A 95,050-nucleotide genomic window follows, 5' to 3' on the forward strand; every position below is an offset into this window, starting at 1 on the left:
CTAGGGAATTCGGTATGAATCACATAGATTGCATTTGGGAATTCGGTGTTATCACCTAATATAAATTTTGGAAGACTCATTTTTTTTTATAGTTTAAAGTGTCTAAAGTTATAAATACTTAAAATTTTTCTTACTCGAATGAAATAATACTCAAATTTAATAAACTAAAGCTTGTTAGCAATGGATGTAAAAATAGCTAAAAGTTCTTTGGCTTCAATTCTCAATTTAGAAATATTTACCGTTTTCAACATTTGCATTTCCTCAATAATCTCAAGCCAGTAATCTGTTTCACTTGCTTCAGCTAAACTGATTTTTATTTTATTTTTAAAATCTTTTGGACTTCTAGATCTATTCGCTTCTCTATAGTTAGCGCCTATGCTTGTCCCGGATTTTGATATTTGATTTCGTAATACTAATGATTCTGGTGTATTGGGAAGACTCCCTGAAAGTTTAAGAATTTCAATGGCAAATACAATTGTTCTTTTCTCTAAAACTTGAGCAAACTCTTTATTAGTCATAATTGTTTTTTAACTTTAAATACTCTAGACACTTTAGCTCACTTAAGACTTTTTCCAATTAACTTTTTTGTCAAATAGTTAAACCTTATATACAATAAAATTGAAGCCGTAGTTAAACCAGCCAGCAACCCTAACCAAATACCAAAACTTCCGTAAGCATCTTTATCACCTAAAAACCAACTTATAGGAAACCCAACTAACCAATACGATATAAATGTTATTACGGTTGGTATTTTTACGTCCTGCAATCCGCGTAAAGCGCCTAAAACAACTACCTGAATACTATCGCTAATTTGAAAAATAGCAGCAGCTATTAATAGGTTTGATGCAATACTTACTACCTCCATATTATCTGCATAATTTTCTACATCATTAAAATCGACATATATTCTTGGAAGGTAATCATGAAAAGCAAAGAAAAGCAAGGCAAAACAAAAGGCCAGTAAGGTGCCCATTAAAAATAAAGAAAATGCAATACGCCGTAATTCTAAATACGCTTTTAGTCCTTTTTGATTACCCACACGAATCATGGAGGCTACACTTAATCCCATGGCAACCATAAAGGTCATAGAACTTAGGTTTAAAGCGATTTGATTAGCCGCTTGCGGATTTTTACCTAGTAATCCGCTTAGCCAAATAGCTGCGGTAAAAATAGCTACTTCAAAAAACATTTGCATAGCACTAGGTGCGCCTAAATTTAAAATCTTTTTAAGCATTAACTTATCGAGCACAAAAAACTTAATATTGGTAACAAATGCTTTCGATTTTTCTTTACCTTTTAATAAATACCACAGGTACCAAACCATAACTAACCTAGACACTAAGGTTCCGTAAGCCGCTCCTACAATGCCTAATTCTGGGAAACCAAACTTTCCAAATATTAACACATAGTTTAAAACTATATTTATAATATTCCCGATTAATGTGGCATACATTGGGTATTTAGTCATGGATAAACCATCACTAAACTGTTTAAAGCCCTGAAACACAATTAAGGGTATTAATGATACAGCTACATAATTAAGATAAGGAATAGCTAATTGGACTACCTCAACAGGTTGTTTCATTAAATACATCAGCGGTTTTGAAAAATAAACCAGTAAAAAAAGTAATATCCCTAAAACGGTACATAAAAACAAACCGTGTTTAAATGCCGATTTTCCTTTTATAAAATCTTTAGAAGAATCTGCTTCGGCAATTAAAGGGGTTATGGCTGTTGAAAACCCAATACCTAAGGACATGGCAATAAACATAAAGCTATTTCCTAAAGATACCGCAGCAAGTTCTGCCGTACCTAATTGCCCTACCATGATATTATCTACAAAACTAACAAAGGTATGACCTAACATGCCCAACATTACAGGAGCAGCTAGTTGCCAATTGTATTTAAATTCTTTTGTGTAGTTACTAATTTGCATGTTGCAAAAGTAAACTTTACTTGATACTTAAAGTAAATTTCTTTTAAAGATTTGAGACGTTTTTTTTAGCCATTTCAAACTCCATTATAATATCTTGAACAATAGTAGCCACCGGTTTTATATCATGTATTAACCCTGCAATTTGACCAATTTCTAACTCACCTTCCTCTAGGTCGCCTTCAAACATTCCACGTTTTGCTCTTGCTCTACCTAACAATGCTTTAAGTTGCTCTACCGTAGGCGCTGTTTTATATAAGTCTTGTACTTGATTGTAAAACTTGTTTTTAATTAAGCGCACCGGAGCTAACTCTTTTAAAGTTAATTGTGTATCACCCTCTTTAGCATCTACAACAACCTTTTTAAAATCTTGATGTGCCGAACTTTCATTACTAGCAACAAATCGGCTCCCAATTTGAACACCATCGGCACCCAAAATCATGGTTGCTAACATGGCACTACCTGTGGCAATTCCGCCAGCGGCTATTATAGGAATTTGTATCTGTTCCTTTACCATAGGAATTAAGGCTAAGGTCGTAGTTTCGTCTCTACCATTATGTCCACCAGCTTCAAAACCTTCGGCCACAATAGCATCAACACCTGCTTCTTGCGCTTTTAAAGCAAATTTGACACTGCTTACAACATGCACAACAGTTATACCGCGTTCTTTTAACCAAGCTGTCCACGTTTTTGGATTTCCTGCCGAAGTAAAAACAATTTTAACACCTTCTTCAACTATAATATCCATTATTTCTTGAATGTTAGGATACAACATTGGTACATTAACACCAAAAGGTTTATGGGTTGCTTTTTTGCATTTTTTTATGTGCTCTCTCAAAACGTCTGGATACATAGATCCTGCTCCAATAAGTCCTAAAATACCCGAATTACTTGAAGCCGATGCTAATCGCCAACCACTATTCCAAACCATTCCTGCCTGTATAATGGGGTGTTTAATTCCGAATAAAGTTGTAATTCTGTTTGCCATTATTGCTTTATAATTTTGAAGGTTTTTGAAACAACACTGCTTTCAACTCGAATAAAATATATACCATTAGCTAATGCTGTTGTATTTATTTCATTTTGATAAGACGTTATTTGAAAGCTATTCACTTCTTTTCCTAAAACATCATATAACTTAACTGAAACTGTAGTATCTTCTGATGGTAGTTCAATAAACAACTTATTATAAACGGGATTCGGATAAATTTTAAAAGCATTATTAACTCCATATTCTTTAACCGTTAATGCACTATTTAAAGCCAATTCAAGATTAGGAATTCCATAGCCTAAAAAATAATCTGGTGTATTATATTGTGATGCCGACTCCCTAACTAATTGCATGATTTCGCCATTGGTTTTATCGGGTAAAGCTTGCCACAAACATGTTATTCCGCCTGCAAGAATGGGTGAACTAAAAGAAGTGCCATTAGCATTACTTATTATATCATTTTCTGTAATAACAACACTTGGATATCCTTGAGCTACCACATCTGGCTTTTGAGTAGGCTGAAAGGCGCTACCAACAGAACTAAAATAAGCGTATTCCCCAGTAGGATTAACGGCGCCTATAGAAAATACATTTGGAGAATCCGCAGGCGCTCCTACTCCATCATTTCCCGAGTTTCCTGCCGAAGTTACCATAAGCAAACCTTTTTCAAAAGCTATATTTGCACCTCGTGTTATGTAGGTGGTGTAGCCATCCAAATCGGCATCAGAATGACTATATCTTGTATAATTTGGCGAATAATCTTTATAACCTAAAGAGGTGTTAATAACATCGACGCCTAAGCTATCCGCACGTTCGGCAGCTTCAACCCAATAACTTTCTTCAACAGGGTTTTCATTTGAATTATCTTCTGTAATAAATAAATAATACGATGCATCTGGAGCTGTACCTACAAAATCATTTTCAACATAACCAGCCAAATCACTCAATACCAAAGTACCATGATTACTGGATGTACCTGTAAATACATTAACATCTCTATTTACAAAATCGTAACTTCCTAAAAGATTACCCGCATCTCGTAATCTTTGAAACGCCATCATTGTATTTACATTAGGGAAACCAGCATCTAAAATAGCAACCGTCATTCCATTTCCGGTGTAATCTGCAAGGTGTAAAACATCACCATTAAACATCTCGATTTGATTGGCAGAATTGCCGTAATCAAAAGTAGTTATTGCACTTTCAAGCTTAAATTGCTTATTCTGTTTTTTGGTAACTACAGCATTTTTTGCGTTTAAATTTTTATCTGCGAAATCAATACTACTTACAAAACTTAAACCAGTTAAAGCCTCAATATTGGTTTGAATGCCTCGAACATGTACAGCATTAAACCATTTAGATTTAGCCAATACCGCTATACCCGCCGTATTTTTTATTTGTGTAATATAAGCCTCGTTAACGGGTACATCTCTTTCGTCGATGGTTACGTTATGCGCATTTTTTCTATCAATAGCCTTTTGGGTAAGTACAGAAATTGGATTAGCCAATGAAGCAGATACATTCTCTTTATCGGTAAAGTACACCCAAGCATCTTCTATTTGGGCAGATACATTATTAATAAATAGAACAAATACGATAAATAGAATAGGTACTTTTTTCATAACTCGAAGGCATTAGCTTTGCTAAGTTATGAAATTACTCCCGAACCTATTAATTCATCTTCAATATACCAAGCTACAAATTGTCCTTCGGTTATTGCAGACTGAAATTCTTTAAACTCTACATACAAGCCGCCATCTACTTTATGAAGCGTTGCATCCTCTAAAGCTTGTCGGTATCTAATTCTTGCCTTTACTTGCATGGTTTCGTCTAACTTTAAAGCTAAGTCTTCACGAATCCAATGCAATTCTTCATTACTAACAAATAATGCTTTTTTGTACAAACCAGGATGGGCTTTACCTTGCCCGGTGTATATAATATTCTCTTCAACATCGGTATCAATAACAAATAACGGTTCTACTGTGCCACCTACACCTAATCCTTTACGCTGTCCTTTTGTAAAATAATGCGCACCTTGATGTTTACCAACCACTTTACCTTGATTAATATTATAATCAATTTTACGTGATAGGTATTCTAGTTTTTCAATTTCGGAATCGAATTGCGTTTTTACCACACTATAAACGGCTTGTTCTTTAGGTACTTCTACAATAACACCTTCTTTAGGTTTAAGTTGTTGTTGCAAAAAATCTGGCAACTTTACTTTACCTATAAAACAAAGCCCTTGAGAATCTTTCTTTTCAGCTGTAACTAAATCTAATTCGGTTGCTATTTTTCTAACCTCAGGTTTTGTTAACTCGCCAATTGGAAATAATGCTTTAGATAATTGTTCTTGCGATAATTGACATAAAAAGTACGATTGATCTTTGTTTCCATCAACACCCGCTAAAAGTTGATATACTTCTTTTCCGTCCTTCTGAATGGTTCCTTTTCTGCAATAATGACCTGTAGCCACGTAATCTGCTCCCAGATCTAAGGCTATTTTCATAAAAACATCAAACTTTATCTCTCTATTACATAGTACATCTGGGTTTGGTGTTCTACCTTTTTCGTATTCATGAAACATATAATCTACAATACGCTCCTTATATTGTTCACTTAAATCGACCGTTTGAAATGGTATACCTAATTTTTCGGCAACCAACATAGCATCATTACTATCATCTAACCACGGACACTCATTAGAAATGGTAACCGAATCATCATGCCAGTTTTTCATAAACAAACCAATAACCTCATAGCCTTGTTGTTGCAGCAAGTATGCCGCAACACTAGAATCTACACCTCCAGAAAGTCCTATTATAACCCGTTTCATTCTTAAAAAATTAGTTTACAAAGATACGTATTATTGCAAGATTGCAATGCTTTTAGCATAAATGATAACCATCTTTAAAAAACCACTTTGTCTATGTTTTAATAAAAAATATTAAACAAAAATGTATTTGTGTTTAATATTTTTATATATTTGTTAAACAAAACTTAAACACAAACGTTATGAAAATCTTAAATTCTTTAAAAAAAATAACTTTAGCCACAGTGCTTTTAGTAGCATTTAGCTCTTGTAACAATGATGATGACAATACAACAGAACCACCAATGCAACTTAATATAGTTGAAACGGCACAAACTGTAGACGATTTAAGTATTCTAGTTGATGCTGTTGTGCAAGCCGGTTTAGTAGATGCATTAACAGCCGCAGGAGACAAAACAGTTTTAGCACCAACAAATGCAGCTTTTACAGCGTTTTTAGCAGATAATGGTTTTAGCTCACTATCTGAAGTTCCAAACAATGTATTAACCCAAGTGTTATTAAACCACGTAATTGCAGGTACCAACATTGCTTCTGCAGACCTTTCTGGAAATACAGGATATACCAACACTTTAGCGGATGGACCAAGCGGAACAAAATTAAGTTTATACTATGATGGAACAGCAGGTGTCATGTTTAATGGTGGTGCCGAGGTAACGTTACCAGATGTAATGACTACTAATGGTATTGTACATGTTATTGACCAAGTTATAGCGTTACCTACCATAGCTACATTTGCAACTACAAATCCTGCATTATCTACTTTAGTAGATGCATTAGTATACGCTGATTCAGGGGATCCAACCGTCCCTTACATTGAAACAGTATCTAATGCAGATGCAGGACCTTTTACTGTTTTTGCTCCTACTAATGATGCTTTTGGAGATTTATTAGTAGAATTAGAAGTAGATGCACTTACAGATATTGCAACCTCTACTGTTGATGCTGTATTGTTACACCATATAGTAAATGCTAATGTACAATCTAGTGGCTTAGCAACTGGAGATGTAAGTACACTTGGTGGCCCAATTATGGCAGATACATCTACCTTTACACTTACAGATGGTAATGGAAGAATGAGTAACATTATTACAACCTTAGTAGATATTCAAGGTATAAATGGTGTGGTACACGTCATTGACAAAGTATTACTTCCTGCCACGGAATAAAACAGTTTGGTTTGTTGATTGTAGATTACAATTAGTTTTTATAATTAAAAGTTGTCTATGAAAAAGAGGCGCCTTAAGAAATTAGGGCGTTTTTTTTATGTATTTAGGTTTATATGTAAAGTCCTTTTCATTGGTAAGTTTACCATTTTCGTAGTACTTCCAAACCCCATCTTTTTTATCGCGTTTATAACGCCCTTCCGAAAGTAATTCGCCTTTTGGGTTATAAAACTTAGCATCGCCATGTAGTTCTCCGTTTTCATAAACATAGCTTTTAAGCACTACATTTTTTTCGGATAACCACAAAGATTCACCATCTAATTTACCGTTAACATAATTTTGCTTTTCGGCTATTTGCCCGTTAGGATAATACACCAAACGTTCGTCAATTAAAGCGCCATTGTCATTATAGTTCTCAATTATAAGTAGTTGATCTGAGTTTTTTTGGTAATACTTCCAAGTGCCAATATAGGTTTTACCATCCATTTCACCCTTACTAATTACCCTTCCGTTAGACGCCAAAAAGGTAACCTCTGCCTTCTGGTTAGTGTCATTAAACAACTTAGTAGCAGACAAAATGCCTTTCTTTTTATAATACTTATAAAACTTAAACAAGCCTATTTCCTTGCCATGAGCAAATTGCCCTTCGTACCTTAAAACATCTGTACCTTCAAATTTCTTTTGCCAAACACCATGACGTTTTCCGTTTTCGTCAAACTGATTTATAGTTTGACCAAACATAACCCCACTTAACATTAAGAAGAAAAATAAATTATAACCGATTTTCATTTTTAAAATTTTGATTTTATCGCTTTCGCGGAAATTATACTCAACTAACGCATATATTCTAACTTTCTTATAACAAAAAAGCTGCCAAAATGATTTCTGACAGCTTTTTTAATTTAATAGTATCCACAAGGGCTTAAAAACCTTGCAGTAAAGATTATTTACGCTTTTGTTGCGCTTGTTTTTGTTTTTCGGCTTGTTCCATCATTTCAGCCATTTTTTTCTGAAAACGATTTTCCTTTTTAGGCTGCTTTTTCTTTTCTTGAATTTGAGCATGAATCTTATCCTCATCAAGAATAAAGTTTTTAATCACTAAAATAATTCCAATACTAATAACATTAGAAATAAAGTAGTATAAACTTAAACCAGACGCATAGTTATTAAAGAAAAACAACATCATTATTGGAGAGAAGTACATCATATACTTCATCATTTTTGCCATATCTGGCATGCCTTCTTGTTGTGGTTGCGCTTGCATATTTTGTCCTGTAGTTAATCGCATATAGAAGAAAATAGCAATAGACGCTAATATTGGAAATAAACTTACGTGGTTTCCATAAAACGGAATAGTAAATGGCAAGTTTGCAATAACATCGTAAGACGATAAATCGTTAACCCAAAGGAAAGATTTCTGTCTTAAATCGAAAGCCGATGGGAAAAACTGGAATAAGGCATAAAACACAGGAAGTTGTATTAAAGCTGGTAAACACCCTGCCATAGGACTTGCTCCCGCCTTAGTTTGCAACGCCATAGTTTCTTGTTGCGCTTTCATTTTGTTATCCTTATGCTTTTCGCGAATAGCATCTAATTCCGGCTTTAAAATTTTCATTTTTGCCTGAGATAAAAACTGCTTGTATTGCACGAATGATAATAAGAATTTTACCAACACCGTCATAACAACAATAGCAATTCCGTAAGACATATACCCACCTAAGAACCCAAATAACGGCATAAAGATGTAACGGTTAATCCAACCAAAAAGTCCCCATCCAAATGGCACTAATTCGTCTAGATTTCTATCGTATGCATTCAATACTTTAAAATCACTTGGTCCGTAATACCAATCCATAGTTTGGTTAAACTCACCACCTTGTAATTCTAAAGGAATAGAAGTTGCAAAACTTTTAGTAAAAACGGTATCTATTTCTTCGTCTTGTACTAAATTTTCAGTTTTAACTTTTACATTCTTAAATTTATTATCGGTTAGTAATACCGAAGAAAAGAAATGCTGTTTGTAACCAATCCAAGATACATCTTCAACATCATCCTCACCATCTCTGGTATAATCTGCTTTACCATCTTCATAATCATAGTGCACATCGGTATATCTATTTTCATAAGAAATACTTTTTGCATGTCTGAAACCTTTTAATTTCCAGTCTAAATTAATGGCTTGCGAACTATTAATAACAGAACTTAAGCCTTGAGAACGGATAGCAAAATCTATCATATAATCGCCCTCTTTAATCTCGTAACGGTATTCTAAAAACTGACTTTCGGAAACTTTAAGTTTCATAGAAACCACAGTTACATCGCCATTTTTAGTAACTTTTGGTACAAATGGTAAATCTTGAGTATTTAAAATTCGGCTATCTGTTGTTCCAAAGTTTATATTAAAGGATGCATTGTTATCCTTAATCATATAAATTGGAATAGAATCGTAATCTACAAATTGCTTTAAACGTACTTCTGAAAGAAAACCACCTTTGTTGCTAAATTTAAGTGCAAATAAATCACTTTCAACAACAGTTTCTTTATCATTAGATTGTGCTGCAGAATACGCAAATGCACCTAACTTGTTTTTTAACTGAATCATTTGAAGCGAATCTACACCAGAACCAACGGCATAATCTGCTGCAGTAGTCACTAAAGTATCATCTTGAGCTTTTGCTTTTTGCTCTGCCTCAACCTGCTCTTGTTTTGCTTTTTCTTGAGCTTCTAGTTCTTCTGGCGTTGGTTTATTTTGCCAAAGCATGTAGGCCAATATTCCGAAAATAAGCACAAAGCCAATAATCGAATTAATATCTAATTTCTTTTCTTCCATGTGTTAGTTATAGTGATTTTAGTCTATTGATTGCTTAACCATCCTTCAAAAAAGATTCACATCTTCAAGAATTCAAAATAAGATATCAAATAGCTATCCAATCTTACAATTGTGCCATAGTGGCATTATTTACTCTTTTTTTTATGATTTAGTGCTGCTTTAACGAAAGCCACAAATAAAGGATGCGGATTAGCAACGGTACTCTTATATTCTGGGTGATATTGTACCCCAATAAACCAAGGATGTTCAGGAACTTCAACAATTTCTACTAAACCTGTATCAGGATTTAATCCTGTTGCCAACATACCTGCAGCTTCAATTTTTTCTTTGTAGGCGCCGTTAAATTCATAACGATGTCTATGACGTTCTGTAATGTTTTCGGCTTTATAAATATCGCGTACTTTACTACCCATTTTTAAATCGCAGGCCCAAGCACCTAAACGCATGGTACCACCTTTATCGGTAATATTTTTTTGATCTTCCATTAATCCTATTACTGGATTAGCAGTAGTAGTATCCATTTCGGTTGATGCTGCATCTTTAATACCCAATACATTTCTTGAAAATTCTATAACAGCCATTTGCATACCTAAGCAAATTCCTAAAAACGGGATATTATTTTCTCTAACAAACTGTACTGCATCAATTTTACCATCAATACCACGTTCGCCAAAACCTGGCGCAACCAAAACACCGTCAAGATGTCCTAATTTTAATTTTGCGTTATCTTTATTTATGTATTCTGAATGTACCGACTCTACATTCACTTTAACCTCATTAACAGCTCCAGCATGAATAAAGGCTTCTAAAATAGATTTATAGGAGTCTTGCAACTCTACATATTTACCAATTAAACCAATAGTAACTTCAGTTTTAGGATTTTTATGACGATGTACAAATTCATTCCATTGGTCGATATCTGGTTTAGAACTTTTAAGCTTTAATTTTTTAAGCACCACTTTATCTAACCCTTCTTCAAGCATTAAATTAGGTACATCGTAAATAGTTGATGCATCTATAGATTGAATTACAGCCTCTTCTTTAACATTACAAAATAATGCTAATTTGCGACGTAAATCTCTAGGTAAATCGTGTTCTGTTCTACACACCAAAATATCGGCTTGCACACCGCTTTCCATTAAAGTTTTTACACTATGTTGTGTAGGTTTTGTTTTTAACTCACCTGCAGCAGATAAATATGGAACCAATGTTAAATGAATAACAATACCATTGTTTTCTCCTAAATCCCAACGTAATTGACGAACAGCCTCTATGTAAGGTAATGATTCAATATCACCAACAGTACCTCCTATTTCGGTAATAACGATATCGTAATCTCCAGATTTACCAAGTTTTTGAATACGCTCTTTAATCTCATTTGTAATATGAGGAACGACTTGGACTGTTTTACCTAAAAACTCACCACGACGTTCTTTTTCAATAACGCTTTGGTAAATTCTACCTGTAGTTACGTTATTAGCCTGACTTGTTGGTCTGTTTAAAAAACGTTCGTAATGTCCTAAATCTAAATCGGTCTCTGCCCCATCTTCAGTAACATAACATTCGCCATGTTCGTATGGGTTTAAAGTTCCTGGATCGACATTGATATATGGATCTAATTTTTGGATGGTAACCCTATAGCCTTGAGCTTGAAGTAATTTAGCAAGAGATGCTGCTATGATACCTTTTCCTAGTGATGATGTAACCCCACCGGTTACAAATATGTATTTTGCTGTAGTTGTCATGTTGCGCTTATAAACGCAGGCAAATTTACAAAATTAAAATAGTTATTTAAGTGGTACTTGTTAACAATTTTTGAAAGATTGAATATTCGAATTATTGTGGGTATACTTTATATTATAATTAATTTCAACTAACATCATAAATAGCTGTTACATCCCTTTAATACAGCGCATTACATTGAGTTTTAATTTTAGCCGAAAAACAATTATTTATTTAACCATTAAAAATAAGTTCAATACTACTATTTTTATAAAAATTCTTTAAAATGATATACAATATGAGAATCTTATTTTTCTGCATGCTGACATTGATTTTAAATTCTTGCCAGAACCAAAATCCAAATCTTAATAAATCGGGAGAAGACGAATTAAAGTCTCTTGAAGTTGAACAAACTTTAGATAAAGATCTTGTAAATTTTAAGGATCTTATTTATATCCCTATATATTCAGACATATATATTGATAACAATAACCCAGAACATTTACTTACAGCAACTCTAAGCGTAAGAAACACAAGCATCAATGACACCTTATATATATCTAAAATAGATTATTATAATACCGGAGGAACCTTGGTTAAAAATTATATAAACAACACCATTATATTAAACCCAATGGCAACCGTTAACTATGTTATTGAAAAAGAAGATACTAGTGGTGGTTCTGGTGCTAATTTTATAGTAGAAGTAAGTGCTAAAAACCGAAACACAAGACCATTAATTCAGGCTATTATGATTGGCCAATTTAACAATAAGAGCTTCTCGTTTTCAACCGATGGCTATTCTATAAGTGATAAAAACTTAACGCTAAAAACAGAAAAAAAATAATTAGTATTTTTAATTACAACAGCTTAAATCTAGTATTTTTAAACCTCAAGAATGGTTTCTTCTTCCTTTTGAAATACATAGGTTAAACACCACATAATGGTAAAGGTTGGAATAACATCAAACCCTGGAATAATTTCTTCTATAAATGAAATTACACCAGCTACTTTACCTTTAGTGCCTTTATACATTTTACTCATTAAATACCCCGATGCTGGTGCCCAAATAATATCGAAAATGGTTAACATACCAATGGCATCAAACACAAGACTAAGCCCGAGCTTTTTATATTTACTTAAATTTTCTAAATTCATAATTGTTTCTTTATAAAGAATATAGCAAGAAACATACCAAATTTAAAAAACGAATTACTTTCCAATAAGCTTTAAAAATTCATTTCTAGTTTCAATTTTTTCAAACTGACCTCTAAAACCAGAAGTCGTTGTGGTAGAATTTTGCTTTTGTACACCGCGCATCATCATACACATATGAGAAGCCTCAATAACAACAGCGACACCTTGTGGATTTAGCGTATCATTTATACAATCTAAAATTTGTTGAGTTAAGCGCTCTTGCACTTGTAAACGTCTTGCAAACACATCAACAATTCTAGGTAATTTACTTAAACCAACAATTTGCCCATTAGGAATATAAGCGATATGCACCTTACCAAAAAATGGTAAAATATGATGTTCGCAAAGCGAATACAATTCAATATCTTTTACAATTACCATTTCGTTATAAGACTCCTTAAACATAGCGCCTTTAAGAATCTCAACCGGATCTTGATCGTAACCTTGGGTTAAAAACTGCATTGCTTTTGCAGCACGCTCTGGTGTTTTTAACAAGCCATCGCGACTAGTATCTTCACCTAGATCTGTAATAATTTCTTGGTATTTATTTTTAACATTATCAGTAACATCATCACTGTATTCCTCAAAACTCTTATATGGCATAATTAATTCTATATAGTCAACTTGTCTGTGCAAGTTTATTGTAAAACAAAATAATATTTAAATATAAGCATAAAATAGAATTCACAATTAAATCTTCTATTAATAAAACATATTCGTCAATAAACATTTGCTATAACGTTATTAAATAGTAATTTCACATCTGTTATTTTTTTTAGATGATACAAGCAAAAAACATTCATAAATACTACGGCGATTTACAAGTTTTAAACGGCGTTAACCTGCAAATTAAAAAAGGTGAAATAGTTTCTATAGTTGGAGCTTCGGGTGCCGGAAAAACAACACTATTACATATTTTAGGTACTTTGGATAAAGCTTCGGTTAAAGCAGACTCCGAGTTACTTATAAACAACACCAATATAACAACGCTTAAGGACAAAGCTTTAGCTAAGTTTAGAAATGAGCATATTGGGTTTATATTTCAATTTCATCAATTACTTCCTGAATTTACAGCCATTGAAAATGTGTGTTTACCTGCGTTTATAAAAGGTACAAAAAAGGCTGATGCCGAAAAACGCGCTAAAGAACTCCTAGATTTTTTAGGATTATCACATAGATACAACCATAAACCTAACGAACTTTCGGGCGGCGAGCAACAACGAGTAGCAGTAGCACGCGCGTTAATAAATAATCCTGAACTCATTTTTGCCGATGAACCTTCGGGAAATTTAGATAGCGAATCGGCCGAAAATTTACACAACCTCTTTTTTAAACTACGTGATGAGTTTGGTCAAACCTTTGTAATTGTTACACACAATGAAGATTTGGCAAATATGGCCGATAGAAAATTGGTAATGGTTGATGGTAATATAATAGACTAACTTTTATTGTAAAGCGCATACAATCCTAAAACGGGACCAATAGCCAATACTAAAAACAGATACTTTGCCTCTACCTCGGTTTGTAAATAATTTAAAAGCTGAATACTAATAATGGTAATAGCAAAACCAATAGAATTAACAATGGTTAATGCTGTACCTTTAGATGCCGCATCTACATTTTGAGCCACTAAAGTTGAAAACAATGGCGAATCTGCAATAACAACCATACCCCAAAACATTAAAAAAAGCAGAAAAGTAATTTCTGAATTTATCATAAAAAAAAGCGGCGAAACCAAACAGCATAAGCCAGACAAAGCAAGTGCCGTGGCGGCAACTTTTTTACTAGAAAAACGCTGAGACAAATAACCAGAAATTACACAACCTAAACTTCCAATGGCAATGCTATAAAAACTGTACAACGGAATATTAAAATCTACTAAACTATGATAACTAGAATACGCCTTTAAAAACACAGGTACAAAAGCCCAAAAAGCATATAACTCCCACATATGCCCAAAATAACCAAAGGCTGCACTTCTAAATGTTTTAAGTTTAAAAACCTTGTAACATATGGATACATCAAATTTCGGCAAGGTCTTTTTATAAGGACCATCGGGAACTAATAAAACCACTAAAACACCACCTAAAACGGCTAAACCAGATGTAACATAAAGCATATGTTCCCAGAAAAACAAACCTGTAAACCCTTTTAATACATGCGGAAAAGCTGTTCCTAACACTAAAGCACCAACTAAAAAACCTAGCGATTTACCTAAACCTTTCTCGAAATAATCGGATGCTATTTTCATGCCCACCGGATAAATGCCTGCCAGAAAAAAGCCGGTTAAAAAACGAAGTACTATTAAACTTAAAAGCGTGTGCGAACCAAAGGCTATTAAAACATTAAAAAATGCAGCCACTACGGCACTAACAAAAAACACTTTAGATGCCGAATAACGATCGGCAATAGTTAAAATAGCAAATATAAAAGTACCTATAATAAAACCAAATTGTAGTGCCGAAGTTAAATAACCTAAGGCTAACGGATTTAAATTAAAGCTAATTACCAAATCGCTAATAATAGCATTACCTACAAACCACAAGGAAGTACAAAAAAATTGGGATAACACAATTATGGGTAAAACTGCCTTTTTACTAGTCATTTAGCGCGAATTCTTTTTAATAAGCTGTTAAGTCTCTTATTTATTCAACTAATTACATTTATTTTTGCTGAATTATGAAGGAAAAACAAATAAAACTTACCAAAGCAGAACTTAAAGAGTTTTTAAACGCTAAAGTCTTAGAGTATAATAATCCTAAATTTATTGAAAGCGACCCGATACAAATACCGCATAAATTCAGTAAAAAAGAAGATATTGAAATTTCAGGATTTTTAACCTCTACCATTGCCTGGGGAAACCGGAAAAGCATAATTAAAAACGCAGATAGGTTAATGGATTTGCTGGATCACTCGCCTTACGATTTTGTTATAAACCACGAAGAAACCGATTTAGACAGACTTGCTCCTTTTGTACACCGCACGTTTAACGGACAAGACTGCATACAGTTTATAAAATCGTTACAACATATATATTTAAACCATGGTGGATTAGAATCTGTTTTTGCTAAACATGCCGAAAAAGACTCCGTACAGCTTGCTATATCGAAGTTTAAATCTGTGTTTTTTGAGATTGAACATTTACAACGTACAGAAAAACACGTTAGCGATCCGTTAAAAAAATCGGCAGCAAAACGCATTAACATGTTTTTACGTTGGATGGTGCGAAACGATAAAACAGGCGTTGATTTTGGAATTTGGGATAGCCTGTCGCCCAACCAACTATCTTGCCCATTGGATGTACACTCGGGCAATGTAGCTAGAAAATTAGGTTTACTAAAACGCAAACAAAACGATGGTGTTGCTTTAACTGAGCTTGATACGGCATTAAGAAAATTAGATGCAAACGACCCTGTTAAATACGATTTTGCTTTATTTGGTTTAGGAGTTTTTGAAGGATTTTAGGTTTTATAGTTGGCTTTTACCTATTTTTACAATCCCTTTAACCCTCGCAACCGATTTTATAGCAAAATGATAAAGCCCGAACTACCGGCAAACGAAGTTAAGCGTTTAAATGCCGTTAAGCAATACAACCTTCTGGACACTTTACCAGAAGAAGACTACGATAATATTACCACTTTGGTAGCTACACTTTGTAAAGTTCCTATTTCTTTAATTACACTATTAGACGAGGATAGAAATTTTTTAAAATCGCATTATGGTTTAGATTTTAACGAATCGCCCAGAGATATTTCGTTTTGCGGACATGCTATTTTAAGCGACGATCCTATATTAATTGTTGAGGACGCTTCAAAAGATGTTCGTTTTCATGACAACCCTATTATTACCGAAAATAACGTATCCTTTTACGCTGGTGTTCCCTTGCTTAATCCAGATGGTTACGCCCTAGGAACCTTATGTGTTTACGATAATACACCAAGAACTTTTACAGAAGAGCAAAAGACCTCCTTAATTATTTTAGCAAAACAAGTCGTTAAGCTTTTTGAATTACGCTTAAAAAATAAAACGCTTAATGATACGCTACACACCCTAGAAGAGCGTCATGATATGCTAAACACCTTTGCTAACAAAGTATCGCACGATTTAAAATCGCCATTAGCAAATATAACCTCGCTTACCAGTTTATTTAAGGATGAATTAAAGGCATCGCACCCAGAAATTGATTTAGAATATTTAAATTACATTGAAGAGTCTGCCGATACCTTAAGAGCTTATATTGATGGTATTTTAAAACATTATAAAAGTGAAAAATTACTTGATAAGGATAAAATAGAAACTAAATTAGAAGATGTATTTAATTCGATTAAAACGGTTTTAAACTTAAACGATTCTAATTTTAAACTTCTTAAAAAAGCGTCCTTAAACAATGTAAACACCTATGTTTTAAATCAGATTTTACTAAACTTAGTAGATAATGCTTATAAATATAATTTTAAAACATTACCTGAAGTTAGTATTGATTTTGATGAAAATAAAACGCATTACATCTTTTATGTAAAAGACAATGGTAATGGTATAAAACCAGAAAAATTACCTCTTTTGTTTGAGTTATTCCATACCGCCCACCACGAAGATAGTAAAGGCAATAAAGGTACAGGCATTGGCTTATTTACAGTAAAATCGTTAATAAACAAATTGGGAGGTACTATTACCGTAGAATCGACAGAAGGTATTGGAACAACCTTTAGGTTTACTGTTGCTAAATAGCATTTGGGCGTTACCCCACCCTTCGACTCCGCTCAGCGCATGCGGTCGGGCTTTTCGCTATACCTGCCCGCCGTAGGCAGGTCTTTTTTTGCCGTTTATGGCTGCAAAAAAAGGATGCCGCTATAATCCCTAACGCAGAGAAACGCATAAAATACAGTTTTTTTTTAAGCTCGCTTGCTTCTAACAGTATTGAAAAAACATGGCATTCTGGATACACAAAATACCTGTGGGTTTATAACCTACACCGGCAAATAAACCCGCGCTAGGGATTGAAAAGGAAAGCCCACAGCGACCTTTTTGGGGAGCGAGGACTTGTATTGGAAAGCCCGACCGCCTGCCCTGAGCGGAGTCGAAGGGTGTGGTAGCGCCATAAAAAAACGGCTGATAAACATCACGTTCATCAGCCGTTTAAACTCTACTTTACTCTTTTTTTTAACCCTTTAACCAAGCGTTACGTAAAGCTATTTGTGCTTTGGTAGCATTTGGCTTTTCTATTAATGCTTGTCCTGTGGTATACCCTTGCGTTGTTGTTGTTTTAATTACAACCTCTTTACCACCTCTTTCTAGAACAACCTCGACATCTAGTCCTGGGGTCCAAGCAAAAACCTGACCTAAAACTTGGTTTGCATTTTGTAAGGTAACAGCGGTACCATCTATAGATTTAATGATATCGTTTGGTTGCGCACCTTGCGCTTTCCAAAAACTGTTTTCTAAAACGCTATCTACAAAAAAGATACCTTTTGTTGGATCGCCGCTTACTATTGGCGCGCCATTTATTAAAATGTAATTGGCTTTTATTTGCGATTCACCAACTTCTAAACCTGCCTTTTCGAAAAACGTGTTGTAGTTAATAGGAATATCTCCTACCACATGTGTGTTTAAAAATTCTCCCACGGCTGGGTAAGTCATAGCAGTGATTTCGCTAATTAGTTTATCGTCCTCAAAAGGTTTGTTTTTACCGTATTTATTGGATAATTCTTTCATTAGTGACAAAATACCACGGTTTCCGTTGCTTTCTTCGCGCATTATAATATCGATACACATGCCTATTAACGCCCCTTTTTGGTACACGTTTAAATACTCGTCTTTATACGGTGCCTTTAAAATATTTTCGCTCATTATAGTAAAGCTCATAGCATCGTTTAAACGCTTAGAGGCCTCTATTTTTTCCATAATGGTATTATAAAACTCAGACTCGTCTACTAACCCCTGGTTAACTTGAAATAAGGTTGCAAAATACTCTGTAACCCCTTCGTACATCCATAAATGCTTAGAGAAGGTTGGATTGTTGTAATCGAAATAATGCACATCTTCTGAGTGTACACTTAACGGTGTTACAATATGAAAAAACTCATGCGACACAACATCTGTCATGCTTGATGCAATGGCAGACTCGTTCATAGATTCTGGTAACACAACAACTGTTGATGTGTGGTGCTCTAAAGCGCCGAAACCTTTAGGAGAATCGTCTTCTCCTTCCGATAAATACAAGTAAATATCGTAGCGTGGTGTAGCATTAATATCGCCTAAGTAGGCTTTTTGGGCCTGCATCATTTTATAAACTACATCTTTAAGCGATTTTGCCGAATGTACTTTATTAGGCGAATATACACTTAATACAATTTTAATATCGCCAACTTGAAACTCTTCAACATCTAAGTTTCCATACATCATTGGGTTATCGGTAATATCAAAATATCTAGGTGCATAATAACTAGTTGTCATGGTTTTACCATCTTCACTAGTTTGAGAATCTACATTTTGTAAAGCCGAAGTACGCTTTAAATCTGCAGCAGCAATAACATCTAACTTATATTGGTTGTTTTTTAAAGAATCAAAATACCCAATAAATCCGTGTAGGTTTAAAACATAGTTGTTTGGCTCTATATTGGTTCCTGCAGGCGAAAACGGTGTTTCTTTTCCTATACCGCCATCAATTTCAATATCGAAAGTATCGTTTACTAAATAGGTAATTTTATCTAGTTGCTTAGCATTTTCAATGGTCCAAGTATTGGTATCCACTTTCTTTACCGGCATTTCGTTTCCGTTATAATCGATGGCCTTAAAATTGTCTACATACTTCCCAAAATCACTTACCGAATAGGTACCTTGAATAACCCTTGGCAGTCTATACGTTACCGTTTGGGTAGTAAAACGCCCAGGATTAATGGTTACAGGTGCTTTATCATCTGTAATGTTAGATAAATTTATTGAAGTCTCAATAGGTAAACTTGTTGCTAAATCGTTACTTACATTTTTAGTTGAACCACAGCCAACTAATACAGCACCAGCAAATAAAGCGAATAGTGTTTTTGTATACATTAAATTAATTTTAAAAGTTTTTTAATTGACGCGCAAATTACCATAATGTTACCGTCTCCTTTCTTAAGGTTTTGTTAAATTCGCAACATGCAAAATTTACTAGTAAGTATATTAATTCCGTTTAAAAACACGCAAGAATTTATAGGCGACTGTATCCAATCTATTATAAACCAAACCTATACCAATTGGGAACTTATTATTATTGACGATAACTCGACCGATTCGAGCTTTACTATTGTTAAAGAATTTGCTAAAAAAGATAGCAGAATTAAACTTTTTAAAAATTCTGGTAGTGGGATTATTGAAGCTTTGCAATTGGCTTTCTCACAAAGTGAAGGCGATTTAATCACTAGAATGGATAGCGACGATATTATGCGATCTAACAAATTAGAAGTTATGGCCGCTAGTTTAATGCACCACGGAAAAGGTAATTTGGCTGTTGGTTTAGTTCATTATTTTGCTGAAGAAGGCATAAAAGCAGGATACAAAAGTTATGAAGTTTGGCTGAATGCTTTAACCGCAAAAGGCACAAATTACTCTGAAATTTACAAGGAATGTGTAATACCTTCGCCTTGTTGGATGCTGCATAGAGACGATTTTATAGCTTGCAACGCTTTTAACCCTAACAGGTATCCTGAGGACTACGATTTAGCATTTAGGTTTTACAAACATGGGCTTACCTGCATACCGTGCAACACCGTTTTACATGATTGGAGAGATTATAGCCATAGAACATCTAGAACAGATGAGCATTATGCCGAAAACCATTTTATACCACTAAAGTTAGATTACTTTTTAGAGCTGGATTACAAACCTGAAAAAACACTATTTGTTTGGGGCGCCGGAAACAAAGGGAAATTTATAGCCAAAACACTTATTGAAAAACAAATAGATTTTGAGTGGATTTGCGATAACCCCAAAAAAATTGGTAAGGATATTTATGGCAAAATTTTAAGGCCTTTTAAGGACTTGGAATCTGTAATAAACCCGCAAAGCATCATCACTGTTGCTAATAAGGAAGCGCAACAGGACATAAGAAACTATCTTAATACCTTAAAATTAAAGTCCGTAGAGGATTATGTTTTCTTTTGTTAAAAAACTCTCAAGATTAAAAGTACTAAATTCCTTAAAGCACGTTTATAAATTCAAATGCATTTTCTATATTTGGGCAATCTAAAACAATATGCAGTTTAAACACCCCGAACTTCTTTACGCTTTATTTTTACTGCTCATCCCTATTATTGTTCATTTATTTCAGTTACGAAAGTTCCAGAAAGTCGAATTTACTAATGTGGAATTTTTAAAGGAAGCCACTTTGCAAACCCGTAAAAGTTCGCAAATAAAAAAGTGGTTAACCCTGTTAACACGGTTATTACTTTTAGCGGCTTTAGTGTTTGCATTTGCACAACCTTTTACATCAAAATCTGATGCCTTTAAAAAAGACAAAGCAACCGTTATTTACTTAGACAATTCATTTAGCATGCAAGCCAAAGGCACGCATGGCGAATTACTAAAACGTGCGGTGCAAGATATACTAACTCAGGTACCAGAAAACGAAACCATATCGCTTTTTACCAACGATGCTGTTTTTAAAAACACGACTATAAAAGCTATAAAAAACGACTTACTACGACTCAATTATTCTACAAATCAACTCACTACACAGGCGGCTTTATTAAAAAGTAAAACGTTTTTAAGTAAAAAAACAAAAACTTTAAATAATATTGTTTTAATATCTGATTTTCAAAACAGTAACATACCTATAATAACAGAAAAAGATTCATTAACCAAGTTGAATTTTGTAAAACTCAGTCCGGTGAACACCAATAATATTTCGGTTGATAGTCTTTACATTTCCGAAACCACACCAACTGCTATTGCCTTAAAAGTTATTCTTAAAAACAGCGGTACCGAAATTGAAAATTTACCAGTTTCATTGTATAACAACAACAAGCTAATTGCTAAAACTTCGGTAGCCATCCAGCAAGAATCTGAAGCTTTATTTTCACTTCCGGTTAATCAAATCATCAATGGAAAAATAAGCATCAACGATGCCAATTTACAATTTGATAATAGTCTTTATTTCAACATTAATAAACCATCAAAAATTAATGTTTTAAGTATAAACGGCACAACCGATTCGTTTTTAAAACGCATTTACACACCCACAGAATTCAACTATTTAGCTACTCCAGAAAACCAATTAAACTATAATTTAATTGACAACCAACACCTCATTATTTTAAACGAGTTAAAAACAATTCCTGTAGCCTTAAATGCTGCTTTAAAACAATTTTCGGTACAAGGCGGATCGGTTATAATAATTCCGGCCCTAGATATTAACCTAGCGTCTTACAATCAATTATTAGCCAATTATAGCAGTGGCTTTAATGCCATTACCAATACCGAAATGCGCATAACAACCATAAACTACGCGCACCCATTGTACAGTAATGGTGTTTTTGAAAAGCAAGTTAAAAACTTTCAATACCCGAAAGTTAATAGCTTCCACCCTATTACAACCAAACAATTGGCATCAGTTTTAAATTTTGAAGACGGCAAACTCTTTATGGGACAGTTTAAAAACGCTTTTATTTTTACTGCAGGATTAAATAAAGACAATTCTAGCTTTAAAAACTCGCCTTTAATTGTGCCAACCTTGTATAACGTAGCAAAGCAGAGTTTTAAAATTCCTGAATTATATTACAGCATTGGGCAAGAAAACACCTTTGATGTGGATACTAAAATGCAGCAGGACGAGGTGCTTTCATTACAAAAAAACGGTATTAGCATGATACCTAAACAACACTATTTTAATAATAAAGTGGCAATAAATACTTTCGATGAACCATCGGAAGCCGGTATTTACGCATTAACCACTAAAAACGACACCATAAAAAAACTGAGTTACAATTTTAACCGAAGCGAAAGCAAATTAAACTACAACGATCTTTCGGCTTTACATGAAGTAACCGTTAGCGATTCAATTACCGAAATTTTCGATACTATAAAAAGTGACACAAAAGTTAACGCGCTATGGAAATGGTTTGTTATTTTTGCACTAGCGTTATTGATTATTGAAATGCTCATCTTAAAATTCTTTAAATGAACATACTTATAAAATCTGCCACAATCATAGATTCTAAAAGCGAGTTTCACAACACAACTCAGGATGTATTAATTGAAAACGGTAAGATTACTAAGATTTCCAACAGCATAGAAAACCCTAAAAATTACAAAGAAATTAATTTCGAGAATTTACATATTTCTCAAGGTTGGTTTGATAGTAGTGTAAGTTTTGGCGAACCTGGTTACGAGGAACGCGAAACCATACAAAACGGTTTAAAAACTGCAGGACTTTCTGGTTTTACAAGTGTGGCTGTAAATGCCAACTCTAACCCAGTAATAGATTCTAATGCTAATATTACATTTTTAAACTCTAAAGCCAACAACCACGCGGTTAGTTTATTGCCTATTGGCGCACTAACAGTAGGAAGTTTAGGCACAGATATCGCAGAACTTTACGATATGCGTAGCGCAGGAGCTGTCGCCTTTTACGATTATAAAAAATCGATTTCTAACCCTAACCTCATGAAAATTGCACTGCAATACGCTAGTAACTTTGATGGTTTGGTATGCTCATTTCCGCAGGAAAATAAAATTTCCGGACATGGTGTTATGAACGAAAACATAACAAGTACACGCTTAGGCTTAAAAGGAATTCCAGCATTAGCCGAAGAGCTGCAAGTGGCTAGAGATTTATTTTTACTAGAATATACAGGCGGAAAATTACACATTCCAACTATTTCTACTGCAAAATCTGTAGAATTAATTAAAGAAGCAAAAAATAAAAAATTAGACGTTACCTGTAGCGTAGCCATACATAACCTGTATTTTTCGGATGTGGTTTTAACCGATTTCGATACCAATTATAAAGTATTACCACCACTTAGAACACAACCCGATATCGATGCTTTAATAGCTGGGGTAAAAGATGGCACCATTGATATGGTTACTACCGACCATACACCTATTGACATTGAGGAAAAAAAGATAGAATTCGATCATGCCAACTACGGCACCATTGGTTTAGAAAGTGCTTTTGGAGCCTTACAAAGTCTATTTACAACCAAAAAGACCATCGAGGTACTAACCAAAGGTAAAGCTAGATTTGGGGCCGAAATACAACCTATAGCGGTTGGTAATATGGCTAACATCACACTTTTTAACCCAGATACTAAATATACCTTCTCGAAACAAAATATTACATCAAAATCTAAAAATGCTATTTTTGAAAACGAAACACTAAAAGGTCACGTTTTTGGTATTATTTCAAACAATCAAAAGGTTTTAAAATCATAACATGACAGAACAAGATATAGATAAAGGGCGCCAAAACGCCATAATAAGTTACATAACCATTTTTGGTGTTATAATAGCCTATTACTTAAATAATGAAGATAATAAAAAAAGCAGTTTTGCCAGTTTTCATATTAGACAATCCTTAGGACTTTGGCTTACTTTTTTTGCCTTAGGGTACATTATTGGCAATTTTGATAGTTGGCTAGTAACGTCTTCGTTTTACTTGTTTTTTGCTGTCCTTTTTATTTATGGGTTTTCTAACGCTATAGCACGAAAAGCACAGGCTGTTCCACTTGTAGGTAACTTATACCAACGTATATTTTCAAACTTAGGGTCTTAATACATCTTTTAAAGGTGTAAAGCTCAAATATGAAATACCGAGTCCTAAGAAAATCAGACTTCACTAAAAGTAATACATAAAAGCATGCCAAATCCATCACTTTCTTTACAACACATCGTTCGCGAATCTAGTTTAACCGAAAACGCACCATTATTAATCATGATGCATGGTTACGGAAGCGACGAGAACGATTTGTTTTCATTTGCTGCCGAATTACCAGAGGAGCTATTTATTATATCTGTTAAGGCGCCTTACCCCATGCAACCTTACGGAAATGCTTGGTACGCCATTAATTTTGATGAAGACAAAGGAAAATGGAGTGATAACGACGAAGCTAAAGCTTCAAGAGATTTAATTGCTAAATTTATAGACGAAGCCATTGCCACCTACCCTGTTAACCAAAATAATGTATCGCTTTTAGGCTTTAGCCAAGGGGCTATTTTAAGTTACGCCGTAGCGTTAACTTACCCTGAGAAAATTAAAAATGTAGTGGCACTTAGCGGCTATATTAATAAAGATATTTTCCCTACTGATATCGACACAAAAAACTACGCAAATTTAGATTTTTACTGTTCTCACGGTAGTGTAGACCAAGTAATACCTGTGGATTGGGCAAGACTTACAGCGCCATTTTTAGACGCCTTAAACATAAAACACAGCTATTCTGAATTTCCTGTTGGCCATGGCGTAGCACCTCAGAACTTTTACGAATTAAAGGTGTGGCTAGAAGCACGCATTTAAAGCACATTTTAGGCTAAATATAAACAAACGAATTTAGTTGTTATTTTATAATGATTCCACTTGGGCTGACTTTTATTCTGTAAGAAAAATTGGTTATATTTACGGAATAACAATTAAAAAAACTTGTTATATTCTGATGTGTTTTCGGGATATGAATAGTGAACGTTATTTTATAAAGGGTTGGCAAACATTAAATAAAAATTAAAAACATGAACAAAAACAAACTTACATTAATAATTGGGTTATTCTTAAACAGTTTCATCTACTCTCAAACTTGTACTAATAGTGTAGCTACCTATACACCAATAGCTACTGAATACATGAATAGTGATTATAATTCTGAAAACGTAGCACAAGTATTTACAGCTTCTTCTTCTGCATCTAATTTTGATGTTACATTAGAATTAGCAACTTGTAAAAGTAATGGTTTGTGCGACGCTCAATTAGATTTAGTAACAGTTAATGGGGGTGAACCTGAATGGACAAATGTCATTGGTTCAGCAGTTGTTCCTGAAAACCAAATATATGATTGGCCTAGTTGTCAAGCTGGCACTTTTGGCTCTTCTACTTTTTCGTTTAATGAAGTAACACTTAATACAGGTGTACAATATGCCTTGGTGCTTAAACCTGCTCCAGGAGGTGACCCAGGATCTCGTTTAGCATGGAGAAGAAGTTCGACTCCTACAGATCCTTCTAATCCATATAGTGGTGGAGATTTATGGACATATAATCTCAATAATAATTCTTCAATGCAAAATACAAATCTAGATTTACAATTTAATATTTGCAATACTTCAACTTGTACTAATAATGTAGCTACCTATACACCAATAGCTACTGAATACATGAATAGTGATTATAATTCTGAAAACGTAGCACAAGTATTTACAGCTTCTTCTTCTGCATCTAATTTTGATGTTACATTAGAATTAGCAACTTGTAAAAGTAATGGTTTGTGCGACGCTCAATTAGATTTAGTAACAGTTAATGGGGGTGAACCTGAATGGACAAATGTCATTGGTTCAGCAGTTGTTCCTAAAAACCAAATATATGATTGGCCTAGTTGTCAAGCTGGCACTTTTGGCTCTTCTACTTTTTCGTTTAATGAAGCGACACTTAATACAGGTGTACAATATGCCTTGGTGCTTAAACCTGCTCCAGGAGGTGACCCAGGATCTCGTTTAGCATGGAGAAGAAGTTCGACTCCTACAGATCCTTCTAATCCATATAGTGGTGGAGATTTATGGACATATAATCTAAATAATAATTCTTCAATGCAAAATACAAATCTAGATTTACAATTTAATATTTGCAATACTTCAACATTAGGTGTATTTGATCATAACATAAATAATAATTTGTTTATTTATCCTAATCCTTCAAATGATTTTATTATAATTTCAGGTTTAAAAAAGTCAAATCAATATATAATTTATAATACGTTAGGGGTAAAAACAGATAGTGGAAATATATCTGATAATGAAAAAATAAATATTCAAAATTTTAGCAATGGTATGTATTTTATAATTTTAGAAAATGGAAATATTCAGAAATTTGTAAAAAAATAAAAAAATAAAAAACGATTTGCCAACACCGTATAAAAATAATTGCGGTTTAGTGCTTAATCAAAGGGCGTTGCGTGTCTGTAACGTCTGATTTTCCTTCGGAAAATCCTCGCATACAAACCCGCAACTATTCTTATACATAAACGTTGGCAGAAAGATAAGAAACCTAATAATGTTTAAACAAGATAATAAAATGATGTTCGATTTCTCTTATCAACAAATTATTGAAGATGATTTAACTTGTGCTGCAAATCAAAATCTAAATTTATTTGAATACTCTATAAAAGAGGCAATCGATAAATTTCAAAAGGAGTATAATAAATATTGTGAAAAAGAAAGTGACATTTCTGATAAAATTTCAGAAATTGAAATTAAACAATCTAATCTTGATGAAAGTAAAGATTTAAAATATAAAGAGTTACAAAATCATAAAATAGAGCTATACAATAAGCAGCATTATTACTTCACAGAAACTTATTTGATTAATGAACAATTAAAATCTTTAAGTGAAATGCAAATTATCAACACTTTTAAAAACATTGAAATAAATATGAAAACATTGATACATATAGCTTATCCAAAAATTAAGACCAAAGAATTTTATAAATGGGATTCTTTAATTCAATTTTTTAATAGTAAGAATATTCCAATTTCAAAAATACAAGGTTATCAAGAAATAACAGAATTGAAAAATTTAAATAATTCAATAAAACATAACGGAATATTAAATGATAATTTAAAAAAAATTGAGGAATTTAAAACTGATGATGAATTCAACTTTGTTAATTTAATTAACTTTTATGAAAGAATAAAAGATACAATTAAAACTTTTTTAAATTTATTAGCTGAGGAAATAAAAAAAGACTTATTTCATTTCAATGAAGATAGACTTAACAAGATTTCCCAAGATTTAAAACAAAGAATGGAAGCATCTACGATTGAAACATTAATTCTAAAATTGAAAGAATAATAAATCCTTCTGCCAACACCCTATACAAACAATTGCGGTTTAGTACTAAAACAAAGGGCGATACGTGTTTGTAACCTCTGATTTCCCTTCGAAAGTCCTCTCGCATACAAACACTAATCATTCAAAACACGTTAAAAGGTACTATGAATACTAATTTTAATTTTGAAGTTTTAAAAAGCAAAATTGAATTTGCTGTTAAAACATGTTTTAAAGAAAACATTCAGAAATATGGTTCTGATATTTGTTCTTTTGCATTAATAAGTGATGATGGAGCAATGACTGTGGTTCCGTTTACAAATATTAAAACTCATTTAAAAAAAATGCAAGCTGAAAACCCAGAACAAAGGGATTACTATGAATTTGAACCAGCCGAATGGTTTACTTCTAATGGGGCTAATGAAGCATTCAATGCCATTTGTAAAATGGTGTCTTTGGAAATTGACAATGAAGAATTAGACTTCGAATATTTTAGAAATACCTTATTCGCATCATGCGTTGAAGTATTGGAGAAACTTCGAACCGAAGGTTTTTTTCAAAAAGAATTAGGAGAAAATTTGTTGGTACAGTTTAATATTTCGGATACAGATGAATCGAAAGACAATTTAATACATTGGACCAAACGACTTAATGATAGTACATATGCAAAACGTTATCAAGACTATATAGCACAGCAATAAACTTATAATATTTAACTATACTAGTACCTTACCTAGAGCAAACTAATTCCTTTTTAGGCATGAACTATAAAATACTAGCCGATTCTAAATCGTTATACGAATTTGCAAACCAAAAAACATCTCAGGCTGTAATGGATGCTTTGATTTTTAATGGTAAAGAAACAACGTATAACTTTAATGAAATTCTTTATATTCAAAATCAGAAAAACATTGAAGGCAACATAATAAGCACTATAGAAACGCCTGTATTAACTGTTGGTGGAAAGCTATTTATTTCTCAAAGTTTAAAAAACATTTTTGAAAAATACGATGTAATTGGCGAGTACTTTGAAGCACAAGTAAAAGCGAATGGTACCGCTTTTAATGAAGATTATTTTTTATTTAACCCACTAATTGGTGCTAATTGTTTAGACTATAAAAATTCCACATATGATAAAATATATGATGACTGGAGTAAGATATTCAACATTTCTAAAATATCGCACTTAAAAATTGAAGAGAATAAAATACTTAACAATGCACCCTTATTTTTTTTAGGACAATTTCCTTATAAAGAAAATGACAATCGCATTTTAGATAAAATTATTTTTATCCGAGAAGATTTGGCAAAAGAAATTAAAGATGCTAAAATATTAGGTATTAATATTTTTGAAATTGAAAACTATAGCTACAATTGGAAATGGATATAATTAAAATACAAACCCCAAACATTATTTTTATATAATACACCCGCGTTAGGGATTGCAAAGGAAAGCCCACAGCCTGACGCAGGAAGTGCGAGAACTTGTAACGTAAAGCCCGACCCTTTTGGGGTAACCTGCGTGCCGGCAGGCAAGCGCCCAACTTATTATTTATATGTTTTTAGTTTGCTACTTCGCTAATAAATTTAATACGGTATAAACGTAGTTCTTCGTCGTCGTAATCGCCATCAAATTCCTCGATTGCTAAACCAATGCTATCGGTTTCTGATTCCATGAAATACTCGTGGATTTCTTCTTGCTGGTCCTCGTCTAGAATATCGTTTAACCAATAGTCTATATTTAGTTTTGTACCCGAAAACACAATGGCTTCCATTTCTTTTATAAACTCGGACATAGACATACCTTTAGATGACGAAATATCGTCTAGCGGCAATTTCCTGTCTATATTTTGAATGATGTATAGCTTATTTGCAGAGTTGGTTCCTGTAGATTTTACAACTAAATCGTCTGGTCGTGTAATATCGTTTTCCTCGACATATTTTTCAATAAAGGCCACAAAATCTTTTCCGTATTTTTTAGCTTTACCCTCGCCAACTCCATGTACATTGGCCAACTCGGTTAAGTTTATTGGATATTTTAATGCCATATCCTCCAATGATGGATCTTGAAATATAACAAACGGCGGAACGCCTAACTTTTTTGCACTCTTTTTACGTAAATCTTTTAACATGCCCATTAAAACAGGGTCTGCAATGGCACCGCCTCCTTTTTGTGCTGTAATAATGGTTCCGTCTTCTTGCTCGCCTTCGAAAATATGGTCTTCGGTCATCATGAAAGACTCCGGTTTTTTAGGGAATTCCCTACCCGATTCTGATAATTTAATGACTCCGTAAGTTTCAATATCTTTTTTAAGATATCCTGCCACTAATACTTGCCTTAATAAGGCCATCCAGTATTTATTATCTTTATGTTTTCCGGCACCAAAAAACGGTTGTTCGTTTGTTTTATGAGAATTAATTAAGGCGTTTTCTTTACCTATTATAACGTTTACTAAATCTTTTGATTTATATTTTTCGTTGGTATTAGCAATGGTTTCTAGCAGTAACTTAACATTATCTTTAGCTTCGACCTGCTTTTTAGGATGCCTTACATTATCATCCATTTCGCCACCTTCTCCGGTTTCATTATCAAACTCTTCACCAAAATAGTGTAGTATAAATTTTCGTCTAGATATTGATGTTTCGGCAAAAGCAACAACTTCTTGCAATAAAGCTTGCCCAATTTCTTGTTCGGCAACCGGTTTTCCAGACATGAATTTCTCTAACTTTTCAATATCTTTATAAGCATAGTATGCTAAACAATGACCTTCGCCACCATCTCGTCCTGCACGACCTGTTTCTTGATAATAACTTTCTATACTTTTTGGAATATCATGATGGATTACAAAACGTACATCTGGTTTATCGATTCCCATACCAAAGGCAATGGTAGCCACAACCACATCTACATCTTCCATAAGGAATTTATCTTGATGGCTAGAACGCGTTTTGGCATCTAAACCTGCGTGATATGGCACTGCATTTACACCATTTACTTGAAGCACTTGTGCTAGTTCCTCAACACGTTTTCTACTTAAACAATATACAATACCCGATTTACCTTCGTTCTTTTTAATGAATCGAATAATATCGACATCTACATTTTTAGTTTTTGGGCGTACTTCGTAATATAAATTAGGCCTGTTAAAGGATGCTTTAAATGTTTTTGCATTGCCAATGCCTAAGTTTTTAATTATATCTTCTTGCACTTTAGGTGTTGCCGTAGCCGTAAGCCCTATAATTGGAATATTATCGCCTATACGTTTTATAATATGGCGTAGGTTTCTGTATTCTGGTCTAAAATCGTGTCCCCACTCACTAATACAGTGTGCCTCATCGATAGCCAAGAAAGAAATTTTTACGCTTCTTAAAAACTCGACATTCTCTTCTTTGGTTAAGGATTCTGGAGCGACATACAATAATTTAGTAACACCATTAACAATATCTTCTTTAACCTGCTTTATTTCGGTTTTATTTAAAGAAGAATTTAGCACGTGAGCTACACCATTTTCTTTAGAAACACCTCTTATGGCATCTACCTGGTTTTTCATTAAAGCAATTAAAGGAGACACAACAATAGCTGTCCCTTCTTGCATTAATGCCGGTAATTGATAACATAATGATTTCCCTCCGCCTGTGGGCATTATTACAAATGTGTGTTGACCGTCTAATAAACTTTCGATAACACCTTCTTGAAGCCCTTTGAACTTACTAAACCCAAAATATTTTTTTAGAGCAGCATGCAAGTCATTTTTAGATATTGACATGAATTGTTTTAAAATTATTGTTTAATTATTTCTCTAACTAGTACATAAATCATGATTGTATAATTTCGTAAAACATTTAGAGAAGCCTCATATTTTTTTTCGTTAGTTTTGTAACCAATTTCCAAATTACAACAAAAAATCAATTTGATTAACATTAAAGATAATAAAATCTTTAAAAATCAACTCAAAAAACTATAAATTTTGAAAGATAAAAATGCCATTATTAAGATTGCTAAGCAAACTATTGAGATGGAAAGTAAGGCCATTTTAAACTTAGCGAGTTTAATAACAGATGATTTTGCAGAGGCTATACAGCTCATTTACAAATCAAAAGGGCGCGTAATTATAACTGGCATAGGTAAGAGCGCCATAATAGCAAGTAAGATTGTAGCTACATTAAATTCTACTGGAACACCCGCAATTTTTATGCATGCTGCAGATGCCATTCATGGAGATTTAGGTTTAATTTTAAAAGATGATGTAGTTATTTGCATATCTAAAAGTGGGAATACTCCTGAAATTAAAGTGCTCGTGCCATTAATAAAAAGTGCAAAAAACAAAATGATTGCTATTACAGGCAATCCAGATTCGTTTTTAGGGCAACATGCTAACTATATTTTGAATGCTTATGTTGAAAAAGAAGCGTGCCCAAATAACTTAGCGCCCACTACAAGCACCACTGCGCAACTTGTAATTGGCGATGCACTAGCCGTTTGTTTATTGGGATTACGCGGATTTTCTAGTAACGATTTTGCCAAATACCATCCTGGTGGCGCATTAGGTAAAAAATTATACCTACGTGTGCAAGATATTAGTTCGGTTAACGAAAAGCCAAAGGTTGCTCCAGACACTAACATTAAAAATGTTATTGTTGAAATAACCGAAAAAATGCTAGGTGTTACAGCAGTTGTTGAAAATGATAAAATCATAGGTATTATTACCGATGGTGATTTACGTAGAATGTTAAGCAAGGTTGATGATTTTTCTGGTTTAACAGCAAAAGATATTATGGGTAATAACCCAAAACGTATTCAAGCGGAAGCTATGGCTATTGACGCTTTAGAACTTATGGAAAATAACGATATTTCGCAATTACTAGTTGAAGAAAACGGTAAATATGCAGGCATTGTGCATTTACACGATTTAATTAAAGAAGGTATAATATAATGGCGAAAAAGGATATAAATGAGATGTCTTTTTTAGATCATCTTGAAGATTTACGTTGGCACCTAATAAGAATCTGTTTAGCCGTAATAATTGTAGCTACGCTAGTATTTATTTTTAGCAGATTTGTTTTCGACAATATCATTTTCGCACCATTAGACATGGGTTTTCCAACATATAGCATGTTGTGCGAAACGGCTAATTTTTTTGGTATGGACACCACGTTTTGTGCTAAAGAAATGCCCATGATATTACAAAACCGGACCATGGCAGGCCAATTTTCTGCCGATATTTGGACAGCCATTTTAGGCGGTTTTATTATAGCTTTCCCTTATGTAATTTATCAGCTTTGGAAATTTATAAGCCCTGGTTTACATAGTAACGAGCGTAAACATTCGCGAGGGTTTATTATAATTTCATCCCTTTTGTTTTTTATTGGAGTCCTTTTTGGATATTATATTGTTACGCCACTATCACTTAATTTTTTAGCTAATTACAGTATATCTACACGGGTAGATAATCAAATTGATATAAGTTCTTATATTGCTTTAGTGAGGTCTTCTGCCCTAGCTTCTGGTCTAATTTTCGAGCTGCCTATTATTATTTATTTTTTAACCAAAATAGGATTAGTAACACCACAGATATTAAGAAAATACAGAAAATATGCTTTGGTAATTGTACTTATCTTATCGGCAATTATAACGCCTCCAGATATTGCGAGTCAAGTTATAGTAGCCATTCCAATTTTAATATTATACCAAGTAAGTATCTATATTTCTAAAATTGTAATTAGAAACCAGAAGCGAAAAGAAAAGCAAATAGCTAAAAAACAATAAAACGTTAATAAAGAATTAATCAAGACGTTATCATAGTTGTATATGATTTTACTATTTTTAGCGTTCAGTATATAAAAAATATGATTTTAAGAGCCGAAAATTTAATGAAGTCCTATAGCGGACGAAAAGTTGTAAAAGATGTTTCTCTAGAAGTTAATCAAGGAGAAATTGTTGGTCTTTTAGGGCCTAACGGTGCTGGTAAAACAACCTCTTTTTACATGATTGTTGGTTTAATTAAACCAAATGGCGGTCATATATTTTTAGATAATACCGAAATTACCAAATACCCAATGTACAAACGTGCACAAAACGGTATTGGTTATTTGGCTCAAGAAGCTTCGGTATTTAGAAAATTAAGTATTGAAGATAATATTTTAAGCGTACTACAACTTACTAAGCTAAGTAAAAAGGAGCAGCTCATGAAAATGGAGTCGCTAATTGAAGAATTTAGTTTAGGTCATATTAGAAAAAGCCGTGGCGATTTATTGTCTGGTGGAGAACGTCGTAGAACAGAAATTGCTCGTGCCCTAGCAACCGATCCTAATTTTATTCTTTTAGATGAACCTTTTGCAGGGGTTGACCCTGTTGCTGTGGAAGATATTCAGCGTATTGTAGCACAATTAACTAAAAAGAATATTGGTATCTTAATTACCGACCATAACGTGCAAGAAACACTTGCTATTACAGATAGAACATACTTAATGTTTGAAGGTAGTATTCTTAAAGCCGGTGAACCTGAAGAATTAGCAAACGACGAAATGGTTCGTAAGGTGTACTTAGGTCAGAATTTCGAATTGCGTAAAAAGAAAATTCGCGAATAGAGGCCCAACAGCTTTTTTAGTACTTAGAAATTATAGTTTAAGATGTATAGACGTTGAATAGCGATATGCTTTTAACGCAAACTAGCATTTGCAACATTTAATTATGCAGTACGGATACAAAAATGGATATATACTAAACGTTTTACTTCTTCTTAAAAATCAACTTTTTTATACCCATAAAAATTTTCACAGCAATAAAAGCTGCTAACCCCACCAATAAACCTACTATAAAATCTCTTATAAAACTTGGTATAGTTTCTAAAAAATGATGTAAGAAATCAATATTATGAACAAAAATACCACCAGCAACAAGCAGCAAAGCTATGGTACCTATTACAGATAAACTGCGTATTACCCAAGGCAAGGTATTAATAAGTAAATTGCCAAACATATAGGAGAAGCTCTTTTCGTTATCGTTAAGCTTTACCAGTTTTAAACCAAAATCGTCCATTCTAACAATTAATGCAACAATACCGTAAACACCAATAGTTGCAATAATAGCAACAATAGACACGACAATAATTTGAAACAAAATTGGTCGTCCAATAACGGTTCCTAAGGCAATAATTACAATTTCAACCGAAAGAATAAAATCTGTAAAAATAGCCGACTTAACCTTTGCTTTTTCAGCAAGCATCATGTCTTCTTCAGATAAGTCAACCTGCTCAACTTCCTTTGTGGAAACCTCATCATGCTTTTCTGGTACAAAAAAGTGAAATATTTTTTCGAAACCTTCAAAAGCCAAATAAATACCGCCTAAAATTAATGCCAAAGTAACACCCCAGGGTGCAAATGCACTTAATAAAAAGGCTATGGGAAGTATAATGAGTTTATTTAAGGCAGAACCTTTGGTAATTGCCCACAACACAGGTAATTCTCTTGATGCTAAAAACCCAGTAGCTTTTTCTGCATTTACGGCCAAATCATCACCTAAAATACCAGCTGTTTTTTTAGTTGAGATCTTGCTCATCACTACAACGTCGTCCATTAACGCTGCTATATCATCAAATAATGCAAAAAATCCTGAAGCCATAGTTGTATTATGTTTTTTATTTAGAAGTTAAATTGTCTAAAACAGACATTAAAATATATAGTATTATAATTACCGGAATAGCTGCAAATTGTAAAACAATTAAAAGAACAGCACATAAAATTATAAAAATGTATCGTGTGGCATTTCCTTTAAAACCATAAGTTTTAAATTTTAAAGCAAATAATTTAATACCCGAATTAAGTAAGTAACAGCTTAAAAAAGTAAGCCCTAACAAAAACCATTTATTAAGAATTATACTATTTATAGCATCGCTATTTTGAAACTCGATAATTAACGGTAGGGATATTATTAATAAAGCGTTTGCAGGTGTTGGCAAGCCTTTAAAATAAGTTTGTTGATCTTCGTCTATATTAAACTTAGCTAATCTGTATGCCGATGCAAGTGTTATTAATAACCCAAGCAATGGCAGTATTGGTAAATTAAAATCTATACCAAACGTATTTGCTTCCCAACTGTTATCTTGAGTTACACTGGTATCTAGCGTTAATATTAACAGCTTATACATAATAACGCCAGGAACCAAACCACTGGTTACCATATCGGCTAGTGAATCTAACTGTAAGCCTAATTCACTTTGTACATTTAACTTTCGAGCTGCAAAACCATCAAAAAAATCGAAAAACACACCAAGAAACACAAAAATAGCAGCGGCTACAAAATTGCCATTAACAGCTAAAATTACTGCTATACAACCACACAATAAATTTAATAAGGTAAGTGCATTTGGTATTTGTTTTTTCATATTTAGCTCTTTTAAGATTGTAAAAATAGCAAACAATTTCCGTCTAAAACAATATCTATTACAAATTGAAGTTTTAAAGATTATAAATTATGTGCATCTTTGTAAAAAAATTGCGATTGAGACTTTACATCACAACTATATTTTGTGTCTTAACTTCTACCCTATTTAGTCAAACTGTTAGAAAATATTCTAATGAGTTTATGAATATTGGAGTTGATGCTGCGGCTTTGGGTATGAGCAGTGCAGTTACATCTCACACAGGCGATGTAAACTCAGGCTATTGGAACCCTGCAGGCCTTTTAAAGCTGGAGGACAATCAATTATCTTTAATGCACTCAAGCTACTTTGCTAACATAGCCAATTATGATTATGCGGCTTTTGCTATGCCTTTAGATGATAATAGTGCCGTTGGAATTTCACTTATTCGTTTCGCGGTCGATGATATTTTAAATACCACACAGCTTATTGATGCCGATGGAAATATAAATTATGATCATATAAGTTTATTTTCTACTGCCGATTATGGTTTAACCTTCTCCTACGCTAGAGCCTTACCTCTTAAAGGGCTTAATTATGGTGTAAATGCTAAGGTAATTAGAAGAATTATTGGAGATTTTGCCTCTTCATGGGGATTTGGTTTAGATGTTGGTATTCAATTTGAAACCGATAACGGTTGGGAATTTGGTGTTATGGCTAGAGACATAACAACGACTTTTAATGCTTGGGCCATTGATGAAGAAGCCTTTGCAACGATTAGCGATGCTGTTGAAGGGCAAAACCAAGAATTACCAGAAAGTACAGAAATTACTATTCCTAAGCTTCAAATTGGAATTTCTAAGCTAGTCGACTTTAATTATGATTACACGCTTTTAACATCGGTAAACTTAAATGTTAGGTTTGAAGAAAACAACGATCTTATTTCTACATCATTTGCCAGTATTAATCCGGCGTTAGGTTTTGAATTTGGGTATATAGACATGGTTTATTTGCGTGGCGGACTAGGTAATTTTCAAAATGAAGAACAATTTGGAAATGAAGAATTAACCTTTCAACCTAGTTTTGGTTTAGGTTTTAAATATAATGGCATTCAAATTGATTATGCTTTTACCGATATTGGCGACCAAAGTGGAGCCTTATATTCCAATGTTTTTTCTTTAAAACTTGATTTTAGTATCTTTAGATAATGAAGTTATTTATTCCAAAAATCATTCTCCTTATTTGCATTTTTTTAAGCGTTAAAGTAGCTTTTTCGCAACAAAATGTATTATCAAATCAGGCAGAAATTAGCGTATTAACAGTTGGACCAGGAACCTCACTTAACGATGCTTTTGGGCATAGTGGTTTTAGAATAAAAGATTTAAACAACAGACTAGATGTTGTTTATGGGTATGGCGAATATGATTTTGATGCACCCAATTTTTATTTAAAATTTGCCCAAGGACAGCTTAATTACTTAATTAGTAAAACAGATTTCACTAGGTTTTATCAAATTTACAGCTACCATAATAGAAGTGTTAAAGAGCAAGTTTTAAACTTGACCCAAGCTGAGAAACAAAAGCTGTATGACTATTTAATAAATAATTATAAAATTGAAAACAGGCGTTATTTATACGAGTTCTTCTATGATAATTGTGCCACTAAGATTAAAGATGTAACAAATATAGCCACCAATAACCGTATTACTTTTAACCCTCCAAAAGATTTTGAAGACGCCACCTTTAGAACCTTAATTTATAGCCATGTAAACAAAAACTCTTGGGGTAGTTTTGGAATAGATTTAGCCTTGGGCTCTGTTATTGACAGAAAAGCTAGAACCGAAGACCATATGTTTTTACCAAAAAACATTTATAAATTCTTTGAAAACGCTACCGTAGGAATCGAGAAAAAACGACTTGTTAAACAAAGTACGGTACTATATGCACAAAAAGAAAACATACACCCAAGCACATTTTTTACAAGTCCGTTGTTTATTTTAGGACTCGTGGCTATTTTTATACTCTATATCACGTATAAGGATGTTAAAAACAATAAACGATCTGTATGGTTAGATGTTAGCCTTTTTACACTAACAGGCTTAACAGGTGTCTTAATTTTGCTGTTATGGTTTGCCACCGACCATACAGGAACACATCAAAATTATAACCTATTATGGGCATTTGCTTTAAATCTTCTGGTTGTAGGTCAGTTTTTTAAAGCACAACCTAAGGATTGGTTTGTAAAGTACATTAAACTTCTTATAATTTTACTTTGCCTATTAACGTTACATTGGATAATTGGTGTTCAAGTATTTGCTATTGGCTTAATACCATTACTTATAGCTTTATTTGTTAGGTATGTTTACTTAGTAAAACATTTTACTAAACTTTAGAAATAAACTTAAGGACTATAAACTGCTCTATTGCCCTCTAAAGAATATCATGGTGCTTAGGGTTTTAATCACAATATTCATATCTATAAAAAAACCTCTGTGCTTAATATAATACAAATCATATTGCAGTTTAAGTAGACTATCATCAATAGATGCTCCATATCTTGTTTTTACTTGTGCCCAACCTGTTAATCCAGGTTTTACAATATGTCGGGTTTCATAAAAAGGTAGCATTTGCGCTAATTCTTTTACAAAAAACGGACGCTCTGGTCTAGGACCAATCAAACTCATTTCTCCCTTTAAAATATTTATAAATTGAGGGAATTCATCTAATCTAGAATGTCTCATAAATTTACCAAAAGGTGTTATCCTAGAATCTCCTTTTTTCGCCCAAACAGCTCCAGATTTTTCGGCATTTTTTATCATAGTACGAAACTTAATAATTTTAAAAATTTTTCCGTTTTTACCTATTCTGTCTTGGGAATAAAAAAGGGGGCCTCTATTTCCTAGTAAATTACCTATTAAAATAATTGGCAAAACTGCAGTTCCAATTAAAATTCCAATTATAGCAATTAGTATATCGAAAAGGCGATGGAAAAATAAATACAGTTTATTTTGATTACTTCTACTAAAAGGAAAGTATTTATAAAAATCTTTACCTACAAACTGCACAGGTACACGATTCGTCATATCCTCATAAACCTGAGTATACTCATTTATAGGAAAACCTTCTTCTAATAATTTAATTAAGGTATAATATACCTCGGAAGTAATATTCTCCGAATTGTAACTAGCCACAACAATCTCAGATATTTTTTGTTGATTAATAACCTCCCTTATTTGGCTAGGTAAATACTCCTTAATACCTTTAAATCTAATAGTCTCCAAAGTATTCACTTCGCAATTTACAAATCCAATAATTTTATAATTAGGATCGGCACCTTTAAAGGCCTCAATAATGGTTTCTATATTAGACGTTTCGCCAATAATTAAAACCTTTTTATAAAACCGAGGTGTCCCTATAAAAGTAACATAGCATATTCGCCAAATAAACAAGGCACTAAGAATTGAGAAATAAAAGAATAATATTTGTAGTCTATTATCTGGCAATAAAGGTGTAAAAAATGGTGTTAACAGATAAAATAAAACAGTAATGGAAGATGTTAGCACAATTCCTGATGCTATACTATCAATTTTGCTAGACTTTTGTAAATCATATATTTCAAAAATGGTTCCAAATACAGAAATATAAAGTATAAGGATTACACCCCATGCCCACTTTTCTGTAGTTAGTATGAAATAATCAAAATCAAAGGTATTCCCTACTAGATAAAGTACTGAAAGTATAGTTACGATATCAAAAACCCGCAAAAGAATTTTTCGTTCAGATATGTTAAAATGAATGCTGCTTTTAGCCATTTGAGAGGGATTTGTAACGGGGTTTAAATATAAGAAGTATAATTTTATTACAACTTAATTATTTTAATACTTTAAGCCATTGCTTTTCAATTCTCTTCCAATCCATTTTTTCTGCCAGCAATCTAGCATTTTGTATAAGTTGCTGTCTTTTTAACGGTTGTTCTATAAGCTCTTGAATAGCTTCTACGAATACTTTAGATGAATTGGGAGGCACGAGTAACCCGTTGTTATGGTTGTCAATTAAATACGGCATACCTCCAACATTTGTGGATACTATGGGAAGCCCCAATGCCATAGCCTCAATGACACTTACCGGCATATTATCAAAATTAGTAGTGTTTATAAAAATGTTATAATCTTCTGAAAGTTTAATCCATTCTGGCTTAGATAATTTACCTGTAAAACGCACTTCTACCTGCATTTTCTTAGCATAACCTTGCACTTTTCTTAAACTACCATCGCTATCCGGACCTACCATACAAAGACTAGCTATTATACCTCTCTCTTTTAAGCCGCTTAAAATATCTATTGCCAATGTGGGATTATAAATTTTAGAAAACGAACGTACCCAAAGTAAATTAACCTTACTCAACGTTCTTGGTTTAAACTTATAATTATTAAGCTCGATAGAATTTGAAATATTTATTATATTTTTAAAACCTTCAGCTTCAAATTTAGATTTTATATATAACGATGGTGCAATATTAACATGTGCATTATGAAATATGGCTTTAGATAACTTTGGAGACTTTTTAATTCTTTCTGGGAGGTTTCCGCCATGTAAAATTGGAATAAAAGGTATCTTTAAAACTCTACATAATTGGCTTACAAAAAAAGCATAATAAAAATTTAGTGTACTATAAGTATCAATAATAACGTAATTGGCATTTTTTCTATGCTTAAAACATACTAGTAACATATCTAATAATCTAAATACTATGTTTTTCTTGCTAGACGCTGAATAAACCTTAAACCCAATTTGCATAAATAATGGTCCCAACACATCAATAGAAGATAGATTCGCTTTAGAATTATTATTGGCTTTATTACCAATGTATATTAAGGTTTTCAATAGTTTATTAAAATTTATTTTTCTTTACTACTATCTTGTTGTGTGCTTTAGAACGAGGTATTTTGTATTGAATATCTAATAAGCATAATCCATAAATAAAGGCAGGTGCAGCAATACGCATAGCTGAATGATTTATGGTTAAAAACCAAAACAAATAACATGAATAAAAAAACACATTCGATTTATTATTAAATCTAAAAATTAAAGGTGTGAGCAATAATACTAAAAACGCAGCTACTCCAAACAAACCATGTTCTGATAAGATACGACTCATTTCGTTATGCGATGCTGCAAGGATACCTGCTTTTTGTTCTCTTAATTGTTTAATTTTACCAACACCAACTCCTAAAATTGGATTATTATAAAACTCTTCTAATTCGAAAGAAATCAAATCGCTTCTACCGGTTGAAATATCTTGTTTTTCTCTTCCTAAAGCATCTCTATTAGCATACCTATTATCGATTAAACCACTTGTTTGAATTGACGAAAATAACCATACAATTAAACCTAGACTTACAAAAACTATAACTAGCCTACTTATTCTAAATTTAGCTTTTACATTTACTTTTTTAAAATAGAAAAATAAAAATGCGCCAATCATAATTAAAGCTGTTAAAATACCTCCTCTACTAAAAGTTACAATCCCCCTAAAACTCATAGCAGCTAACAATATTCCATTTATTATTTTAAGAGACAAACTTGGTGATTGCATAAAAAATCTTAAAGTAAACACAAACATACCTATCCCTAAAACTGTAGATACTTGATTAGGTCCAAACCCTCCTGAAGCAGCAAAATTGGACCCCGTTCCTCTTAAAGTTTCTCTGATATCTGGGGTATAAAAAAACAAATACACGGTCATTGCGATTAAAGGCAAAGCTAAATACAACATTATTTTATGTAAATTATTGTAGCTTATTTTTTTGTTATAACAAAAGACAGATACGATGCCTAGGCAAATTGGTCCGCTTAAATTAAATGCAATATCAGTTCTTAAAGACGATTGCTCTGTAGCATTTAATCCTGCCACTAGAATCCCAGGAATAAGCAAGAATATGTATATTATATAAGGAATTGGCTGCCTGTTTAATTTAATAGTAAAAAGCCCTAACAAAGTAAAAAATATAACTAAATATTTTGAAGCTTCATATAGAAAGTTACCTCCTGTCATTCTAATAAAAACCTCTGCTCCGACAATATAACTACAAGCTAATAAAACATTCAAAGCTTTTTGAGATGGCTTAGAATTATATATCTTATAGGTAAAATAAAAAAAAATGCTAATTAAATAAATAACCGACAAGGAAGAAACCACATAAATTAATAACCCTATTAAAGCATGTAAACCAATAACTTTTATGTAATTATAGTTCTTCAATTTTTTATTTTAATAAAGATTTATAGGTATTAATAATCGTTTTAATTTGAGATTTAATTGAATAATTTTCTTCGACATGCTGAGTAAACTGATTCTTAAAAGCATGTCTCAATTCCTTGTTTTCAATGTAAATCATTATAGCTTTCGCTAATTCACTTGATGATGATGGTTCTATTAACAAGCCATTAACGTTATGATTTATAACTGTCTCACACTCGCCAACACGAGTGGTAATAACAGCCAAGTTAGATAGTCCGTACTCTAATAAGGATATTGGTAACCCTTCAGATTTAGAAGATAATACTCCTATTTCACATTGAGTTAAAATATTATAAATATCTGGTTTGGCATCATAAAAATAAATTGAAGATTCTAAGTTCAACTCCTTTATTTTGTTTTTTACTTCATTGGAATAGTCGTCATTAAAATCTTTACCAATACAATGTAACGTCCAATTTGGATATTTATTAACCACAATAGCAAAAGCTTTAATAAGTGTAAAATGATCTTTTTGAACTCTTAAATTTGCTAAACAAACAACACGTTTACCTGCTTCCCCTTTTAAACGTGTTTCTTTTAAATTAATATTTAATGTTGCAAAATTTGGTAGGTATGATACACTTTCGACTTTTAAATTTTGTTTCGCCCAAACCTGCAAATCTTGATTGACACTAAAAACATGAGAAAAATGTTTTGAACACCATTTTAAAACACTAGCATTTCTTTCATTTAAAAACTCACTGTTTCCATAATGATCATGCCAAATTACTTTTACATTTCGATTTAAAAACTTAATTATAGTTGCTAAAAAAAAGGACGATGAGTGTGCATGGATAATTTGTATTTTTCTGAGTTTAACAAAAGCACTCAATTGGCGTATTGATTTTATATCTATTACATGTTTTTTATCTACAAATAAATAATTAACCGTTTTTAAGACTTCTTCTTTTAAAAGTCCCTCTTTTCTAGTAACACATAACCCGGAATATTCTATTTCTGATGCTAAAGCATTGGCTACGTTTACCGCAACCCTTTCTGAACCACCTGTTTGCAAAGAATCTATTAATTGTAAAACTCTCATGTATTAGCCTAGTAATTTTGCGATTTCAGTTTCAAAAACATCTAAAGTATATTTTTGAGACCAATTTGATGCTAATTTAGACATTTCTTGCAGTTCTCCTTCCTTATTTAAAAAGGATACAATTTTATTTGCTGCCATTTCTACATTTGGCTCTATCAATAGTCCTCTTTTACCATAGTCTAGCATAAAAGGAATGCAAGAAATAGACATTGATATGGGTATGGATCCAAAAAACATAGCTTCTGCAACTGCTTTTGGCCAGCCTTCGGATTTTGATGGTAATATTAAAAAATGCGTTTTATGAAATGCTTCTTTTATAATTTGTTTTTCTTTATTCCCTTGTAGCTTTACAAAACCCTCTAATTTATTTTTAGAAATATACTCTTTTAATTCTCCTTTTCGCTCCCCTTCTCCATACATATCAAGACGTACATTATTTCCAGTTTTATGTAGGTTTTCTATAATTTTAATTGCTAGTAATGGGCGCTTACCACTTACCAAACCACCAACATATGCAAATTTTAAAATTTCAGTATAACTCCTTATTTCCGGCTTTACCTTTTCGCTATCAAAATAGCTTGCTGTAAAAAAGGGTTTAATATTTTTGGTTTGATTTTCCCATTGGCCGTATACCAAAACCGACATATTTTTCGTTAAAAAAGTATTGGATAATATCCACTTTTGAAACCTATAACTTGAGGGTTGTTTAGCTTTAGGATCCCAATTGCCAGCGTATTTGGCTGTTTTAATTTTCTTTGGAAAAAATATTTGCACAATACATGCCAATAGTCCAATATTACCAGGACAGCGCAAATGAATATGATCTGCTTTTTTTATTTGTTTATAAATAGAGATTAAAATTAAAGGCATTTTAAACAGCGAACTAAGCATGTTTAAAACACTTGTAAACTGAATATGTTCAATTTTATTAAATTGAATACTATTATGCTTATACTCTAAATCAATACTGCCAATAGCATCAGAGGTTTTTGGGGCTACAATTACAACGTCGTCTACATGTTTTAACCAAATATTCATTTCACGCACATACGGAGCATAGGCAGAAATACATCTACCATTTAATTTATGCTCAACATGAGTAATAATTAAGAATTTCATCTAATTTAAAAGCGTCGTTACAATATATTTTGCTTGGGCACTTGGTGTACAGTGTTTTGAAAAATATTCCTTTCCTTTTTTTGCTATTTTCTTATGATAATCCGGATTATTTAAAACCTTATCAAAAACAACTTTATATTCACTATTTTTACTTATTGAATAAATTTCTTCTTCATGTTTTAAGGTTACAGGAAGCTCAATTTTAAAAGGAAATGACAAAACAAACAAGCTTTGATTTAAATACTCTGCTAATCGCCAACTTACTGCTCCCCAAACCGCTGCATTGTTTAATACTATTTTAGATTTCTTACTTAATTTAGAAAACGTATTGGGTGGGTATTTTACATGATTTAACTCTGCTTCAAAATTAAGATTATCTCCGTCTGATCGCGGTATAAAACCACCTTCAAAAGTTACGCGTTTATCAGCTTTACAGTATCGAATAAATTCAGCTCGAATAGTATTTGTTTCTTTTTCATTTTTCCATATACTAGAAGAAAAAAAGATATAATTATCTTTTTCCGCTTTTAACTGATAATCTTTATAAACAGGTCTTCTTTTTAAGGTATAAATCTCTTTAATTAAAGCTTTAAATTTTAAGTGTTTTAATAGGTTAAGATTAAAAAATTTTAAATAAAATGGCACAATATTAATTGGATAATGCGGAAAAAGCGGTTTTACTTTTTCTTGCTGAAAGGATGTATTATCTAAAAGTTTATTAGTTACAAAGTAAGTGTCAGAAAGCTCATATAGTTTTTGATCAAAATAAACGGGATCATCATTATTTATAACAGCAATTTTATTGTTTAAACTAAAAATTAAAAAAGGTCTGTTATTATATTTTAAAAACCTATCGTCCATTTTGAATTTTACCTTAAACTCTTTATTAAGTCCGTGCAAGTAATAAGACGCATAAAAATTTGGAATATTTAATATCTGTATGGTTTCCATTAATTAATTTTTGGTTTGTTAATTATAAGAGAAAGCCAGCCAACAATTCGTCCCAAACTTTCGGTTAAAGCTTCTTTTTTTTGGTTACTTGTTATAGAATTACTTAGCCTTATAACGGTTAACAAAAAAACAGTACAATGCCATTTCAACCTTGACTTTAGTTCTGGTTTATGGTACTTTACGCGCCACACATACCAACCATTTCTCACTACCATTTTACCATACTTAAACTTATTTGGCCTACCACCAATATCATGATAATGGTTTAATTGTGCAGCGGTGTTGACATATAACTTACCTCTTTTAGCAATTCGTAAACTAAAATCGGTATCCTCATAAAGTCCATATCCTTCAAAATAGGTAGAAAAAGACAAATGATTAAACACCTCTTTTTTATAAGAGGAAACACCTCCCATTATTTGCTCTACCTGATAAATTTTACCAGAAGGAGGTAAAAACCCAATGGACCTGCCATGTGCAAATGTAGGCAAATACCCAGGCGGTGTATCTGGTAGTAAATTAAATTTTCGTCTTAATTTGAAACGAGAAGGCTCTGTACGCATCCACCCATCAAAATAAAATTTGTTTACACTTTTTGGCGCTTTTTCTTTTTTCCATAAAACCTCGTTTTTAATATAACCGCCAACTGCTAAAGCATCTGTTTTCGTTTTATAGGTATCAATTAGGTTTTGAAAATAATTTTTTTCTAAAACAATATCATCATCCAAAAAGCAAACTACATCAATACCTGCACCAATCATTTTAATGCTATAATTCCTTTGTTTGGTTAACCCTCTATTATCACTATCAACCAATTTATATCTTAAATTTTTAATAGTGCTATTTTTAAAAATATTAGACGTACTATCATCTAAAGAACCATCAACAATAATAATTTCGTTTGGATATAATGTTTGCTTGCTTACCGAATTTAATAAATTCTGTAAAGCCATTGGTCTCATATATGTACATACTACTAAAGAGAAATTCATATTATCCATTTTTCAATGTATTAGCCCAATTTACACTTTCTTGCCATTGTTTTTTAAACATTATGTAGTACTTAAAAGGGTTTTTAATATTCTGACTTTTGTAATACTTTATAAAAAGACCTGTTTTGTACCCAAGTAATTGATGTTTGGTTGTGTTTGTCATTCTACTTAACATAACCGTAGGCGATGGTTTTGGTTTAAGTTTTTTGCTCTTTTCCCAAGGGTGTATAAATTTAGTTCTAAATCCTCCTATTGGTGCTTTTAAATGCAATATTTTTATATCTGGCGTATATATAATATCTGCTCCAAGATTTCTTAATTGCATGCCAAAATCTGTGTCCTCCCCATAACCAAACTCATAAGCCATGTTAAAACTAACAGTCTCTAAATATTTTGATGCTATTACACTACTACCTCCGCCAAAAGTAGTCCACTGAATAATATTCTTATTTTTCTCAAGCTCATTTTTCTGTAAATAACTCATAGCTATTACATTAAAATTAAATGACTGCATTTTTAGTATAATGCTTTTAAGTAAGTTGGCATCAAACTTATTATCATCGTCTGCTAAGTAAACATAGTCTGCCGTTATACTTTGTAAAGCTAAGTTTCTAGCATTACAAGCTCCGGTTTGATTAATAAACTTATGTATGATTTTAAAAGGCCATGATTTATTAGAAATAAACTCCAATTCAGTTTTACTATTCTTATCCCCGTTTTGCTCAATAATGATAACCTGTTTTGGCAGTAGCGTTTGCTTTTCCAAATCTAACAGAACGTCTTGTAAAAATTTTTTTCTTCCTAATGTAGGTATAATAACATCAATTGTAACATCCTTTATGTTTGGTTTATTTAGTGCTTCTAAACTAAAACTTGATGAATAAGTAACTTTTTTAATAAAAATAGTTTTAAGGAAGGACAGGAAGAGGAATTTACTATCATAAATTATAAAATTAAAAAATAACAATACACTCCAAACACCTTTGTAATAGTGTTTAACGAACTTAAACAACTGAGAATATGAAGCTCTAACATTTAAGTTATTTGATACGTTTTCCCTTAAAAGTTTAGGCTCAGAATAACAAAAAAGTCCCTTAGGCATGCCAAGTTTCGCAATAGAATTTAAAACAAAATCAAAAGATTCATTTTCTTTAACTTGATTTTTAAATTTAAGTAATTGCGATGCATATATGGCTCCAACATTACTGCTCATAAGCCATGTTGGGTACTTTACACTCTTGTTCACCTTCAAAAAGGGAGAATCTTCAACATATCCAATTTGTTCGGGTAAATATTGATGCCTGCTATAAGACATCATCATATTTTTAAGATGAAATGATTTTTTGATTTCTTTAATATTTAAAAATGGCTTAAAAGATTCATGACACCAAACTAATAGCCTTTCTTTATAATGATCTGCAACATAAAATAAAGCCTTAATGGGTTTGTTAAAAGACCCTTCTATTAATTGATTTGTTTCTAAATCAATGATTTCTATAACCTTGTCTTCGTTATGTGTAAGTAGAATCATTTTTTTTAAATAGATTTATAATAATCAATATTAATATCTGCATTTTTATTAATATCAAAAAATGTTTCTACTTTTTGTCTAGCAGCCTTTCCAAATTTCAAACACAATTTATCATCATTTATTAATTCAAGTAATTTTTCGGTATACAACTCTATATCTTCTGGATGAACTAAATAGCCATTAACCCCATCATCAATTAATTCATTAGCCCAACCTATATTTGTGTTTACTACAGGTTTTTGCATAGCCATAGATTCAATAGTTACCATACCTAAGGTTTCTGCGAAAGAAGGAAATGTACAGATATGAGCATTTTTTATATGTTTCCTAACTTCTTTATAAGGTATTTTACCTAAATAGTTGACTTGTTTTTTTGCTTCATCTGAAAAAATCTTTTCCATCAATTTATAAGTTGAACTTTCACCTGTTTCAATATCTGATGAATCTCCTCCTATTAAAATTAATTTTGCTCCTGGATTTTCTGCAATAACTTTATTGAAGATTTTAGCTAATTCTAAAACTCCTTTTTTTCTTATTATAGTTCCTATATAAAGTATGTTGTTCCTTTTAAAAATTTCTGGAGATTCATTTTTAAAATTCTCTAAAGACAAACCATTATGAATGGTTTTAATATCCTCTTTTTTTAAATCAAATATTTTTTGCGTTAATGAACCTGCAAAATCTGTTGGAGCTATATAAGCAGCAGCTCGTTTTAGAGCTAGTTTTTCAAACATAAAGTTTTTAAACTTTTGCTTCCTATTTTCTAATTTGCAAAAATAGGCATCGCTACCATGAAACCTAATGAATAAAGGAGCTTTCAATCTCATAAATGCTGTAATTCCAGTCCAATCTGGTGCTTCTAAAATATCAATTTCTTTTTTATCTACAACTAGGTTTATGTAATTCTGAATATGTTTTCTATATAAATACCACGTAAATAGTTTATACTTTTTTGATGGTATTAAATGAATTTCTACGTCTTCATCCTTAAAAACCTCGGATTTATTTTGGTGATAAACAAATACTGTTACATTGACTCCCTTACTCACTAAAACAACGACTAAATTTTTTATACTCGTAGCTATTCCTGCGGCTTGTTTAACCTTGGGATGTGGATATTCAGGTGTTATAAAACCTATGTGCATGTTTAAAATTATTTATTCGAACCTATAATTCGGGCTGGATTACCTACTACTATAGCATTATCAGGAATATCTTTGGTAACTACAGTTCCTGCTCCAATAACAGCACTATTACCAATGGTTACTGGTTTTATGATTAAACTATTCATTCCTATAAAAACATTATCACCTATAGCAATATTACCCATTTTATATTCTAAAACACCTTTGGTAGATAAAACAGGGAAATGATTTATAATTTTAACACCAGTTGTAATAGTAACATTTTCTCCAATATATGTTTGCGTATTTCTCAAATTATCAAATAAAACATTAGTACCAATAAATACTGTTTTTCGTTTTTTAAATTTAACACCATGTAATTGCAAAAACATAGTTCGAATTGAAGGTGGAATAAAAAATTGCATTGATATATGTAATAAAAAAAACTTGATGGCTTTTTTGAAAAAAGAAAAGGAGAGCTTATCCCATGTAGCCTTATGATTCATAACCTGATAATTTTCTGTATTTTAAATGTTTTGCTGGAACTCCAGCAACAATACTATTTGGTGCTACGTTTTTAGTCACAACAGATCCTGCTGCAATTATTGCGCCTTTACCAATATTAGTTACTGTGTTAGTTATAATGACATTATTACACACCCATACCTCATCACCAATTATTAAAGGAGAGGAAGATGTTCTATTTTCAAAGAGACTTAAGTTATCGTATTCATGTTTATGAGTTTGAATAATAACATTATTTGAAATAGTTACATTTTTTCCAAAAATAATTCCTCCTGAGTAATCAACCTCTATATTTCTTGAAAACACACAAGGCCCCATAAATTTAATATCCGTATTTTCATTAAACTTATCAAAATTTGTTATCACTACATTATTAGTAACTTCAATGTGAACCGACTTAAACCTTAAATAAAAGTATATTTTTTTTAAATATTTTATTACGGGAATTGTAAATACAAGCGATGTAAAAAACCGCTGAAGTACATAATCTATTTTGTACAATAATTTATACATCTTTCTTATTTAAAAACTAAAAATTTTGAAACTAAAAAGCGCAAGGGCATTAATATAATTACAGTCAATATTGTTGAAATTAAATAATTAATTTCTAGATAAATACCAATATTATAAAAAATATTGGCTAAAATGTAAAATGAAAAGATTGAAAAACAAAATCTTATTAAGTTATATTTATTATGAGCTTTATTAAATAAAAATTTTAATTGTACTGAATATAATAATACATAAGCAACACCATAAACAATCATAAATGAAATCGATTTATCGACATTTAACCTATCTACTAGCAAATAAAGGCTAAGAAACACAAAACAATAGCCTATAATACTTATGCCAATGTACTTTATTAATTGTTTTGATGTTTCTTTATTTATTATTTTCAAAGTAAGTCTTTTTTTGAAAATATAAAATCTTCTCTTGATTGTCTCTAATTCTTCCTAGCATATCAGCCATTAGCGCATATACAGTTAACAAAAGCGACATTCCTGTTAAAGCTAAACTAATAATACCAATACTTTTGTAAGGCGTTATACTGTTGTTATTAATCCAATGCAACAAAACAAATCCACCAGAAAATATTGCTAAACCAAAAATGAATAAAGCAATGTATAAAAAGAATTGTAATGGTTTATAATCCTTAAGGCATTTGAATATTATTGTTGACGTTTTAAACCCATACTTTAAAATGTTATTAGCGACTCTTGAAATTCGTCCATCAAAATAACTAACAATTACAGGAATTTGAGATATCTTATAGTTTTTGTGTAATAAATCTAATATGGTTTCGTGGGTATATGTGAAATCCCCTTGTAAATTTAAGTTATATAAACAATCTCGGTTATAAGCTCTAAACCCACATGAAGCATCTTGAATTTTAGTTTTACTAACAAAACTAACTATATGGCTAACCAAATTATTACCCCAGTATTTAACTTTTGGCATATTTTCTGGTTTCCCTTGTTGAAACCTAATACCTGTACAAAAATCTGCTAGCTTTTCTGTTATTGGAGTAATCATTTCAATTATTTGATTAACATCAAATTGACCATCTGCATCTATACTAACCAAAACTTGCGCATGGTGTGTTAAAGCATAATTAACAGCTGTTTGGAATGCTTTACCTACACCTTGATTGTGATTATGGCTTATAACTTTAGCACCTGCATTTATAGCTTCTTCTTCCGTTTTATCAATACTTCCATCATTTACAACTAATAATTCCACCTCATCAAAACCATCATACATTTTAGGTACAGACTTTAATACTTTATATATGGTATCTTGTTCGTTAAAAGCAGGCATGTAAATTATTATTTTTTTTAAAGCCATGGTGTTTATTAAAATTGAATATTAAAAATATCGCTCAATTACTAGTATATCTATTCTAACTTCATTCACAATATAAACTAAAGAGATTATTTGAGACGCATAAATAAACCATTTATTATTAATATTCAGCATTTTAAATAAGTAGAAATATCCTAAATAAATAGCTGGAAGCAGCATTAACCAATAACGACTAAACCCTGTTCCGGCTAAAATAAAACCAAACATTATTAATACAGTTGCAATTAAAAGCTTTTTAATTGCACATCGTTTTATATGCTTAATCAACCCACAAATAAAACCAAATATTAAAATAAGACTTATTGTATAATTCCTAAAGCCTGTTATTGGAATAAACAATGAGGCAAAAGCTGGAATACCATTGATTTTATCAACTTCATGATGCTTTTCCAAACCCAAACCACATTTTATATTATATAATATTGGGTTATCTATCTTATACCTTTCAAAATAACTAATTTCAGAAAGATTCTGTTCTTCTACATTTAAAATATATTTACCCCAAAACAAAAAAGGAATCAAAAATAATAATGAATACTTAATAATTGTTACGCTATACTTGTTAAAATTTTCTTTTAAATAATCATAGTAATTAATTAATACAACTAAACCTAATACAGCGTATACATACCTGGTAAAAACTATTAATGTAAAAAAACATAGCATTTTAATTAAGTTAATACGTTTGGCAGGTTGCGAAGCGTAATAAATAAAACCCCAGAAAGAGAAAAATATTAAAGATTCTGGATATAATGTACCAAACCAGGCTACAGAGTTTGGATTTACAGCCACCAACGCCAAAATGCATAATATAATAAGCTTTTTAATTTTTTGTTTCTTAAGAAATAGTACTATGTAATAAAAACCAAAACCTACCAAACAAATATTAAAAATTCTATTTAATATAAAACCTAAAAGCGGATATGATTTAATAGTGAAAATTGAAAACACGAATGGTATTGCTGGTGCAACCGAAGAAGGATGGTTTTTTAAATTATACTTACCTTGTAACAGGTTCTCTGAGACTTTATAATAAGTAAGTTCATCTAATTTTAAAGAAGTGAATAATACTCTCAATGAAGAAATAATACTTAAAACTATAATAGCAATGAGTATATTATTATGAATTTTAATTTGTTTTTCTTTCATCTAATTTGCGGTTAGTAACATTTTTATAATGCGCCAAATAGTTTCTGATGCTTTGGTTGGATTAGTTCCGGCCACAATTTTATACCAGTCTTTACACTCCTCTACATTTGATAGTTGTCCATCTAAAATCTGCTTAACCAAATATTCTAAATCATTTTTATCTGTACAAAATACAGCAGCTTTTTGACTTGGCATGCTTCTAAAATGAACGTATTTATAATTTTGGCCAATATCTCTAATCCCCTTTTTTAATTGAGGCTGCTCATAATTATAATAAATACAAGGCTTTTTATGCGCTAAAAAATCGAAAACGGTAGATGAGCACACATTTGTTACAAACTCGCTATGCTCACATACATTATATAATAATTTAAAATCTTCAGGCGTTGGTAATATTTGATTCCATTGGCTTCCAACTTGTTTCCAAATAGGATCTATAACTGCAATAATATCTTTATTAGCCTCAATTACGGCATCATATCTAGTTGTAAAATCGACAGGGCATTTTCTATATATAATACCCAAGTTTTCGCCTTTTTCATTTAAACTTCTAACCGCATTTGCTAAATCTTCTAAATAATATTGATCTAAAGGCGAAGTGGTTTCATCATCACCAGAATAACAGATATACTTTTTATCAATATCTAAATTATAATCACTAAAAAAGACTTCTCTACTCTGTTTTAACGATGTATTGTAATGTGGCTCAAATTGTGGTGTTCCTGTTATAAAAACTTGATTTTCTTTCACAAACGGGTAATATTGTAACACTTCGCTTTTCATTAAATCACTCCAAACAAAGTAATAATCAGTTTCAACTACTTGCATTGCTTTCGGCACGTTATCCCAAGAATACACAAAGGCAACCGTAGGAATTCCTAAATCTTGGGCTGCTAATAATGCGCTTATGGACTGTGTAGCACGCTGCGTAGTACAAAATACTAAATCTGGTTTATGCGTCTCTAGTTGCGCTCTGCAATATTTATATTTTGAAGTTGACCGCTCTAATTTATTAATCTTGGCTCTTAATTTTACAACCCCATTCTCTGATGAATACAAACCTATCAACCATTTAGTGTAAAGGCTTTTAAATATATTTTTTAGCCCTTTATAACTAAAAGGGAATTTATAAGTTGGATAAACGCTATCCTTAAATTTATCTCTTGATACATTTAATTCTGCTCGTTTTCTAGCTCTAGAATAAATAGGTAATAATGGATGTGCAGAGTGATCTTCAATTTTAACTTCATTAAATCCCAAATTATCCTTTAAAGAAAATATGGTATTGTTCCAATAAGTAATATCAAAACCCATATTCTTACCGATATTTTTAAAATCGGTAAAGGCAAAATTTCTTAAACCAACGCCATCTGGAAAAAAAACAAATACTTTTTTTTTCATTCTAAAAATCGGATTTAAACGGGCAAACTTCCATTAATTTTTTACACATTTTATCTATTACTTCTTTTTTTGGGAGTGTTGATTTATTTTCAAAAATCATATCCAAATCACTCATATTCATTTTTATATCAATAATTACTGGCGTATAAGGTTTAATATTTACAGATTCAAAATAATCTTGATATTTAATATCGTCTCCAAAAACATCATCTGAGAATTTTTGCCATACTGCTGGTATTCCGTAGGTATGTGCCACAATAATACCATGCAGTGATGAAGACACTATTTTGTCGCATTTTAAAAATAAATCTGTGGTTGTCTCAACATCATTAGTCATTAAATCAATTAACAAAACACCTTCTTGATCTTTATAAAACTCATTAACCTTTTTAAAATCTCTATAATGAGGAATGATTCCAAATTTATATTCTTTTTCAACTTTAGGGTTATAATATTTAGGCAACAAAAGTGCTGGGTCTCCGTATATTTCTGGTACACTAAAACCTTGATCTATTAAATGCTTTCTTGTTTGTGGTCCTCTAACTGCTAAAAAAGCAGCTTTTTTAATTTTATATTCTTTAGATATAATACCACTTCCCCAAACAATACATTTTTTATTTACATGGGTTAAAACACTACCAATTGTAACATAAATAGGAGAGAAAAAATCTTGAATATAAAAATTAGCTGGTTTACACCAAATTACTTTCTTACTAGATATTTTTTCAACAAGGTATTTACCCAAAAGATCTCCGTAATTCTCTTTAGGTTTTTTTTGTAGTTTAATCTCGTTCCACCAAAACAATCTAATTTTATTGGATGAAAACATGCTATCCTTTTTGATTTTTTAATTTATCGCGCTGTACTTGCTCAATAGGTAAAATATCTTGATTCTTAAACTGTAAAGCTTTGTAAACAGCATTTACATCTCTAGTTAATTTGCGTAAACCCATTGGTTCTAAAGAGGCTGCATGGTCTGTACCTTTCCAAGTTCTATCAATAGTATAATGTCTTTCAATAATATTTGCACCTAAGGTAAAAGCAGCAACATCCACAGCAATGCCTAAGTGGTGCCCTGAAAACCCTACATGCTTGACGTCTTTACCATAAGTTTTATTAAGTAAATTAATATCTAAAAGACAAACATCATCAAAAGGAACTGGATAGCCCGATGTACAATTGTAAAGTACTAGGTCTTTATTTTTGTTTTTTGATTTGAAAAGGTTCACTAAATCTTCAATTTCAGATTTAGTTGTCATTCCTGTTGAAATATGTAATTCTCCCTTATAATTATCACACAACCATTCTAACATTTCGACATTATTATTACATGCCGATGGAATCTTAATAAAATCTGGATTTAAAGACGTAATTTCTTTTGCCGAAGTTAAATCCCAGACCGAGGTTGAATACGTAATCCCTATTTCCTCACAATACGATTTTAACTCTTGATGTTGATTAACATCAAACTCTAAATACTCTCTATGCGCGCCGTAAGTATCTCCGTAAGAGTTTACAGGATTTGGGTGGGGCTGATTGTATTGGGCTTCGGTAAGAAGTTCTTTATTATTTCGTTTTTGAAATTTTACAGCATCAACATTACAGAATATTTTAGCAACTTTAATAAGTTCCTTGGCTATTTCCATTTCACCTTTATGGTTACAACCAATTTCTGCTATTATATATGGTTTTTTGTATGTATTCATTAGACTTTGGGGTTATTAAAATCTTTTATTATAATTCATTATAAACTGGCAAGCTTCTCTTATTGCCCCTGCTCCAGAATTTTTAGAGAGCACAACATCTGCATTGCTTTTTACTATATCTGTAGCGTTATTAGGTATTAAAGACCAACCAACACTGCAAATATTCGTTAAATCGTTTACATCGTCTCCTATATACGCCACATTACTTAACGTAATTCCTTCATTTAAGACAATCTCATTAAGCAAAGTAAATTTATCTTTTACTCCTAAAAACACGTGTTCTATTTTTAACTTTTCCATACGTTTTGCTACAAGTGCAGAGTTTTCAGAAGTCATAATCATGACCTTAATATCAAATTGTCTTAATATTTCTAGTCCCATTCCGTCTCGCATATCAAATTTTTTGGTATGCTCACCATCCTTGGTATATGTAATCGTTCCATCTGTAAATACACCATCAACATCTAAAACAAAATGTGTTATTTTATCAGACCTTTTATCTCTTTTTTGTCGCTCAATTAACAACTGTTCAACAATTGTCCAATCGGTTTCAGAATCTATTTCTTGTAACGATTCTTCTGGCATTTCAACAACGGCGACTTTACTACCTAATCTATTTTTTGTGCTTTCTAAACTTTCTTTTGTAGTCGTATAAACAGCTCCATTTTCAATTAAAAGTCCATCAAAATCTTGTCTTCGTGGTCTTTTTTGAGGGTCATAGTTTAAAGGTTTACCATCTTTGCCCCATAAAAAACGGTGTGTATTGACTACAGTAATTGCAGAATCGTAATTATCTTGTAGTTTTTCTAAACAGGTATTAATATCATCTCTTCTTGTAAATGGAGACGTTGCTTGTAATAGACAAAATGACTCGAAATTATAGCTTATGGACTCACAATACTCAAGCATTGCAAATTCAGTAGAGGCAGTATCACTAGCACTTTCTTTACTTCGTAATTTGGCTGTTACTTTATTAGTCCAATGATATTCTTTAGCAATAAATTCGATAACCGCTTCATCATCGGTATAAACAACTACCTCGTCTAGGTTAGAAAAAATAGCTTCTCCTAAAACCCAAGTAAACAATGGCCTTCCAACCATTTTTCGTTTATTTTTATTAGGTATACCTTTTGAACCTTTTCGTAATGGAATAAATCCTATTTGTTTCATTTAAGAATAATTTCTCTTGAATCGCTAAAATACAGTTTTTATGGTTGAAATAACAAAAAACTACGAGCAATAGCATCTTTTACTCTATTTTTTTAATGGATCAAAAATTTCTACAAATTCCGATTTAAAATTTTGAGATTCAATTTTACTAATTAAAGTTGCTGTCTTTTCTATAAAATCTACATCCGCTTGATTTATATAGTATACTAAACTTTCGTCTATATAATCGTTAAACATTTCTTTACCAACCTTATGAATTAACAAGGTTGGAATACCCATTATTTTTGACTCTAAAGCACATCCAGAATAATTAGTAATATGAAATATTGATTTTGCAAGAGTTTCAGGTAAAGGATTATCAAATGCATTTTCGATAATTGTTTTATTTTTAATATTGTTTAATACTAGAAATTTTTCAATTTCATGAATAGCCGTATTATTGCGAGGATGCAACCTTAAAACCCATTTATAGTTTGAATTTTTGATTAACTGAATAACGTTTGGGGTTAACAATTCTATTGGGGCTGTTTGCAAACTATACAAAACAACCTTATCATTTAAATCCAATTTATTTATTTTGTTATTACAATACGCAATGTATGGTTGACCCACAACCTTTACTTTAATAGTCTTTATTTTACTTGCCCACTTATCAATATTTTTTTTGGAATTAATATCCCAATTCCAAAATTGATTAGGCATGGTATTAAAACCATAATTAGGAACTTTTAACCAGTGGGAATAAGCCATATGAACGTTGGTTTGCGGACCATGTTGAAAATCGATAGTTGCAATACCTATTTTATTTGCTGTAATTAATCCTGCATAAAGATCGTCGTAGCCATAGTAGCCTAAAATCACCACTTTTTCAGGTTTTACTTTTTTATAAAATCTGGCAAAAAAACCTTGTAAACTATCCATTTTACCTACCCATTTAATAAGGTCTGACGTGGTAATACCTAATACTTTTGAATCCAAATTTAAACTTTTAATATGTTTACAGAAAGTATCGTATTCATCAAGAAAAACATCAGATTCATCAACCTTTAACCTATTCTTAAACTTGCTAATTAATTTATAATTTTCTAATTGTTTCGTTAATTCTATAATCGCTTTTTGATTAAAACTATTTGGATAAACCCTTTTATACTCAACCATATAAACGTCATCCAGAATATCGTGATGATCTACAATAGAGTCGTAAAAACGATTAAAATATAGCCCTTCCTGAAGGACACGATGGAAGTGAGCACCAAAGAATAGAATTTTTTTCTCCTTTAAATTGAAAAAGAAATAATTTAATTTAACAAAAGATTCAATAACATAATAAACTTTACTAAGTTTCTTAAAAGTAGTCAATAAACTACTCTGCTTAGCTGTAACTAGTTGTTTTTTATTAGAAACTAACTTAGCGCTTGTTAACATTGAAAAATATAACTTAATCCTTATATAAGGCCAAACATGAACATTATTTATTACCCATTTATCTACTGGAAAATTTAGTTCAATATCCTCAAAATTAGATTTTATATTTTCTTGTGTTCCAAGATGATTCATTAGGTAATGCTTTTAAAAAAAACTTAATTAAAGGATTTGATTGCGCTACTAGTAATTATGCTAAAAATTAAAACTTTACTTCAATTTATTTTTTATATTTTTTTTAAATCTATTAAATTTTGAAAAGATGCAAATATTAATTGCTATAACATAATGCTTAAATTTAATTTGATTGTTTAGTTTTAGTTTCAAATATATTTCTTGATTTATTTGATTTAAGTTTTTGCTGAGCAATAATCTTCCAATAAAATTATCTCTTACTCCCTTATAAACTGATAAATCAAAAACATTTTTATAGTTTTCTATTTTACCCAACAACTCTAAACTTAACATGGTTCGTACACATTTTTCGCATTTTGAGCAGTTAAGCGTTTTTGCGTTAAATGAATCTAAACAAACATCTAAATAATTGTAAGAAGGCTTATAGTTGGCAACCAATTTTGTTCTTTCTAATCTAGTAAATTGTACAACTGATGAAAAAAAACTTAACGATTCTGTTTGTAAATACTGAATTAAAATAATGTCCCAACCACTTGTGTCTTCATTTGATATATCAAAATAATCATACCTAAATGCAGATGCGTAATAATAAGTAGATATTCCTTTTTGTATATTTAACACACAAGATAATTGAAGAATACTGTGTAATTTTTGAAAACCGATATTAATTATCTCCCCTATATTAGATTCTATAATGATTATCGGCAAATTCATTTCTTTTGCAAATTTCTTAGCATTATCTATTCCTTTTTCAAAAATCTTATTCGAGATTTCCCCACCGTAAATACCATGAGAACCTGCTTTAAAATAAGTCAAATAATTTACAGCATATTCATTCTTTTCCAATTCACCATGCGTAGCTATAGTTGAAAAAGAATCAATTCCACACGAAATGCCAGTAGCAACATTAAAACCTTCTTTATTGCTTAATTGATTAACATTAAGTCTTTCTGCCTCAATATTAATTATATTATAAGTATTATCAGTTAAATTTAATGCTCTAATTAAATACGTGTTGAGCGTATAATGAAGTCTTGCAGAAATCTGACCTTTAACACTAATGTTTTCATTATTTTTCATTGCCAAAGGCAACAAAGCTACTAATGCCGAATCTATATTTTCTGTTACTACAAAATCCTTATACTCTATAGGCAATTTATACCATAAATTCTGCCTTTCCCCTTTTATCTCAAAAGGGGTTTTAATTATGCAAGAAGAATTATCTAATTCAATTTCGGATTGGAATATTATCATCAACTTAATTAAAGTTTTTATAAATACTTAATACCTCTCTTTTAATTTTTTCAATTTCAAAATGAGGTTTAACCTTCTTTTGATTTATTATAAATGCCCTTTCAATTAATTCTGGATTAGAAATAGCATTTAAAATATGCCCTTTAATTTCATCTTCATCTCGGTGATTATCAATAATAAAACCATTTTCACTATGAACTATGACTTCTTCAGTAGCTCCTCCCGGATTAGATTGTATTGGAAATGCTCCCATAATTATGGCTTCTAATAAAGTATTAGGCATTCCATCTGAACTGCTGTTACCAATATAAACTAAAGATTCACCCATTAATTTAAGAATTTCTATTTGAGGTAAGAATACTTCTTTTTTATGGAATGTTATATCAAAAATAGATTCTAATTTATTTTGATTTGCAAATTGAATAACTTCGGTATCTGTACTAAAAAAAACTATTTTATAGGTCTTTAATTCTTTTTCAAGCTCCATAATAGCCTTTAAAACAGAAATACACCTTCCTAATTTACCTTGATACCCTTTTATAATTATTGTATTTCGTTTTGATATGGTTTTAGTAATGTATTGGTCTGATTTTGAAAAATCATATCCACCACCACCAGGATAACTTCCTAAATAGGTGCCTTTAAAACCATATTTTAAAGCTATACTATAATCTCTTTCACAATCAGTAAATAAATAGTTTACGGTTGACAATACCGCTTTTAAATTAGCCTCATAATTAGGTTTTCCCTTTTTATTATACAAATCACTTCCCCAAGAAGAATACACCCATTTTATTTTTGAATGTTTCTTCATTACCTCCAAAATAGGTAAGCATGAAATATGCAAAACAAAACTATGTACCAGATCCGGCTTTATTTTTAGCACGGTTTTTTCAAACTCTGTAGCCGCATTACATTCTATATAAGGTGAAATAGCATTATACAAAAAAGGCAATTTGTTTTTTATAAAGTAACGTCCTTTCAAATTAGGGTATTTAAGTCGCCAACCATTTATTTTGTTCACCCATGGTAATCTATTTGTAGGATTACCATCAACAATATCAAACCAATACACATCGTGACCAGAGTTTTCCAACTGTTCCGTCCATCGAAAAAAATGTAAAGAGGGCATAGAAACTAATAATATCTTCATTAGTTTAAATATATAACAAGATTAATGCTTCCACTTACCCTATCAAACCTGTATTTATAAGGTTTACTTCTATAATTCTTTATAATTTCTTCTAACAGTAAATTATTAATTATTTCGAGGTCTAAATAGTTATAGAATTTCTTTTTTAATAGCTTTTTTAGATTTTGACGCTGTTTATCTTTTATATCAACCTGATTGATTTTTATCTCCACAATTTTACCCTTACAATTTTTTAAATGAGCCAATAATGCTGAAAAATCATTATCTGTGGGTTTAATTTCAATTATGAAATCTGGTTTATTTAGTAATTTTTCATAATCTTCTTCTTTAGGGAAACATCCCCAACTTTCGTTTGTATTTGCATTAACTATTTTATTATTTAAAGTTAAATACATATAATTATGATTAACACGTTCTAAATTAGAATGAAACGGACTAGAACTATTTTTGTTTCTATATGCCTTCGGGTGCCATTGATGTTTTAACAAAATACTTTCGGTGTAATAATGAACTTTTAGCCCAAGGTTTTTTAGCCTTATATGAATATCTGTGTCCTCGGCTCCCCAGCCATGGTAAAACTCATCATAACCGTTTACAGACTTTAACTTAGCAGTTGAAAACAAAGTAGTACCAGTAACTTCTTTATTGCCTTCAAAATCAATTTTATAATCAATAAATTTTTTATCTTTTAGGGATTCTTCCTGAGATAAAAAACTATACTTAAAATAATGTACATCTTCTGAGGCAAGTTTGTTTGCTATTTTTATAAAATCTGGATGAAAAATTAAATCTATATCTCCAACCAAAAAATAAGGCGTATCACACTGTTGTAAAGCTATGTTTATTGCTCTACTTTTATTCCATAATTGACCTTCTACAGGACAATAAACACGTTGAATAAAACTATATTTTTTAACACAAGTTTTTAAAGCTTCAGAAAAATTATTATGGCTTCCATAATCAACTAGTAACACTCGAAAATCATTAGAAGTTTGCATTTTTAAAGATTTTAAACATTTTTCTACAATGTTTAAATCTCTATTTCTGTATGTTAAGGTTAAGGTTATCAATATAGTTAATGTAATGTGTTTTAAATTTATGCTTTCTAGTTTATAAAATTTAAATCAAATAATTTTTTATCTAAAGTTTATAAGCTTCTGTTTTGGCAATCCTTTTTTTAATAATATAAAATCATAGATTTTTCTAAACCTTAACAGCCTTAAAAAAGCTTTTGTAAAAAATAGTTTTAATGACTTCTTCTTCGGTGTCAAAATTTCAAACGTTGGTAATTCGCTTTTTTCATTTACTTTAACCTGAGACTTATAAATTGAAGTTGACCAATTTTCTTTCTCATTTCCTAAATGATAGGCATAGTTATTATAAGTAGATAATCTGTATCCATCTAACTGGTAAGGAGGGTTATCTAAATAATCGCCTTCGCTATTACCTCCTAATTTAAAAACCGAATTGTGCTTTGGTATATTTTTTAAATACTGCGTTTTATATGTTGCTACACAATGGGCTGCACTTACAACAGCGATAAATTCATTATTATTTAATGTCAAAATAAGATCCTTATATTTATCTTCCAGATAAGGCCAGCCTAAACTCTTTGCGAACTTCTCTAATGCGTTAGGGTTTTTAACAGCTCTAAATTTTAAATCTTTAGAAAACAGATAATCTAACCAAATATTAGCTGTATAACTTAATTGTTTTCTAAAAACAGGTATAGGCGATACAACTGCAGCCTTTTTAAATGCAGAAAACACGTTAAACACCTGGGTATCCCAATCTTTTAAAAATAAAATATCGGCATCGGTTATGGTTACAAATTGTTCTTTTACAGTACGTAATCCTTTTAAAATGGCATTAATTTTCCCGATGTTATCTTTTTCAATTATAAGCTCATTAATTAAGCTTTTCTGAAAAAGCTCATACAATAAAGTATTTACACTTTCGCAACAACCATCGCTTACAACAGTAATTTTAAGTTTATAAACAGAAGTATTTTGAATAGAATTTAAGCACATTTTAAAAATATAAAAAGCATCCTTATAATAACCGTCTTCAAAAGGTATGTATACAGGAATAATTACTCTATGATTAATATTAGAGCTTTTTATTATTTCTTCTTTAGATGTGTTAGTTCCCTTACGCATAATTAATATTCAAACTTTTTGGGTTTATTAAGCTTAAATTTTAATGTTAAAAAGAATCTTTTAAAAGCGTAATAAATTGAAATAAACAATACTTTAAACGCATTTATGATAGAAACTAAAGTGCCTTTAGTAACATTGATTAATTTAGGCTCTGTATGCCAAATTTGGTAATTACCAATTAAGTCGTTTTTAAATCTAAAAAATTTTTGCTTATCATTTCGGCTAATGCGATAATTAAAAACTACGGGAGCAAACTCTATGTCGTACCCTGCTTTTAATACACGTTTTGTCCAATCTTTGTCTTCAAATGTTGGAACGTTTTCATTAAATTTAATTTTATCCCAAGTAGATTTTCTAAAAGCTGAACCAGAAAAAATTAATCCCGATTTGTTTGGATCCTGAGTAGCTGGTATATTTATTATATAATTTTCATAATCGTTGCTTGAATGCAAACACCTTACTCCTGCTAATTTTTTATTTTGCTCGAATTGCTTTTTTATTGTTGAAAAAAAATCTGGACTCACAGGATAAGCGTGTGCACTAAAAATGACTATAATTTCGTTTTTTGCTTTTTCTGCGCAAAAATTAGCACTACCTCCATAACTAAAATTTGTAATGGTTTCGAATCTTGCATTGTACTTTACAGCAATCTCTTTAGAGTTATCTTCAGAAAGGTTATCGACCACAATAACCTCATCTATATCATTGCTATAACGATTCTTTAAATTAGACAACAAAAACTCTAATGCTTTTGATTGGTTTTTAGTTCTTATAACAACAGAAATCATAACAGCGTTTTTAATTTTTAAAAATGGTCTTTACAAAAACATAAACTTTAAAGATAAAATTATTCTTAATCTTGTTATTAAAATTTTGTAATGACTCATTTTGTTGATACGCTAAAATAGGGTTTTTAAAATGTGCATCATAAATAGCCTTATTTTTTGTATAAATGTAATCGTATAAATCAAAATACAATTTAGGTGATTCTGAAAAAGAATTTGAAAGACTACCTGTTTCATGTTTACGATAATAATAAAGCGGCTTACTTATTTTTACTACTTTAGAGTTTTCGTTTAACATTCTAATCCATAAATCCCAGTCTTCAAAGGACTTTAATTTTTCATCATAACCACCAATTTTTAAATAACGTTCTTTTTTAAATGGTGTGCAGGCTATAAAGGTATTTTGAAGTAATAACGTTTTATAATTATAGTTGGGTAATGAATAAATCCCCTTTTTTTCTCCAAAAAAAGACACATCGTAATGCACTACATCTGCATTAGTATTATTAAATGTATTAATAACATCTCTGATTAATTCTTTATCAATTACATCATCAGAATCTAATGGCAAAATTATATTATTCACTGCATTATTTATTCCAAAATTTCTAGCGCTAGATAACCCTCCATTTTCTTTATAAAAATATTTAAAGCGTTTATCTTTTTTTGTCCAGCTCAAAGCAATTTCTTCAGAATTATCAGAGCTTCCATCATTTACTATAATACACTCCCAACGATCTTTAGAGCTCTGGTTAAAAACAGATACTAATGTTTCTTCCAAAAACTGAGCTTGGTTAAAACAAGGGATTATTATAGAAATTGAGTTATTAATCATTGAAATTTATTATACTTATTTAACGCTTTTAAACTTATTTTTTATAAATCTAAATGGCAACAGAATTAATTGCCCAATTTTAAAATCTAAAGTGTGCTTTATTTTTAAATTATTTTTCTTTAATTGGCGGGTTACATATAACGATTGCATTATATAAGACTCAAAATTATCTAAATAAACTTGTTTGTGTTTATTATATATATAAGTTCTAAGTTCCATATCATAATTAGCAAAAGCCTTAGAATCTCTAGATATTTTTTTAATTCTATAAGTAAATAATGGTTCAGGAATTATATACATTTTCCAATTATTCTTTAAAATGGAAATCCAAAACTCCCAATCTTCATAACCATTAACCATGGTTTCATCATAACCAGAAACTTGTTCCCAGCATTTTTTCCTAAACATTGAAGTCCCCAAGCCATTGTTTTTAAATAGAAAATTCTTCACGGCTCCCCCTAATGGTTTTATAATTTCTTTACCTAAATTATTATTTGTAAATGTTTTATAATAACAACCAACAACACCTATATTTAAATTATTGTTTAATATTTCTAATGCTTTTTCAATAAATGTATCCTCAAAATAATCATCGGCATCAAGATTTAAAATGTAATCTGTATTTGCTAAATTAATTGCAATATTTCTTGTTTTACAAACACCTTTGTTTTCTTGACATATTACTTGAACGGAATCATTTTTAATGCCTTTTAAAACTTTTTTGGTTTCAATATCTGAACCATCATCAATTATAATAATTTTTTCGGCTTTTACGGTTTGACTTAAAATAGAATCGACTGCCTCTATAATAAATTTGCCATCATTAAAGCAAGGAATAATAACTGTAACGTTGCTTTGCATTCTTATTATATTTTAATTTGTTTTGATTTCCAACGTTTTTCAATTCTATAAATTCCTTTAGAAAAGAATAGCAAACTATTTCCTAATAATTTAAGTTCAATTGCTAGCCATTTATTTTTTAATTTTAAAATACGAGTTAAATTATTTAAAACAAACTTAGCGTTAGTTAAGTGATTATGTTCTAGACTTCTAAAAAAGGCATCTGTTAAGTAATAATAATACGACTTAGTTAATTCTAAATCCTTAAGTTCGATACTTTTTTTCAAAACCTCAACTGCAGTAAAGCTTTGTGATTCTTTATAGGACTTTATGTAATTTAAATTATTACTACTTTTACTTTTAATATGTTGCCTATATAAAAACAACGGTTTATTTATAATAGCATATGAGGCTTTAGGTATTTTATAAAAAATACGTGTAAAAAATTCTGTTTCTTGTCCTCTAGTTAGTGTTTCATTAAATAGTTTCTCATTAATAAAAAAATCTTTTTTAAAGAGCACTGAATTTGTGATGAATTTTAACTTCCACAATAAATAATCCTTAAACAAGGATGTTTCTTCAATTAAATTTTCAGTTTTTAAAACATTCAAATTTTCATCTGTTATATAATGTGATCCTATTACAAATTTTATACTGTTTTCAAAGGCGTTCATTTTAGTTTGTAAAAAATCTTTAAGCATGACATCATCATCATCAAACCAATTAACATATTCGCCATTGCTTAGTTTAAAGCCGTAATTTCTAGCACCATTCCCTCCTTCTAAATATCCATCTGGTAGATTGTAACATGAAAACCTGCTATCCTTATTTATAAATTGATTTACAATCAATAAAGTATTATCCGTACTATGGTCATTAATAATAATACATTCCCATTTAGTATAAGTTTGCGTTAAAATAGAGTTTAGTGTTGCTCCTATTAAATGGGCTCGATTGTATGTTGGTATTATAATCGACACAAGTGCACTTTCCATTTTTAAATATAGTGTTTTCCTAATGTTTTATTTGTAGCCCTACTTTGATTAATACTATCAGAAATACAATATATTAATTTAAGCTCTTTATTACATTGTTTTACACTTGATAAATTAAACTTTAGCAAATAGTTAATTCTTGAGTTTTTAATTTCCCTTACACGTTGCTTTATCTCTACAGAATGGTAATTTAGATTAAGATTTGCCCAATTTAACTTGTACTTCCATTCTTTATATTTTGACGTTTTTGTATCAATACCTTTATTTTCAAATTCTCGATCATGCATTACAAAAGCATCAGGTACAATTCCAACCTTGAGCTTATGGTATCTTAGCCTTTGGCAATAATTATCATCTTCGCCGTAATGAAAAAAAATGGGATCGAACCCTCCTATTTTCAATAATGTCTCTTTAGGAATTAACCAACTGGCAGCATTAACAAAAGGCACCTGATAAATTTTAGACAAGTTTTTTGTTATAGCATCAAAGTGAAAGAAATTATTATAATCGTATTTTAAGTATTTAGAAAAATTTCTATCTAATTTATTACCTTCTCCGTTAAGTTGTATTGGGCTTAAAACAGCATAATCCGTATTATTTTCATGAACATTTATTAGCTCATTTAAGGTATTTGGTTTTAAGTATGCATCCTGATTTAATAAAAAAACATAATCTGCACCTTCATTTAATGCATAAGTAATACCTAGATTATTAGCTTGACCAAAACCTAAATTTGTTTGCTGTTCCAAAAGTTTAACCTGAGGGAATTCTTTTTTTATATAAGAAACAGTGTTATCCTTAGAAGCATTATCTACTACTATAACATTATAATCTGCACAACTTTTTAAGCACTTTTCTAGCCATTTCATTCCGTTGTAGCTAACAACTATTATATAAGCCGCCATTTCCTTTTATTTAAATTTGTTTAAATTTGTTTAAAACTCTATTAAATTTATTACTTAAGCTTAATAATTTTTCAAATTTAAGAATATATAGACTAAATCCTGGTTTTTCATTGTTTTGAATAATTTTATTAATGTTTTCCCAATGTCTATTTAAAGCAGATTCTATTTTTAGTTTAACATTCTTAGTTAAAATAGCTGGTTCTTTAATACTATTTAGCGCGACATAAAAAGAGTCACAAATAACAAGATTCTTGAGCTCCGTTAATTCTAACAAGCCTTTAAACTTATGTAAAGGTTTATTTCTCAGAACTAAAAATGCTGGTACACCATAAGATAATGCTGTGATAAAACCATGCATAGACGAACCAAAAAAATAATTCCCATTTCCAATAACATGAGCTATTTTTTTTAAACCATCGGACACTAAAATATCATGTTTAGTTTCCATTAACTTAGACACCTTTTTTGTAAAAGCTCTATCACCATGACAATCACCTATAATAATGAATTTAATAGGCATTTTAAGTTTCTCACTTAAGGCATCTAAATTTTTTGCAGTGTCATTAATCGGACTATGGTATCTTGAATTTAAATTAACAGTTATATAATTAGAATCTTTTTTGGCATCTAATGGCCATAATTTATCTATATCAAATGCCGAATCGGGAACAACAGCAATGTCATTCTTAAAATTTAAGTTAACCTTTGCGATATTAATGGCTATTTGTCTGCTAAAGCCTTCCCTAAAAGCTACGTAATTAGAATTACTAAAGGTTTTAGTCGCAATTTTCTTTTGTAGATACCCCTTAAAATTCTTTGATATTCCTGGTGCATTAAACAGGTAAGGTATTTTCTGTTTTATAGCTATTTTTGCTGCTCCTACCCATAAATTAGCATAAGCAAATCCTTTTTTGTTATTATAAACAGTAATAATATTTGGCAATAAATGAAGAATATTACCTCCTCCAACTACCACTGCATTATATGTTCTGTTTTTAGCTTTATCAAAAGAAATAATAGGTTTACCATCCTTAAAAACAGTTATATTATCTGTTGGTGAAATATGCTCCCAGTCATGGTTAGGCAATCTAAACTCAGCAATATGAGGAAAAAGTAAATCCCCATAATTATCTACATCAAACGTTCCAAAATGGGCTATTTTAATCATAATTTAGTACCATTTGTATTCAGCTAAAGCTTTGGCCTTTAATGTAGATGGTTTTAAAATGATTCCACAATTAAAAAAATCGCTATTTAAAACCTCAAAAACCAAACATTTTTTTACTCGTTCTACTTCAATCTTATCGCTTACAACACCAACGTTTACGTAATATAAACCTTGAGTAAGCGGGTTTTTTTCAATTTCACAATTTAATATTTCACTGGTTTCGCTTATATATCCTTTATTAAAATATTCGGAAGATAGGTGTAATATTTTTTCATCATTAAAATTATAAACCCCAAGATGAATATTAGTTGAATTAATAGCTTTTAAATTTAACTGAAAACGAATTTTCAAGTCTTTACCAGATGCAATAAGCTTATTATTTATTTCAATTTTTTGTAAAATTTTATCTTCATTGTATGATAAATAAGACAAATTTGTTTCTTTATTAGTGTTATTAGAAATGTAATACTCTATACATGCATCTACATCACCTTCAAAAGTAGAACTTCCTTTTTCAAGTACTATAGCGCGTGTACATAAATTTTTTACTGCTGCCATATTATGACTGACAAATAAAACCGTTCGACCTTCTCCACGGCTAATATCCTGCATTTTACCAATCGCCTTTTTTTGAAATTCAGCATCGCCAACTGCCAAAACCTCATCAATCACAAGAATTTCAGGTTCTAAAAAAGCGGCTACAGCAAAAGCTAAACGAACAGTCATACCCGAGCTATAGCGTTTAACAGGTGTGTCTATATAACGTTCACAGCCAGAAAACTCAATAATTTCATCTATTTTAAAAGCTATTTCTTTTTTAGTCATACCCAAAATAGCGCCGTTTAAATAAATATTTTCGCGACCAGTCATTTCACCATGAAATCCTGTTCCTACTTCTAACAATGAGGCTATTCTTCCTTTAGTTTTTATATTTCCTGTTGTAGGGCCTGTAACTTTAGAAAGTATTTTTAAAAGGGTCGATTTACCTGCCCCATTTTTACCTATAATTCCTAAAACTTCACCACGTTGTACTTCAAAGTTAATCTCTTTTAGCGCCCAAATATATTCAGAGTCTCCTTTAGAACTACGATCATTTGTTTCTCCTACTCTTAAATAAGGATCTTCTTTACCTCTTATTTTAGACCACCATCTATTAAGGTCATGGCTAATAGTACCTGTACCCACAAGTCCTAAACGGTATTGCTTAGAAATATTCTCTACTTTTAAGATAATGTCTTTGTTTTTCATACTAAACGGTATCTATAAAGGTTTTTTCAGTTTTATTAAATATAATTAATCCTAAAGAAAATATTAAAACAATGGCTATACCAACATAAAGAATTTTAAATATAGAGAAATCACCAATACCCAAAGTCATATACCTAAACAACTCAATAATAATTGTCATAGGATTGTATTCTACTAACCATGAGTACTCCGGAACTTTTTCTTTAAAATAAGATAACGGATACATAACTGCAGAGCCATACATTAATAATTGCACACCAAAGCCTACTAAAAATGTAAGATCTCTATATTTAGTAGTCATTGAGGATATTATCATACCAATACCCAAGCCAAAAAAGCCCATAAACAATATTAGTAAAGGTAAAAACACAATTACAAATTGAGGTGATGCATTCGACGCTTTTGTAGTAAAAAAAACAAAATATAAATAGAAACAAACAAAAACTAATAATTGAATTCCAAACTTTAAAAGATTAGAAAACACAACTGAAAGCGGTGTAATAACTCTTGGGAAATACACCTTGCCAAAAATGCCTTGGTTTGCTGTAAACGTATTGCTTGTACCTGTTAAACAGGTGCTAAAATAATTCCAAGAGGTTATTCCTGCTAGATTAAATAAAAATGGAGGGATACCATTACCCGTTGGTATTGCTGCCAAATTATTAAAAATAAGAGTAAATATAATTCCTGTAAATAGCGGCTGTATAAAATACCATAAAGGCCCTAAAATAGTTTGCTTATACTGAGTAATAACATCACGTTTTACAAACAGAAACAGAAGGTCTCTATACCTCCAAATTTCACTAAAATTTAAATGAATTAATTTTTGTTTTGGAGAAATTGTATAAAGCCAATCATTATTTTTAGTACTCAATATATTGTTTTTTTAATTTAACACTTAAAATTTTTGTTCAACTAACTGAAAAATGTTTTAATTCTGTTTATAATCGATTTTTTATTTGATTCATCTTCATTGTAGCCATTACCATAACTTCCATAACCGTAGCCATAACCGTAACCATAACCATAACCATAACCGTATTTACCTTTTTGGTTATAACCGTTGTATACAAAACTTAAATTTTCGATTTCCCCTTTACTATATTTAGTATTAATTAAATTAAGCATACCTTTTTTAGTATAATCTTGTCTTACTACATAGATAGTAGCATCAGCATAATCTGTTAGTTCTAAGGCATCAGCAACAAGTCCTATTGGAGGCGTATCTAAAACAATATAATCATAAGTGTTTTTTAAATAATCCATCATCTCATCCATTTTATCATTCATCAGCAATTCTGATGGATTTGGAGGTATCGGACCAGAGGTAATTACATCTAAATTAGGAACTTTAGTTTTTTGAATAACCTCGTCAAAACCCTTTTGTCCAATTAAATAATTAACGACACCTATATCGTTTTCAATTTCAAAATCGCCAAATATTTTTGGTTTTCTTAAATCTAACCCTACTAAAACTGCTTTTTTACCACTCATAGCAAAAACGGTAGCAATATTAATGGAACAAAACGTTTTCCCCTCTCCACTAACTGATGATGTTACCATAACCGTTTTAGAACCTTCTAAATTATTCTTTTTATAAAAATACTGTAAACTGGACCTTATTGACCGAAAACCTTCGGCAATGGTAGATTTTGGTTTTAAATGAACTATCATATTATTTTCCAAATCATTTTTACCAACTACCCCTAATAACGGAATATTAGATAGCTTTTCTAGTACTTGAGGGTTGTGAAGTTTATTATCAAAAAACGTAAGTAAAAAAGCTAATAATAATGGGGGAAGAATTCCTCCTACAATAGCAAACAAATATCTTGAGCTTAACTTTAAGTCAATAGGAGTTGCTCCCGTATCCTTTGCAGAATCAATAATAACAATATCTGATACACTTGCAGACTTAATAATATCAGCCTCTCCACGTTTAGCTAAAAAAGTATTATATGTTTTTTCACTTAACGTATATTGACGTTGTATATCAAATAACTTTTGTTGCGCCTTTGGAAGCTTTCTTATCTTTGCATCCTCAATAGCTATTTTATTATTTATAAGCTGTTGCTCTCTTATTAACTCATTACTAGCTGAATTAATATTTTCAAACAACACTAACTTAAGCCCTTCTATTTCCCTATTTAAATCTGAAAATATAGTAGCATCCTTTCTAACAGTTGATCCATATTTAGATTTTTGAACTGAAAGCGCATTTATTTTATTAATGTTAGAAACTATATTCGCTTCATCTATTCCAGAGATTGATGGAGAAGGAACATCTGTAAATGAATTACTCGTTTTTAAATAAGTTTCTAAACTTTTATAGTAAGCTAGTTTTCTATTTAGGTCATCTTTATCTGTTTCTAACAAAGTTAATTTAGAGTTTATAGCAACACTTTCGTTAGTTAAATCAAATATTCTATTCTTCTGCTTGTAATTATTTAAAGAGTCTGCATTTAAAGTTAATTGAGATTTCACCCTATCCAACTGGTTATCTATAAACTCTATAGTATTGGTAACAAATTGATTTTTTCTATTTAATTGATCTTCACTTAAAACAGAAACTGTTTCATTTAAGTAATCCACAATTTTCTCTTTATTTACATCTACTATACTTAAATTAAGTGTAGGCGAATTTCTTGGGTTATCAATTACTAATTTATTTCTATACTTAGCTACAACAGCGTCAAAATCAGAAAATTTTATAAAAAACTCATCATTGACATTAGGAGCACGGTCTTCCTCCAAATAAACTACACCATTTATATAGGGTAAACTAATAGTATCGCCTAAAGTAAATTGTTTAGTAAACTCCCCAATAGATACGTCTAGATTTGATCTTTTCTTACTACTAAAATTTTGAGTTCTTGCTATATTTGACTCAAAATTTACTGATAATTGAAATTTATTACTTTCAAGTATTGTTATTTTTATAGGATGATTTAATACTTGATTTGTATTGGGAGTTAAATTAATTCTTATTGGTGAAGATTTATAAATATCATCTTTCCTAAACCTAGATTGTTTTAAATAAGTAATATAAAATTCCAGATTATCCACTACTTTCTCATGGATAGAGCGTGATCTTAAAGAGGTCATTATAGTTTGGACTTTACCTGAAACACCACCCCAATTAAATGTTAAACTTGTTGTTGAAGTAAATAATGGATTAGACTCTTCTTCTATTGAGATCTGAGTACTTAACCTATAAGATTGTTGTTTACGTATATTTTGCTGATAAACGACAAAAACACCTACTCCTATAAATAACAAAAAGAGTTTCCAATAACTTAAAACCCTAATTAAAAATGCTTTAACATCAAATGAGGCTTGTGATTGGGACTCAGCAATTTCGAATTCCTCTTCCATAGTTTAGTCTAAATAAGTTTATAGATTTCGGGTTAAGAAATACGTTGAGACGAGTACTGATAAAATTGAAGCAATAGTGGTTATATTTTGTATTGCTGTTTGACCCGCACCTAGAGCTTTTCTTTTTAATGGTTTAATCATAATCATATCATTGGGCTGTATATAATAATACGGAGACTGCATTGCCTTTATATCTGTTAAATCAATATGATGAATTTTTTGTCCACCAGGATACTGCCGTACTATTAATATATCTGTCCTATCAGCTGTGTCAGGTAAGTCTCCTGCATTAGCCAAGGCCTCAATAATATTAACTTTATCTTGAAGAAGTGTATAAACACCACCTCCGCCTTCGCCAGTAACAGTATATCTCAAACCTGCTAAATTTACTGTTACAAATAACTCAGCATCCTCTTTAAAATATTGTTTTAATAGCTCACTTTTAACTTTATCTTCAATTTCCTCAATGGTGAAACCTAATACATTAATTTCTCCTAAAATAGGAAACTCAATATTACCATGCATATCTATGGTAAAGCCATTAAAATATAAAGATGCCTGACTTTGTCCAGAAGCTAAATCATCCCCAACAGGATTAAATATACCTACAAGTTCTGGGTCCAAAGCTTTAACAATTATACTTAGAATATCACTAACCTGAACCCTATAAGGCTTAGGTATTTCAGTAAGAACTAGGTCTGTACTGCCAGTTCCATCTTTATCTTGTAAATAAACAACATCTTTATTGGAGATACACGACGTGCACAAGAGACTAAAAACCAACAAAGTAATAACGAAATAGGGCTTCATATTTAGCAAATTGATATAACGCAAATATAACTTTTAGCTTTGAAGAATAAAACTTATAACGGATTTTTTGGTTTTTTATCCGTTCTTTGCAAAAAAAACAACAGCACTTGAATTATCTAACAGTTGAAAACATATCGAAGTCCTACGGCGAACATACCCTTTTTGAAAACATTTCATTTAGCGTTCATAAGGACCAAAAAATAGCATTTGTAGCAAAAAACGGAACGGGTAAAACATCTATTCTAAATATTCTATCGGGCGATGATTCAGCAGATTCTGGAGACGTTATTTTTAGAAAAGACATTAAAGTTTCTTTCTTATCTCAAGATCCTAAATTTGACGATGCTTTAACTGTTGAAGAAACTATTTTCGCTAGCGATAATCCTATTTTAAAAATTATTTCTAATTATGAAAAAGCACTTCTAAATCCAGAAGACACAGATCTATATCAAACTGCTTTTGATGCTATGGAGCGTCATCAAGCTTGGGATTTTGAAACGCTGTACAAACAAATTCTTTTTAAGTTAAAATTAGATGATTTAAATCAAAAAGTTAGTGTGCTTTCCGGCGGACAAAAAAAACGTTTAGCTTTAGCCAATGCTTTAATTAACAAACCCGATTTACTAATTTTAGATGAGCCTACAAACCATTTAGATTTAGAAATGATTGAGTGGCTTGAAGCCTTTTTTGCTAAGGAAAACATCACCTTATTTATGGTAACTCACGATCGTTATTTTTTAGAGCGGGTATGTAATGAAATCATAGAGTTAGATGAAGGTGAATTATATAGTTACAAAGGTAATTACTCTTATTATTTAGAAAAAAGAGAGGCTAGAATAGAACGTGAATCGGTTGAAACGGGAAAAGCAAAACAGCTTTTTAAAAAGGAACTCACCTGGATGCGTCGTCAGCCTAAAGCTCGAACCACAAAATCGAAGTCTAGAATTGATGATTTTGCCGATATTAAACACCGTGCTTATCAGCGAAGAAACGACCACGAAGTGCAGTTAGAATTGAACATGGAACGCCTAGGTAGTAAAATTCTAGAATTCCATAAAGTATCCAAAGCATTTAAAGATAAGACTATCCTTGATGCCTTCGAGTATACCTTTAAAAAAGGAGAACGCGTTGGCATTATTGGTAAAAATGGCACTGGAAAAACAACTTTCTTAAACATTTTAACACAAACTGCGCAACCAGATTCTGGTAAAGTTGTTAAGGGTGATACCGTTAAATTTGGCTATTACACGCAAAGCGGAATAAATATAAAACTAGAGCAAAAGGTAATCGATGTTATTCGTGAATTCGGAGATCATATTCCATTAAAAAAAGGTAAAACAATTAGCGCTCAGCAATTATTAGAACGCTTTTTATTTAGCCGAAAAAAACAATACGATTATGTTGAAAAATTAAGTGGTGGCGAACGTAAACGTTTGTATTTGTGCACTATTTTAATACAAAACCCTAATTTTTTAATTCTAGATGAGCCTACAAACGATTTGGATATTGTAACGCTTAACGTTTTAGAAAGTTTCCTTTTAGATTTCCCGGGTTGTATTATTGTTGTAACACACGATAGGTATTTTATGGATAAGGTTATTGATCACCTTTTTGTATTTAGAGGCGAAGGTGTTATTGAAGATTTCCCAGGAAACTATTCGGACTATAGAGTTTATGAAGACAGCCAACCTGTAATTTCAAATACAGGAACCGACGAAGATAAAAAGGATAACAAATCATGGAAACAAAACGAAGCTTCAAAATTATCTTTTAACGAGGAAAAGGAATTAAGAAACATTGAAAGTAAATTGAATGCTTTGGCTTTTGATAAAAAAGAATTAGAAGCCAAGTTCCATAACCCAGATTTATCTCAAGACGATATTAATGAACTATCAGATAAGCTTCAGAAAATTATTGATACCATTGAAGCAAAGGAAGAGCGTTGGTTCGAATTATCTTCAAAATTAGAAGGATAAAAATAAACACGGCTTGTACCAAGTTATTCAATACATAAAATTTCTGCTAATTTCCACCAATCAACATGGTGTGCATTCCCCTTTTATTTATAATTTAGTAACAACATGTTTTTACGATACTTCCAAGCATAACAGCTACAACCTTATTAGTAATTATAAAGCTTCACTTTTAAAAAATAAAACTAAAATTAAGGTAACAGATTTAGGCGCTGGTTCTCAAAAAATGAAAACCCAAGAGCGTGATGTTGCCAATATTGCTAAAAATGCGGGTACAACTAACAAACGTGCTAAGTTAATTTACAGAATTACTAATTATTTTAAACCGCAAAATATATTAGAGTTAGGTACTTCCTTGGGTATTGCAACACATGCTATGCACTTAGGAAACCCGAAAGCAAATATTACCTCTGTTGAAGGTTGTCCGGAAACCGCGTTGTTTTCAAAACAACAATTAAACAAATTTAAAGCCGAAAATATAGCTTTGGTAAATGGCAATTTTAATACTGAAATTGAAAAATTAAATTCTAAACAATACGATCTCATTTTTTTTGATGGAAACCATCAAAAGGAAGCGACATTGAAATATTTTGAAGCTTTACTAGAATCAACAACTAACGATTCGGTTTTTATTTTTGATGATATTTATTGGTCTGAAGGTATGACTGAAGCTTGGGGAATTATAAAAAACCACCCTAGAGTAACCGTCACTATTGACACCTTTTTTTGGGGCTTTGTTTTTTTTAGAAAAGAGCAAGTAAAAGAACATTTTACAATTCGCATATAACTGAAAGTATAAAAAAACTCAACCTGCAGTAGGTTGAGTTTTTAATATAATTTCAAATACGTTTACTATTGTACTAACTTAATCTCCACTCTCCTATTCTGCAAACGTCCTGCTTTATACATATTTGTAGCAACTGGTCTTTTTTCGCCATAACCGATAGCAGATAATCGTGTTGGATCGATACCATGTTCTATTAAATAATTTTTTACTGCATAAGCTCGAGTTTCCGATAACCTTTGGTTTAACTCATAACTTCCAATACTATCGGTATGACCTTCAATTACAAACTTCGAGTTAGGATATTCATTTAAAACCGCTATAATATCAGCTAAAACCATACTGGATTCAGGTTTAAGTGACGATTTTCCGTAATTAAAAAATATAACCTTAGCGTAATTATTTAAAGTATTCTGTAGTCTTTCAATTACCGCTTCAGGACAACCATTGTTAGCCACAGATCCCGCTTCGTAAATACAATCGTCATCTTTATCAAAAACGCCATCGCCATCGGTATCCTTAAAAGGGCAACCATTATTTTCTTGATTTCCTGCTAGTTCCGGGCATTCATCAACATTATCTAAAATACCATCTTTGTCCTTATCGCACCAAGGACAACCTTTATTTTCTTCGGGGCCAACTTCATCGGGACAAGCATCTTCCTCATCTACAATACCATCGTTATCTTGGTCTTTAATTGGGCAGCCATTATTTGAAACCGGACCAAATTCTTTAGGACAATAATCTAATTTATCGTAAATCCCATCGCCATCTTTATCGCTAGGACCGTTTTGATATACAGGCACCTTTACACCGGCATAAATATCTGCTTGCCTATTATTATCGCTACCAAATGCCGATAAAATTGATCCTGACCCAACATAAACCGGACCTGCTCTAAAACCATAACCAACTCTAAACCCATTATTTTCAATTACTGTTAGTGGCACATAAAAACTAAACCATTTACTTTCGTAGCGTGGTGTAAAAGACACCAAGTTGGCTACCCTATTTGCAGTTATTCTGTTTTTAGAAATTAATGAATAATCGGTATTTAAATTTAAGTATATGGTATTACTAAGGCTCCAATCTACGTTTAGGTGCAACGCTGTTGGCAAATCTATTTTATAACCCGTTTCTGTATTGGCACGAATGTAATATGAGTTTAAAAAACTCCCGAGGTCTTCTGCTGTATCTTCGTAATCGTCTTGATTTAAGTCATCGAAATTAACATTAAAAGTTTCGTTAACAGCATCTTTGTAATCTACAAAACCAATATCTGTTACAGAGACCCCAACTTTTAATTTATACTTGTTTTTGTGTTTAAAATTATACGGACTATAACCTGATGTTTTATAGTCTTTATAGCGTGGTCTCAACTCATAAACAAAACCAACATCTACCCCAACACCATTAGCATTGTCTGGCAATTTAATGTCGTAATCATCATTATCAAATTCGTTACTACGTGCATAAGTTAAATCTCCGCTAGTAGTTATACTTCCTGTGGTTTCTCCACCAAAAAAAGCAGTTCCATCGGCATCGTAATCCACATAAATATCGGTTCCGGTTACAAAAGCACTACCTAAACCTTGTAAATATTTTAACGAAACACCACCTTTTAAAAAATGCTTGTTTTTGTTTAATAAGGTTCTAGCATAAGTAATTCCTACTTCTCCCCAAGAGTGCCCTAAAACGTTTAATTGCGCTTCATTTAAAATAAAATCTCTGGTGGAGTCATCGTCTATTGCTGCAATAGAAGCGTCGTCAAAATCATTGGCATTAACAAAAGCTCTCGCTCTTGTAAAAACAGCTATCGAACTGTTTTTACTTAAATTAAACATAAAAGAAGGTCCTAAAACATCGGTGTTGATTAGAGCACTATTAGCGCCATTTGAGTTTATTTTTGCTGCCATATCGAAGCTATAGCCGTCTCTTGAAGCATCCCAAACATTAATGCCATAATAATCGTTACCACCAAAAACACTTGCACCTCCAAGGTTTATATCGGTTTTAAATCTAGAATCGGTAATATTTGCAGGATTAGATATAAGGCTATGTACGCCGCTGTAATTATCGGTTAAAAACCCTAAATAGGATTGCGCATCCATAATTAAAGTCCCCATTGTAAACACCAATAAAACGCTAATTTTTTTCATTCCCCCCATTTTATAATATAGCAGCAAAAATAAGAGTTTTCTTGTTTAAACATCTTAATTGTTAGCATTTTATCTTTTTTTTACAAGGTCTTTAATTTTAGGTCCTACATTAAGTTTTAGGCATTATTTAAATATTAAATAATCGTGATTTTTATAAAAACAAATTACTTGTGGTATGTGTAGCTTGTAATTAAATAGAATACCTTTTTTTTGACTATTCGCTTTTTAACTTTTACCTTTATAACATGAAATTAGAAAACAGAATTTATATCGTTAAAAAGGAATTAACGAAAAACATCTGACCTCTAAAACAACAAAAAATATCAGATGAAAATTTACACAAAAACAGGCGATAAAGGTACTACTGCATTATTTGGAGGAACACGTGTACCAAAACACCATATTAGAATTGATAGTTACGGAACCGTTGATGAACTAAACTCACATTTAGGTTTAATTCGCGATCAAGATATTAACCCTAATTACAAAGATTTACTTATTATAATTCAAGATAGACTTTTTACGGTTGGCGCTATTTTAGCAACCGACCCCGAAAAAGCTATTTTAAAAAACGGCAAGGAGCGCCTTAATATTGAAAAAATTTCGAGTGAAGATATTGAGCGCTTAGAACGGGAAATGGATGCCATGAACGATGACTTACCACCCATGACGCATTTTGTTTTACCTGGCGGACACCAAACCGTGTCATTCTGTCACATTGCGCGTTGTGTGTGCCGTAGAGCCGAACGTTTAGCATCGGCACTTAACGAGTTGGAACCTTTTGAGGCTAATGCGCTGACTTATTTAAACCGTCTTTCTGACTATCTTTTTGTATTGGCACGAAAGTTGTCGTTTGACTTACAAGCAAATGAAATTAAGTGGATTCCTGAGAAGCGTTGAAGTTAGAAGTTAGAAATTGAAAATAGCAGGTATTAAAAAACTGCTTACTGATGACTGACAACTGCAGACTTACCCGCGTTAGGGATTGCAGTGGATAGCCCACAGCCCGACGAAGGAGGTGCGAGGACTTGTAACGGAAAGCCCGACCGTAGCGTTTCCTGCGAGGTTTTAAAAACCTTGTAGGTATGAAGCGAAGGGAACGCCCAACTTCTCGATACATCCCGAAAAAAAATCGGAATACTCGAAGTGACACCAAAATATCATTTGCTAAAAACATTATTAACCCGCAAAAATAATTGCAAGGGTTTAGAGTACAAAAAGATACGTTCTTATAATTAATGATTAAATAATTCATTTTTTTCTTGTGTGTTTAAACTAAAAAATTATTTTTGCAAAAAATTAAACACAAAAGAAATGTATTGGACATTAGAATTAGCATCTTATTTAAGTGATGCACCTTGGCCAGCAACAAAGGACGAATTGATAGATTACGCTATTAGAACGGGCGCCCCTTTAGAGGTTGTTGAAAATTTACAGTCTATTGAGGACGAAGGCGACTCTTATGACTCTATAGAAGAAATCTGGTCTGACTACCCTACCGATGAGGATTACCTCTGGAATGAAGATGAATATTAAATAAAGTATTGCATTATAGATAAAAAAGTCTCGAATTGAGGCTTTTTTTTTGTTCTAAAATGTATCTTTGAATAGCCTTTTAAAAGGCATAATAAAAACGAACTTAAACCTAGGACAGTCCTAGATAAAACATATAAAATTACACAAATGAGTTTTTTAAATTCGGTATTAAAAATTTTTGTTGGCGATAAAGCCAAACAAGATGTAAAGGCAACATCGCCATTGGTTAATAAAATTAAATCTTTTGAAGCCGCATTAGAGGCTTTAAGTCATGATGAATTAAGGGCTAAAACCTTTGAGTTTAAGGCAAAAATTGCCGAGGCTAATGCCGATATTGACAAGCAAATTGCAGATTTAACCCTGGAAGCCGACAATACCGAAGATATTGATGCTCGTGAAGATATTTATGAGAAAATTGACCTGTTAAGGGATGATGCTTATAAAATTACCGAAGGTGTTTTAAACGATATTTTACCAGAAGCTTTTGCTGTAGTTAAGGAAACTGCAAAGCGTTTTACAAACAATACTTCTATTACTGTTACGGCTACCGAGTTTGACAGAACTATATCTGGAGCGAAAGATAATGTTGTTTTAGATGGCGATAAAGCTATTTGGGCAAACTCTTGGGATGCGGCTGGAAAACCTATTACTTGGGACATGATACATTACGATGTACAGTTAATTGGTGGTATTGCTATGCACCAAGGTAAAATTGCCGAAATGCAAACAGGTGAAGGTAAAACTTTAGTGGCTACGCTACCGGTTTACTTAAATGCTTTAGCTGGTAAAGGTGTGCATTTAGTAACGGTAAATGATTACTTAGCAAAACGTGATAGCGCGTGGATGGCTCCTATTTTTGAGTTTCATGGGATGAGTATTGATTGTATTGATTACCACCAACCAAACTCTGATGCCAGAAGAAAAGCCTACAATGCCGATATTACTTATGGTACGAATAACGAATTTGGTTTTGATTACCTACGTGATAATATGGCGCACTCGCCAGACGATTTAGTACAACGTCCGCACCACTACGCTATTGTAGATGAGGTGGATTCTGTATTGGTAGATGATGCACGTACACCGTTAATTATCTCTGGTCCTATCCCTAAAGGCGATCGCCATGAGTTTACAGAATTAAAACCAAAGGTAGACGATATTGTATCGGTACAACGTAAATATTTAACTGGTGTTTTGGCCGAAGCTAAAAAACTAATTAACGATGGCGATACTAAAGAAGGTGGTTTTAAACTGTTGCAAGTGTATCGTGGTATTCCTAAAAATAAAGCGCTTATTAAGTTTTTATCTGAAGAAGGTGTTAAACAACTTTTACAGAAAACCGAGAACTTTTATATGCAAGATAACAACCGCGAAATGCCAAAGATTGACGCGGATTTATACTACGTAATTGAAGAAAAAAATAATCAAGTTGAATTAACCGATAAGGGTGTTGATTATATTTCTGGAAAAGATAATCCAGATTTCTTCATCTTGCCAGAAATTGGTATTGAGGTTGCTAAAATTGAAGAGAAAGGACTTCCTGTTGAAGAAGAAGCTAACCTGAAAGAAGAATTATTTAAAGAGTTTGGTGTTAAGTCTGAGCGTATCCATACGCTTAACCAATTACTAAAAGCCTATGCTTTATTTGAAAAAGACACACAATATGTGGTAATGGATAATAAAGTGATGATTGTTGATGAGCAAACAGGTCGTATTATGGATGGTCGTCGTTATTCTGATGGATTACACCAAGCTATTGAAGCTAAAGAGAATGTAAAGATTGAAGATGCTACACAAACATTTGCTACAGTAACCTTACAAAACTACTTTAGAATGTACCGCAAACTAGCAGGTATGACAGGTACAGCATTAACAGAGGCTGGCGAGTTTTGGGAAATCTATAAACTAGATGTTTTAGAAACACCAACCAACCGCCCTATTGCTCGTGATGATAAAGAGGATTTAGTTTTTAAAACAAAACGTGAAAAATACAATGCGGTTATTGATGAAGTAACAAAATTATCGCAAGCTGGAAGACCAGTATTAATTGGTACCACATCGGTTGAGATTTCTGAGTTATTGGGTAAAATGCTAAGCATTCGTAAAATACCGCACAATGTATTAAATGCGAAACAACACAAACGCGAAGCCGATATTGTTGCCGAAGCAGGAAATGCAGGACAGGTAACCATTGCAACCAATATGGCTGGTCGTGGAACAGATATTAAACTATCTGAAGAAGTAAAAAAAGCAGGTGGTTTGGCCATTGTAGGTACAGAGCGCCATGATTCCCGTCGTGTGGATAGACAGTTACGAGGTCGTGCTGGTCGTCAAGGAGATCCAGGAAGCTCTCAATTTTATGTATCGCTAGAAGACAACTTAATGCGTTTATTTGGATCGGAGCGTATTGCGAAAATGATGGATAAAATGGGCTTAAAAGAAGGCGAAGTGATTCAGCATTCTATGATTTCAAAATCTATTGAGCGTGCACAGAAAAAGGTTGAAGAAAACCAATTTGGGGTTAGAAAGCGATTATTAGAATATGATGATGTTATGAACGCGCAGCGTGAAGTTGTTTACAAGCGTCGTTATAATGCCTTAAATGGAGAGCGTTTACGTGTAGATTTAGCAAATATGATTTTCGATACTTCGGAGGGCATTGCCGAAACTAATAAAGGTGCTAACGATTTTAAAAATTTCGAGTTTGAATTGATTCGTTATTTCTCTATGAGTTCGCCAATTACTGAAGCAGAATTTGGTAAACTTTCTGCTCAAGACATTACATCTAAAATATACAAAGCCGCTTTTACGCATTACAGAGAAAAAATGGCTAGAAATGCAGAACTTGCTTTTCCGGTTATTAAAAATGTATATGAAACTCAAGCCGATAAATTTAAACGTATTGTTGTACCATTTACAGATGGTGTAAAAAGTTTAAGTGTAGTTACCGATCTTGAAAAAGCCTACGAAACTAACGGTAAACAATTAATTACCGATTTTGAAAAGAACATTACACTGGCCATAATTGATGATGCTTGGAAAACACATTTACGTAAAATGGACGAGTTAAAGCAATCGGTACAGTTAGCAGTACACGAGCAAAAAGACCCGCTTTTAATTTACAAATTTGAAGCTTTCGAGTTGTTTAAAGCTATGATTGACCAAGTGAATAAAGATGTTATTTCATTTTTATTTAAAGGTGAATTACCTCAAGAAACACAAGATACTATTCAAGAAGCTCGTGCAAGAAAGCAAGAAAAGCTTAACATAGAAAAGGAAGAAATCCCTAATCTAGATGAGCGTTCTGCACAAAACAGAGCTGCCGGAAACACACAACGCCAGCAAGAAGTTGTTGAAACTGTTGTTCGTGATAAGCCAAAAATTGGCCGTAATGATCGTGTTACTATAAAACATGTAATTAATGGTGAAAACAAAACTTTAAAATACAAACAAGCCGAACCTTTATTAGCTAAAGGCGAATGGGTTTTGGTTGAGGAATAAACACCTCTTCTAAAATTTAAAAAAAAGGTAACTCTATTTTAAATACTTATATATAATTTAAAATAACAACACTTCTAATTTATATTGAAGGTTACTTAGTACTAAAAGGACAAAATCAATTTATATGATTTTGTCCTTTTGTGTTTTTTAGCATTTGGTAATATCTTGATAGTTTGAATTTAATACTATTCTAATTTTTAAAATTAAGACATCACTCCCACTCTGCCTGTAAAACATTCCGTATTTCTAAGAAATCGATTAAAAATATGCACTTGCAAAATTAGAAAAAACAAGAACTATTTTTTTATATTCAAAGGCCGCCTTACTACTAAAATTTCATCGTTAGAAAACTCCATCCAAGCAAAATCATAAACATAATGGTAAGTTTTCCCCTGGTTATTAATATTTTGATGTGTGTGGTATTTAAATCTAAATTTCTTTTTCTCAAGTACCACACGTTCTATTTTGCATTGCGCTTTTTTTTTGCCCAAAATTTCCAAAAGTATGCTTCTATTTCTATGTAAAATAGTGTCCAGTTCTTTTACAACTAATGCTGTAGCTTTTCTTAAGTTAACATGGTAATAGTTTTTACATTTAATTGAACAAAATAACTTATCACTTCTTCCTAATACCCGCTTACTACATATTTTACATTTCATATACTATTTTCATGAAATTAGACAACATTTAACCTTATCACTCTGATTCTAAACATCATACAATTATTCGTTTCTAACGGTTAATATACGTTTATTAACAATTAACAGCCAATATAAGTATGTTTTTTTACTATGTTTATTACTCAAAAGCCATCATGTAATGCAATCAATAATTTATCAACCACTAAAAGGTGCTAAACGGATTAAAATACATATACCTTATCAATCATTGGATTTAAGGGAAGCCATAAAAAAATTAAATGGGAGTTTTTGGCACCCCAATCAGAAATTATGGTCTGTAATAAATACGACGGAAAATTTTGATCAACTAAAGGCCATATGTAAAGGGAATTATAAAATTGAAAAAACCGTTACCTCTACTCCTATTCCCTCTGTTCCTTTAAACAGCAATGCCATTGATGCTCTTTATAGCTTAGAAAAGGCTTTAGTTTTAAAACAATACAGTCGTTCTAGCGTCCAGGTTTATAAAAAAATGTTTAGTGTGTTTCTAAGTAAGTTTATGCAACGAAACCTTAGTGAGATTACTAAAGACGAAATAGAAGGCTTTGTTTATGAACTTATTACTAAAAATAAAATTAGCGAAAGTTATCAAAATCAATTAATCAATGCCATAAAATGTTATTATGAACATGCTCTGAAAATGCCAAGGGAATATTATGATATACAAAGGCCAAAAAAAACCCTAAATATACCAAACGTATTAAGTAAAGACGAGGTTCTTAAAATTATACAGAATCCAAAAAATTTAAAACATCGAGCTATACTACATACTATATACAGTTCTGGTTTGCGCATTTCTGAGCTTATAAATTTACGCATTGTAGATATTCATTCTAACGAGGGCTATCTGTTTATAAAAGATAGTAAAGGAAAAAAAGATAGAAAAACCATTTTATCTGAACATTTAGTATTATTACTTCGCGATTATTACCAAAAATACAAACCTTCGTATTGGTTATTTGAAGGTCAGTCTGGTGATCAATATAGTGCTGCAAGTATTCGGGCCATTTTTAGAAAATCTGTAAAAGAGACAGATTCAAACCCATGGGCAACTGTACATACTTTGAGACATTCTTTTGCGACACATTGTATTGAAAATAATGTAAGCATGAGACATTTACAGAATATGTTGGGACATAATTCTCCTAAAACAACAGAAATTTACACAAAAACTATAGAAATTAATAACAAAACGATAACTAGTCCTTTGGATTCATTGTTGAAAAATAGTACATTGCACCTATAAACGATATAACTGTAATTTACTTAATTGATTATGGTTATATAAGTGTTGTACACCATTTGAGAAACATCAAACTAAATAAAGAACATATCGAATCCCAAAAGTCAATTTGCACTAAATATAACTCTGTTTTTAATCCAACTAATGAGCAGTTATTTATTGGAATAGCAACGGATTTGAAACTTGAACCTATTAATGGTTTACGTCATCCTGAACACGGAACAATGAATGGATGGTATATTTGGAGCGGAGAATGGTCTGATTCTGATGATTTTTTCAAACCTATTCACGCTGAACACCTAATCGAAAAAAAACCTGAAATACTAAAATATTTAAGTCTTGATATTGGATTTAGATTTCAGATAGATAGCAAAGGTTACGAAGATGTTTGGTTTGACGAAAAACTAAAAAACATCTAACAATTATGAGTTGGGACATTGTACTTTTTAATTCAAAACAAAAAATAGCATTGGTTGCTGAATTGGACGAAAACCAACTCGAACCGACTGATTTTAGCGGAATTTTGGAAAGCTCATTCGACCAAATAAAAAAAGATGATAATCATAGAGAAATAATCGGAACAAATTTTACAATTGAGTTTTATAGAGACAAAGAACATTCAAGCAATTTTATGCTTCAATTATATGGAGAAAATGGACTTTATGAATTAATTGAATTGGCTAAAAAACATAATTGGCAGATTTACGATTCTGGAATTGACGGAATGATTGACTTGGAGAATCCCGAAAAGAACGGATTTGAAAATCATAGAAAATATGTGGAACAAATACACAATCGGAAATAAAAAAACGGTGTACAACACCGTGTATAATTAATTGCTAGGTCACTACCGACTTACGAACATTCCTGCGGAATATTCTATCTGTGATTTATTTGCTAAATTAGTTGCTTAACCACGCAACTAACCATACACAACAACGTTAGCTGTAATTTACCACGAAACTCAAAATCAACGAATTAATGAATCAAAATACAAACATTACCGATTCTGAATTTAAGACATTTTACGAACCTTTACTCAAAGGTTATGGAGAAGAATTTAAAGATGTTATCAAGTCTAAAAATGATATTTGTAAACTATTATTTTTAGATTCGAAAGGAATATCAATTGAGAAACTTCTAAGTAACATTGAGAAAGAGTCTGATACTTACATAAAATCTATGATTTATAGATTAGTTGGAGTTAGAGAAATAATTTACTGTAGAGAAAATAAACAAAAATTAGACGTAAAGTCTGTTTGGGAATTAATTTCGAAGTCAATTAAAATTATTCCAAAAGAATATACAATTTCATCAATCGGCTCACAAGGATTTTTATCAATTCCACTTTATAAATTTGATGAGTCTTTAGAAAGTTTTGATTTCCTAAGGTTACATATTTGGGATGATTCATTGAATGAATATATTGATTTAGAAAAGTGCGAAAATTTTTCAATTCATACACATACATTTTTTGCAGAAAGTTGGGTTATAGTTGGAAAAATAATTAACAATAGATTTGACTATAATATTAATTCAGAGAATTCTAATCACTCTTTTTTCAAAGTAGTTTATAACAGTTCATTAAACGAAGTAAACCAACACACTTCCAAAGCAGTTAATGAAAAAATAGATATAGAACTTTATCAAACATCCGAAGAACTACATTTAGAGAATGGAAACTATAAAATAGAAGCTGGTAAATTACATAAATCGGGACATAAAAACTCACCCTTACCTTCTGCAACGTTTTTTTCTTTTACAGGTAAAAACGGCTTAGATAAATCGATTGTGATTGGTCCAAAGCATATTTCAGAATCTGTTATAAATAGAAAAATGATTATAGACCCAACAGAACTATTAAAAAAAATTGACAAACAATTACTATAAAATGGAAAAGAAAAAAACTATGCTTTTGGATTGGATGAGAAAAGTTCATCAATTAGAATATGCTCATTGTTATCAATCTGAATATTATAGAAAAATTGAAAAACGAATAGGAATTTCAGCTTTTGTTTTATCAACAATGGTAGCTTTTTCTTATAAGTTTCCTGAAATAAAAAATGAGTGGTTTAATACTTATTTATTCTTCCTTGATAAGGATTATTTCTTACCATTTCTATTATTTATAGTTGCTTTATTTACTGGTCTACAAACTTTTTTAAAACCTAATGAAAAATCAGATATTCATAGAAAACTTGGTCTTGAATATGAAAAAATAAGACACACAATTGAAATAACTCTAACGAAAGAAGAGTCTGAATTAAATATCGATAGAGAAATTCTAAAAATCAAGAAAAGTTGGGATTCTATGAATACTATCTATGTAATGGAAAGATATTTTGTAGAAGCTAAAAACAAAGTGAAAAAATTTGAAAAATACCCAAAGGAATTAAGTTTTTTAGAAGATGTGAAATAAAAACTACAGCTAACACCGTATATAATTTATTGCTGGCTTCTCGCCTACTTACGAAAGTCCTCGCGGACTTTCTTGGTCGGTAATTATTTACTAAATTAGTTGCTTGAAACACGCAACAAACCATATACAAACACGTTGCCACCAATACGAAAAAACCAACCTGTCGAATGAAAAAAATTCTGATTTTATTAATAATATTTAATTTTATATCGTGTAGTAAAATCACACCTTCAGGGTTTTGGCTGAATTATGAAACCAACTTAATTACAGAAAAGCAAAATGACCAAGGACCATTTGGAGGAACATTGTCTATAAATTGGATTGCGGATAATGGTTCTGAATTTAAAATAAAAGAACTAACTGAATTGACTTTTGAAAATGATTGGAAATTGATTGATAGTACGGAATATAAGAAAGCGGAATTGACTAATATTACGGAATCTGGAAAACCAAATATCAACCTTCCTCTTAAAAACTTTAAACCTGAATCAAAAAACTCAAATACCGAATCGAAATCTTTTCCTCGTTGGATAGAAACGGATTTCACTCTTTACCGATTTAAAACAAACTGGCATATTTTTGAATCTGGAACTGATGATTCAACTAATGAAAATGGATTTATATTATTAAGTTCTGACAATAAAAAAATGACAGTTTACCACTTATGGGGAGAATAAAAAAAAGTACTGGTGGCAACATTGTATATAAAAAATTGCTATTTTGTGCTTAACCAATGTTAGTTGCTTTGTTTGCTAGCTTCTGATTTTCCTTCGGAAAATCCTCGCACACAAACACGCAACTTTCCATATACGTAACCGTTGTAAACAATATGAGACAAACGATATTCTTAATACTATCATTATTGATTTTCCAAGTTGGAATTTCTCAAAACTTAACTGAATCCGATTTAATTGGAGAATGGGAATTTATTGAATTGCAAGATGAGAATGGAGAAAAACAAACTAAAATTCCTCTGATAAGATTCGGAAGAGATATGGGAATTGAAAATGTGAATAGAGATAGTTATGTTTTCAATGATGACGGAACATATAAAAGTTTTAATCCGCTGAATGTGTCATATGGAACTTGGTATCTTGACAAAAAAACTCAAGAGATAAATTTGGAACTACAAATTGCACCAGACAGTCCATATTTGCCATCTCTGAAAAAAGCAAAAATTGTAAAAAAAAGAAAAGACGGATTTTATTATCAAAAACCTGTGAAGAAAAAAATACTGATTTATTCAAAAGACGGAATGACAATAGCGGATAGAGAAAAATACGTGTTAATTTACAAACGGAAATAAATACTGTTTACAACAATGTATAAAAATAATCGCTCAATTTTGGGTTTAACCAAAGGTCGTTGCAAGTTTACTACGTCTGATTTTCCTGCGGAAAATCCTCGCACGTAAACCCACAACTATTCTTATACTAACCGTTAGGCAACATAAAAACTAAACATTGACAAATAGAAAAATTAACCTAAAAACAATATGGCAAAGAGCTAAAATTAGACCTAGTTTACTGCTTGCTACATTTCAAGGTATTGCATTCTCATTAATTTTGTTCTTGCCGATGGCTTTAATAATGAATTCATTAGGAAGTAGTTTTCCATATGTTGAAAATATTGAAATGGTTGAATCTAATGGAATAAAAACAAGTGCAGTTTTGACTAACATTAAGTCAATTGATAATATCACAATAAATGGTGAAAATCCGCAAATTTTGACTTATGAATTTGATTTAAATGGACAAAAAACTCAATCAAAATTTAGTGTTTTTGATCCAGAAAACACCAAAAATCTAAAGAAAGGAGATATTATTCCAATTAAACATTTGAATGGAAAATCTATTGCTATGGAATATGAACAATATTCATTTAGTATGGATTTTATGTATTATATAGCTGGTGTTTTTTTATTGATTGGTTTAATATTTTTCTATCTTTTATACTCTCGAATTAAAAAAGAAATTTCACTTTATAGAACTGGTAGCATTAAAGAAGGCAAAATAATTTCGATTAATCAAAATAGAGGATTTACATTTTCAAAATTCGGACAGTCGATGGATGTTCACTACGAATATGAAAATAAGGTTGATAAATCAAGAACAAATAATTTCGCTTTAACCAATAATAAGTCAATTGGAGATACAATTCGAATTTTGGTTTCTCAAGATGGGAATACATCTTGTCTATATCCAGAATTAATTGCTAAAACTAATGGTTGGAGAGAAAATTACGTTGCCTAACAACGTGTATAATCAATTGCTAGTCTGTGTGTACTCGGAAAATCCTACGGATTTTCCTCTGGTTCGTTTTCTTTTACTAACTTAGTTCCTGCCAACGCAACTAATCATACACAACACGTTAGGCAAAATTTAAATGGAAAAAACAAGCATATACAAATTCTACAGGTTAGGACAATTATTAAATGAATTCAAAACCGATGAAGAACCAACAAATATTGAACTATATAATCGAATAGCGAATTTTTTCGATTTCGTAGAAGAATTGAATCTTCAAGTAACAAGTTCTGCAATTACATTAGGAGACATTAAGAAACATCATAAAAGATTAGATAAAGAATCTCAAGAAAATCCGAAGAAAATTGTTTCTACTGATTTAGTAAAAAAAGTAAATGCTTCTGTAAATAAATTATTAACAACCTTTGAGGCTGAAATTTTAAATAAAAACTCATTTGTATTAAGCGACAAAAAATTCCCAACAAAACATTTGATTGATAACCAAACATTACTTTTTGAAAATGAAAATGTTTTATTGATTGCACCATTTGATGTTCAATTTAATATTATGGAAAGTGCTTTTTGTTTGGCATTTGACAGAAATACAGCATCATCATTTCATATGCTATTAGCAACTGAAGAATATGTTAGATTTTTCAATAACTTGTTTTTGGAAGAAAACGAAGAAGATGAAACTATCACCTTTTTTAATTTAATTAAAGAAACAGAAGAAATACTTGATGATATTAAACATAATAGTGAATTGACAAGTTTTCTTCATATTATTAGAAAGTATTACCGAAATCAATCTCAACATTCGAATAGAAAATTTACGGAATCCGAAGCCACAGAATTATTCAATATTTGCATTAAAGTAATGAACGAAATGTATAAAATAATTGAAAAAACTTTGCCTAACACCGTGTATAATTAATTGCTAGGTCTAGCCTACTCACGAATATTCCTGCGGAATATTCTATCTGTGTTTTATTTGCTAAATTAGTTGCTTAAACACGCAACTAACCATACACAACACGTTGGCAAACATTTGAGAAATGAATTGGACAGAAGCATATAAAGTACCATCAAAAGAATATAAATGCGGATTCTGTGAAAGAGAAATTGCATCTGAACTTGGATTTACTGCAATTGGAACAGTAAGTGCTAATAAACACGGAAGGCACGAATCTTATAAGGGAATTAAAGGCAGTATTTATATATGTTATAATTGTAAAAATCCAACATATTTTGACGAGGATAATGAACAATATCCTGATACAAGTTTTGGAAACTTAATTAAGCACATAAAGGAAAAAGAAGTCGAGGACTTATACCAAGAAGCTCGAAGATGCATGTCTTCACACTCATATACTTCAACAGTTATGTGCTGCCGAAAATTACTAATGAACATTTCAGTTAGCGAAGGAGCAAAAGAAGGTTTAAGTTTTGTTGATTACGTCAACTATCTAAAAGACAATAATTACATTCCACCAAATGGACAAAAATGGGTTGACGAAATAAGAAAACACGGAAATACAGCAAATCATAGAATCGTTTTGAAAACAAAAGATGAGGCACTGAAAATATTATTATTTACAGAAATGCTTTTAAAATTTATTTACGAATTACCGAATATGATTAATGAATAAAAAAAAACGATTTGCCAACACCGTGTATAATTAATTGCTTGGTTCTAGCCTACTTGCGAAAATTCCTGCGGAATTTTCACAGGTTCGTAAAAGTTTGCTAATTTAGTTGCTTTACCACGCAACTAACCATACACAAAACCGTTGTGTGCAATACGAAAAATGACATCGAGACTAAAAAATAACATCAAGAAATTATATGAAACTTTTGAAAAGTATCATAGCAATTCGAATATGAATGGAAGTCCGAATTATGACAATTTAAACAAATGGAATGAAGAATTATTCTCAAAATCTCTACCGGAATTAACTGAAGATGATTTATCTCGTTTCACAGGAAAAGCAATTACGACTTGGGGAAATGCAAACGATTATAAACATTTCCTACCACGAATTTTTGAATTAACAGCTGAATTAAAAACGCCTTATGAAATTTGGATTGCGTTTGACAAACTCACTCTTGCGGAATGGAATAAATGGACTGAAAATGAACAGATAGTTATTCAGGAATTTATGATTGCGCTATGGGAAAGTATTCTAAACGATAATAGTGAAAAAGCAGAATGGGAATTTAAAGATTACTTTTCTGCGATTGCTCACTTTTATCCGAATTTTACTGATTTACTAAATGTTTGGAACGAATCGGAATCAAAAGCATCAATTAAGCATTTATCGGAATTTATAGTTGACGAACAAACTGCACTTTTCGATAGAAAAAAAATTAGTGGATTTAACGACCAAAAAGAAAATGCAGGAGAATTTATAAATTGGATTTTATCAGATAAAATACTTAACAAAATTCAGCAGAAATATTTTGAATTTGAAAAAGAAAGTTTTGCCGAGAAAATATCTTGGGCTGAACAAATAATAACAGAGGAACGTAAAAGTACTGCACACAACACCGTGTATAATTAATTGCTTGGTCCTTGCCTACTTGCGAAAATTCCTGCGGAATTTTCACAGATTCGTTAAAGTTTGCTAACTTAGTTGCTTAACCACGCAACTAACCATACACAAAACCGTTGTGGGTAATTTAAGAAAATGACCGAGAAAGATTTAAACATAGTTAATTCACTTATGAAACGGACAGAAAACCTGCCTGAAATTCTTCATTTGAGAGCTGCACCGATTGGCTATGAATTGACCGAGAATGATAAAGAATTACTTTTAGATACTTATCAAAAATTAGATGATATTTTGAAAGAAGTTGCTGCTTTTGTCAATGTTAAGTTTCCTGGAAGACAAGATTATATCCAACCTTGGAATGATATAGACTTTGATACTAAAATTGGTGGAATAAAAATAGCTACGACCGATAGAGAACACACCAAATCAGCGTGGAAAAAAGGAATTTTTGATTTAAAGAGTTTAATTAAATCTCTTATTAACGAAGTTACGCTTCTTGTAGACCAAGAAAATGAAATTAAAGGAAACCCTTTACTTGACGAAAAAGAATGGGATAAATATTATGACGAACGTCTTGAAAAAAGAGCAGACCAAGCAGATTTTTTTCTTGATATGATAATTGAAAAAGGGCTTATCAATTTAGATAAATCAACCGTGAGAAAATATTTTAAAAAATGGTTTAATCAATCACAAGATTTCGATTTGCAAATTAAAGATGGAGACTTCGCAATTGAAAACGGAGATATTCAAACTGTTCCTGATTTTAGTAAAGACAATATTCCCGAATTTCTAAAATGGTTTGAAGATGAAGGAAATAACTTTATGGATTACTTAAAAGAACAAGGCGTGAATGTAAAAAAAGGCTCAAAAGAAACGATTATCAATAATGGAAATATGATAATTAATAAAAAATCGAAAACTGGAAAACAGACAATTAAAACGGGAACGGAACAAGAGGAATCGAATTGGTCAAAAGCGAATACTATAATAGCTTTAGTAGTCGGAATAGCATCAATTATTGGAATTGCTTGGCAAATATGGGGATAAAAAACTACCCACAACACCGTATAAAAATAATTGCGGTTTAGTGCTTAATCAAAGGTCGTTGCGTGTTTGTAACGTCTGATTTTCCTTCGGAAAATCTTCGCATACAAACCCGCAACTATTCTTATACATAAACGTTAGCGGCAATATGAAGAAACTAATCCCATTTATAATTTTAATATTAATTTTCGGATGCAAAAACAGTTCGGAAAATAAAACTGAGATTGTAAAAGAATTGGATTTCAACAAGCATTTGACTGACCAAATTAATTACCCTTTAAAAAAGCTAAACCTAAAACCAATAACAGAGTTAAAATCAAAAACTCTACGGATTTGGAAATTCCCTGGAGGTGGAGCAGCTTTTGAACAAATGATAGAGTTTAATAAGGCAAAATCGGAATTAATATTTCATTCTTATTTGCTTGAAGAGTATGAAAATTATGCGGAATTATCTAAACTGAATTTCTCTAAAATTGTCAACGATGCAAAATTAAAAAATGAGCTTAATTCAGTCATTTCAAATTCGGATTTTATAAACACAAAAAACAGCGATGAATATTGCAAACCCTTTATTGGTTGTGCCGACTTATTTCTAATTGAATTTACGGACGGAAAAATAATTACAAAATTTACAATTAGTCACGATATTGAAAAGTGTGTTAATCCAAAAGCGGAAAACGCAAAAAGGATTTTCAAAATAGTAAATCAAATTTTAAATAAATACAGCCGCTAACACCGTATATAAAAAATTGCTATTTTTAGCTTAACCAATGTGAGTTGCTTTGTTTGCCTGCGTCCGATTTTCCTTCGGAAAATCCTCGCACGCAAACACGCAACTTTCCATATACATAAACGTTGTACACAAGCTGAAAAATGATATTCGAAGAATTAAACAAACATATAATTCCTATGACCGAATT

General features: G+C 31.4%; 87 protein-coding genes (1 of these 87 only partly in view). 37 read left to right on the plus strand and 50 right to left on the minus strand.

Going from position 1 to position 95,050, the window contains the following annotated elements; all coding sequences use genetic code 11:
* From HNQ90_RS13295 to mnmA, 6 genes are all read right to left on the minus strand, one after another.
* Positions 1 to 80, minus strand: the start of a protein-coding gene (locus HNQ90_RS13295) for a hypothetical protein (RefSeq protein ID WP_144117625.1). 148 nt of this gene lie to the left of the window's left edge; the window shows 80 of its 228 coding nt (coding positions 1-80); it begins with the start codon at positions 78 to 80; the stop codon falls past the left edge of the window.
* 84 nt (positions 81 to 164) lie between these two features.
* Positions 165 to 518, minus strand: coding sequence for a four helix bundle protein (locus tag HNQ90_RS13300; RefSeq protein ID WP_144117627.1), 354 nt, complete (start codon positions 516 to 518; stop codon positions 165 to 167).
* A 38-nt stretch (positions 519 to 556) separates the two neighbouring features.
* Positions 557 to 1,936, minus strand: coding sequence for an MATE family efflux transporter (locus HNQ90_RS13305; protein ID WP_144117629.1), 1,380 nt, complete (start codon positions 1,934 to 1,936; stop codon positions 557 to 559).
* Between the two features lie 43 nt (positions 1,937 to 1,979).
* Positions 1,980 to 2,921: an NAD(P)H-dependent flavin oxidoreductase gene (locus HNQ90_RS13310; protein WP_144117631.1), complete on the minus strand. Its 942-nt coding sequence runs from the start codon at positions 2,919 to 2,921 to the stop codon at positions 1,980 to 1,982.
* Positions 2,921 to 4,546: a S8 family serine peptidase gene (locus HNQ90_RS13315; RefSeq protein ID WP_144117633.1), complete on the minus strand. Its 1,626-nt coding sequence runs from the start codon at positions 4,544 to 4,546 to the stop codon at positions 2,921 to 2,923. The genes HNQ90_RS13310 and HNQ90_RS13315 overlap by 1 nt, the downstream gene beginning before the upstream one ends.
* 26 nt (positions 4,547 to 4,572) lie before the next feature.
* Positions 4,573 to 5,760: a tRNA 2-thiouridine(34) synthase MnmA gene (mnmA, locus tag HNQ90_RS13320; RefSeq protein ID WP_144117635.1), complete on the minus strand. Its 1,188-nt coding sequence runs from the start codon at positions 5,758 to 5,760 to the stop codon at positions 4,573 to 4,575.
* A 179-nt stretch (positions 5,761 to 5,939) separates the two neighbouring features.
* Here mnmA and HNQ90_RS13325 point away from each other — a divergent pair, with 179 nt between their 5' ends.
* Positions 5,940 to 6,923 carry a fasciclin domain-containing protein gene (locus tag HNQ90_RS13325; RefSeq protein WP_144117637.1) on the plus strand — a complete coding sequence of 328 codons (984 nt, stop codon included), beginning with the start codon at positions 5,940 to 5,942 and terminating at the stop codon, positions 6,921 to 6,923.
* 81 nt (positions 6,924 to 7,004) lie between these two features.
* Here HNQ90_RS13325 and HNQ90_RS13330 read toward each other — a convergent pair whose 3' ends face one another.
* The 3 genes from HNQ90_RS13330 to HNQ90_RS13340 all read right to left on the minus strand — a co-directional run bounded on the left by HNQ90_RS13330 (position 7,005) and on the right by HNQ90_RS13340 (position 11,495).
* Positions 7,005 to 7,709 carry a toxin-antitoxin system YwqK family antitoxin gene (locus HNQ90_RS13330; RefSeq protein ID WP_144117638.1) on the minus strand — a complete coding sequence of 235 codons (705 nt, stop codon included), beginning with the start codon at positions 7,707 to 7,709 and terminating at the stop codon, positions 7,005 to 7,007.
* Between the two features lie 154 nt (positions 7,710 to 7,863).
* Positions 7,864 to 9,750, minus strand: a complete 1,887-nt coding sequence (yidC, locus tag HNQ90_RS13335) for a membrane protein insertase YidC (RefSeq protein WP_144117640.1) — start codon at positions 9,748 to 9,750, stop codon at positions 7,864 to 7,866.
* A gap of 125 nt (positions 9,751 to 9,875) precedes the next feature.
* Positions 9,876 to 11,495, minus strand: coding sequence for a CTP synthase (locus tag HNQ90_RS13340; RefSeq protein WP_144117642.1), 1,620 nt, complete (start codon positions 11,493 to 11,495; stop codon positions 9,876 to 9,878).
* Positions 11,496 to 11,770: 275 nt separating this feature from the next.
* Between HNQ90_RS13340 and HNQ90_RS13345 the strand changes: the two genes are divergently transcribed.
* Entirely contained in the window at positions 11,771 to 12,319 is a 549-nt protein-coding gene (locus HNQ90_RS13345; protein ID WP_221279851.1) for a DUF3124 domain-containing protein, read from the plus strand.
* A gap of 38 nt (positions 12,320 to 12,357) precedes the next feature.
* Here HNQ90_RS13345 and HNQ90_RS13350 read toward each other — a convergent pair whose 3' ends face one another.
* Positions 12,358 to 12,630, minus strand: coding sequence for a hypothetical protein (locus HNQ90_RS13350; RefSeq protein ID WP_144117646.1), 273 nt, complete (start codon positions 12,628 to 12,630; stop codon positions 12,358 to 12,360).
* Positions 12,631 to 12,684: 54 nt separating this feature from the next.
* Complete coding sequence (gene folE / locus HNQ90_RS13355; protein ID WP_092850059.1) at positions 12,685 to 13,272, minus strand: GTP cyclohydrolase I FolE; 588 nt, start codon at positions 13,270 to 13,272, stop codon at positions 12,685 to 12,687.
* A 176-nt stretch (positions 13,273 to 13,448) separates the two neighbouring features.
* Here folE and HNQ90_RS13360 point away from each other — a divergent pair, with 176 nt between their 5' ends.
* On the plus strand, positions 13,449 to 14,111 hold the full coding sequence (locus HNQ90_RS13360) for an ABC transporter ATP-binding protein (RefSeq protein ID WP_144117648.1): 663 nt from the start codon (positions 13,449 to 13,451) through the stop codon (positions 14,109 to 14,111).
* Here HNQ90_RS13360 and HNQ90_RS13365 read toward each other — a convergent pair.
* Positions 14,108 to 15,274, minus strand: a complete 1,167-nt coding sequence (locus HNQ90_RS13365) for an MFS transporter (protein ID WP_144117650.1) — start codon at positions 15,272 to 15,274, stop codon at positions 14,108 to 14,110. The two genes, HNQ90_RS13360 and HNQ90_RS13365, sit on opposite strands and share 4 nt — an antisense overlap.
* Positions 15,275 to 15,348: 74 nt before the next feature.
* Here HNQ90_RS13365 and HNQ90_RS13370 point away from each other — a divergent pair, with 74 nt between their 5' ends.
* Both HNQ90_RS13370 and HNQ90_RS13375 read left to right on the plus strand, forming a co-directional pair.
* Positions 15,349 to 16,134 (plus strand): TIGR02757 family protein, encoded by a 786-nt coding sequence (locus tag HNQ90_RS13370; protein WP_144117652.1) that lies wholly within the window; start codon positions 15,349 to 15,351, stop codon positions 16,132 to 16,134.
* 66 nt (positions 16,135 to 16,200) lie between these two features.
* A complete protein-coding gene (locus HNQ90_RS13375) occupies positions 16,201 to 17,397 on the plus strand; it encodes a GAF domain-containing sensor histidine kinase (protein ID WP_144117654.1) in 1,197 nt (398 codons plus the stop codon).
* A 432-nt stretch (positions 17,398 to 17,829) separates the two neighbouring features.
* Here the strand turns inward: HNQ90_RS13375 and HNQ90_RS13380 are convergent, their stop codons facing one another.
* A complete protein-coding gene (locus HNQ90_RS13380; RefSeq protein WP_144117656.1) occupies positions 17,830 to 19,719 on the minus strand; it encodes a M61 family metallopeptidase in 1,890 nt (629 codons plus the stop codon).
* Positions 19,720 to 19,806: 87 nt separating this feature from the next.
* Here HNQ90_RS13380 and HNQ90_RS13385 point away from each other — a divergent pair, with 87 nt between their 5' ends.
* The 9 genes from HNQ90_RS13385 (at position 19,807) to HNQ90_RS13425 (ending at position 29,063) form a co-directional block, all read left to right on the plus strand.
* Positions 19,807 to 20,814: a glycosyltransferase gene (locus HNQ90_RS13385; protein ID WP_144117658.1), complete on the plus strand. Its 1,008-nt coding sequence runs from the start codon at positions 19,807 to 19,809 to the stop codon at positions 20,812 to 20,814.
* A gap of 88 nt (positions 20,815 to 20,902) precedes the next feature.
* Positions 20,903 to 22,828, plus strand: a complete 1,926-nt coding sequence (locus HNQ90_RS13390; protein WP_144117660.1) for a BatA domain-containing protein — start codon at positions 20,903 to 20,905, stop codon at positions 22,826 to 22,828.
* Entirely contained in the window at positions 22,825 to 24,081 is a 1,257-nt protein-coding gene (locus tag HNQ90_RS13395; RefSeq protein ID WP_144117662.1) for a dihydroorotase, read from the plus strand. Before HNQ90_RS13390 ends, HNQ90_RS13395 begins: the two co-directional genes overlap by 4 nt.
* A gap of 1 nt (position 24,082) precedes the next feature.
* Positions 24,083 to 24,421 carry a hypothetical protein gene (locus HNQ90_RS13400; RefSeq protein WP_144117663.1) on the plus strand — a complete coding sequence of 113 codons (339 nt, stop codon included), beginning with the start codon at positions 24,083 to 24,085 and terminating at the stop codon, positions 24,419 to 24,421.
* A gap of 84 nt (positions 24,422 to 24,505) precedes the next feature.
* Entirely contained in the window at positions 24,506 to 25,162 is a 657-nt protein-coding gene (locus tag HNQ90_RS13405) for an alpha/beta hydrolase (protein ID WP_144117665.1), read from the plus strand.
* A gap of 209 nt (positions 25,163 to 25,371) precedes the next feature.
* Positions 25,372 to 26,730: a T9SS type A sorting domain-containing protein gene (locus tag HNQ90_RS13410; protein WP_144117667.1), complete on the plus strand. Its 1,359-nt coding sequence runs from the start codon at positions 25,372 to 25,374 to the stop codon at positions 26,728 to 26,730.
* A gap of 169 nt (positions 26,731 to 26,899) precedes the next feature.
* Entirely contained in the window at positions 26,900 to 27,697 is a 798-nt protein-coding gene (locus HNQ90_RS13415; protein ID WP_144117669.1) for a hypothetical protein, read from the plus strand.
* A 143-nt stretch (positions 27,698 to 27,840) separates the two neighbouring features.
* Positions 27,841 to 28,374 carry a DUF4303 domain-containing protein gene (locus HNQ90_RS13420; RefSeq protein WP_144117671.1) on the plus strand — a complete coding sequence of 178 codons (534 nt, stop codon included), beginning with the start codon at positions 27,841 to 27,843 and terminating at the stop codon, positions 28,372 to 28,374.
* Between the two features lie 59 nt (positions 28,375 to 28,433).
* Positions 28,434 to 29,063, plus strand: coding sequence for an imm11 family protein (locus HNQ90_RS13425; RefSeq protein WP_144117673.1), 630 nt, complete (start codon positions 28,434 to 28,436; stop codon positions 29,061 to 29,063).
* A 172-nt stretch (positions 29,064 to 29,235) separates the two neighbouring features.
* On the opposite strand, the gene HNQ90_RS13430 is transcribed toward HNQ90_RS13425, so the two are convergent.
* The gene (locus tag HNQ90_RS13430) at positions 29,236 to 31,440 is read right to left on the minus strand and encodes an ATP-dependent DNA helicase RecQ (RefSeq protein WP_144117675.1); all 2,205 of its coding nucleotides are present in this window, start codon (positions 31,438 to 31,440) and stop codon (positions 29,236 to 29,238) included.
* Positions 31,441 to 31,689: 249 nt separating this feature from the next.
* On the opposite strand from HNQ90_RS13430, the gene HNQ90_RS13435 reads away from it, so the two are divergent.
* From HNQ90_RS13435 to lptB, 3 genes are all read left to right on the plus strand, one after another.
* A complete protein-coding gene (locus HNQ90_RS13435; RefSeq protein ID WP_420837403.1) occupies positions 31,690 to 32,607 on the plus strand; it encodes a KpsF/GutQ family sugar-phosphate isomerase in 918 nt (305 codons plus the stop codon).
* Positions 32,607 to 33,440, plus strand: coding sequence for a twin-arginine translocase subunit TatC (tatC, locus tag HNQ90_RS13440; RefSeq protein WP_144117678.1), 834 nt, complete (start codon positions 32,607 to 32,609; stop codon positions 33,438 to 33,440). The genes HNQ90_RS13435 and tatC overlap by 1 nt, the downstream gene beginning before the upstream one ends.
* 80 nt (positions 33,441 to 33,520) lie before the next feature.
* On the plus strand, positions 33,521 to 34,261 hold the full coding sequence (lptB, locus tag HNQ90_RS13445; protein WP_144117680.1) for an LPS export ABC transporter ATP-binding protein: 741 nt from the start codon (positions 33,521 to 33,523) through the stop codon (positions 34,259 to 34,261).
* Between the two features lie 142 nt (positions 34,262 to 34,403).
* Here the strand turns inward: lptB and HNQ90_RS13450 are convergent, their stop codons facing one another.
* Together HNQ90_RS13450 and HNQ90_RS13455 are read right to left on the minus strand one after the other, a co-directional pair.
* Positions 34,404 to 35,294, minus strand: coding sequence for a DUF808 domain-containing protein (locus HNQ90_RS13450; protein ID WP_144117682.1), 891 nt, complete (start codon positions 35,292 to 35,294; stop codon positions 34,404 to 34,406).
* A gap of 16 nt (positions 35,295 to 35,310) precedes the next feature.
* Positions 35,311 to 36,057 (minus strand): CDP-alcohol phosphatidyltransferase family protein, encoded by a 747-nt coding sequence (locus HNQ90_RS13455; protein WP_144117684.1) that lies wholly within the window; start codon positions 36,055 to 36,057, stop codon positions 35,311 to 35,313.
* 116 nt (positions 36,058 to 36,173) lie between these two features.
* Here HNQ90_RS13455 and HNQ90_RS13460 point away from each other — a divergent pair, with 116 nt between their 5' ends.
* Positions 36,174 to 37,241 (plus strand): putative type IX sorting system protein PorV2, encoded by a 1,068-nt coding sequence (locus HNQ90_RS13460; protein ID WP_476725217.1) that lies wholly within the window; start codon positions 36,174 to 36,176, stop codon positions 37,239 to 37,241.
* Positions 37,241 to 38,425 carry a lipoprotein N-acyltransferase Lnb domain-containing protein gene (locus HNQ90_RS13465; protein ID WP_172625913.1) on the plus strand — a complete coding sequence of 395 codons (1,185 nt, stop codon included), beginning with the start codon at positions 37,241 to 37,243 and terminating at the stop codon, positions 38,423 to 38,425. The genes HNQ90_RS13460 and HNQ90_RS13465 overlap by 1 nt, the downstream gene beginning before the upstream one ends.
* A gap of 27 nt (positions 38,426 to 38,452) precedes the next feature.
* Here HNQ90_RS13465 and HNQ90_RS13470 read toward each other — a convergent pair whose 3' ends face one another.
* The 32 genes from HNQ90_RS13470 to HNQ90_RS13625 form a co-directional block, all read right to left on the minus strand.
* Positions 38,453 to 39,844, minus strand: coding sequence for an exopolysaccharide biosynthesis polyprenyl glycosylphosphotransferase (locus tag HNQ90_RS13470; protein ID WP_144117686.1), 1,392 nt, complete (start codon positions 39,842 to 39,844; stop codon positions 38,453 to 38,455).
* A 58-nt stretch (positions 39,845 to 39,902) separates the two neighbouring features.
* Positions 39,903 to 40,916 (minus strand): glycosyltransferase family 4 protein, encoded by a 1,014-nt coding sequence (locus HNQ90_RS13475; RefSeq protein WP_144117688.1) that lies wholly within the window; start codon positions 40,914 to 40,916, stop codon positions 39,903 to 39,905.
* Between the two features lie 7 nt (positions 40,917 to 40,923).
* Positions 40,924 to 42,141, minus strand: coding sequence for an O-antigen ligase family protein (locus HNQ90_RS13480; RefSeq protein ID WP_244962222.1), 1,218 nt, complete (start codon positions 42,139 to 42,141; stop codon positions 40,924 to 40,926).
* A gap of 157 nt (positions 42,142 to 42,298) precedes the next feature.
* Complete coding sequence (locus tag HNQ90_RS13485) at positions 42,299 to 43,375, minus strand: glycosyltransferase (protein ID WP_144117690.1); 1,077 nt, start codon at positions 43,373 to 43,375, stop codon at positions 42,299 to 42,301.
* Positions 43,376 to 43,378: 3 nt separating this feature from the next.
* Positions 43,379 to 44,494: a glycosyltransferase gene (locus HNQ90_RS13490; RefSeq protein WP_144117692.1), complete on the minus strand. Its 1,116-nt coding sequence runs from the start codon at positions 44,492 to 44,494 to the stop codon at positions 43,379 to 43,381.
* Entirely contained in the window at positions 44,495 to 45,445 is a 951-nt protein-coding gene (locus tag HNQ90_RS13495; protein WP_144117694.1) for a hypothetical protein, read from the minus strand.
* On the minus strand, positions 45,445 to 46,437 hold the full coding sequence (locus tag HNQ90_RS13500) for a glycosyltransferase family 2 protein (protein WP_144117696.1): 993 nt from the start codon (positions 46,435 to 46,437) through the stop codon (positions 45,445 to 45,447). Before HNQ90_RS13500 ends, HNQ90_RS13495 begins: the two co-directional genes overlap by 1 nt.
* Position 46,438: 1 nt before the next feature.
* Positions 46,439 to 47,968 carry a glycosyltransferase family 2 protein gene (locus tag HNQ90_RS13505; RefSeq protein WP_144117698.1) on the minus strand — a complete coding sequence of 510 codons (1,530 nt, stop codon included), beginning with the start codon at positions 47,966 to 47,968 and terminating at the stop codon, positions 46,439 to 46,441.
* A 5-nt stretch (positions 47,969 to 47,973) separates the two neighbouring features.
* Entirely contained in the window at positions 47,974 to 49,113 is a 1,140-nt protein-coding gene (locus tag HNQ90_RS13510; protein WP_144117700.1) for a glycosyltransferase family 4 protein, read from the minus strand.
* A gap of 8 nt (positions 49,114 to 49,121) precedes the next feature.
* Entirely contained in the window at positions 49,122 to 49,517 is a 396-nt protein-coding gene (locus tag HNQ90_RS13515; protein ID WP_172625914.1) for an acyltransferase, read from the minus strand.
* A gap of 70 nt (positions 49,518 to 49,587) precedes the next feature.
* Positions 49,588 to 50,130 (minus strand): acyltransferase, encoded by a 543-nt coding sequence (locus HNQ90_RS13520; protein WP_172625915.1) that lies wholly within the window; start codon positions 50,128 to 50,130, stop codon positions 49,588 to 49,590.
* Between the two features lie 372 nt (positions 50,131 to 50,502).
* Positions 50,503 to 51,465 (minus strand): glycosyltransferase family 2 protein, encoded by a 963-nt coding sequence (locus tag HNQ90_RS13525; protein WP_144117706.1) that lies wholly within the window; start codon positions 51,463 to 51,465, stop codon positions 50,503 to 50,505.
* A gap of 21 nt (positions 51,466 to 51,486) precedes the next feature.
* Positions 51,487 to 52,632: a hypothetical protein gene (locus HNQ90_RS13530; RefSeq protein ID WP_144117708.1), complete on the minus strand. Its 1,146-nt coding sequence runs from the start codon at positions 52,630 to 52,632 to the stop codon at positions 51,487 to 51,489.
* Positions 52,633 to 54,033 carry a CDP-glycerol glycerophosphotransferase family protein gene (locus HNQ90_RS13535; RefSeq protein ID WP_144117710.1) on the minus strand — a complete coding sequence of 467 codons (1,401 nt, stop codon included), beginning with the start codon at positions 54,031 to 54,033 and terminating at the stop codon, positions 52,633 to 52,635. It abuts the gene before it with no gap.
* A 1-nt stretch (position 54,034) separates the two neighbouring features.
* On the minus strand, positions 54,035 to 54,862 hold the full coding sequence (locus HNQ90_RS13540) for a polysaccharide pyruvyl transferase family protein (RefSeq protein ID WP_144117712.1): 828 nt from the start codon (positions 54,860 to 54,862) through the stop codon (positions 54,035 to 54,037).
* 1 nt (position 54,863) lies between these two features.
* The gene (locus HNQ90_RS13545; protein ID WP_144117714.1) at positions 54,864 to 55,739 is read right to left on the minus strand and encodes an N-acetylneuraminate synthase family protein; all 876 of its coding nucleotides are present in this window, start codon (positions 55,737 to 55,739) and stop codon (positions 54,864 to 54,866) included.
* A 15-nt stretch (positions 55,740 to 55,754) separates the two neighbouring features.
* Positions 55,755 to 56,909, minus strand: coding sequence for an acylneuraminate cytidylyltransferase (locus HNQ90_RS13550; RefSeq protein ID WP_144117716.1), 1,155 nt, complete (start codon positions 56,907 to 56,909; stop codon positions 55,755 to 55,757).
* An 84-nt stretch (positions 56,910 to 56,993) separates the two neighbouring features.
* Entirely contained in the window at positions 56,994 to 58,466 is a 1,473-nt protein-coding gene (locus HNQ90_RS13555; protein ID WP_144117718.1) for a hypothetical protein, read from the minus strand.
* A 75-nt stretch (positions 58,467 to 58,541) separates the two neighbouring features.
* Positions 58,542 to 59,720, minus strand: a complete 1,179-nt coding sequence (locus HNQ90_RS13560; protein ID WP_144117720.1) for a hypothetical protein — start codon at positions 59,718 to 59,720, stop codon at positions 58,542 to 58,544.
* Between the two features lie 4 nt (positions 59,721 to 59,724).
* Positions 59,725 to 60,873 carry a glycosyltransferase gene (locus HNQ90_RS13565; RefSeq protein ID WP_144117722.1) on the minus strand — a complete coding sequence of 383 codons (1,149 nt, stop codon included), beginning with the start codon at positions 60,871 to 60,873 and terminating at the stop codon, positions 59,725 to 59,727.
* Entirely contained in the window at positions 60,873 to 61,943 is a 1,071-nt protein-coding gene (locus HNQ90_RS13570; RefSeq protein WP_172625916.1) for a glycosyltransferase family 2 protein, read from the minus strand. Before HNQ90_RS13570 ends, HNQ90_RS13565 begins: the two co-directional genes overlap by 1 nt.
* Before the next feature lie 66 nt (positions 61,944 to 62,009).
* A complete protein-coding gene (locus HNQ90_RS13575) occupies positions 62,010 to 63,032 on the minus strand; it encodes a glycosyltransferase family A protein (RefSeq protein WP_144117726.1) in 1,023 nt (340 codons plus the stop codon).
* Between the two features lie 2 nt (positions 63,033 to 63,034).
* On the minus strand, positions 63,035 to 63,820 hold the full coding sequence (locus HNQ90_RS13580) for a glycosyltransferase family 2 protein (RefSeq protein WP_144117728.1): 786 nt from the start codon (positions 63,818 to 63,820) through the stop codon (positions 63,035 to 63,037).
* 10 nt (positions 63,821 to 63,830) lie between these two features.
* On the minus strand, positions 63,831 to 64,652 hold the full coding sequence (locus HNQ90_RS13585; protein ID WP_144117729.1) for a glycosyltransferase family 2 protein: 822 nt from the start codon (positions 64,650 to 64,652) through the stop codon (positions 63,831 to 63,833).
* Between the two features lie 15 nt (positions 64,653 to 64,667).
* The gene (locus tag HNQ90_RS13590) at positions 64,668 to 65,513 is read right to left on the minus strand and encodes a glycosyltransferase family 2 protein (RefSeq protein ID WP_144117730.1); all 846 of its coding nucleotides are present in this window, start codon (positions 65,511 to 65,513) and stop codon (positions 64,668 to 64,670) included.
* Positions 65,514 to 65,518: 5 nt separating this feature from the next.
* The gene (locus HNQ90_RS13595; protein WP_144117731.1) at positions 65,519 to 66,487 is read right to left on the minus strand and encodes a glycosyltransferase family 2 protein; all 969 of its coding nucleotides are present in this window, start codon (positions 66,485 to 66,487) and stop codon (positions 65,519 to 65,521) included.
* Positions 66,488 to 66,489: 2 nt separating this feature from the next.
* Complete coding sequence (locus tag HNQ90_RS13600) at positions 66,490 to 67,392, minus strand: glycosyltransferase family 2 protein (RefSeq protein ID WP_144117732.1); 903 nt, start codon at positions 67,390 to 67,392, stop codon at positions 66,490 to 66,492.
* 10 nt (positions 67,393 to 67,402) lie between these two features.
* Positions 67,403 to 68,560: a polysaccharide pyruvyl transferase family protein gene (locus HNQ90_RS13605; RefSeq protein ID WP_144117733.1), complete on the minus strand. Its 1,158-nt coding sequence runs from the start codon at positions 68,558 to 68,560 to the stop codon at positions 67,403 to 67,405.
* A 3-nt stretch (positions 68,561 to 68,563) separates the two neighbouring features.
* A complete protein-coding gene (locus HNQ90_RS13610; protein ID WP_144117734.1) occupies positions 68,564 to 69,808 on the minus strand; it encodes an ABC transporter ATP-binding protein in 1,245 nt (414 codons plus the stop codon).
* Position 69,809: 1 nt separating this feature from the next.
* A complete protein-coding gene (locus HNQ90_RS13615; protein WP_144117735.1) occupies positions 69,810 to 70,682 on the minus strand; it encodes an ABC transporter permease in 873 nt (290 codons plus the stop codon).
* A 41-nt stretch (positions 70,683 to 70,723) separates the two neighbouring features.
* Positions 70,724 to 73,183 (minus strand): exopolysaccharide transport family protein, encoded by a 2,460-nt coding sequence (locus tag HNQ90_RS13620; protein ID WP_144117736.1) that lies wholly within the window; start codon positions 73,181 to 73,183, stop codon positions 70,724 to 70,726.
* Between the two features lie 18 nt (positions 73,184 to 73,201).
* Positions 73,202 to 73,993 carry a polysaccharide biosynthesis/export family protein gene (locus HNQ90_RS13625; RefSeq protein ID WP_144117737.1) on the minus strand — a complete coding sequence of 264 codons (792 nt, stop codon included), beginning with the start codon at positions 73,991 to 73,993 and terminating at the stop codon, positions 73,202 to 73,204.
* 107 nt (positions 73,994 to 74,100) lie between these two features.
* On the opposite strand from HNQ90_RS13625, the gene HNQ90_RS13630 reads away from it, so the two are divergent.
* Positions 74,101 to 75,969 (plus strand): ABC-F family ATP-binding cassette domain-containing protein, encoded by a 1,869-nt coding sequence (locus tag HNQ90_RS13630; protein WP_144117738.1) that lies wholly within the window; start codon positions 74,101 to 74,103, stop codon positions 75,967 to 75,969.
* Between the two features lie 13 nt (positions 75,970 to 75,982).
* Positions 75,983 to 76,753 carry an O-methyltransferase gene (locus HNQ90_RS13635; protein WP_144117739.1) on the plus strand — a complete coding sequence of 257 codons (771 nt, stop codon included), beginning with the start codon at positions 75,983 to 75,985 and terminating at the stop codon, positions 76,751 to 76,753.
* Between the two features lie 65 nt (positions 76,754 to 76,818).
* Here HNQ90_RS13635 and HNQ90_RS13640 read toward each other — a convergent pair whose 3' ends face one another.
* Positions 76,819 to 78,909, minus strand: a complete 2,091-nt coding sequence (locus tag HNQ90_RS13640) for a DUF5723 family protein (protein ID WP_144117740.1) — start codon at positions 78,907 to 78,909, stop codon at positions 76,819 to 76,821.
* Positions 78,910 to 79,236: 327 nt separating this feature from the next.
* On the opposite strand from HNQ90_RS13640, the gene HNQ90_RS13645 reads away from it, so the two are divergent.
* From HNQ90_RS13645 to secA, 3 genes are all read left to right on the plus strand, one after another.
* The gene (locus HNQ90_RS13645; protein WP_144117741.1) at positions 79,237 to 79,809 is read left to right on the plus strand and encodes a cob(I)yrinic acid a,c-diamide adenosyltransferase; all 573 of its coding nucleotides are present in this window, start codon (positions 79,237 to 79,239) and stop codon (positions 79,807 to 79,809) included.
* A gap of 414 nt (positions 79,810 to 80,223) precedes the next feature.
* Positions 80,224 to 80,445, plus strand: coding sequence for a DUF2795 domain-containing protein (locus HNQ90_RS13650; protein ID WP_019387375.1), 222 nt, complete (start codon positions 80,224 to 80,226; stop codon positions 80,443 to 80,445).
* Between the two features lie 147 nt (positions 80,446 to 80,592).
* Positions 80,593 to 83,946 carry a preprotein translocase subunit SecA gene (gene secA / locus HNQ90_RS13655; RefSeq protein WP_144117742.1) on the plus strand — a complete coding sequence of 1,118 codons (3,354 nt, stop codon included), beginning with the start codon at positions 80,593 to 80,595 and terminating at the stop codon, positions 83,944 to 83,946.
* A gap of 296 nt (positions 83,947 to 84,242) precedes the next feature.
* On the opposite strand, the gene HNQ90_RS13660 is transcribed toward secA, so the two are convergent.
* Positions 84,243 to 84,605, minus strand: coding sequence for a hypothetical protein (locus tag HNQ90_RS13660; RefSeq protein WP_144117743.1), 363 nt, complete (start codon positions 84,603 to 84,605; stop codon positions 84,243 to 84,245).
* 160 nt (positions 84,606 to 84,765) lie between these two features.
* Between HNQ90_RS13660 and HNQ90_RS13665 the strand changes: the two genes are divergently transcribed.
* The 13 genes from HNQ90_RS13665 to HNQ90_RS13725 all read left to right on the plus strand — a co-directional run bounded on the left by HNQ90_RS13665 (position 84,766) and on the right by HNQ90_RS13725 (position 94,863).
* Complete coding sequence (locus HNQ90_RS13665; protein ID WP_144117744.1) at positions 84,766 to 85,872, plus strand: tyrosine-type recombinase/integrase; 1,107 nt, start codon at positions 84,766 to 84,768, stop codon at positions 85,870 to 85,872.
* 56 nt (positions 85,873 to 85,928) lie between these two features.
* Positions 85,929 to 86,288, plus strand: coding sequence for an immunity protein Imm33 domain-containing protein (locus tag HNQ90_RS13670; RefSeq protein WP_221279855.1), 360 nt, complete (start codon positions 85,929 to 85,931; stop codon positions 86,286 to 86,288).
* 5 nt (positions 86,289 to 86,293) lie between these two features.
* The gene (locus tag HNQ90_RS13675; protein WP_144117745.1) at positions 86,294 to 86,674 is read left to right on the plus strand and encodes a hypothetical protein; all 381 of its coding nucleotides are present in this window, start codon (positions 86,294 to 86,296) and stop codon (positions 86,672 to 86,674) included.
* A 176-nt stretch (positions 86,675 to 86,850) separates the two neighbouring features.
* Positions 86,851 to 87,759 carry a hypothetical protein gene (locus tag HNQ90_RS13680; protein WP_144117746.1) on the plus strand — a complete coding sequence of 303 codons (909 nt, stop codon included), beginning with the start codon at positions 86,851 to 86,853 and terminating at the stop codon, positions 87,757 to 87,759.
* 1 nt (position 87,760) lies between these two features.
* Positions 87,761 to 88,288 (plus strand): SLATT domain-containing protein, encoded by a 528-nt coding sequence (locus HNQ90_RS13685; protein ID WP_144117747.1) that lies wholly within the window; start codon positions 87,761 to 87,763, stop codon positions 88,286 to 88,288.
* A gap of 167 nt (positions 88,289 to 88,455) precedes the next feature.
* Positions 88,456 to 88,965: a hypothetical protein gene (locus tag HNQ90_RS13690; RefSeq protein ID WP_144117748.1), complete on the plus strand. Its 510-nt coding sequence runs from the start codon at positions 88,456 to 88,458 to the stop codon at positions 88,963 to 88,965.
* A 152-nt stretch (positions 88,966 to 89,117) separates the two neighbouring features.
* The gene (locus HNQ90_RS13695) at positions 89,118 to 89,594 is read left to right on the plus strand and encodes a glycoside hydrolase family 43 C-terminal domain-containing protein (protein WP_144117749.1); all 477 of its coding nucleotides are present in this window, start codon (positions 89,118 to 89,120) and stop codon (positions 89,592 to 89,594) included.
* Positions 89,595 to 89,751: 157 nt separating this feature from the next.
* Entirely contained in the window at positions 89,752 to 90,540 is a 789-nt protein-coding gene (locus HNQ90_RS13700; RefSeq protein ID WP_144117750.1) for a hypothetical protein, read from the plus strand.
* A gap of 133 nt (positions 90,541 to 90,673) precedes the next feature.
* On the plus strand, positions 90,674 to 91,468 hold the full coding sequence (locus HNQ90_RS13705; protein WP_144117751.1) for a hypothetical protein: 795 nt from the start codon (positions 90,674 to 90,676) through the stop codon (positions 91,466 to 91,468).
* Positions 91,469 to 91,589: 121 nt separating this feature from the next.
* Entirely contained in the window at positions 91,590 to 92,183 is a 594-nt protein-coding gene (locus HNQ90_RS13710) for a DUF4145 domain-containing protein (protein ID WP_144117752.1), read from the plus strand.
* 159 nt (positions 92,184 to 92,342) lie between these two features.
* Positions 92,343 to 93,095, plus strand: coding sequence for a hypothetical protein (locus HNQ90_RS13715; RefSeq protein WP_144117753.1), 753 nt, complete (start codon positions 92,343 to 92,345; stop codon positions 93,093 to 93,095).
* A 162-nt stretch (positions 93,096 to 93,257) separates the two neighbouring features.
* Positions 93,258 to 94,133: a hypothetical protein gene (locus HNQ90_RS13720; protein WP_144117754.1), complete on the plus strand. Its 876-nt coding sequence runs from the start codon at positions 93,258 to 93,260 to the stop codon at positions 94,131 to 94,133.
* A gap of 145 nt (positions 94,134 to 94,278) precedes the next feature.
* Entirely contained in the window at positions 94,279 to 94,863 is a 585-nt protein-coding gene (locus tag HNQ90_RS13725) for a hypothetical protein (RefSeq protein ID WP_144117755.1), read from the plus strand.
* Positions 94,864 to 95,050 lie beyond the last annotated feature (187 nt).

The organism is Algibacter amylolyticus, assembly GCF_014202225.1.
GTDB classification, from domain to species: Bacteria; Bacteroidota; Bacteroidia; order Flavobacteriales; family Flavobacteriaceae; genus Algibacter_B; species Algibacter_B amylolyticus.

Coding starts and splice junctions, on each gene's coding strand:
- HNQ90_RS13375 (WP_144117654.1), top strand. CDS start 16,201: ATGATAAAGCCCGAACTACCGGCAAACGAAGTTAAGCGTTTAAATGCC.
- yidC (WP_144117640.1), bottom strand. CDS start 9,750: ATGGAAGAAAAGAAATTAGATATTAATTCGATTATTGGCTTTGTGCTT.
- HNQ90_RS13300 (WP_144117627.1), bottom strand. CDS start 518: ATGACTAATAAAGAGTTTGCTCAAGTTTTAGAGAAAAGAACAATTGTA.
- HNQ90_RS13400 (WP_144117663.1), top strand. CDS start 24,083: ATGACAGAACAAGATATAGATAAAGGGCGCCAAAACGCCATAATAAGT.
- HNQ90_RS13550 (WP_144117716.1), bottom strand. CDS start 56,909: ATGAAACAAATAGGATTTATTCCATTACGAAAAGGTTCAAAAGGTATA.
- HNQ90_RS13565 (WP_144117722.1), bottom strand. CDS start 60,873: ATGAAGATATTATTAGTTTCTATGCCCTCTTTACATTTTTTTCGATGG.
- HNQ90_RS13395 (WP_144117662.1), top strand. CDS start 22,825: ATGAACATACTTATAAAATCTGCCACAATCATAGATTCTAAAAGCGAG.
- HNQ90_RS13450 (WP_144117682.1), bottom strand. CDS start 35,294: ATGGCTTCAGGATTTTTTGCATTATTTGATGATATAGCAGCGTTAATG.
- HNQ90_RS13345 (WP_221279851.1), top strand. CDS start 11,771: ATGAGAATCTTATTTTTCTGCATGCTGACATTGATTTTAAATTCTTGC.
- HNQ90_RS13405 (WP_144117665.1), top strand. CDS start 24,506: ATGCCAAATCCATCACTTTCTTTACAACACATCGTTCGCGAATCTAGT.
- HNQ90_RS13575 (WP_144117726.1), bottom strand. CDS start 63,032: ATGCGTAAGGGAACTAACACATCTAAAGAAGAAATAATAAAAAGCTCT.
- HNQ90_RS13515 (WP_172625914.1), bottom strand. CDS start 49,517: ATGCAATTTTTTATTCCACCTTCAATTCGAACTATGTTTTTGCAATTA.
- HNQ90_RS13610 (WP_144117734.1), bottom strand. CDS start 69,808: ATGAAAAACAAAGACATTATCTTAAAAGTAGAGAATATTTCTAAGCAA.
- HNQ90_RS13530 (WP_144117708.1), bottom strand. CDS start 52,632: ATGAAAGAAAAACAAATTAAAATTCATAATAATATACTCATTGCTATT.
- HNQ90_RS13315 (WP_144117633.1), bottom strand. CDS start 4,546: ATGAAAAAAGTACCTATTCTATTTATCGTATTTGTTCTATTTATTAAT.
- HNQ90_RS13310 (WP_144117631.1), bottom strand. CDS start 2,921: ATGGCAAACAGAATTACAACTTTATTCGGAATTAAACACCCCATTATA.
- HNQ90_RS13365 (WP_144117650.1), bottom strand. CDS start 15,274: ATGACTAGTAAAAAGGCAGTTTTACCCATAATTGTGTTATCCCAATTT.
- HNQ90_RS13380 (WP_144117656.1), bottom strand. CDS start 19,719: ATGTATACAAAAACACTATTCGCTTTATTTGCTGGTGCTGTATTAGTT.
- HNQ90_RS13675 (WP_144117745.1), top strand. CDS start 86,294: ATGAGTTGGGACATTGTACTTTTTAATTCAAAACAAAAAATAGCATTG.
- HNQ90_RS13685 (WP_144117747.1), top strand. CDS start 87,761: ATGGAAAAGAAAAAAACTATGCTTTTGGATTGGATGAGAAAAGTTCAT.
- HNQ90_RS13500 (WP_144117696.1), bottom strand. CDS start 46,437: ATGAATTTCTCTTTAGTAGTATGTACATATATGAGACCAATGGCTTTA.
- HNQ90_RS13645 (WP_144117741.1), top strand. CDS start 79,237: ATGAAAATTTACACAAAAACAGGCGATAAAGGTACTACTGCATTATTT.
- HNQ90_RS13330 (WP_144117638.1), bottom strand. CDS start 7,709: ATGAAAATCGGTTATAATTTATTTTTCTTCTTAATGTTAAGTGGGGTT.
- HNQ90_RS13430 (WP_144117675.1), bottom strand. CDS start 31,440: ATGTCAATATCTAAAAATGACTTGCATGCTGCTCTAAAAAAATATTTT.
- HNQ90_RS13695 (WP_144117749.1), top strand. CDS start 89,118: ATGAGACAAACGATATTCTTAATACTATCATTATTGATTTTCCAAGTT.
- HNQ90_RS13650 (WP_019387375.1), top strand. CDS start 80,224: ATGTATTGGACATTAGAATTAGCATCTTATTTAAGTGATGCACCTTGG.
- HNQ90_RS13415 (WP_144117669.1), top strand. CDS start 26,900: ATGTTTAAACAAGATAATAAAATGATGTTCGATTTCTCTTATCAACAA.
- HNQ90_RS13385 (WP_144117658.1), top strand. CDS start 19,807: ATGCAAAATTTACTAGTAAGTATATTAATTCCGTTTAAAAACACGCAA.
- HNQ90_RS13425 (WP_144117673.1), top strand. CDS start 28,434: ATGAACTATAAAATACTAGCCGATTCTAAATCGTTATACGAATTTGCA.
- HNQ90_RS13505 (WP_144117698.1), bottom strand. CDS start 47,968: ATGATTCTACTTACACATAACGAAGACAAGGTTATAGAAATCATTGAT.
- HNQ90_RS13665 (WP_144117744.1), top strand. CDS start 84,766: ATGCAATCAATAATTTATCAACCACTAAAAGGTGCTAAACGGATTAAA.
- folE (WP_092850059.1), bottom strand. CDS start 13,272: ATGCCATATAAGAGTTTTGAGGAATACAGTGATGATGTTACTGATAAT.
- HNQ90_RS13555 (WP_144117718.1), bottom strand. CDS start 58,466: ATGAATCATCTTGGAACACAAGAAAATATAAAATCTAATTTTGAGGAT.
- HNQ90_RS13520 (WP_172625915.1), bottom strand. CDS start 50,130: ATGTATAAATTATTGTACAAAATAGATTATGTACTTCAGCGGTTTTTT.
- HNQ90_RS13410 (WP_144117667.1), top strand. CDS start 25,372: ATGAACAAAAACAAACTTACATTAATAATTGGGTTATTCTTAAACAGT.
- HNQ90_RS13720 (WP_144117754.1), top strand. CDS start 93,258: ATGAAACGGACAGAAAACCTGCCTGAAATTCTTCATTTGAGAGCTGCA.
- HNQ90_RS13585 (WP_144117729.1), bottom strand. CDS start 64,652: ATGATTAATAACTCAATTTCTATAATAATCCCTTGTTTTAACCAAGCT.
- HNQ90_RS13465 (WP_172625913.1), top strand. CDS start 37,241: ATGAAGTTATTTATTCCAAAAATCATTCTCCTTATTTGCATTTTTTTA.
- HNQ90_RS13540 (WP_144117712.1), bottom strand. CDS start 54,862: ATGTTTTCATCCAATAAAATTAGATTGTTTTGGTGGAACGAGATTAAA.
- HNQ90_RS13625 (WP_144117737.1), bottom strand. CDS start 73,993: ATGAAGCCCTATTTCGTTATTACTTTGTTGGTTTTTAGTCTCTTGTGC.
- HNQ90_RS13490 (WP_144117692.1), bottom strand. CDS start 44,494: ATGAAATTCTTAATTATTACTCATGTTGAGCATAAATTAAATGGTAGA.
- HNQ90_RS13305 (WP_144117629.1), bottom strand. CDS start 1,936: ATGCAAATTAGTAACTACACAAAAGAATTTAAATACAATTGGCAACTA.
- HNQ90_RS13590 (WP_144117730.1), bottom strand. CDS start 65,513: ATGCAAAGCAACGTTACAGTTATTATTCCTTGCTTTAATGATGGCAAA.
- HNQ90_RS13640 (WP_144117740.1), bottom strand. CDS start 78,909: ATGAAAAAAATTAGCGTTTTATTGGTGTTTACAATGGGGACTTTAATT.
- HNQ90_RS13545 (WP_144117714.1), bottom strand. CDS start 55,739: ATGAATACATACAAAAAACCATATATAATAGCAGAAATTGGTTGTAAC.
- HNQ90_RS13535 (WP_144117710.1), bottom strand. CDS start 54,033: ATGAAAAAAAAAGTATTTGTTTTTTTTCCAGATGGCGTTGGTTTAAGA.
- HNQ90_RS13725 (WP_144117755.1), top strand. CDS start 94,279: ATGAAGAAACTAATCCCATTTATAATTTTAATATTAATTTTCGGATGC.
- HNQ90_RS13420 (WP_144117671.1), top strand. CDS start 27,841: ATGAATACTAATTTTAATTTTGAAGTTTTAAAAAGCAAAATTGAATTT.
- HNQ90_RS13370 (WP_144117652.1), top strand. CDS start 15,349: ATGAAGGAAAAACAAATAAAACTTACCAAAGCAGAACTTAAAGAGTTT.
- HNQ90_RS13495 (WP_144117694.1), bottom strand. CDS start 45,445: ATGGAAACCATACAGATATTAAATATTCCAAATTTTTATGCGTCTTAT.
- HNQ90_RS13620 (WP_144117736.1), bottom strand. CDS start 73,183: ATGGAAGAGGAATTCGAAATTGCTGAGTCCCAATCACAAGCCTCATTT.
- HNQ90_RS13690 (WP_144117748.1), top strand. CDS start 88,456: ATGAAAAAAATTCTGATTTTATTAATAATATTTAATTTTATATCGTGT.
- HNQ90_RS13580 (WP_144117728.1), bottom strand. CDS start 63,820: ATGATTTCTGTTGTTATAAGAACTAAAAACCAATCAAAAGCATTAGAG.
- HNQ90_RS13710 (WP_144117752.1), top strand. CDS start 91,590: ATGAATTGGACAGAAGCATATAAAGTACCATCAAAAGAATATAAATGC.
- HNQ90_RS13660 (WP_144117743.1), bottom strand. CDS start 84,605: ATGAAATGTAAAATATGTAGTAAGCGGGTATTAGGAAGAAGTGATAAG.
- HNQ90_RS13705 (WP_144117751.1), top strand. CDS start 90,674: ATGGAAAAAACAAGCATATACAAATTCTACAGGTTAGGACAATTATTA.
- HNQ90_RS13680 (WP_144117746.1), top strand. CDS start 86,851: ATGAATCAAAATACAAACATTACCGATTCTGAATTTAAGACATTTTAC.
- HNQ90_RS13390 (WP_144117660.1), top strand. CDS start 20,903: ATGCAGTTTAAACACCCCGAACTTCTTTACGCTTTATTTTTACTGCTC.
- HNQ90_RS13485 (WP_144117690.1), bottom strand. CDS start 43,375: ATGAGAGTTTTACAATTAATAGATTCTTTGCAAACAGGTGGTTCAGAA.
- lptB (WP_144117680.1), top strand. CDS start 33,521: ATGATTTTAAGAGCCGAAAATTTAATGAAGTCCTATAGCGGACGAAAA.
- HNQ90_RS13525 (WP_144117706.1), bottom strand. CDS start 51,465: ATGGCTTTAAAAAAAATAATAATTTACATGCCTGCTTTTAACGAACAA.
- HNQ90_RS13325 (WP_144117637.1), top strand. CDS start 5,940: ATGAAAATCTTAAATTCTTTAAAAAAAATAACTTTAGCCACAGTGCTT.
- HNQ90_RS13470 (WP_144117686.1), bottom strand. CDS start 39,844: ATGGCTAAAAGCAGCATTCATTTTAACATATCTGAACGAAAAATTCTT.
- HNQ90_RS13595 (WP_144117731.1), bottom strand. CDS start 66,487: ATGGAAAGTGCACTTGTGTCGATTATAATACCAACATACAATCGAGCC.
- tatC (WP_144117678.1), top strand. CDS start 32,607: ATGGCGAAAAAGGATATAAATGAGATGTCTTTTTTAGATCATCTTGAA.
- HNQ90_RS13560 (WP_144117720.1), bottom strand. CDS start 59,720: ATGATAATATTCCAATCCGAAATTGAATTAGATAATTCTTCTTGCATA.
- HNQ90_RS13605 (WP_144117733.1), bottom strand. CDS start 68,560: ATGATTAAAATAGCCCATTTTGGAACGTTTGATGTAGATAATTATGGG.
- HNQ90_RS13435 (WP_420837403.1), top strand. CDS start 31,690: ATGGAAAGTAAGGCCATTTTAAACTTAGCGAGTTTAATAACAGATGAT.
- HNQ90_RS13360 (WP_144117648.1), top strand. CDS start 13,449: ATGATACAAGCAAAAAACATTCATAAATACTACGGCGATTTACAAGTT.
- mnmA (WP_144117635.1), bottom strand. CDS start 5,760: ATGAAACGGGTTATAATAGGACTTTCTGGAGGTGTAGATTCTAGTGTT.
- HNQ90_RS13715 (WP_144117753.1), top strand. CDS start 92,343: ATGACATCGAGACTAAAAAATAACATCAAGAAATTATATGAAACTTTT.
- secA (WP_144117742.1), top strand. CDS start 80,593: ATGAGTTTTTTAAATTCGGTATTAAAAATTTTTGTTGGCGATAAAGCC.
- HNQ90_RS13510 (WP_144117700.1), bottom strand. CDS start 49,113: ATGCACATAGGTTTTATAACACCTGAATATCCACATCCCAAGGTTAAA.
- HNQ90_RS13350 (WP_144117646.1), bottom strand. CDS start 12,630: ATGAATTTAGAAAATTTAAGTAAATATAAAAAGCTCGGGCTTAGTCTT.
- HNQ90_RS13600 (WP_144117732.1), bottom strand. CDS start 67,392: ATGGCGGCTTATATAATAGTTGTTAGCTACAACGGAATGAAATGGCTA.
- HNQ90_RS13340 (WP_144117642.1), bottom strand. CDS start 11,495: ATGACAACTACAGCAAAATACATATTTGTAACCGGTGGGGTTACATCA.
- HNQ90_RS13455 (WP_144117684.1), bottom strand. CDS start 36,057: ATGAAAAAACAAATACCAAATGCACTTACCTTATTAAATTTATTGTGT.